Below are 115,343 nucleotides of genomic sequence, written 5' to 3'. Positions count from 1 at the left end.
CCGGTGGTCGCGACCGACCTGGCCGCCATCCTCGCCCACATTCCGCCGCCGATCCCCCTCGACCCGCGACCGGCACCCCTGCCCGGGACCCCGGGTGTGCCGGCGGACAACCACACCGCGGTCAACATGGCATTCCGCTGCGGCGACGACGCGTGGCCGCGCGGCCTGGCGACCTACCGCCACGACCTGGCCCGCCTCGGCACCCGCTACCCCGTCTTCGGCCCGTCGATCGCCAACCTCAACCCCTGCGCCTTCTGGCCGGTCAGCCGGGACAACACCCCGTCGCTTGCCCGCAACCGGGCACCGGCGGCGCTCGTCGTCGCCGCACTGCGCGACGCCTCGGTGCCGCCGGCCAACTCGATCGCGACCGCCCGGGCCATCACCGGCTCCCGGCTGGTCACCGTGGACGAGCAGACACACGTGCCGCTGCTCAGCGGCCAGGCCAACGCCTGCCTGACCGGCACGGTCACCGCCTATCTGGTGCACGGACGCCTACCGAGGCACGACACGGCCTGCTGACAGCGCCCTGCCAGGTCGTCGTGGCGGTGTTCGGCTGCGGCGGTGGGATCAGCGTGCCACCGGGCGGCGAGGGCTGATGCGGGATGAGCGGGTGCTTCGCCACGCCGGCCACCGTTGGCCGTGGCTACGAGGGGAACCGCCCTTGGAGACGACCTCGACGATGCCGTCGGTCACCGTGATGGCCGTCTGGTCGTCGATCGCGTACGCCGGAACCGCGATCTCGGCCGCCCATCTGTCGGCATCAGCCATGATGTTGTCCGGCTCGAGACCAAGGTGCGGGAAGATCGAGAAGTCGACGACCCCCAGTGTGCGGTCGTCGGACGCGGACTGCCACGCGACGAAGTCCGCGCCGATCCGGGGGATCGGCACCATGCTTCCCGCACTCAGCCCCGCCCAGACGTGCCCACCGGTCCGCCGACGCAACAGCCCCCTACCGCCCGCTCGGCTGGCCGGTGGTGCCCGCAGCCTCCGGCTCGGCGGTGTCCCGCTCCGGGCCGGCCGGTCCGACCTCGGCCGGAGCGCCGGGGCTCGCGGCGGTCTGCAACTGGTACGACCGGTAGGTCAGCCAGAGCGCGGCCAGCCCGGCGACGGCCGCCGCCACGCTGGCGATCTGGTCGGCCAGGTCGGGGCCGAGCGCCAACACCCCGACGACGATGATCAGGACGGCCAGCCCGCCGAGCGCCACGGTGCGGACCTGCTGCTTGGCCAGGTGCGCCGTCCAGCGGCGCGGGATCACCCTGATCACCAACTCCGCCAGGATGATGCCGGCCATCACCAGGATCGGCACCTGCCACGGATCGACCTTCATGGACTCCCCTTCACCCCGTCTCCGGTCATCCGAGCGCCGCCTTCATGGCGGCGATGAACTCCGAGGTCAGGTCGGACTCACCGGTCAGCATCTGGTTGGTGTGGTCGACGAAGACCTCGGCGAACGTGCGGTATCCCGGGTGCATCGGCCGGGGCCGGGCACCCTCCACCGCGCCCCGTAGTGCTTCCAGGTGTGGGATGACCGCTTGGAGGTTCCTGTCGTTGTACGCCTCGGCCAGGGTCGGGGCGAAGCCGTGCCCGGCGAGGATCTTCTGGGCTGCCGCGCCGGTCATGAAGTTGATGAACCGGAGGGCTTGGTCGGGGTGGGGGCAGGTGCGCACCAGGGCGAGGCTCTGGCCGCCGAGCACCCCGGGCTTCAGTGGGTGCACCTGGATCTTTCCGGCCAACAGGTCAGAGTCTTTGCGCTGCTGAAGTTCGCGGTACTTCACCGGCCAGTTGCGCATGAACGTCGGTTTCGTTTCGACGAACGTGTCCAGGCTCGCGTTCTCGTCGCTGGAGAGGGTGACCTTCCCGGCCCCGATGGCCGCCCGCAACGGTCGCAGCGCTTCCTGCCAGGGTTTCAGCTCGAACAGGATCTCGCCCGTCGGACTCAACAGTTCAGGGTCCACGGACAGGGCGTGCTCCAGGATGTTGACCAGGAAACCCTCGTTGTAGTTCGACGAGTTGGGACGTAGCTGGCCGACGAACGAGCGCTTGTCGGCGGCGGCGAAGGTGCCGAGCACGAGCGACAACGTCACCTTGTCGGGCTGGTCGGTCTCGGGGTTGCGCCAGAACAACATGCCGACATCGGCGTTCAGTGGCGCGGCCCAGTAGCTGTTCGGGGCGTCGGCGACCTGGTGGAGATCCTTCACCGACGTCAGGAAGTTCGGGTCGGTCAGCCGGATCGGGGTGATCAGCTTCTGCGCGGCGAACTCGGGAATGTCGACGATGTCCAGGTTGAGGATGTCGGCGCTGCCGTTCTGGGCCGCCGTCAACAGCCTCTTGCGTTCATCGCCGGATCCGCCCTCGACCTCGTCGGTGAACCGGACCGGGGTATCGGGGTTGGCCTGGTTCCACATGTCCATCAGCAGCTTCCGTGCGCCGGTGGGGTCGGCGCCGGTGGCGAGTCGGAGCTCGGCCGGTGGTGGGCGATGTCCCCCGGGCACCAGGTAGACCGCTGAGGCGCTCAGCGCGCCGCAGGTCAGCACCCCGCTGAGAAAGGAGCGCCGCGAATACTGCTCGGACATGGTGCGGACTCCTTCGATCCAGGCCGGTCGCATGTGCGCAACGAGTCATTCATCACATTACGCTTTGGTGTTGATGAATGACGGGTCCGGTAGGGACGGTTGGCGGAGTCGTACTGTCGGAAACCGGATTCCATGCCGGGGCCGGCTGCGGTGTCACCCGACAACTGGCGGCCAGGTGCCGCCCGATGCCGGTGTGCGGTCGTCCGACGCGTCCGGGCAGCGGTTTTCACCGTGTGGGGAAACGGCAGCCGGCCGGTCCAGAGTCATTTACCGACGCTATGGTCAGCCCTGGGATATGCAGCAACGGGTCGGCGCGTCAAGGTAGGCGGCGCAGTTCCCGCACGACAAAGACCGCGGGGCGCTTCGCGCAGTCTTCCGACCACACCGGCAAGAGGAAGCTCCGGAGACGCCCGGGTGGCCCGCGGCGGTCACACCAGCCTGCTGCGGACCACCCGACCAGGCCGGCGGCCCGCGGATCCGTGACGGTGTCCCCACCGGCAGCCCGCGTCGGCGAGCAGCGGAGATTCGGACTCCCTGCCAGTTCGCCGTGGTGGCGTAGAAGTGGACGCTGAGCCCGAAGGTCGAGACGAGCGGGACGGTGAGCCGGCCGAGGGCGGACACGCCCGTCGTGGTCAGGAAGCCGCGGTGGAGTTCCTGTACGGCGGCATCCCGGAACACCACGTCGTCGTCGTGGACGTCGAAGAATCCGACGGTGAAGTCCCGGCCGGAGCCGACCAGCCCACCGACGAAGGGCAGCCTGGCTGCGGTCGCCGCCCGGGCGACCGGGCCGGCGTGCGAGTCGCCGAGCAGCAGGAACCTAGCCGGCGCGGTAGTGGTCGAGGACGGCGTCGTCACAGTCAGGTCAGGACGAGGAGGTCCATCCAACTGGTGGCAGGTTCGGTGGGGTCAGCCTCGGCGGCGGCGCGGAGTCGGGCGAGGCCCCGGGCGTAGGCGGCGTCGGGGAGGGCGCGGAGCTTGGAGTCCGCAGCGCGGCGGAGCCCGTCGGCGTAGGCGGTCAGGGTGGGTGCGCTGCGTTGCGGCAGTGGGCGGAGTGAGACCTGGGCGAAGCCTGCCGTGGCGAAGGCCGCGCAGACCCGGTCGACGGTGGGGTAGGTGTCGACCAGACCCGCTGTCTCGGGGAAGAACCGCACCCGCAGGTCCCGGTCACAGCGGCCCGGGAAGGAGTTGCGGATGAGCACCGGAGCGCCCGGTCTGAGTGCCCTGCGTAGTTCGCGGGCCGATGCCTCCAGATCGTCCAGATGGTGGATCACGGAGCCGAGCCATGCCGCGTCCGCGCAGCCGTCCGGGACCGGCAGCGACTCGGCCTTCCCGTCGAGCGCCCGGATCTCCTCGGACGCAGGGATCAGCGCCCGCATCGCTGCGGCCGGCTCGACGGCCAGCACCCGGACTCCGAACCAGGCGTGGAACGCGCTCGCGAACGCCCCGGTCCCCGCACCCACGTCGAGCACCGTCATGCCGGGTGCGAGACCGGCCGCTGCGGACACCGCGGTACGCCAGGCGTCCAGGCCGTCCCGGGGGACCTCCCGAGCCGCCTGGTAGTCGGCGGCTGCCCGGCTGTCGTAGCGTGTTTCAGCCATGCTCGTCTGCTCTCCGTGTTCCACGTCCGACGTGCTCTGCCCACAGGTGTCGTTCAATGCCCGGACAGTCTCTCGGTGATGTCCCCGAGCTCCGCGTCCGCCTCGCCGAAGACGGCGTAGAAGAGCCAGCCGCGAGGAGGAACCAGGGTGCTGGCCGCCAGCGGAAGGATGCCGTCGCGGCCACCGCTCGCGAGCCGCCCCGCATCATCCAGCAGGTGGATCAGTCGCTCGAAGTAGTCGTCGCCGCCGATCCGGACGAACGCCAGGCGCAACCGCACGCCCAACTGCTGGGCGATCATTCCGGGCGAGAGGCGGGCGTTGACCTCCAGCACCGGGATCAGCTCCCCCGACGCGGTGGTCATCGAGTCGACGGACAGCGGCCCGCGATAGCCCTCCGCCGCCGCGGCCCGGGCCACCGCCTCCACGCATGCGCGGTATTCCGCACGGTCGAGCCGCTGCATCAACTGCGGCGTCGGGGACGACGAACCCCGGTAGGAGTGACCGACGTTGAGGATCTGGCGAACGCCGTGCCACACCAGTTCCCCTTCCGGGTCGATCGTCAGATGCGCGGCGAAGTCGTCGGACCGTTCGAACAGCGGCTGGACCACCAATTCGATCATGTCCTCGGGTCGCCGACTCAGGCTGCGTTCGACCAACGCGAGTCTGGCCGGTGAGTCGAGGATGACATTGCCCTGCCCGGACACTCCGTAGGGGTCCTTGACCACGCACGGCAAGACCGCCGCCTCGCGTAGTTCCCGCAGTGAGGTGACGACCCGTCCGGAGCCGGGTAGTCCCAGCCGCGTCGACCAGGTCTTGGAGTTGACCAGCCGGACGGCGTTCAGGTCGGGCAGCGCCGCGTCCAGTCCGAGGCTCCTGACCGCAGCGGCCGTCCCCGGCAGCACCGCGTACGGTTCGGGCCGCGCGCCGGTGAATCCTGGCAGACCGACCGCAGCCAGGCGCTCCTCGACGGGGAGCGCGGGATCGCCGGGAACCGGCAGGTGCCGCGCGCCGAAACCTGCGGCACGCATCACCTCACCGAAGGCCGCAGGCGGCCGGTGGTGGGTGAGCAGCACGTCGTCGGGGCGACAGAGGACCGCCTGTAGCTCGTCCATCCCGCGCAGCAGTCGCTCGGCGTGCGGATCACGCAGGGTCGGCAGTCGCGCCAACCCGGTCGGTCGCCAGCGGTGCTCCGCGTCACAACTGCCGAATCTGACGACCGGGGCCACCGTCACGACGTGGTTCCGGCTTCGGGGCGCAGGAAGCGGTGCGCGATGCGTTCCAGGGTACGGAAGTCGTCGACGCTCACCTCCTGCAGGTCGATGGGCCTCCCGGAGAGGTCTTCGAGCAGGTAGATGAACTCCAGGAAGTCCAGGGAGTCGATGAGCCGGGCCTCGATAAGGTCCTCCGTCGGGCTGGGCTCGCGGTCGAGTTCGGGGTTCTTGGTCTGGATCCATTCGGCGATCCGCTTCACGACTGCTCCAGGTTGTGTGTCGAACGGTGGGATGACGGATCCGGGGAGCCGGACCTCGGTCGACAGCGGTGGCGGCGGCCCGCTCCCCGTCGGGGTGATGGTCAGCGGCCACTGGTCGACGTCGCTGGGTTCTTTCCGCAGGGCTGGCCGCCGCGTAGGGCGGCGAGAGCCGCGGCGAACTCCGCGCGGAAACCGGCGACGTATGCTGCGGCCGGCCGTACCGTCCGGAGTGCGGCGCACCCGAGGCCCGCGTACCGGGCCATCTGGTCGACCTGACCCTCGGCCTCCGCGGTGGGTGCGGCGGCGGAGCCTCGCGGGACCGGTCGGCGTCCACCCATCACGCTGGTCCAGGCGATCAGCGTCGCCGGCAGCGGCTGCGGCGCGTCGGTGACCGGACCGCGCAGCACCCGGTGCGGACGTCCCGGCCAGCCGATCGAGAAGCGGTCGGTGACGACGGTGTCCCCGGTGCCGGCCCGCAGGAGTGCCGCCTTGTAGGAGGGGTGTGCGGCCGACTCGGCCGTGACCACGAACGCGGTGCCGCACAGCGCGCCGGACGCACCGGCCCGCAGGGCATCGAGCAGGTCGGTGCCGGTGGCCACCGCGCCGGCGACGAACGCCGCAGGCTCCTGGTCGTACTGGGCGAGCAGTTCGCGTATGCCCAACCTCCCGAGGTGGTGGCCGCCGGCCTCGATGCCCTGGAGCACCACGCCGTGTGCGCCCAGTCCGGCCGCGACCGACGCGTCGGCGGCGGTGCCCACCTGGATCAGCAGGCGGTGTCCGGCGGCCAGCACCCGTGCCGCCTCCGGCTCGGGAAGCAGGCCGTAGCTGTTCAGAAGCAGTGGCCGGTCCGCACTGGCGAGCAGCGCGCCCACCTGATCGGTGAGCAGCCGCCCGGCGACCTCGGGGATCACGTTCACCGCGAAGGTGCGCCGGGTGCGCGCGGCGGTGTCGACCACGAGCGCGGCGCTCTGGTCCGGGTTGCTCTTGTAGAGGGCGACGGTGCCGAGCGCGCCGCTGTCGCTGACCGCTGCTGCGAGCGCCGGTCCGGCGACGCCACCCATGCCTGCCTGAATGAGGGGAAATTCGACTCCGAGGGCTCGCGCTCCCCGTTCCGCCGCCGCCACCATCCTGGCGGCCGGATCATCCGGAAGGTCAGCCACGAACATGACGGACCTGCCGCAGCGCCTCCTGTGGTGTGCCGTGCGCCAGCAGCATCGCGTGCACCCAGCGTTCGACACCGAAAGCCGTGCAACTGCTGTGGGCGACTGCGCCCGCACTGGTGATACCGAGCCGCTCGCCGAAGAAGTTACGGTGCCGGTTGACCGACGCGATGGCGGTGCCGTCGGTGGCGACGAATTCATGTTTGACCGGGTCGAGGGCCATCAGTTTGGCCCGCGAGCCGCTCTTGTCGTAGAAGGGGTCGCTGGCGGGCTGGTACGACAGCACGATGCCGAGTCGTTCGGCCAGAGTCCCGATGAGTTCCTGAGAGCGGGCGAGGTGCTCGCGGGCGCCCTCCGCGGTGCCGAAGTAGACGATCTCGCGCATGTGGAAGCCCCAGAGGCGGCGCAGACCGTCGTAGTGGTCCTCGTTGCGGAAGCAGCGGCCGGTCGCGGTCAGTCTCAGTCCCGGGCCGACATCCTGGCCCTGCAACGAGAGCAGCAGGCCGTAGCAGGTGGCCGATGGCAGCAGGTAGCCGGTGGGTCGAACCGGCTGCTCCGCTACCGGGCCCCCGGATGCCAGTGCCTCGACCGCATCCTCCGGAAAGCGGGCGGCGGTCACCCCGAGGTGCGGGAAATTGCGGAAGTAGTCGAGCCGGGCCAGGCCCTCCGCAGGCAGAAGTGGCGGCCCGACCACTGCGGAGGCACCGAGTTCGTCGGCCATGCCGGTGAACAGGGCGTCGAGTGCGAGCAGGAGGGCGGCTCGCTGTGGTTCGAGGACGACCAGGCCGGGGCCGGGGTTCCGTAGGGTGAGAGTTCCGGCCGGGGCGGGTGGTGTGCGCAGTGCCATGGGTGACCTGCTCCTGTGAGGGTGGGCGGGACAGGGAGCGGCGGAGTCGCTCAGGCTGCGGCCTGGTCGAACAGGCCGATCCGACGGTAGAACGCGTCGGTACGGGCCGTGACCGCGTCGTGGGCGGCGCTCCGGGAAGGGTCGGCGAGGACACGGCTGCGGAAGGCGAACGGATCGGGAATTCCCGCGTTGCGGTAGGCGTCCACGCTGTAGAGCTGTTGTAGCGAACTCGCGATGTACTTCTCCACGTACTGGCGGGCCACGGCGATCTCCTTGTCGTCGCCGTCCGTACGCAGCCGCAACCACAGGGCACGTACCAGTTGGGCGCCGAAGGCGATGTGCCGGGACTCGTCCTGGTGGTGTACCCGGTTGATGGCGCGAATGGTCTCCGGGAGGGCGGCGTCGGCAGCCATCCTGCTGTTGAAGTGATCGACGATCTGTTCGAAGATCAGGATCCGGCTGAACACGATGAAGTTGTCCAGCAGGGCGGAGTGCTGCTCCTTGGGGAACGTCATGGCCCGGTTGGCGAACAGCTTTCCACCGTAGCGTAGGCAGAATTCGGCGAAGAACCACATGTGCTCGTTCTCTTCGCCGAGGAAGTGGTGAAAGAACGGGGTGGGGATCTCGAAACCGGGGGTGTGGATCCGCTGTACCACCTCCTGCATCAGCTCGCGGATCCCATGCACGTTGAGGCTGTAGAAGTTGATGCTCTCCCACTTCGACAGGGCGAGATACTGCTCGCGGTCCAACTCCGCGGCGGCAGCGGTGCCATGCACCGTCACCAGATCCTCGCTCATCCACAGCGCACCCTCGGGGATGCTCTCGGGCCACTCGAAAGTCTGGTAGGGGTTGTAGTACTCGCTCTCGGCAGCTGCGGTGAGCCGAGTGACGGCGATGGCGACCTCGTCGTCCCAGATCGTGGCGTTAGTGGTCATCGGGCGATCTCTCCAAGCTTCTTCTCGGTACTGGTTGCCGCACGGGTCGAGCGGAAGCCGGCCAGGTCGAGAGTGCCTGTGGCGCTGTCGACCAGGAGAGTCTCGAAGGCGCGCAGCAGGAGGTCGATGTCGTGGCGCGGGATCAGTTCGGTGTCGGCCAGCAGATAGAGCAGGCAGGTGTCGGGCGCGTAACCGGTGTGCAGGAAGAAGGTGGCGTCCTGGCGCTCCCACGAACCCACGAAGGTGAGCCTGGTCCGGCCAAGGAGCGCACGCAGTCCGTCCGGGCCCGCATCGGTGGGCGGTAGCTTCTCCCAACGGTCGTGCATACGTTTGTCGTTGAAGAAGCAACCGAGGTTGAGTGCGCCGTGGCTGCGTTCGCGTGCCTCGTCGAGAATCTCGTCCACGGCCGACGGGTCGTACTGGGCGTGACGGTAGGCGTTCATTCCGGTCAGAAAGGTCCGGCGTACCGTCTGTTCGAAGGTGTCGTCGCCGACGTTCAATGCGAACAGCGCGTTCTCCACCATGGGGGCCACGAGCCGACGGCTGCGCTCGTCATGCCGGTTGACCGCGATGAGCTGCAGCGCCACGGTGTCGTGCCCGGTGTAGGCACCGAGTACGGCCGCCGTGGCGGCCAGCAGCACCGTGCCGGTGCTGACCTGGCAGCGTTCGGCAAGCACGGTCGTGGCGACCGCGACGGCGGGGGAGTCCATCCCCAGCCGGACGAAGCGCTCGGGTCTGCCCTCGCCGGTGACCGTACGAAACAGCGTCGGCGGCACGGTGTGCAGCGTGCGACGCCAGTACTCCGCCGCCGCCGCACCGCGGGCGGCACCAGGACCCTCCGTCTCGAAGCGTGCCTGGTCGAGCGGCTGCCACTGCGGTTCCGGCGGCCCGCTGCCGTCGAGCAGTTGCTGCAGATCGCGCTCCAGTTCGCGTGCGCCCCAGAAATCGACAGCCAGGTGCGAGAACACCAGCACGGCGACGGCTGGACGTCCGTCCTGCCGGACGAGCGCGCATCGGAAGGGCCATTCCTCGGCGTGGCGAAAGGTCAGGCCCACCAACTCTCGTGCCAGCTCGGCAGCAACGTCGTCGGCGGCGCCGGATGCTGCGTCCGCCACCGTGAGGGACAGCGCGCCCTCGGCCCAGACCTCCTGGACGGGCCCGTCGCCCCCTTCGTGAAAGCGGGTACGCAGCACTTCGTGCCGCGAGACGAATGCGCTGAGGACCGCCTCGACCTGTGCGGTGGAGAGACCGGACGGGATCTTCGCGATACGGCGGATGTTGAAGTAGTAAGCATCGTCACCGAGCCAGCGAATGGCCTTCCAGATGGCGCGTTGACCCCACGTCATGGGGGCGGTTTCGGATCGTTTTCCTTGGAACGTCAACGAATGGGCACCGAGGTGCTGCATTGCCAGATTCCTCAGGTCAGGCATCGCCCGGGGCGACGCGCGGGAGAAGGTGCCACAAGAGAACGGAAGGGCGGTGCCGCGACGACGGCCGGGTGACCGGCGCCGCACGGAAATCGCGGAGAATCTGGCATACCGGTCAGGACGCTGATGAGAAAGGCGTCGGTAAGGGGAAGGGTGCCTCGACACTGAGGCCCGGCTCGGGACGGCCCCGGGCTCGCACACGAACTGTCTCCGGGTAGGGCGGAAACGTCAGCGAACAAGCCCGGAATCGCTGCGCATCACCTCCGATAGCGCGAAGGGTGCGAAGCGGCCCGGACTGGACATGCGGATCCGGCCGAACACGGAGTGCAACGGTAACCACATCGATCCAGGTCTGTCTAGACCGATCCGTGCGACGGATCAGAGATCCGATCCGGTGTACAGAACCAGTAGATGACCATCAATGAAATTCTTGACGTCACACGAGGTCTGGGCCAGACTCTGGACCGCGAGCTTCCCCGGCGACAGTGGCGTTCCCGGGTTCGCGGGAGTCCCGCTGTTTCCCTCCTCCGATCGCAATCGGATCCCGGCGAGTTGCCCTTTCATCCGTGCCGCTTGCTCGTCCTGCACGCCCTGACGGACTCGGAGGAGTTCCTGATGCCTTCCACGACGCCCGACCCGGGCGCCGGACCGCTCCGACGACGCGCCGTCCGATGGCTGGCCACTGTGCGGCTGCTGCGCTACGCACACCCGGGACTGATCGTCGGCACGGGTGTGCTCCACCTTGCAGTCGGCCTGCTCCCGATTGCCTTCATCCTTGCGACAAGTACCCTGATATCGAGAATCCCTGATGCTATGTCAGGTTTCGGTGGCCATGGTGGCATAGGTCGGATCGGGCTCGCGCTGATACTGGCCGTCGCCGCTTTCGTGCTGCAACAGCTTCTTGTCCCGTTCCAGTCGGTGCTGGCCGAACTGGTGGTCCGTCAGGTCGACGGCGCGTGCATCGTCCGGCTGATGGCCTGTGCGCTGCGCGATCTCCCGGTCGCGGAACTGGAGCGGCAGGAAGTGCTCGATGTGCTCTCGGACGCCCGCAACGGCTTCGAACGGGTGGTCCCCACCCCGGGCGATGCCGCCGCCGGAACTCTGGCCCTGATCGCCCGCTACACCCAACTTGTCGGGGCGGCGGTCATGGTGTCCGTGGTCCTGGGACCTGGCACCGGTGTGCTGGTGGCCGTGACGGCGCTCGTGATCCGGTTCGGCCAGCGCGGATCGCTGAGCCGCTTCGGCGCGGTACGGGCGACCCTGGCCGGTCCGCGGCGGCGACTGTCCTATCTGCGACGCACGGCGACCGGAACCGGGCTGGCCAAAGAGGCACGGGTGCTCGGCCTGGTCCCCTGGCTCCGGCAACGCCATGGCCGGGAGGCACGCGGCTACCTGGAGCCGTTGTGGGCGACCCGGCGCAGACTGCTGTTCTGGCCCTTCGTCGCGCTGGCCGTGTTCGGCCTGCTCGGCGGCGGCGCGGCGCTGTCGGTCCTGGCCGAGGGCGGCACGGACGGCTCGCTGACGCTGCTGCAACTGTCCGTCGCTCTTCAGGCCGTGCTGATTCCCCTGCGCTTCGGTGTCTACTTCCCGGAGAGTGACATGCAGACGCTCTACGGGTTGGCCGCCCACGACGCACTGACCCGCCTGGAGCAGGTCGCTGCGGACGGCGGCGGCCACGATCGGCAGCACGACCCCGGTCACGGATCTGATCCGGCCGAGGCCATCCGCTTCGAGAGCGTCGGGTTCCGCTACCACGACGGTGCCCCCGCCGTGCTCGACGGGCTCGACCTCGAACTCGCACCGGGAACGTCGACGGCGATCGTCGGCCTCAACGGTGCAGGCAAGACCACACTGGTGAAGCTCCTGACCAAACTGCACGAACCCACCAGCGGCCGGATCACCGCAGGCGGGGCCGACATCGCCGGTATCTCGCCGTCGGCCTGGCACCGGCGCATCGCCGTGATCTTCCAGGACTTCACCCGCCTTCACCTCACCGCCGCCGAGAACATCTGGCTGGGCCGACCGGCCCTCCTCGGCGACCGCAACGCGCTCCACACCGCAGTCCGGCGCGCGGGTGCTCTGGAGATCGTCGACGGCCTTCCGCACGGCGTGGACACGGTCCTCAGCGCCGAGTACGAAGGTGGCACCGACCTGTCAGGCGGTCAGTGGCAGCGGATCGCCCTGGCCAGAGCCTTGCTGGCACTGGAGTGCGGGGCCTCCCTCCTGGTGCTCGATGAGCCCACCGCCCAACTCGACGTCCGCGCGGAAGCTGCGTTCTTCGAGCGGTTTCTGGACATGACCAAGGGTGTGACCAGCGTCATCGTCTCGCACCGCTTCTCCAGCGTGCGTCGTGCCGACCGCATCGTCGTGCTCGCCGACGGCCGGGTGGCCGAATCCGGCACGCACGAGCAGTTGATGGAACTCCGCGGAAGCTATGCCGAGCTCTTCAGGATTCAGGCGGAACGCTTCACGACGGACGAAGCCGCCGGACCGTCGACGACCGAACGGCTCCTGCCGAGGATCGATGGAGCGACCCGATGACCACCATCCTTGCGGTCCGGCACCTTCTGCGGCTCGCCTTCTGCTGTGATCCAGGGCGCCTCGCGCGTGCCGCAGCGATGCTGGCCGCCGGATTCCTGTCCACCCCGTTGATCGCGCTGTGCCTCAAGTCGCTCACCACCGCAGCGGTCAATCACGACTCCGGCACCGCCGCACGGCTGGCCCTGACAACGGCAGCGCTGCTGGTCTTCGAGCTGATGATGAACCACTTCGCCCACCTCTCCTACTTCGAACTGGGCGACCTCAGCGAGGTGGAACTCCAGAACGAGCTGATCACGCTCGCCCACGGCGTCGGCAACCTCGAACAACTGGACACCCCGGCCTACGCCGACACCCTCGCGTTGGTCCGCGAAGAACTCCCCCGCACCCGCGCCTCCTTGGAGGCCGTTCTGCAACTCGGTGGCCTGGTCCTGCAGATGGGCCTGACCGCGGTCCTGCTCGGCTCGCTCAACACGTGGCTGCTGCTGCTTCCCCTCGCCGGAGCGATCCCCGTCCTGGCGGGCAATCGGGCTCAGCGTCTGGTGGATCGGGCCAAGGAGGACACCGCCGCGCTGACGCGCCTCGGCCGGCACCTGCTGGAGACCACCACCACGCTCGCGTCGGTCAAGGAGATCCGCCTCTCGGGCGCCGAGGCCATGCTGATCGAACGCCACCAGCGCGACTGGGCCACCACCACGACCGCGCTACACCGGGCCCAGACCGGGGCTGCCCTGCTGCGCGCAGCAGGGCAGCTCACCTTTGCCGCTGCCTACGGCGGTGCGATCTATCTCGTGGTCCGGCAGGCGCTACAGGGCGGCTCGGGGCTGGGTGACGTGATTCTGGTGATCGCTCTGGCCGCCCAGATCTCCTTCCAGGTGTCCAATGGACTCGGCCTGCTGACAATTGTCCAGACGGCGGGTGGCACGATGGAGCGGATCCGGACACTCCGCACTGCCGCCGCATCGCCCGCACCTGCCGGACCCGGGTCGGCGCACCTGCCCGCCGTACTCACTCGCGGCATCCGTCTCGACCACGTCAGCTTCCACTATCCGAACAGCGACCGGAAGATCCTCGACGACGTCACCCTCGACATCCCGGCAGGCACCGCGCTCGCCGTGGTCGGCGAGAACGGGGCGGGCAAGAGCACCCTGGTCAAACTCCTGTGCGGGCTGTACCGGCCGACCTCGGGAAGAATCCTGGTGGATGACGTCGACCTCGCCTCCGCCGCCCCTGCCGAGTGGCAGTGCCGGGTGTCGACCCTCTTCCAGGACTTCGCCCGGCTGGAACTGCGACTGCGGGACAACACCGGCATCGGCGACCTCGACCGAATCGACGACGACCAGGCCCTGCACCAGGCGATCGACCGGGCCGAGGCGGGCGCCGTCCGGGCGCTGGTCCCCGGCGGGCTGGACGGGCTGCTCGGCCGGGGGTACGGCGACGGCACCGAACTCTCCGGCGGCCAGTGGCAGAAACTCGGGCTGGCCCGCACGCTGCTGCGCCGAGGCCCGCTTCTCGTCGCCCTGGACGAACCCGCCTCCGCCCTGGACGCGACCGCCGAGCAAGCGCTCTTCGAGCGCTTCGCCGACCTCGTCACGGAAACCCGCGCGGACACCGGCGCGGTCACCGTACTGGTGTCGCACCGCTTCTCCACCGTGCGGATGGCCGACCTGATCGTGGTCCTGGAGCAGGGCAGCGTCTCGGAGGTCGGCACCCATGCGGACCTCGCCGCGAGTGGTGGCCTCTACGCGGAGCTGTACCACCTTCAGGCCCGCGCCTACGCCTAACCTCGGTCCTTCCGGATGGTCGTTCGCGCGGGGACCGGAGGCGACGGTCTTTCGTCGCGGTCGGTCCTCCGCAATGCACGCCGACGTACGGGCGATCCATGCGACCGCGAGAACGTCGACGACCTGCGGCTGCTGGCCGACAGGGGCCGTGGTCGACGCGGCAGGCGGTCGTCGATGCCGCCGGTCGGCCGGGTCCGCTAAGGGACAAAGACAGACGAAGCTGGTGTGACCCTTGCCTCATCATCGACCCATCTCTATCGTTGATGGAAAGCGCTTTCCCTTGCCAGGTGCTCATGCTCGAAAGGGTGACATCAGATGAGACGCAAAGTCGCCTCGCGGTGGCTGGCCGGCGGTGCCACTGCGGTCGCGGGCGCCGTCGTCGCGCTGGCGCTGCAGATTCCCAGCGCCTCGGCCGCCACGAACCTGAGCCTCGGCGCCGGCGCCGACGGCTCCAGCAAGGCCAGCGGCACCAGCTACGGCAACGTCATCGACGGCAACGCCAGCACCTACTGGTCGCCGAGCGGCTCGACCGGCACGGTCTCGGTCAAGTGGGGCGGCGCCACCACGGTGTCCTCGGCGGTGATCGTGCAGGCCTCGGGCGGCGGCTCGATCAGCGGCTGGCAGCTCAAGAACAACGACACGGGCGCTGTCCTGGCCAGCGGCAGCAGCGCCCCGGGCACCATCAACTTCTCCTCGACGTCGCTGAAGAAGGTCTCCTTCGTCATCACCAGCGCGTCCGGCGCCCCGCGGATCGCCGAGTTCGAGACGTACGCCAGCGGCGGGTCGACCCCGACCACCAGTCCGACCTCTGGCCCCACCAGCGGTCCGACGTCCAGCCCGACCAGCAACCCGGGCACGCCGACCGGCGCGTGGCCGTCGTCGGCCGGCCCGGCCAACGTCTCCGGCACGGTCAACGTCTCCGGCACCTTCGACGGCGGGATGAAGACCTACTGCTGCATCGGTGACGGCGGGCAGAACGAGTCGCAGGACCCGATGTTCAAGATTGCCAACGGTGGCACGCTGCAGAACGTCATCCTCGGTTCGCCCGCCGGCGACGGGGTGCACTGCGAAGGCACCTGCACCCTGCGCAACGTGTGGTGGAACGACATCGGTGAGGACGCCGCCACCTTCAAGCAGACCAACGGCGGCACCTCGTACGTCATCGGCGGCGGCGCGCGCAGCGGCAGCGACAAGACCTTCCAGCACAACGGCAACGGCACGGTCAACATCTCCGGCTTCTACCTGAAGGGGTCCGGCAAGCTGTACCGCGGCTGCGGCAACTGCACCACCTCGTACACCCGCCACGTGCGTATCGACAACGTCCTGGTCGACGACATCGACATGCTCGCCGGCATCAACAGCAACTGGAACGACACCGCGACGATCACGCGCGTGGTCGTGATCGGCTCGGCCACCATCTGCGGCAAGTACAAGGGTGTGCCCAAGGGCAGCGAACCCAGCTACCTCGGTGAGGGCTGGAACGACGCCAACTGCAAGGTCAACAGGAGTGACGTCACCTTCCGGTAGTCACCCTGGACGACTTCCTTTACCGAGGGGCACCCGCCGCCGGGCGGGTGCCCCTCCGGGCCCCAGCCGGGCGGACGGGTGCTGGACACCGGCTCCGAGGTGGCGTCGCCCGTGTCGCGGGCGTACCGGAGGACGGCTCGTCCTTGACTGCGTCCCGGTCTGCCGTTGCGTGCTGCCGGTGTCACGTCAGCAGCGGTAGCGCCTGCTGGCGGACGGTGACGTAGCGTTCGTACACCTCGGGGGTGTCGGCGGCGGCGGTGACGTCCTCGGCCGCGACCGGCCACGGCGGTGGCGCGGCCTCGCCGGACAGCGCCCAGGCCGCCTGTCGTGCCGCGCCGAGCGCCACGTACTCGGCGGGGCGCGGCACGCTCACCGGCGCGCCGAACAACGCCGGCGCGACCGCCCGCACCGCGCGGGACTGGGCCGCGCCGCCGATCAGCAACACCCGGTCGACCGGGACATCCTGGGCCCGGAGCGCGTGGAGGGCGTCGGCGATGCCGCCGAGCATGCCCTCCACCGCGGCCCGCGCCAGGTTCGCCGCCGAGGCGTTCGCCCGCGTCAGGCCGGCGAGCAGACCGCGCGCGTCGGGCAGATTGGGGGTGCGTTCCCCATCCAGGTACGGCAGCAGGGTCAACCCGCCCGCGCCGGGTTGCGCCGAGAGCGCCAGCTCGTCCAACTCCGCCAGGGACCGGCCGAGCAGGTCGGCGACCGTGACCAGCACCCGGGCCGCGTTGAGCGTGCACACCAGCGGCAGGAAGCGGCCGGTCGCGTCGGCGTACCCGGCCACCAGGCCGCTCGCGTCGGCGGTCGGTACGTCACTGAGGCCGTACACGCACCCCGAGGTGCCCAGCGAGACCACCACGTCACCCGGCCGCAGGCCGACGCCGAGTGCCCCGCCCATCGTGTCACCGGTGCCGGCCGAGAGCAGCGCGCCGGAGGCGGTCTCTCCGACCACCTCGGCCGGCCCGGCCACCCGGGGGAGTGCCACGTCCCGACCGAAGGCGAGCCGCACCAGATCCTGCCGGTACGCACCGGCGGCCGGTGACCAGTAGCCGGTGCCGGACGCCTCGCCCCGGTCGGTCGTCGGCTCCCCGCCGTCCGCGCGCAGCCGGTGGGTGAGCCAGTCGTGCGGCAGCAGCACCATGCTGGTGCGGTCCGCGAGCGCGGGCTCGGCGTGGGAGAACCAGCGCAGCTTGGTGACCGTGAAGCTGGCCACCGGCACCAGCCCGACGGCGTCGGCCCACGCCTTCGGGCCGCCGAACTCGGCGGTCAGGTCGACGGCGGCGTTCGCCGAGCGGGTGTCGTTCCAGAGGATGGCGGGGCGCAGCACCTCGCCGGCTTCGTCGAGGCAGACCATGCCCTGCTGTTGTCCGGCGACGCCGATCGCTGCCACACCGTCCAGCAGGCCGGCGCTGGCCTGCTCGTACGCGGCCCACCACGACCATGGATCGATCTCGGTGCCATCGGGGTGTGGGGCGCGGCCCGTGCGGAGCACCTCGCCGGTCTCCGCGTCGCAGACCACGACCTTGGTCGACTGGGTCGACGAATCGACCCCGGCAACGAGGGTCCTCGCGCCACCCATGGCGATGCCTCCGTAGCTCGGTGAGACCCGACCCTACGTCCGCAACCACATTAGTTCAATGGCTATACAAAATTCGGCGTCGCGGCAGCGGCATCCTGGCCGTGGCGCGCCATCCGACCGGAGACGTGGTGCTTCTGCGGCTGTCGTGGTGCCGTGCGAGCAGTCGGAGTCCATCGGCGCTGTCGAACCCGATGACCCCGGTCATCGTTCTGCCGTCCGAGGTCGCTGCCGCTCCGAGCCGTATCGCGCGGCGAGCACGGTGCCGATCGCGGCCAGGCGGTCTCGCACCCCCGCAGGGCCGGTCACCTCAAGGTAGTCGACCAGTCCGGCAAGCTCGCCGGCGAGTTTGTTCTCGTCGTTGCCGCGGATGACGACCTCGATGCGGCCGTCGGTCGTGGCGCCTCCCACTTCGAGTCGAGCGCCGAACCCCATCCGGAGCACGCCTATCCCGTGGGGCGCGCACCTCGCGTAGGCCTCGAGGGGTGTCCGCCTGCGTTCGACCTCGTCGGCGATCTCGCGCCAGCTCCCGGCGAGGTCGAAGTCCTCGGGCCGGTGCACGGGATCGGTGGTCGGGTCGACGGACGACACGCGGTCGATCCGGAAGGTCCGCCGGCCGGCCTCGGTGTGGGCGACGAGGTACCACGACGGGCCTTTGGCGACGATGCCCAGCGGATGGACGGTTCGCTCGGTTCCGGTGTGTGCACGGTCGACATAGCCGAGCCGGACCTGGACGCCGCGGATCACCGCGTCCTGGAGTTCGTCGAGGAAGCGCGGCGGTCGGGGCGCGACCGGGCTCGACCCCCATCGTTGCGGGTCCATGACGAGCGACGACGACGACGCTTCGGCCTGCGCCCGGAACGGCTCCGGCAGGGCGTGGACGAGCTTGCGCAGCGCCGCTCTCACCGTCGGTGTGACAGCCGAGGCCGGGCCGGCGACCAGGAACAGGGCTCGGGCCTCACCGGCGGTCAACCCGGACAGGTCGGTGCGGGCGCCGCCCACGAGGCGCCAGCCGCCGCCCCGGCCCTGCACGGAGTAGACCGGTACGCCGGCCATGCCCAGGGCGTCGAGGTCGCGGCGGGCGGTGCGCTCGGAGATCTCCAGCTCCCGGGCGACCTCCGCTGCGGTCACCTGCTCACGCTGTTGCAGCAGAAGGAGGATGGCCACCAACCGGTCGGCTCGCACCCGGACAACCCTGCCACGGAAACCGGTCAGGAGGTGACCGGTATCGGTCGGCAGGATGCCGGCATGACACTCGATTTTCCCGAGCCCACCCGCGTTTCGGTCAACGGTGTGGAACTCGAAGTCTTCGAAGCCGGCCGGCAGAACGCGGGGAACCCCGTCGTGCTGTGTCACGGTTGGCCGGAGCACGCCTTCTCCTGGCGCCATCAGGTGCCGGCCCTGGCGGCGGCGGGCTACCACGTCATCGTCCCGAACCAGCGGGGCTACGGCAACTCGTCCCGTCCCGTCGACGTGACGGACTACGACATCGCACACCTGTCGGGTGACCTCGTCGCCCTCCTCGATCACTACGGCTACGAGAATGCCCCCTTCGTCGGCCACGACTGGGGCGCATTCGTCGTCTGGGGCCTGACCCTGCTGCACCCGCAACGGGTCAACGGCGTGGTGGCGCTGAGCGTGCCCTACCAGGAGCGCGGCGAAGTGCCGTGGATCGAGTTCATGGAGGCCGTGCTCGGCGTCGACTTCTACTTCGTGCACTTCAACCGGCAGCCGGGCGTCGCGGACGCCGTGTTCGAGGAGAACACGTTCCGATTTCTCCGGAACCTGTACCGGAAGAACGTGCCCCCCGCAGCGCCTCAGCCGGGCAATGCGTTGATCAACCTGGCCAGAGCGGAATCCCCACTCGGCGAGCCCCTCATGAGCGACAGCGAACTGGCCGTCTTCGTCTCCGCCTTCGAGTCGACCGGGTTCACGGGCGGAATCAACTGGTACCGGAACCTGGACCGCAACTGGCGGCTGTTGGCGGACGTGGACCCGATCATCCGACAGCCCACCCTCATGATCTACGGCGACCGCGACCCGGTCGCGAGGGCGGAAAGACTGCCGGCCTTCGTGCCGAACGTGGACGTGGTCAGCCTGGACTGCGGTCACTGGATCCAGCAGGAGAAGCCGCAGGAGACGACCGAGGCGATCCTGACGTGGCTGGCGCAGCGGGCTGCCGCCTAGCACTCCAGCAGGACATCCATCGCCCAGGGGCAACCCGCAGGCCGCCGGCGGAGGTGCTGTAGAGGCCCAGAGCCAGACCGCGTTGATCCGGGGGAGCCTGCCACTGCACGACGGCCTGCGACATCGACATGGCGGTGAGGTGTGCCAGCCCGCTGACCGCCCGGGCGGCGACGGCCACCACCAGGCTGTTCGTCAGGGCGAACAGCAGCACGCCGTACGCGGCGCCGCTGTGACCGGCGCCGAGATCCTCGGCGAACTCCGGCATCGTCGACGGTAGGGATGCGCCGACGAAGAACGACCCGAGGCCGGCTATGACGATCGTCGCGGTGACGGGGCGGCCGAAACGTATGCCGCGGACGGCCAGGATGGCGGAGAGGGGACTGGTCCGGGTGGTGGAGGGCTGGGATCGCGGAACTGCCGCGCTTTTCCGAGCGGGGAGAGGTGCAGTTCCGCCGAGGAAAGCTGCCCTACGTACGCGAGACCCGGTGCCGTGCCCGCGCGCGGGCCGGGCGTCCGTGACGTCCGGCCCGCGCGGTCACCGCCTGCTCAGCGCGCCGCGCAGGACAACGACGGTACGCCGTTGGTGCTGCCCGACGACCCCAGGAAGCCGAAGGTCGTGCTACCGCCGGCACTGAGCGAACCGTTGTAGTCGACGCTGCGGGCGGTGACCGTGGAGCCGCTGGCGGTCACCGTCGCGCCCCACGACTGCGTCACCTGCTGTCCGTTCGCGAAGGTCCAGGTCGCCGTCCAGTCGCTGATCGCCGAGCCACCGGCGGTCACCCGTACCTCGGCCTGGAAGCCGCCCTGCCACTGACCGGTCACCGCGTACGACGCCGCACAGGACCGCCCGCTCGACGGCGGCGGGGTCGTCGACGGCGGGGTGGTCGGCGGCGGCGTGCTGGTCGGCGGGGCGGTGGTCGGCGGCGTCGTCGGGGTGGTGCTGCCGACGCCGCTCATGATGGCGTCGATGATGCCCTGCTGGGTGACCGTGGCGTTGCTGCGGTTGAACAGCCCGAACCCGTACACCCCGTGGTAGCCGTTGTCCCAGTAGGCGGTGGCCGCCCCGTACTTCTTGGCGGTGGCCACCAGGGTGCGCGCGTAGTCCGCGCGGTACCTGTTGTTCGTCGAGTCGGCCGACGTCTTGTCGACCGCACCGTATTCACCGACGAACACGGGGTATCCGCGTGAGACGAAGGTGTCGCGCACCTTCTTGAGTTGTCCGTCCATGAAGTCCTGCTGACCCCAGGTCGACTTCCGGGCCGGATTGGTGGCGGCCGGCCCCCACTGCGTGATGGTGCCGTTCTCCTCGCCGGCGAAGTCCCAGGGGTCGTAGTAGTGCACGGAGATCATGAGTCGCTGCTCGTTGGCGGGAATGGACGTCGACCGGTACTGGTCGGTCGGCAGGGTGAAGCCGTAGTTGCCCACGGTGTAGTCGATGTTGGTGTTCCAGCCGGGGACGAGCAACCAGCGCGAGGTGTTGTTCCCGCCGGTCCGGCGGACCGTGTCCACGAAGATCTGGTTGTACGCGTTGATGTTCGAGTAGCACGGCTGGGTCGGATTGCCGTACTGTCCGTCGAATTCCTCGTTCATGGACTCGAGAATGAGGCGCTCGCTGTAGCTCTGGAACCTGGTCGCGATCTGCTGCCAGACCTTCTGGTACTTGTCCCTGATCGTCGTCTGATTCGACGAGTCGCAGATCAGCCATGAGCCGGTGACGGTCTTGAAGCCGTCGCCGTGCATGTTGATCAGCACGTACAGGCCGCGGCCGTAGGCGTAGTCGACGATTTCCTTGATGCGATTCAGCCAGGCGGTGTTGACCGTGTAGCTCGGGGCGGACCCGATGTTTCCCAGGTAGGAGACCGGGATGCGGATCGTCTTGAATCCTGCCGCCTTCACCCGGTCGATGAATGCCTGCGTCACGACCGGGTTGCCCCAGGCCGTCTCGCTGGGGATCCCGTTGGCGTTGGCCTCCAGGGCGTTCCCCAGATTCCAGCCCGCCCCCAGGTTGGCGACGAGTTGGGTGGCGTTCAGCTGGGCCATGCTGTCGGCCGATGCCGCACTCGTCATCACGGCGGTGGATCCGGCCAGCGCCAGTACGCCGGAAAGCAGGGCGAGCTGCACCTTCCTCAGTGTGGATTTCACCACATCTCCCGTCTTCGCGCCAACCGTCACGCGGGGTTGTCGAAGCGATTCGTCGATACGTCGACTGCCGGGAACGGGCAGTCGATGGGCCGCCAAATAATAGATGTACGTAGATGAATGGGGCAAGGCTGCCGGCGGCGCTCCTCCCTGCCGCCGGGACTGCCGACGCGGTCTTCCCCGCCCTGCGCGCGACCCCGGTCCACCCGGGCCGCGCCGAGGCCCGGCCGATCTTCCTGGGCCATGATTGACAGCCGGCGGACGCGCTGCTAGTTGTTAACAGAGTTTCCTAATTCTGGCGGTGCCCGCCTGGGCGAACGTCGCGTCCGGGCACCGACCGGCCGGCGGCCTGCCGCCCCTTCCCCGAGGAACGCCATGGTGCGCAGAAGAACAGTCGCCTACGCGGTGGGCACCCTGCTGGTCGGCATCGCGGCGGTCGGCTACGGCCTGCCGTCGGCCAGCGCCGCGACCGCCGGGCCGATCACCGGTCCGGCCGGCAAGTGCGTCGATGTGGCCGGCGCCAACCCGGCCAACGGCACGGCGGTGCAGCTCTACGACTGCAACGGCACGGCGGCCCAGACGTGGACGGTGGGCAACAGCGACAGCTCGATCCGCGCGCTCGGCAAGTGCCTCGACGTCACCGCCGCGGCGGCCACCGACGGCACCAGGATCCAGCTGTACGACTGCAACGGCACCGGCGCCCAGAAGTGGACCTCCGCCAGCGGTGGCGCCCTGGTCAACACGGCCTCCGGCAAGTGCCTCGACGTGGCCGACCGGAGCACCGCGAACGGTGCCCGACTGCAGATCTGGACCTGCGGTGGCACCACCAACCAGCAGTGGACCCTCCCCGGCGGCGGCACCCCCACCCCCACGCCGACCGCCACCGCCCCGGCCGGCACCAACCTCGACGACCCGGCGAAGAAGGACGTCGCCATGCAGCTCGTCTCGGCGGCGGAGAACTCCTCGCTCGACTGGCGCGCCCAGTTCTCCTACATCGAGGACATCGGCGACGGCCGTGGCTACACCGCCGGCATCATCGGCTTCTGCTCCGGCACCGGCGACATGCGCGAACTGGTCCAGGCGTACACGAACACCAAGCCCGGCAACGTGCTGGCCGGCTACCTGCCGGCGCTGCGCGCCGTCGACGGCACCGCGTCGCACGCGGGCCTCGACCCGAATTACCCCCGCGACTGGCGCACCGCCGCCAACGACCCGGTGTTCCGCGCCGCGCAGGAATCCGAACGGGACCGGGTCTACTTCACCCCGTCGGTCCGTGACGGGAAGAACGACGGGGTCCGGGCACTCGGCCAGTTCGCCTACTACGACGCGGCGGTCATGCACGGGTACGAGGGCATGCGTCAGATCCGCAGCCGCGCCCTCACCCGGGCCAAGCCCCCGGCGCAGGGCGGCAACGAGCGGACCTGGCTCCACGCGTTCCTCGACGAGCGGGTCGTCGAGATGAAGAAGGAGGAGGCCCACTCGGACACCTCCCGTGTCGACACGGCACAGCGGGTGTTCCTCGACAACGGCAACTTCGACCTGAACACGCCGCTGGTCTTCGCCGTCTACGGCGATCAGTTCCGCATCGGCTGATCCGCGCCGTGCCACGGGGCGGTCCAGGGCGTCGGCGCGGTGCCGGCGCCCTGGACCGTTCCCCTCAGGGCGCCCAGGGTGTCGTGACGTTCCAGGTGCTGTCCGCGGCCCACAGCACGGGTGTGTTCCACGCCTCGCCGCCGGTGCCGTTGCTCAGCCAGACCTCCGAGTCGAAGTGCCGCAGGTATCTGCCCCGGAAGTTGTAGGACTCCAGCGAGACCCCGCCTCCGCTGACCCCGACCCGGGCGCACCAGGTGGCATCCGCGCGGAGCAGCGCCGAGCCGTCGTCCGGCGAGTTGCGTACGCGTGACTCCTGGTGCCGGAGGAACTGCCCGGGGAAGTTGACCGACTCGAACGAATAGCACGCCGCGTCGGCCAGACCCGCCCGGACCGTGTACGTCGCGTCGTTCCTGAGCACCGCCGAGCTGTTGCCGTCCACGATCTCCGTGTAGGCGAGGCTGTCCCGATGCCGCAGGAACCGGTTGGTGTACCCGGGAGTCGTCACCTGCAGGGAACGGCGGGCGTTCAGCGGCAGCGCCACCGGTGCCGAGCTGCCGATCGTCCTCGACGCGTTGATGAGGGCCAGGTTCGCGGCCCGCACCCGGGCCTGGTCCATCTTGACCACCTGCCGGTCGTAGGTGAGGAATCCGTTCAGCTCACCCTCCTGGTCGGCGATCTCGGTGTAGACCGAGGCGCTCAGCCCCTTACCGAGCATGAGGTTCTGCGTGCCCTGCACCAGGCCGACGTAGCGGTCGGTCAGCGCGGTAGGGTTCGGCTGCCACTCGTAGGCGAAGAAGCTGCCGTTCGGGCTCCACTCGTGTCCGGGCGCGCGCAGGCCGAGGCCGCCGAACTCGCCGAGCACGGCGATCCGGCTGCGCGACGGCACCGGCGAGTCCGGCCCCAGATAGATGTGCCAGTCGTCGATGTCACCGTTGCCGGGATCTCCCAGCGACTGGCAGCAGTTGTGGCCGCTGTGCGCGTTGACCAGCCGGGTCGGGTCCTGGGTCTTGACGGCCTGGGCGACCCGGCGGGTGTCGGCCAGCGCCCGCTCACCCCACCCCTCGTTGTAGACGGTGTAGGTGACGACGGCCGGCGAGCTGCGATGCTCGTTCACGATCTCGCGGGCCTCGGCTTCGAGCTGCGCCTGCTGCGCGTCGGTCGCGTTGATGTCCTGCGCGGTCAGGGACGGGACGTCCTGCCACACCAGCAGACCGAGCCGGTCGGCGTGGTAGAACCAGCGCTGCGGTTCGACCTTGATGTGCTTGCGCACCATGTTGAAGCCCAGGTCCTTGTGCTTCTGCAGGTCGAAGGCGAGCGCGGCGTCGGTGGGCGCGGTGTAGAGCCCGTCCGGCCAGAAGCCCTGGTCCAGGGTGCCGGTCTGGAAGACGAACTGGCCGTTGAGCTTGGGCCGCAGGACACCGTTGACCAGGCCGGTGCTGATCTCGCGCATCCCGAAGTAGTGGGCGGTCCGGTCGACCTGACCGCCTGCGGCATTACGCAGGGTGATGCGCAGGTGGTAGAGGAACGGGTCGTCGGGCGACCAGCGGCGGGCGCTCGGCACGGGCACCGTGAACTCGGTGAAACCGCCGGTGGCGGAGCCGATCACGGTGGTGCCGTCGAGCGCTTCGGCCAGGACACGGTGACCGCTGACGTCCCCCCGGGTGAAGACCCGGACGCGGAGGGTGTTGTCCGCCAGGCGCGGAGAGAGGTCGACGCTGCTGATCGAGGCCGTCGGCACCGGTTCCAGCCACACGGTCTGCCAGATGCCGGAGCTGGGCGTGTAGAAGATCCCGCCGGGCTGTTTGGTCTGCTTGCCGATCGGCGGCAGACTGCCGTTCTGCCGGCTGTCGGTCGGGTCCCACACCTTCACCACGATCTCGTTCGCACCGCCCCGCAACGGCGCGGTGACGTCGAAGGTGAAGGCGTCGTAGCCGCCGGTGTGGCCACCGACCGCCACGCCGTTGACCCAGACGGTGGTCTGCCAGTCCACCGCGCCGAAGTGGAGCAGCACCCGGCGTCCGTTCCAGCTCTCGGGCACTGTCACCACCCGCCGGTAGAACAGGTAGTTGCGGTTGTCGCCGGCGGCCCGCTGCACCCCGGACAGGGCGCTCTCCACCGGGAACGGCACGTTGACCCGCTCGGGCAGTTCGGTGCCGAACGCCGGGGCGTCGTCGGTGGCGGACTGGCGTAGCTGCCATTCGCCGTTCAGGTTGAGCCAGTCCGACCGGGTCATCTGTGGTCGCGGGTACTCCGGCAGCGGCGTGCCGTCGAGTGCCTGGGCGGTCCAGGGGGTGGTCAGCGGCGGGTTCTTGGTCGGCACGGCGTGCGCCGGGGCGGCCGGCGCGGCGAGCAGGCCGGCGACCAGGGTGAGAACGATGAGCAGGGGGGTGGCGAGGCGGACGGGATCGGGACGTGTCATGCCGTCTCCATCGGACGGGCCGTCAGGGCCGAGCTGCGCCGCTGGCGGCTGGCAGTGGGTGTCGGGCGGCCGGTCGGGTCACGTCCGGTCCCCAGGCCGGGCGCGGACGTCGGGAACTCCGGGAGGGATCGGTGGCGGTCGTCATGACTCTGCCTGCTGTCCGTCCACGGTATCGGACTTTGGGGGGCAAAGGGACGACGGACGGGTGTCAGTCTGAGGGGCATCCCCGAGCGGATTGTTCGGGGCAGGGTGCGGTGCCGGCCAGCGCCAGCAACCGGTCGAGGTCGCGCCATGGCGGGTCGGTGACCGGAAGGTGCGGCGGCTGGTGGAGGCCGAGGTGATCGACGATCAGGGTCGTGGCCGGGGGCCCTCACGAGCTGGTCAGATGGCGTCGGGCCGCCCTGCTGAACTCGGCCAGCAGACGCGAGCGATCACCGGATCGGGTGGCGAGCACCACGTGGCCGGGGGCGATGCCCTCCAGCGCCACGGTGGTCAGGTCCGGGCGCAGACCGCGGAGGCCGCCGGGCACGATGGCCACCGCCTGACCGGCGGCGACGAGTTCCAGCTTGTCCTCGGCGGCCGTCACGAGCGGGCCACCGGGCGCTGGCCGCCCGTCCGGCCGGGGGTCGATCCGCCAGTACGCGTTCCAGGCCGCATCGGGCACCCGGGGCAGCGGCTCGTCGGCGATGTCGTCGAGCGTGACGGATTCCTTGCCGGCCAGGCGGTGATCCAGGGCCACGGCCAGGACCCGTGGTTCGTCGTAGAGGATCGTCACGTGCAGGCCGTCGGTGGCCAGCGGGAGGCGGGCGACCAGCGCGTCCACCCGGTGTTCCAGGAGCGCCTCCCGGGCCTGTCCCCAGTGCAGATGGACGGCCTGCACGTCGGCGTCCGGGTTCCGGTCGCGCACACTGCGTACGGCGGGAGTGACGATCAGGTCGGCCGTGTAGCCGACGGTGAGCCGGTGCGGTTGCGCGGCGGCCCGGGTACGGGCCGCCGCCTGGGCGGCCGATCGCAACAGTGCCCGGGCCTGCGGCAGGAACACCTCGCCCGCCTCGGTGAGGTGGCTGCCCTTGGCGGTGCGTTCCAGCAGGCGGACGCCGAGCTGGTGTTCGAGGGTGCGGATCTGCCGGCTCAGGGACGGCTGGGTGGTGTGCAGCAGGGCGGCGGCGCGGGCGAAGTGCCGCTGCTCGGCCAGGACGGTGAAGTAGCGGACCAGCCGCAGGTCCAGATCGATGGCGGGCCGTCCGTCAGACATGCCTCCACCGTATCCACCGTACGGTCGTCGGCCGCCACCCGATGCGGCGCTCACCAGCGGACATACCTGATCCGTATCGCCGGATACGCATCGGGCCTTGGACCCCCGCCGCCGGACCGGTCCATCCTGGGCAGCATCGGCCCGGCATTCCGCCGCGTCGGCGAGTTCCTCCCCGAAGGGGGCACCATGCTTGTCTTCGTCACCGGCGCGACCGGTTTCATCGGTACCGCGGTCGTTCGTGAGCTGCTCGACACCGGGCACCAGGTGTTGGGGCTGGCGCGATCCGAGGCGTCGGCCGCGGTGCTCACCGCCGCCGGAGCCCGGGTGCACCGTGGCTCGCTGGACGACGTGGCGAGCCTGCGTGCCGGTGCCGCGGCGGCCGACGGCGTCATCCACACCGCGTTCATCCACGACTTCACCGACTTCGGTGCCGCCGTCGCGGCCGACCTGCGCGCCGTCGAAGCGCTGGGGGACGCGCTCGTGGGCTCGGACCGGCCGCTGGTCGTCACCTCGGGCACCACACTGCTCACTCCCGGCCGGGTCAGCACCGAGGACGACGACGCCGGTCCGGCGTTCCCCCGTGGCCGCGCCGAGAAAGCCACCCTGGCCCTGGCCGAGCGGGGCGTACGCGCCTCGGTGCTCCGGCTGCCTCCCAGCGTGCACGGCGTCGGGGACCGCCACGGGTTCCTCCCCCGGCTGATCGACATCGCGCGGGTCAAGGGCTTCTCGGCGTACGCGGACGACGGCACCACCCGGTGGGCGGCCGTGCACCGCCTCGACGCGGCGGGCCTGTTCCGCCGCGCCGTGGAGTCGGCGCCGGCCGGGAGTCGCCTGCACGGCGTCGGCGACGAGGGGGTGCCGTTCCGGGACATCGCCGAGGCCATCGGGCGGCGGCTCGGGGTGCCGGTCACCTCGATCCCCGCCGGGGACACCGGTGGGCACTTCGGCTTCCTCGGGCCGGTCGTCGCCCATGACACCGCCGCCTCCGGCCTCGTCACCCGCAAGCTGCTGGGCTGGGAGCCGGTGAACGCGGGACTCCTCGACGACCTGGACGAGGGCCACTACTTCAGCCGCTGATCTCCGCGACCTGAAGGGCGTTGTCGTCCGCGTCGACGTCACGTGCGGCCCCGATCAAGCGCCTGCGCGCGGGGGAAGAGGTCGGTGGCCCGACCCGCGGAGGCACCCCGGCGTACGACTCTGGGCCACGGCGCCCGCCCGGAGACCGGCGGCGAGCTGCGTCGCCAGCCCACCTGCGGCGGGACCGCACCATCGCGGTCCCGCCGCAGGCCGCGTCAGCGCCGCACGACGGTGAAGCCGCCCGGCAGGCCCCGTGCCGGCACGGTCTCGCCGGCCACCACCGTCCGCGACCGGCGCACCCCTGCCGGGTCGTCCGTCTCGACGACGGCCGGTCCCGTGCCGGGCAGGGTGACAGTGGTGGTACGCGGGGCGGTCAGCTACGCAGGCTCCACCGCTGGTTGGCGCCGCCGTTGCAGGACCAGAGGACGAGCTTGGTGCCGTTGGCCGTGCTGGCGGCGTTGGCGTCCAGGCACAGGCTGGACTGTTGACCGATGATGGTGCCGTTGGCGTTGACGTTCCACTGCTGGTTGGCGCCGCCGTTGCAGTCCCAGATGATCACCGCGGTGCCGTTGCTGGTGCCCTGGCCGTTGGCGTCGAGGCACTTGTTGCCGTACACCTGCAGTTGCCTGCCTCCGGTGTAGGTGAAGCGCTGGCCGGTGGCGCTGCCGCAGTCCCACAGCTGCACCTGGGTGCCGTTGTTCTGGGTCGAGTTCGGCACGTCCACGCACCGGCCGGACTGGGAGCCCACGATCTGCTGCCCGTTACCCGGTGGTGGCGTCGTGGGCGGGGCGGTCGTGGGCGGGGTGGTGGGTCCGTCGCCGTCGAGTGAGGTGATGAATCTCCAGACTTCGGCCTGGGTCCAGGATCTGGCACCGGGTGCGTAGGGGTCGGCAGAGCCGTCGACGGCGTTGGGGGCGTGGGGTCCGTCGAAGGCACCCCAGACGACGGGGTAGCCGGTGCGGCAGCCGGTGTACCAGGTGACGATGTGGGTGAGGCTGCCTTGGGCTGGTTCTGGGGGGTTCCGGGAGGTACAGCCGTTGTTCTGGACGAACCGGTCGCGCATGGAGCGTCCGCCGGAGATGGGGAGTGTGCCGTCGCGGAGACCGTGGATGCCGAAGTAGGCGATGGGTTGGGTGCCGCCCTGGCAGCCGCTGAGGACGCCGCCGGAGTAGACGATGACGCCGCGGAAGACGGTGGCGCGGGCACAGGCGATGGCATAAGCCATGGCGCCGCCGTAGCTGAACCCGGAGGCGAAGAGTTGGGTGGTGTCGACGCAGAGGCTGCTTTCGATCTGCCGGGTCATGTCGTCGACGAAGGTGAGGTCCTGGCCGTTGCTGTTGCCCCAGCCGTTGTTGATGCCCTGGGGGGCGACGAAGATGGTGTTGGACTTGCCGTACTTGTCGACACGAAGCCCGTAGTAGGACCATTCGATGCCACTGGTGCTGCCGTTGTCCACTTGTTCGGCGGTACCGCCGACCCAGTGGAAGGAGAAGACCAGCCGGTAGGGGTGATTGTTGTCGTAGGTGTCGGGGATGCGCAGGATGTAGCTGCGGCTACGGCCGCCGCTGGAGATGGTGTGGGTGCCGCTGGTGAGGGTGGGCGCCTTTCCGCAGCCGGCGGTGGTGGCCAGGGCGGCGGTGTGGGTGGCTGCGGAGGCGAGTCCGCCGCTGATGGCCAGACCGGCGGCCATGGTGAGGGCGACCGCGGCAGCTGCCACGGTCGCCGCGGTTGACCGGTGTTTCACGACCTTCAACTCCTTCTGTCCTGGAGACCTCATCGGGCTGCGGACCAACTCGGCGACCGGGTGGCGGAGCACCGTTTCCCCACGTCTGCGCCTTGGCGGTGGGCCTCCCGGGGTCACCCCCGGTCGCCTCGTCGATTCCGCCGGCCCGCGCCGCACCGTGTGTCGAGCGTCGGATGTGGAGGTGACGCTCTACGGTGTCGGCCAGCCCGGTCGCCGGGGGGTTGGCCCACGGCCGAACTGCTGACCAGGCAAACAGGCCAACTCAGACAGGGTTTGCACGGGCTCGCGAATCGATTCGCCACACCATAGATCCATGTCAATCGATGTGTCAAATGACGATCGTCAATGAATTAATGGGTGCGGCCTCTGTCGCGGACAGCTGGCACCTGCGGCACGACCTGCGCGAAGCCGCGGGAAAGGCCGGTCACTGTCGCTGTCAGGTCCGATCGCCGGTCCAGGCTGCTTCGAGGATCGCGGTCAGGCTGGCCGTGTCGGTCGGGCCGGGATGGTTCTGGATCAGGCGGGTGACGCCACCGGCCATCTCCGCGAAGCGTGGGAGGTCGGCGCGGGCCACGCCGATGTCCGCCAGGGTGGGCGGGATGCCGATGTCGGCGAGGAGCCCGTCGAGCCAGCTGAGGAACGCCTCGGCGGCCTCGTCGTCCGAGGCGTCGGCCACGTCGAGCCCGCACACCCCGGCGAGGACGGCCAACCGGTCGCCGATGGCAGCCCTGGCCGCGTCCAGCGCATAGGGCAGCAGCAGCCCGACGCCCAGGCCGTGCGGCGTGTGCGTGGCCGCGCCGATGGGGTACTGGAGAGCGTGCGGGGCCGCGTTGCCCGCGTGGGAGAAGGCGAGTCCTGCGAGCACGGCCCCGTAGGACATGTCCGCCCGCGCCTGCGTGTCCCCGCCGTCCCTGACGGCACGACGCAGGCTCCGGGCGATCCGCTCCGCGGCCCGGAGCGCGTAGTGGTCGGTGACCGGGTTGCGGCCGAGGAACACCTGCTCCACCGGGTCGCGCGGTCCGTGGGGTCGGGGTCGCGCGGTGTAGCTCTCCACCGCGTGACAGAACGCGTCGATGCCGGAGTGGGCGGTGACGGTCGCCGGGCAGGTGTAGGTGAGTTCGGGGTCGACGATGGCGAAGTCGGGCACGATGTGGACGCTGGAGACCCCCACCTTCAGCGCGCGGTCCGGGTCGGTCAGCACCGACACGGGGGTCAGCTCGGAGCCGGTGCCCGACGTCGTGGGGACCGCGATGAGAGGAATCGTCGGTCCCGGCACCCGCGACTCGCCGTAGAAGTCGCGCGGCGTCCCACCGTGCCGCCGGATGACGCCGACGATCTTGGCGAGGTCGATCACCGTGCCGCCCCCGATGGCGAGGATCACGTCGGCGTCCACCGCGGCGGCCGCCGAGACGGCCAGCTCGACATCGGTGAGTGGCACGTCCGGGGTCGCGTCGGAGAACACCTCGACGACCTCGACCCGCTCCCGCACGGCGGCCACGATCCCGGCCACGCCCGGCTGCCCGAGCAGGACCCGGTCGGTCACGATGAGGACCCGCGAGCCACTCTCGGCCACCACCCGGGGGATGTTCTGTGCGACCCCTTCGCCCACTATCAGCTGGCGCGGTCCGCGGACGGTCTCAAGCATGTCGGTGCCTCTCCGGAACGTCGGCGGCGATGTGCGGGGCGGACGGCCAGGTCACCTGCGGGACCCCGAGGGCGTCGGCAAGGTCGGCCACCCGGGCCGCGTGGACGCCTGCCGGGCGGAGACCGGGCAGGTCAGGTGGGCACAGGGCGCGGTGATCCCCGGCGGACGCCCGCAGCGGCAGGCCGGTCACGGTAGGTCGATCGCCGCGTAGGTGAGGTCGAGGTACTCCAGGATGCCCTCGTGCGACCCCTCCTTGCCGATCCCGGACTGCTTCACGCCGCCGAACGGGGCCGACGGGTCCGATATCAGGCCACGGTTGATGCCGATCATCCCGGTGTCCAGCCCCTCGGCGAACCGGAGCGCCCGCTGCAGGTCACGGGTGAAGACGTACCCGACCAGGCCGTACTCGGTGTCGTTGGCCTTCGCCAGCACCTCGTCGTCGGACGTGAACGAGATGACCGGCGCCACCGGGCCGAAGATCTCCGCCCCCAGCATCCGCGCATCGTCGGGCACGTCGACGAGGACCGTGGGTGGGTAGAAGTGGCCCGGCCCGGCCGGACGCTCGCCGCCCACCAGGACCCGGGCGCCGCGCGCGACCGCATCGGCGACCAACTCGTCGATCCTGGTGACCGAGGCGTCGTCGATCAACGCCCCGACGTCCACACCGTCGTCGAGACCGGGGCCCACCGAGAGCGCACCCATCCGCGCGGTGAAACGCGCGACGAACTCCTCGCGTACCGGCTCCTCGACGTAGATCCGGTTGGCCGCGATGCAGGACTCCCCGATGTTGCGCATCTTGGCCACCATGGCGCCGTCGAGCGCGACGTCCAGGTCGGCGTCGGCACACACGATCAGGGCCGCGTTGCCGCCCAGTTCCATCGAGGTACGCAGCACGTTGTCCGCAGCCTGTCGCAGCAGTACCCGCCCGACCTCGGTCGACCCGGTGAACGACAGCTTGCGGGTCCGGGTGTCGGCCAGCAGCGCCGAGACCACCTCGCCGGAGCGCCTGGTGGTCACCACGTTGACCACGCCCGGGGGTACGCCGACCTCCTCCATGATGCGGGCCAGCAGCAGCATGGTGAGGGGGGTCTGGCCGGCCGGCTTGGTGACCGTCGTGCAGCCCGCGGCCAGCGCGGGAGCGATCTTGCGGGCGCCCATGGCCAACGGAAAGTTCCAGGGCGTCACGAAGACGCACGGTCCGACCGGCTTCGGCACGGTGAGGATGCGGTATCCACCTGCGGGAGCGGTGCCGTAGCGCCCCTCGACGCGTACCGCCTCCTCGGCGAACCAACGGAAGAACTCGGCGCCGTAGGCCACCTCTGCCCGCGCCTCGGCGAGCGGCTTGCCCATCTCCAGCGTTATCAGCCGGGCGATCTCCTCGGACCGCCCGGTCAGGGCCCGGTACGTCGCGGTCAACAGCTCTGACCGTTTCCGCGGCGGGGTCGCCGCCCAGTCCGCCATCGCCCTGCTCGCCGCGTCCAGAGCGGCGAGCCCGTCGACGACGCCGGCGTCCGCCACCTCGGCGATGGTCTTACCGGTGGCGGGGTCCTCGACGGCGAAGGTGGCGCCGCTCGCGGCGTCACGCCAGGTGTCGCCGATCCGCAGCCGCCGGTGCTCCGGGGCCAGGACGTCCATCGGGTCACTCATTGCGTCGCCTCCTGTGATCGTCGTGGTGATGTCCGGCGTGCCTCGGCGATCGCGCGGCGCGCGGGCAAGGAAGGGTCATCCGTCCTCACCGGTGGCGGCCCGCCGAGGCGCGACGGCCGCGCGCTGGCGCATGGTGCCGTCGCCGCCCGGCGCGGCTACCGCCCGGCTCCGGACAGCGACAGCCCGGTGTCCGCATCGAACAGGTGCGCACGGTCCAGGTCGACCGTGACCCGCAGCCGCTCGCCCGGCGTGCCGACGACGGTGGGTCGTGCCTTGACCTTGAGGATCTCCGTCCCCACCCGGACGTCGACCACCGTCCGGTCACCGAGCGGCTCCAGCCCGTAGAGCTCTCCCGCCAACGACGCGTCCCCACGCTGCTCGACGGACAGGTCCTCCGCACGCAGGCCCAGCAGCAGCGCACGACCGTCCTGCGCCGTCGCCCAGCGGGGCCGGGGCAGCGTCCAGCCTGCCGCACCGACCAGGCGATCCCCCTCGGCGCGGCAGACGAGCAGGCTGATCGGCGGGCTCCCGACGAATCCCGCGACCCACCGGTTGGCGGGACGCTCGTACACCTCGGTCGGCGTGCCCACCTGTTGCACCTTCCCCTCCCGGAGGACCGCGACCTGGTCGGCCATCGACAGCGCCTCGACCTGGTCGTTGGTCACGTAGACGAAGGTCGCTCCGAGGCTGCGGTGGATGCGGGTGAGCTCGGTGCGCATCTCGACGCGGAGCTTGAGGTCGAGGTTCGTCAGCGGCTCGTCCATGAGGAACGCGCGCGGACTGCGGACCAGCGCCCGGGCCAGGGCGACCCGCTGCATCTCCCCGCCGGACAACTGCGCGGGACGACGCTGCAGCAGACGTTCGATGTGCAGCAGGCGCGACATCCGCTCGACCGCAGCGGCGATCTCGCGCGATGAACAGCGGCGTGCCCGCAGCGGCGACGCGATGTTCTCGAACGCGGTGTGTCGCGGATAGAGGGCGTAGTTCTGGAAGACCATGGCCAGGTCGCGGGCGGCCGGGGCGTCCCCGGTGGCGTCCTTGCCGTCCAGGTGCACCGACCCGGCGTCCAGCTTGTCGAGGCCGGCGATCGCGCGCAGGGTCGTCGTCTTGCCCGCCCCGGAGGGTCCGAGCACCACGAAGAACGCGCCGTCCGGTACGTCCAGCGTCACCCCGTCCAGGGCCTGGACCTTGCCGAAGGACTTGCGCAGCCCCTGCACCGCAACGGTTCCCATCAGGCCACCAGCTCTTCCGTGCTCACGTCGTAGACCGCCGGGGTCCCGCCGGTGTGCCGTAGCCCGACCGGTGCGTCAGCGGCGAACCGGACGGTCGGTGGCATCCGCACCCGTACGTCCTGCTGGCCGCCGTGGTCGACCACGTAGATGATCTCGTCGCCCAGCCACTCCGCCGAGACCACGCGGGCCGGAACCGACCGTTCCGCCTCCGGTGCGGTGACCTCCAGCGCCTCCGGCCGCACGCCGGCGACCAGGCGACGGTCGCGCGGCAGTCCCGGCGGTGGCGTGAGGGTCAGTCCGCCCTTACCGCGCAGCGTCCCGTCGGCCACCTCCACCTCGATGAGGTTCATCGGCGGGGAGCCGATGAACGCGGCGCAGAAGAGACTCGCCGGCCGGTCGTACACCTGAAGCGGCGTGCCGATCTGCTCCACGCGGCCCTTGTGGAGGATGGCGATCCGGTGACCGAGCGACATCGCCTCGACCTGGTCGTGGGTGACGTAGACCATCGTCGCCCCCAGTTCCCCCTGTAGGTGCTTGATCTCCGTGCGCATGTCCGCCCTCAGCTCCGCGTCCAGGTTGGTGAGAGGTTCGTCCATGAGGAATGCGCGCGGTCGTCGCACCAGGGCGCGCGCGAGCGCGACCCGCTGCTGCTCCCCGCCGGACAGCTGACGCGGTCGCCGGTCCAGCAGCGGACCGAGTCGCATCAACCGGGCCGCCTCCTCGACCCGCGCGTGCACCTCCGGCTTGGGCAGTCCCTCGGCCCGCAGCGGGAACGCCAGGTTGTCGCGGGTCCGCAGATGCGGGTAGAGCGCATAGAACTGGAACACCATGGCGATGTCCCGCTCGGCGGGCGGCAGGTCGTTGACCAGCGTGTCGCCGATGCGGATGTCGCCCGACGTCTGCCTCTCCAGGCCGGCGATGGCGCGCAGCGTGGTCGTCTTGCCGCAACCCGAAGGGCCGAGCATCACGAACAGTTCGCCGTCGCCGATGGACAGGTCCACGTGGTCGACCGCGACCGTCCCGTCCGGGTAGCGCTTGTGCAGCGCGGTCACCTCGATGCCCGCCATCAGCGTCGCACCGCCCCGAGCGTCACACCGGCGACGAGGTGCCGACGCACCAGGTAGGCGAAGACGAGCACCGGCAGGGCGAACACCACCGAGGCGGCGGCCACCAGACCCCAGTCCACGGTGGTGCCACCGATCAGGCCGGCGATGGCCGGTGGGGCCGTCCGCACGCTGTCGCTGGAGGTGAGGAAGATGGCGAACACGAACTCGTTCCACGAGAAGATGAGCGCGAAGACCGCCGTCGCGGCGATGCCGGGCACGAGCAGGGGCAGGGTGAACTTCCAGAACGCCTGCAGACGGGTGTAGCCGTCGAGCATGGCGGCATCCTCGTACTCCGCGGGCACCTCGTCGACGAACCCCTTCATCATCCAGATCGTGAACGGGACGTTGAACGCGGCGTAGATGAGGATCAGGCCGAGCTTGGTGTCGATGAGTCCGACCTGGCGGTACATGAGGAAGATCGGCACCACGACCACCACGGGCGGCATGAAGCGGGTGGACAGGATGAAGAACAACTGGTCCTTCTTGGCCCTCAGCGTGAAGCGCGAGTAGGCCCAGGCCGCCGGGACCCCCAGCACGGTGGCCAGCACCGTGGAGACCCCGGCGACCACCACCGAGTTGAGGAACGCGACGGACAGCGCCGAACGACCGCCGTCGCCGGCGACGAAGACATCCTTGAAATGGTCCAGGGTGACCGTGAAGCCGATGAACTCCGCAGGGATGGCGTAGACGTCGCGGTTCTCCTTGATGGACGTCTCGATCATCCAGAGCACCGGAAAGAGCATCACGACGGCCAGCACGGTCAGCAGCACGACCTCCAGCAGCGACCGGCCCCGGCCCCGGCCGCCGCGGCGACGCACGCGGGGCGGGCGGTCCCGGGCGGGACCCGCGGCCACGGCCTTGTCGACGGAGACGGCCATCAGCCCTCCTTGAGCTTGTTGAGGTAGCGCAGGTAGAGCTGCGTGAGGACGATGACGACGAGGACCATGAGGATTCCGTACGCCGAGGCGGTGCCGGTGTTGAAGCCCAGGAACGCGACCTTGTAGACGTGGAACGACAACGTCTCGGTGGAGACACCCGGACCACCGCTGGTGAGGATGTAGACGAGGTCGAACAGCCGGAAGGCCTCGATGGCCCGGAACAACACGGCGATGAGCAGCAGCGGCCACACCAGCGGAAGGGTGATGGTGCGGAACCGGAACCACTCGGACGCCCGGTCGATCGAGGCGGCCTCGTACAGGTACCTGGGCACCGCGGTGAGGCCGGCGAGGGCGATGAGCATGATGAACGGCGTCCATTGCCAGGTGTCGACCACGATCAGGGAAACCAGTGCCGTCCGCTGCCGGGTGAGCCACTCCACCTGCCCCAGGCCGAGCGAGCCGAGCATGCTGTTGATCACGCCGAACTGCGCGTCGAGCATGAACCGCCAGAACAGCCCGACCACGACCGGCGACAGCATCATCGGCACCAGGAACAGCGTGGTCAGCAGTCCCCGCCCGTGCGTGCGCCGGGAGATCAGGTAGGCGATGGTGAACCCGAGCACGGTCTGCAGGGTGACCGCGCCGACCACGTAGATCAGCGTGGTTAGGGCCCGCTGGTGGACCTGCGCCGACGTCAGGATGGCGGTGTAGTTCCCGAAGCCGACGAAACGGGCGGGCCCGCCGCGGGTGGCCGAGTAGTCGGTGAACGACAGGTACAACGCCCACAGCAACGGGAACACCGACATGCCGAGCAACAGCAGCAGCGCGGGGGAGATGAAGACCACGGCGAGCCCGCGGTCGCTCAGCCGGCGGCGGGACCGGCCCGGTGCAGGTGGCGTCGCGGACGCCACCTGCCCGGGGCGGTCGGTCGTCGCAGGGGCGGGGTCACTCACAGTCCTCCGCCGCCCTTGCGGTTGCTGGAGTCGAGCACGCCCTGCTGCTCCTTGGCGATGTCGTCGAGCGCTTCCTTCGGCTTCTTCGCGCCGTTGAGCGCCGCGTTGACGTTGGTGTTCTCGATGTCGACGAGGCGCGCGTACTCAGGCACGTTCCACATGTCCCGCATCCGGGGCACCGAGTCGGTGTACACCTGGTTGAACGGCCCGGCATTGAGGAACTCGGGCGACTCCAGGGCGTCCGTACGCGAGGGCACGCCACCGGCTGCGGCCCACTTCTTCTGGACATCGGCCCGCTCGAACCACTGCATGAAGTTCAGGGCCTCCGCCTGCTTCGCCGTGGGGGAGTAGGCCGACACGTGCATCCCCATGCCGCCGAGCGGAACCAGGTTCGTCTTCTGGCTCGGCAGGGTGGCGAAACCCAGCTTGTCGAGGATCTGCTCCCGGGTGGTGCCGAGCGTCGACTGCAACGGATCGAGCAGGCCGCCGCTCGCGGCGATCCAGTTGAACGCGATGCAGGCCTTGCCCTGGGCGACCGACGCGTTCACCTCGTCGATGAACCAGTTGCCGGAGCCCTTGGCGGTCAGCGGCTTCATCTTGTTGACCAGGACGTCCATCGCCTCATGGCCCGCGGTGTCGTTGAGGACGCCGTCGATCTTGCGGCTCTTGGGGTCCCAGAGGTTGCCGCCGTAGACGCCGTTGACCGTGTTGTAGGTGACGGCCGCGGCGTCGGAGCCGTTGGCCTGGTGGAAGGCCAGCCCGCTGACGCCGGGGTTGTTCGCCTGGCACTTCGCGGCGACCGAGATCATCTCGTCCCAGGTCTGCGGGGGCTTGTCGCCGATCAGGTCCTTGCGGTAGATCATCGTCCAGGTGTCGCCGAGCAGCGGCAGCCCGTACAGGCTGGCGTTCTCGTCGCGCTTGCCGGTCTCCGCCTGGGGGAACTGGCCGTAGGCCGCCAGGAGGTACGGGTCGTAGGCCTTGACGTCGATGTTCTTCTTGACGAAGTCGGTGAGGTCGAGGATGTTGCCGTTCGTCACGGCCTCGCCGATGTGTTGCGAGTCCAGGATCGCGATGTCGAAGTCGGTCTTGCGCGCGGCGAACTGGGTGAACATCGCGTCGTGCCAGTTCGCGTTCGGCACGGTGTTGACCTTGATGGTCGCGTTCGGCCGTTCCTTCTTGTATTCCGCGTTCGCGAAGTCCTCCAGGGCGTGGGCGGGGGGCCAGTCGAACCAGATGAAGCTGAGGGTCAGCGGGTCCTTGGTGAGCTCCGGGATGGTCGCCGGAGCCTTCGGGGCGCTCACCTTCGCGTCGTCGTCCTGGCCGTCGCCGCACGCCACCAGGGTCGTGGCCACCAGCAGCATGGCCGCCGTCGCCAACTGCACCTTTCGGCCAGAAACGGATGTTCGTCCAATTCGCTTCGGATGCCGCATCGTGGTACCTGCTTTCTGGTGGTGGTGGGGACTTCTAGCGCCTCGCTATGTGCCTCGCCGAGCAGGTGCTGGGTGGTTCAGGCGTGGTGTCGGGCCGACCCGTGGACCGGCGTCACGGGCGCGCCGCGACCTGCCGGGCCGTCATGCCGTCGAGAGGTACGTCGGCCCATCGGTGGCCCGGTGACGAGCCGGGCAGGACGTCGAGCATGCTCATGGAGCTCCAGTTGATCGAGTGGAGCGATGGCAGGCGTTACGGCGACGGTGCAAAGTGACGGGCGTCCGTCACGTTTCCTATACGATCTGGTGGGGGGCGTCAGCATGTCGCAGCGTCGTGACTGATGTCAACAGGTTCCCGAAGGTGCAAGAGAGGACCCCACGTCACGATGGACGACGAAGCGATGGTCGCGCGGGGCCGCAGGGGCGTGCCGGGCGGAACGTCGCCGGGACGAGCTGGCGGCCGGCTTGCCGACGAGGTGTACGACACGCTGCTCGGACAGCTCATGTCGCTACGGATCGAGCCTGGCTCCCGCGTCACGATCGACGTCCTGGCGCGCGAGCTGGGGGTCTCGCAGACGCCGATCCGCGACGCGCTGAACCGCATGGAGGCCGAGGGCCTGGTCGTGCGGGTGCCTCATGCCGGCTACCGCATTCCCCCGCAGATCACCCGGCACCGATTCGAGGACATGCTCGAGGTCCGCCTGCTCCTCGAGCCGGCCGCCGCGCGGAGATCCGCGGAACGCGCATCCTCGGCGCAGGTGGCCGGCCTGCGACGAATGCTGGAGGAGATGGCGGAACTGGAGGGGGGCAACGGGCCCACGGCCTACGGCGCCTTCGGGCTACGCGACGCCGCCTTCCACGATCTCGTCGCCCAGAGCGCCGAGAACCAGGTCATCCGGGAGGCGCTCGCCCGGCTGCACAGTCACGTACACCTCTTCCGGCTGCACCACGACGCCCAGGTCACCCACCTGGCCATGGCCGAGCACGAGGAGGTGGTGGCCGGGATCGCCGCGCGTGACCCGGACGCCGCCGCCTACGCGATGCGTCGGCACATCCTGCTCTCCGGCGAACGTTTCCGGCGGTTCTTCGACGAACTCAGGGGCGCGGACGCGATGGCGGTAGAGGCTTGACGGGCGGGCGGGGCACGGGAATGCTAGCCCAATCGGATTGGATCGGATTGGATCGCTTCCACCTCACCCACCACCAGACGCGAGGAGAAGCAGGTGCCCAGAGCGCTGCTCCTGACCGGCGACGCCGCCGAGGAACTCGACACCATGTACCCCTACTACCGCGTGCAGGAAGGCGGCTGGGACGTCGACGTCTCGTCACGGACGATGCGTGACGTGCAACTGGTCATCCACGAGTTCGACCCCGACTCCGACGCCTACGTGGAGAAGATCGGCCGGAAGCTGCCGGTCGACGTGCCCTGGGCCGAGGTCGACGTCGAGCGCTACGACGCCCTCATCATCCCCGGGGGACGTGCCCCCGAGTGGATCCGGGCCGACGCCGACGTCAGGCGCATCACCGAGCACTTCTTCGCGCGCAACCTTCCTATCGCGCTGGTCTGCCACGGCGCGCAGGTGCCGGCGGTGTACGGGCTGTTGAAGGGCCGGAAGACGGCGTGCTTTGCCCCCATCACCGGTGACATGGAGAACGCGGGCGCGACGGTCATCGACGCGCCCGACGTCGTGGACGGCAACCTCGTCTCCTGTCGGGGATGGCACGACATGCCGCAGTTCGGCAGGGCGATGATGGAGCTCTTCTCGAAGTCCGTCGATTCATCGTCGAGGTGAGCACACCCGGCCCCGCGCCGGTGACGGCACATCGGACCGTCACCGTCGACGGCTCCCCCGTTCACCTCATGGAGAGCGGCGCGGGGCCCGCGGTGTTGATGCTGCACGGCTCCGGACCCGGCACGACCGGGTCCGGAGCCTGGGCGACCACCGCGCAGGCGTTGGAGACGTCCTGGCACCTGGTGGCGCCCGACCAGGCGGGGTTCGGCCGTACACCTGTCCCGGCGGGCTCCAGGGGCGGACTCCGGCTGTGGACGGAGCAGGCCGCGGGCCTGATGGAGGCCCTCGGTATCGCGCACTACGCCGTGGTGGGTCACTCCATGGGCGGTGCCGTGGCGCTGGCGTTGGCGGCCGCCCGCCCCCAGCAGGTCACCCGGGTCGTGGCGGTCGCGACGATGGGCGCCCCCGGGGCACCGTTGTCCGCCGACCTCGACGCGCTCTGGGCCGCCCCCGCCGGCCCGATCGGGGCACGGGACATGCTGAGTCGCCTCGTCCTCGACCAGGCGCTCGTGACCGATGCGGCCGTCGACGCCCGCGCGGACGCGATGCGGGCGGGGGAGGCCGCATACGCGTCGTTGTTCCCGCCACCCCGGGCGCGCTGGGTCGACGACCTCACCCTCCCGGCGCAGACGTTGGCCGCGATCCGCGCGCCCGTGCTGCTCGTGCACGGCGTCGACGACCGGGTCACCCCGCTCGCGACGGCGGCCCGGCCCCTGCTCGCACACCTGGCCGATGCCCGTCTGCACGTGCTCGGCCGGTGCGGGCACGTGCCGGCGATCGAGCACCCGCACGAGTTCCGGCAACTGCTGTCGTGCTTCCTGCGCGGGGACCGCGGTCTCTGATCGCAGCGGTGCCCGGGGACGTCGGGTGCGGTGCGCGACTGCCGCAGGTCGATCAACGTCGGCGTCGACCTGGTCGCCGTCCGGCCGGACGGCGACACCGAGGTCACCGTGTGGCTGTCACCCACCGCGCCCCGCATGTGGTGGGAGACGCGACGACCCGCGCACCCGGCGGTGGCCGCCGGTCCGGATGCTGCGGTATCCGCGGCCGGCGTCCTTCGACGTCGTCGACCCGGACCTGCCCGCTCTGCGGATCGTGACCCGTCCCGGCCGGTCGGCACCGTCCCGGTCGGGGCTGCCTGACCTCATGACGCCCTCACCAGCCCGACGATGGCCATCCGACGCGGCACCCTAATGTCCTAGGATGCTCTTAGGGGTGGAGACGTCTCGCACCAGCGAGCAGTGCGTTCGGCGGGCCGGTGGCCTGGTGACTCAGCTCGGCGGCAGGTCGCTCAGCCGGTGCAGCAGGCGGCTGATCTGGGCGCGTTCGGCCGGGGTGAACCCGCTGAGCAGTTCCTCCTGGGCGTCGTCGACCAGGACGTCCAGCTCCCGCATCCGGGCGGTCCCGGCGGCGGTGATGTGGACGACGTTGCGACGTCGGTCCGCGGGGTCCGGTTCGCGGCGGAGCAGCCCGTCGGCCTCCATCCCGTTGAGCGTGGAGACGGCGTCGCCCCGGTCGATGCCGAGCCGGCGGCACAGTTCCGCCTGACTGGTGCCGCCGAACTCGTCGAGCGCGGCGAGGATGGCGTACCGCATCCGGTCGGCCGGGCGGTCCAGGTGGCGGCCGACGGTCCGGCTGGCGCGGGCCGCAGCGTGGTGGAGCAGCCAACTGGTCAGCCGCCGGAGCCGGGCCGGCGGTGCCCCCGGTGTGAGTTCGGTCCGCTCTGTCACCGGCCCAGTGTACCTAAACGTTGGACCTCCAACGATTTTCCGGTATCGTTGGAGGTCCAACAATTCCTCTGATCGGGATGGTGATGACGGCAGCCAGCGGGAACGCGGGTACGGCCACCGCAACGGGTCGTGCCCCCACCACGGCGGTGCCCGCCTCGGTGTGGTGGATCGCGGTCGTCCTCGCCTCGGGCTCGGTGTTGACCGGCCTCGACACCTCATTGGTCAACGTCGGCATCGAGGCCATCGGGCGCGACCTGGGCGCCTCGTTGACCGAGGCGCAGTGGATCAACAGCGGCTACCTGCTGGCGCTCGCCGCGACGCTGCCGGTCTGCGGCTGGCTCAGCCGGCGGATGGGGGCCGGCCGGCTCTGGCTCTGGTCGCTGGTCGGGTTCACCCTCACTTCCGCGTCATGCGCGCTCGCCCGCGGCGCCGAGCTGCTCATCGTCACCCGGGTGCTCCAGGGGCTCACCGGTGGACTGCTCATCCCCGCCGGAATGGCCATCCTCGGTCAGATCGCCGGCCGGGAGCGGATGGGTCGGGTGATCGCTCTCTCCAGCGTTCCGTCGATCCTGGCCCCGGCCTTCGGACCGATCATCGGCGCCCTGCTCATCGACAACTTCTCCTGGCACTGGATGTTCCTGATCAACGTGCCGATCGGGATCGTCGGACTGCTGCTGGCCCTGCGGGTGGTCCCGCGCGGCGAGGCAGGCCATGCCGGCCGGCTCGACCTGCCGGCCCTGCTGCTGGTCGCCCTCGGACTGCCGCTACTCACCTACGCCGTCACCGCGGCGATGGACCGCGCCGGGCTGCTCGCGCCGGCGGTGCTGGTGCCACTGGTGGCCGCGCTGGTCGCGTTGGCGCTCTTCGTCCACCGGTCGTTGCGCGCCGACGAGCCGCTGATGGACCTACGCCTGGCCGGGGACCCGGTCTACGCCGCCGCCGCGGGCACCATCGTCTTCTCCGGCGCTGCCCTGTTCAGCGGGCTGATCGTGATGCCGCTCTACTTCCAGGTCGGGATGGGGCGGGGCATCATCGACACCGGGCTGCTGCTGATGGCGTTCAGCCTCGCCGCTGCGGTGACGTTTCCCGTCGCCGGCCGGCTGACCGACGTCCACGGTGGCGGCGTCGTGGCCCTGATCGGCCTGGTGGTCGTCGTGGTCGGCACGATTCCGATGGCGCTGCTGCCGGCCGACCCCGACCTCGTCCTCGTCGAGGCCCTCCAGGTCGTCCGGGGCGTCGGTCTGGCGCTGGCCGGCTCACCCGCCGTCTCGGCCGCGCTGGCCCGGGTGCGGTCCCACCAGATGCCGGACGCCAGTTCGCAGGTGAACACCCTGTCCCGGGTCGGCGGTGCAATCGGCAGTGCCCTGTGCGTGGTGGTGCTCTCCGGCGCGCTGGCGGACGCCGGTTCCGACGCCGAGGTCGCCGCGGCCTTCCGGGTCACCTTCCGGTGGTTGACCGGGATGGCGGCGGTCGCCCTCGTCGTCGCCACCTGGCTGACCCGCGCGCAGCGACGCGCCCGACGTGTGGAGGCCCGGTGACCGGGACGCCACCGAACACGTTCCATCGATCAGGAGGTCATGTCATGCGTATCGCCGTCATCATCGGCAGCACCCGACCGGGACGACGGGGCGAGGCGGTGGCCCGGTGGGTCCAGACGCTGGCCGCCCAGCGGGGCGACGCGGTCTACGAGATCGTCGACCTGGCCGACCACGACCTGCCGCACCTCGACGAGCCGGTCCCGGCTGCGATGGGCGCCGAGCACTACACCGGCGAACACACCCGCCGCTGGGCCGAGACCATCGCGTCGTACGACGGGTTCGTCTTCGTCACCCCGGAATACAACCACTCCTACACCGCCGTGCTGAAGAACGCGATCGACTACCTCTACACCGAGTGGCACAACAAGTCGGCGGGTTTTGTCGGCTACGGCCTCAACGGTGGCACCCGCGCCGTGGAGCACCTGCGGGCGGTGCTGGCCGAACTGCACGTCGCCGACGTCCGCGACCAGGTCTGTCTGAACTACTTCACCGAGTTCGGCGCGGGCGGCGAGGTGCTGCCGGCCGAGCACCAGGAGGACATCCTGCGCCGGATGCTCGACCAGGTGGTGGCCTGGGGCGGTGCCCTGGCCACCCTGCGCCAGCCGTGACCGGCCGCCGGCGGCACACCCGAAACCCCTGTCGACGCGTACGGCGGCCGCTAGCCGAGAACCAACTGTCCGAGTTCCTGGGTGCACCGGGTGAGCGCGACGTAGAGGCCGTTCCAGCCGCGCGGCGCGGCGGCGATGCCCTGGGGGTCGACGAGGAGCGCCGCATCCCATTCCAGTCCCTTGGACTGGGTCGCGGTGAGCACCGGCACGTCGGCCAGTACGGAGCGGAGTTCGGCGATGCGGTCGGCGGGGGCGATGACGCCCACCGTGCCACCGTGCCACCGTTGCCGTAGCTGTCGCACCAGCCGGGCGGTGGTGTCGGCAAGCTCCGCAGGTGCGACGGTGAGCACCCAGGGGGCGATGCCGCAGGAGCGCACCGCCCGTGGCGGGGTGTTGTGGCTTCCGGCCTGCCTCAGGACGGGTCCGGTGAGGTCCATGACCTCCCGCGGGGTCCGGTAGCAGATGGTCAGTTCCGCAGCGGTCCAGCGGTCTCCGAAGGCTGCCTGCACCGCTTGTGCCCAGGTGGTGTGCCGGTGCGCCGCCTCCGCCTGGTCGATGTCGCCGACCGCGGTGATGGAGCGACCGGGGCACCGACGCAGGACCATCTGCCACTGCATCTCGGACAGTTCCTGCGCCTCGTCGATGACGACGTGGCCGTACACCCAGCCGCGCTGCCGGCGGGCGTGGTCGGCGACGAACTCGCCCTGCGGCGGCGGGGCCTCGATCTCGCCCAGCAGGTCGGCGAGGGCGTCGAGCAGGGGGATGTCGCTCGGTGCCCAGGGTGCCGGCTCGGCCGAGACGGCGGCGATCTCCGCCGTGGACAACTGGGGTGCGAAACGGGCCAACCGGGCGTGGTCGGTCAGGAGATCACCCAGGAGGCTCCCGGTGTCGAGGGTGGGCCACCATGACTCGACGAACCGGGCGATGGTCGCGTTCTCCGCGATCCGACGGCGAAGGTCCTCCACCTCCTCCTCGGAGAGCAGTCCGTCGATGTCACTGCCGGTGGGTCCGCCGGGCTGATGGTCGCGCTGCACGCTCCTGTCGACGCGGGCGAGGATGTCCTCGAAGCCCTCCTCCATCTCGTGCAGCAGCGCCTCGCGCTGCGCGACGACGGCTTCGGCCAGGAGGTGGTGCAGCTGCTCGGCGAACGCCTCGCGGGCCCGGTGGTACGGGCGTCCCTGCACCGAGGCGAGCGCCTGTGCCACTGCCGTGGCGGGGATGACGTGGAACTCGCCTTCCCAGCGCAGTCGCAGCGCGCGGGGCCGGGGGAGCAGCGCGGTGACGTAGCTCTCGAGCGCGGCCTGCCAGAGGGCGCGGCCCTTGATCTCGGCGAGAATCCGGCTCTCGCCGCGGCCCACGTGGATGTCGGGCAGCAGGGTGTCGCAGGTCGCCGAGACGACGGCGGTCTCACCGAGCGCGGGCAGCACCTGGGCGATGTACCGGAGGAACCGTGGGGAGGGGCCGAGGACCAGGACCGCCTGGTCGGCGATCGCCGAGTGGGTGAACAGCAGGTAGGCGACGCGGTGCAGGGCCACCACGGTCTTGCCGGTGCCGGGACCGCCCTGCACGATCAGTGGTCCGGTCGCGTCCGCCCGGATGACGTCGTCCTGCTCGCGTTGCAGCGTCGAGACCGCAGTCGACATGTGACCGGTACGCCGCTGGTCCAGGGCGGCCAGCAGAGCCCCCGCACCGACGAGTTCCGTGGCGGCGCCCGCCTCCAGCGGCTCGTCGTCCACGCCGTCGACCACCGGTCCCGTCGTGTGGATGTGCCGCCGTCGGGCCTGTCCCTGCGGGTCGACGGCCGTCGCGGTGTAGAACGGCCGGGCCGCGGGAGCGCGCCAGTCCAGCAGCAGCGGCCCACCGTCCTCGTCGTCGGTGCGCAGGCCGACCCGGCCCACGTGCCGCACGGTGCCGTCGAGACCGTCGAGGCGGCCGAAGACCAGCTTGTCCTGCGCCCGCCGCAGCTCCTCGTACTGCTGGCGGAGCATGCGCAGCCGCGCCCGTTCCACCACGTCGAGGGCATCCGCCGACAGTTCGGCCCGCAGGTGGTCGATGAGACTGTCACGCCGGGCCAGGGCCGAGTCGAGGAACTCCTGCTCCTCGGCGACCGCGGATCGGAGTGCGGCGTCCGCAGGGTGGGGGGTTGGCGCTCCGTCGTGGGGATTTTCCGTGCCGATGCCGGCGATGCCATTGTCCAGAGCAGATTTCCGGCGCATTCGCAGATCCTCGTACTGGTGTTTTCCTGCCACCCGGCCGGCCGCAGGCATTCCGGTGGCCAGCATAGGGTCGGCGACTTGTCGTCGTACCGAGATACTGCGGGTGGAGATGAGCATCTCAGTTCATTGTGGTTACTTGCCGTTCGTGGCCTCGTCCCATCTCTTGATTCTTCGTCCCGTCTTTCTGATCCTGGCCGGGGCCCGGTGACGGAGGGCCATGCGTGGGTGGGTGCCGGCGGCGTGCCGGCCCCTGGCCGGGCAAGCTGGCCAGGGGCTGTTGACGCCGACTTCCCGACGGGCTCGGCTGCGGGCACCGATAGCGGGCGGCGGGACAGCATGTTGACATCCCTCAATGTAAGCGTTAACTTTCCGGAGAAACGCCGATGTAAAGATCTCGACATGTTTGTCGACGTTCCGCGTCGGTCGGCATCGGGCCGCCCGGCACCCGACCCAAGGAACTGTCGTGACCACTTCACTCATCCCCGTACCCAATTCCTCCACCGTCCGCCGGTTGGCGCTGCTGTCGCTGTCCGTCGTGGTGGTGGTCGCCGGGGCGGCCGTGGGGTCACGGTCCCCGTCGGCCGCCTCGTCGGCCGCCGCGCCCCGGGCGGCGGTGACACCCACCACGCCACCCGGGTCCTACCCCGGTCCGGGCCGGGTCACCGGCGACGTCGGGGTGCACGACCCGACGATCGTGGTGCGTCCCGGTGGTGGTTACCTGTTGGCGCACACCGGTGACAACATCGCTCTCAAGACATCGAGTGACCGGACCGCGTTCCGTAACGCGGGTGCGGTGTTCCCCAACGGCGCACCGTGGACCACGACCTACACCGGTGGCAGTCGCAACCTGTGGGCACCCGACCTGACTTACCGAGATGGCCGGTACTGGCTGTACTACTCCGCCTCGACGTTCGGCTCGAACCGGTCGGCGATCTTCCTGGCCACCAGCACCACCGGCGCCTCCGGTAGCTGGACCAACCAGGGCCTGGTGATCGAATCCCGCACCTCCGACAACTTCAACGCGATCGATCCGAACCTGGTGGTCGACGCCTCCGGCCGGTGGTGGCTCAGTTTCGGGTCGTTCTGGTCGGGCATCAAGATGGTGGCGCTCAACCCGGCCACCGGGAAGCGCTCCGACACGACCGTGCGCAGCATCGCGGGACGCAACGGAGGCGCGATCGAGGCCCCGGTGATCGTGCGGCACGGCAACTACTACTACCTGTGGGTGTCGTTCGACCGGTGCTGCCAGGGTGCGGCGAGCACGTACCGGGTCATGGTGGGCAGGTCCACCTCGGTCACCGGCCCGTACGTCGACCGCAACGGGGTGGCGATGACCGCCGGCGGCGGCACCCAGGTGCTCGCCGGACACGGCAACATCCACGGACCCGGGCACCAGGCGGTGTTCACCGACACCGACGCCGAGGTCCTCGTCTACCACTACTACGCCGACAACGGCACCTCGTTGCTGGGCATCAACCTGCTCGGCTACGACACCGCCGGCTGGCCGTTCGTCTACTGACGGCGGACGCGGTCCGACGGTGCGGACCTGCTGTTCAGCGGGGTGCCGGCGGTTCGCTGTCCAACGCGGCGGTGAAGCGGGCGGCGACGGCGGCGACGGCGGCCCGCAGTTCGGGACCCTCCTCGACGGTGAAGCCGAACGGGACGGCGGCCAGCCACTCCTGGGCGTACATCCGGGTGTTGGTCGTGCTGCCGGTGAGGACGCAGCGGTCGCCCGCGGGCTCCAGGCGACCCATCGTCGGTCGGACCCAGGGCGCCACCCGCTCGTAGGGCTCGTGGAACACCACCCGGGTCGGGTACTTCCACCCCGAGCCCAGGTGCGCCTCCAGGGTGGCGACGGGGTCGAGGTCGTCGGGTGGGGTGAACCGTTGCGGCAGGTGCCGCACGGCACCGATCCGGTCGATGCGGTACGTGCGGATCGCGTCCGCCCGGTGCGAGTGGCACAGCAGGTACCAGCGGCCGTAGCGCACCACCACCGCCCACGGGTCGACCACCGCCTCCCAGGACTCCCCGCTCTCGGTCGTGTAGGTGACGGCCACCTGGTGCCGGTCGGCCACGGCCGCCACCAGCGTGCTCGTCGTGGTGGGGTCGGCGGGCGCCGACCGACGGTCGGAAGCGGCCGCCGCGTACGACCGCAGCGCCGCTGCCTGCCGTCCGACGCTGTCGGGCAGCGCCCGGATGAGTTTGCTGAGCGCGGAACCGACCAGGCCGTCGGCGTCGATCGCGGCCGGCTGCCCGTCGAGTACGGCCATGACCAGGCCGATGACCTGTTCCTGGGTGAAGACGACGGCCGGCAGTCGGGCACCCCGGCCGAGGCGGTAGCCGCCGTACGGTCCGCGGACGGAGTCGACCGGGATGCCGGCCTCGCGCAGGATGTCGACGTAGCGGCGCGCGGCGCGTTCGGTCACGCCGAGATCGGAGGCGAGCTGCCCGGCGGTCGTGCCGGGGCGGTCCCGCAGGATGTCGAGCGTACGCAGGGCGCGGGCGGTGGGGCTGACGGCATTCTCCACCCGCCGGACGGTACCGGAAGCAGAACGTCCGGAATCGACGCTACGTTGTCGCCATGACTGATGAACAGATCGTGCTCGTCGGCGGCCTGTGGCTCGATGCCTCGGCGTGGGACGGCGTCGTCGCCGAGCTGACGCGGGTGGGGCGACGCGCGGTGGCGGTGAACCTGCCGGGTCAGGGGGACGGGAACACGTCGGCGACGCTCGACGACCAGGTTGCCGCGGTGCTGGCCGTCGTGGACGCGGCACCGGCCGGGTCGGTGGTGGTGGGGCACTCGGCCTCCTGCGCCCTGGCCTGGTTGATCGCCGACGCGCGGCCCTCGGCGGTGGGCCGGATCGTGCTGATCGGCGGGTTCCCGCAGGCCGACGGGGACCTGTACGCCGACTTCTTCCCGATCGAGGACGGGGCGATGCCCTTCCCCGGCTGGGCGCCCTTCGAGGGCGCGGACGCGGCCGACCTCGACGACCGGACGCGGGCGGAATTCCTGGCCGCCGCCATCCCGGTACCCGAGGGCGTCGCCCGGGGGACCGTCCGGCTGACCGACGCGCGGCGGTTCGACGTGCCGGTCGTGCTGGTGTGCCCCGAGTTCACCCCGGCGCAGGCCCAGGCGATGCTCGACGCGGGTGACCTGCCCGAACTCGCCAAGGCCCGGAAGGTCGACCTGGTCGACATCGACTCCGGGCACTGGCCGATGCTGAGCCGGCCGGCCGAACTGGCCCGCATCCTGGCCGACCTCTGACGGACCCGGCGGGAGCCCGACAACTCCGGGCCCCGCGACGACGACACGGCGGTGCCGGGCGACGGTGAACGGGGGCGCACCGGCGAAGTCGGGGAATGTGCCTCGGGGAGCAGCGGCTGCTGCCTCGCTGTGGTGGGCGAGCGCAGCCATGCCGCGCCGACCGGGGCCGTTCCCGGGCTCGACGTGATCGTGCCAGTGCGGTGTCCGGGGGAAGCCGTGGTCTCCGATGCCCCTGGTGTGGCGTTCCCGCTGGGCGGATGACGCCGGCCAGGGGCGGTCCGCGGCGGGGTGTCGCTTCGTGTCGATCATCGGATCTGAGGCGGCACCCCACGGCGCGGCGACAGGTCGCGCGGTGCAGCGGCGCGGCACGGAACCGGTGATCACCCCGGAGCTTCCACCCCGGCGGTGATCAACGGCTTCGTGGCCGGGCCCGCTCCCGTGGTCGCGTCGGCGGCGTCCCCGCCCACGCCCGGCCTGGGAAGCGGTCACTGTCACGCCAGCCGCGTCTCGATCATGTCCAGGTGCCAGTCGACCACGTCGGGGGGAGTGGACCGGATCGCCCAGGTGAGTTGGCGCAGCATCCAGTGGGCCCAGTACAGCCGGAGCGTGGCGGGGGCGATCCGGTGGGCGAGGATCTCGTCCAGGTGGACTGCTGCGGCGGTCTCCACCGGGTCGGCGTCCGCGGCCCGGACGAACCACTCCCGGTCGATCCTGGTCTGGATGAGGGCGAAGAGCCGATCGCCGCGGCTGGCGCCGAGATTCCAGTCGACGACTCCGGTGGCGCGGTCGTGGTCGTCGAAGAGGACGTTGGCCGCGGTGAGATCGACATGCACCAGGTCGTCGCCCGTCATCTCGCGGGGCTCCCGCCGACCGATGGCGAGGATCTCCTCCAGCACATGGCGGCTGCGGGCACCGTGCGTGGCGAGCACCTCGTGCCGCAGGCACGGACCGGTGCCGCAGTCGGGGCACAGCAGCCGCACCGCGGCATCGGGCCACCCGGCGAGAGCGCCGGCGAACCGGTCGTTGATCTCGACTATCGCGTCCATCCTGGCCGGCGTCAGTCGCCGGGGCGGCGCACTGGGTAGCCGCTCCTGCACGAACACCACACCGTCGTCGAGGTCCACCACGAGGTCGTGCCGGGCCACCGGCAGGCCGCGGGCGCGGACCTGGGCGAGTACCTCGACCGTCCGTTCGGCCTCGGCGAGCGGGCCCAGGAATCTGGTCACCACGGCTGGTCGGCCACCCGGCCACTCGGCGTAGATGGCACCGCCGAGCCTCCCGTGCGGAGCCCGGCCGACGACCCGCAATCCCGCACCGGTACGTCGATTGATCGCCGCGACGACCTCGTGGTCCCGTGGGGCGATGATCCTGCTGTCCACATCCACCGCCTCAGGTCGGACCACGATCAGCGATCGGTCTCGGCGGCTTACCGCGATGGCGTGGTAGCAAAGCGTAGGCGAAGCGGAGCAGCCGCGGTACCGGCCGTCGGCGTGACGTCGGGGAAACCGAAGAGCGGCCACGGCCCGACGCCCCGGCAGGATCGTGGCCACCCCCTTGTCCCGCTCCGCGCCGACTGCGGTGTTCCCGGCCGACGCCGGTCCCGGTGGGGACGTCAGGAGGCGTCGGCGGCCTCCCGGATGAGGTCGGCGAGCATGGCGGCCTCCGGGATGGCCACCGTGTGCGAACCCCCGGGGACCTCCACCGTCCGCCGGGAGCCCGCCCGCTCGGCCATGAACCGGTGGGCCGCGACCGGGATGTTGAGGTCCTCGCTACCGAACAGGAACCAGGACGGCAGCGACTGCCAGGCGGGCTCGCCGGAGGGCTCGCCCAGGGCCGCCTCGGTGATCGGCCGCTGGGTCACCGCCATCACGGCGGCCTGCGCCGCCGTCGAGTCGGCCGCGAACTGCTGGTGATAGCGGTCCTGCCGGATGTAGAGGTCGGTCTTCCCGCCGGGAAGCCTGACGGGGGCCAGCGTCTCGCCCAGGGAACTGCCGGGGAACCGTCCGGCCAGGTCGGCGGCGCTCTCGCCGGCCACCGGGGCGAACGCGCCGACGTAGACCAGCGCGGCGACGCCCGCGACCGGCACGTTGGAGATCACCATCCCGCCGTACGAGTGGCCGACCAGGACGACCGGCCCGTCGATCCCGGTGAGCACCGCGCGCAGGTAGTCGGCGTCGTGCCGGACACTGCGCAGCGGGGTGGCCACGGCCACCGCGGGATAGCCGTCGTCGGCCAGGATGGCGATCACCCCGGCCCAGCTCGCCGATTCGGCGAACGCGCCGTGGACGAGGACGACCGTCGGCCTGCCGGGCTGTGCGGTGGTGAGGGCCATTGCCGGGTACCTCCGGATGGTGAGCGAATGTCGGGTCCAGTCTCGGACCACGGGCGCGCCCCGGGCGTGGGTCGGGCGACCGGCTCACCCGGCCGGGGGAACCGGGGCGGGGCACCGACGGGCGAGTCCGGGTACCGTAGCGGCGAGTCGAGAGGAACACGCCGTGGCAGATCAGCCCAAGCTCCTCACCGCGACTGCGGTGGGTGTCGCCCCGGAGGTGCCGCCGAGCGGTCCGGGTTGCGTCGAGTGTGAGTCCTCCGGTGGGTGGTGGTTCCACCTGCGCCGGTGTGCGGCCTGTGGCCAGGTCGGCTGCTGCGACTCGTCGCCGGGCCAGCACGCGACGGCACACGCGGCCGCGACGGGGCATCCGGTGGTACGCAGCTTCGAACCCGGCGAGTCGTGGTTCTGGGACTACTCCGACGATCAGTTCTATGCCGGCGGGCCGGAGCTGGCCGGGCCGGAGTCGCGCCCGCTCGACCAGCCCGCGCCCGGCCCCGAGGGTCGGGTGCCGGGGGACTGGAAGCGCCGGCTGCACTGACGGCGCGCATGACGGGTCGGCGGGTTTGGCGCTCCGGACCGCCGGGCAGCACACCGCAGTGACCACCGCCGATGAGCCTCCCGTCATCGAGTTCCGCCGTTCCCTGGGTCGTCAGGTCGGCTTCCTGGCCACAGCGGTCCCTGTGGCGGCGCTGGCGCTGGCGGTCGTCAACCTGGCCTCCGGCGACCCGTGGTGGGACGGGCTGTGGCTGCCGCTGACGTGGTTCCTGTTCTTCTACCTGTCCCTGCCGATGTCCCGTCCGCCGTCCGCCGGTAACCAGGCGCGGCTGCCCCTGCGGCTCACCGCGGACCACCTCCAGGTGGCGGGTCCGGGCGAGCGCACCCTGGTCATCGAGTGGTCGAACGTCGCGCGTGCCGAGATCAGCGGACGGTGGCAGACGTTCCTGGTGATCGAGCCGGCCGACCCGGACCGGATCCGCCCTCCGCTCGCCCGGTGGGAGTGGGCGGGGTACGGGCAGAGCCGGCCGTACGAGATCCGGGTCCCGCTGGCCTATCTGAGCCCCGGCCGTGACCTGCTCCGGCGCGAACTGGCCCGTCGCCTTCCCGCATGAGGTTCCGGGGTCGCCGGACGGTCGACACGCCGCTCGCCTGCGTCAATGGCGCAGACCGGGGATCCGGAGCCCGATCCCGGTTAGCGGTATTGGTGGTAATGAATTGGGGGAGCCATCTCCCGAGTTTCGTTCAAGCCTAGGCGCGACTTTCCGAAATGTGTAGAGTGAGCGCAGCGCCGCCCCGGTAGACGTTCCGCCGCTCGGGGCATGAGCATCTCGGGGCAGGCCGGGGAGGGCCCGCCGGCGGCGGGGCGACCTTCTCGATGACTGCGCGGCGGAAGCGGGCTGAGGCCATCCGACCAGGCAACCGTTCCCGGACGCGGCCTGCACGGAAGTCCACAGGGGACGGTGACGCTCCCTGGCCTCTCCCGGCGGGTTCCGGTGAGGCGAGACGGAGGAGGCAGATGTCGATGGGTGACAATGCGTTGCAGTCCCGGCGCGGCTTTCTGGGAATGGGGGTGGGGCTGCTCGGCGCGGCCGGCCTGGCCGCCTGCGGAGACACCTCACCATCGACGCCCAAGGTGCAGGCCGAGGTCCCGAAGGCACTCGTCGACGCCGCGGCGGCGTTGAAGGGCTCCTCGTTGGGGATGCTGTCGCAGAAGCTGTACTCGGAGGCGGCGAACGCGGCCCTCGACGCCTCGATCAGGAAGTTCGCCGACACCACCGGCACGAAGATCGGCAACAGCCTGGTCCAGGCCGACGCCGGTGACGTGGTCGCCAAGATCCATGCCGAGGTCCAGGGTGGCGTGGCGCGTGACCTCGCGTTCATGACCGACTCGCGGTTCGTCGCCCAGTTCCAGGCGCTCGGCGACCTGGAGGACGTGACGGACGTCGTCCAGGCGCTGACGGCGACGTACGGCGAACCCACCGCGGAGTCCAAGAACTTCTGCGTCTTCGACGGTAAGTGGTTCGCCATCCCCTACCACTTCATCGGGATCGGATCGTTCCTGCGCAAGGACTGGATGCGCGACGAGGGCATCACCCCCCGGGACGTCTACACCTGGGAGGAGCTGCGGGACCTGTGCCTGGCGATCTCCGACCCCGGCAAGCGGCGGTTCGGCTGGGGCATGACCGTGAACCGCTCCGGTGACGCCAACGGCATGATCGAGGCGCTGATCAACTCCTACGGCGGGGCGATCGCCTCCAACGACGGCCGGAAGGTCACGTTCGACTCTCCCGAGACGGTGCAGGCGGTGACCTTCCTCGCCGACATCTACACCAACCCCCGGTACAAGCCGATGCTGCCGCCGGGGGTGGCCGCCTGGACCGACTCCAGCAACAACGAGAACTGGCTCGCCGGCATCCTCGGCTACACCCGCAACCAGTTCAGCGTCTACGCGGACTCCAAGACCAAGAAGAACCCGGTCTACGACAACACCCACGTCTTCGCCGACTGCACCGGGCCGGCCACCGACAAGTCCCTGCTGCTCGGCCAGTCCCAGGGCTTCGTCATCTTCAAGGGCGCCAAGAACCCCGCCCTGGCCAAGCTCCTGACGCAGTACCTGGTCACCGCGCCCGCGTTGGTCGGGGTGGCGAAGGAAGCGCCCGGTCTGGCGCTGCCGGCCTGGGAGAAGGTCTGGGACGCCGACCCGTTCTTCACCAGCGGCGACCCGGCGTTCCCCATCATGCGCAAGATCACTCAGCAGCAGCTGCCACTGTCCACCAAGAACGGTCTGGACTTTCCGCAGAAGGCCAGCGCGGGACAACAGGCCGCCGTCGGCGCCTACGTCCTCACCGACATGATGCAGCAGGCCATCCAGGGCACGCCGCCCGCGCGGGCCGTGCAGGCCGCGCACGCCAAGATGGTGCAGATCTTCACCCAGCAGGGGCTGCCGCAGTGACGTCGGTCCGCCCGACGTCCGCCCCGGCGTCAGGAGGGTCCTCGCCGCCGGAGTCCCGTTTCCGCATCGCGACCCGACGCCGGCTGGGCCGCGACTGGCGGCTCGCGGCGCTGTTCCTGGCACCCACCGCCGTGCTGGTCGGCGGCCTCGTGCTCGTGCCGATCGCCTGGTCGGTCGTCACCAGCACGACGGAACGGCACGGGCAGCAGAGTGTGTTCGTCGGCCTGGCCAACTACCTCGCCCTGGCCGACGACGAGCAGTTCCACGCGGGCGTGCTGAACTCGTTCGTCTTCACCGCGTACGCCGAGGTGTTCAAGGCGGTGCTGGGGCTGTCCGCGGCACTGCTGCTGCACCACCGACGCCGGGGCCGGGCCGTGCTGGCCGGGCTGCTCCTGCTGCCGTGGGTGGTGCCGACGGTGGTCACCGCGTTCAGTTGGCGCTCGCTGCTCGACCCGATCTTCGGCAGCGTCAACATGCTGCTCACCGAGTCGGGGATCGGGCCCCTGCTGGTGCAGTTGCACCTGGTCGACAGTTGGCCGGCGGGCTGGCTGTCCGAGCCGTCGCTGGCCATGCCGTCGGTGATCCTGGTGAACGTGTGGAAGGGGGTGCCGTTCTTCACCGTCGCCTTCCTCGCGGGGTTGAAGGCCATCCCCGTCGACCTGTACGAGGCGGCGACCGTCGACGGCGCCTCGCCGTGGCGGCGGTTCCTCCACGTGACGCTGCCCGGACTGCGCCACGTGATCACCGTGACGGTGACCCTGTCGTCAATCTGGACGTTCAACAACTTCGACCTCATCTGGCTGCTGACCCAGGGCGGACCGGGCAACGCGACGGCACCGTACGTGCTGGTCGCGTACTCGAAGGCGATCCTGCAACTGCAGTACGGCGCGGGAGCGGCGGTCACGCTCGTCATGCTGCCGGTCATCGGCGGGTTGGTGTTCGTGCTGGTCCGGCTGTTGCGCCGGGACTCGGGCGTGGCACCGCCCCGACGGGCCCGCAAGCTCCGGCCGGCCCGCTCGGCCCGTACCACCCGCACGGTCCGCACCGCCCTGCCGTGGGTCGTCGCCGCGGCGACCACCGCGCTGCTGGCCTGGGCGTCGCCGCACATCTTCTGGAAGGCGGCGGCGGTCCTCGGGGTGTTCCTGCTGGTCGCGGCGGCGGTCGGCCGGGTGGTCTCGGCGCTCGGGGCCTGGGGGCGTCGCCGGGCGTCGTCGCTGGCGTCGGGGCTGGCCTCCGGTGTGGCCCTGGCCGGGTTGCTCGTCTTCGTCCTGGCCCCGCTGTACTGGATCGTCGTCACGGCCTTCAAGTCCGACGGTCAGATCGTCATGCACGACCACGACCTGTGGCCGACGCCGTGGAGCCTGCAGCAGTTCACCGACCTCTTCGCCACCAAGCCGTTCGGCCGCTGGTACCTCAACACGGTGCTGGTGTCCGTGGCGTCCACCGTGGTGGCACTGGTCTGTGCCGCCCTGGCGGGCTACGCCCTGGCCCGGCTGAGGTTCCGCGGGGCGCAGGGCTTCACCGTCACGGTGCTGATCACCTACGTGATGCCGGGTGCGCTGCTGTTCATCCCGCTGTACCAACTGCTCATCGGGGTGCGGCTCACCGACTCGCTGTGGTCGCTGGTCGTGACGTACCCGACCTTCACACTGCCGTTCGCCACCTGGCTGCTGGCGGGGTACTTCGCGTCGATCCCCGTCGAGTTGGAGGAGGCTGCGCTGGTCGACGGCTGCACCCGCTTCCAGGCGTTCCTCCGGGTGATGCTGCCCCTGGCCAAGCCGGGACTGCTGGCGGTCGCGCTGTTCACCCTGACCAACGCCTGGAACGAGTTCCTCTTCGCCTTCGTGTTCATCACCAAGGACGAGTACAAGACCCTCCCGGTGGGGATGCAGTCGATGATCACCGGGGACGTCGTGCCGCAGGGACAGCTCGCCGCCGCGTCACTGCTGGTCAGCATCCCCGTGGTGATCATGTACGCCTTCGGGCAGCGCTTCCTGACCGAGGGGCTCACCGCCGGGGCGGTGAAGGGCTGACCGGGGAGGTCGCCCGCCCGGTGCGGCCGGGGCGGGTCGCCGGGACCGTCGCCGGTCGGCCGCCCAGCAGGTCAGCAGCGTCGCGCCGGCGATCAGCAGCAGGACGATCGCGAGGTGGCGGCCGTAGGGCAGCGGCAGCACCGAGGGGTCGTCCGGCGGCCGGCCGAAACCGAGGACGAGCGGCACCGCCACGACGGTGACCGTGGCGGCGCTGATCACGCCGGCGCGCACCACCGGCCGGTGACGTTCCGGAACCCACCGGGCGAGCAGGGCGCCGACGGCCAGCAGCACGGCCATCCAGACGAGGTCGTGACCGGCCACCACCCCGGCCAGGAAGAGCAACACCCCGGTCGGCCTCAGATCGGGGTCGGCGAGCGCGCCCACGACGGCGTACCCGATCAGCAGGGTGCCGACCGCGACGAGCGCCGCCCGGGTCCTCACGACGACTCCCGTACGGTGAGCCGGCCGACCCACTTGGTCTGCAGCACCCCGGGCCGGTTCGGGGCGATCAACCGGGCGGGGTAGCCGTGGTCGGGGTGCAGGGGTTCCCCACCCAGCCGCAGCGCGATCAGCGTCAGCGGGTCGGCGACGTGCGCCGGCCCGACGGTCGACGTGCGGTAGCGGCCGGCCGTCTCCAGCGACTCGACGAGCACGGTCGCCCGGTCCGGGTCGACGCCCACCAGCGCGACCAGGTCCCGCAGCCGTACGCCGGTCCACCGCCCGGTGGCGCTCCACCCCTCCACGCAGGCGATCGGCAGCTCGGCGGTGTGCTGCGGCAGGGCGCGCAGGGCGGCGAGATCCAGGTCGGTGCGCCCGCCGGGGCCGGTGACCACCAGCCGGTACGCCGGGTCCTGCGCCAGGGCGCGTACCCCGGCGCGGTGTGCGGTCTTGTTGACCGGCAGCCCCTGTGGCCCCACGTCCGGCCGGCGCGGGGCGAGCACCGCCAGGCCGGACAGCGGCCGGACGGTCTGCCCGACCGTGGTCAGGGTGATCAGTCCGGCCGCGGCGGCGACCCCACCGAGCAGCCCGCGCCGGCTGAGCCGCTCCTGCGACGACTCGACGACGGAGCGGCCGAGAGCACCGCGCACCGCCGGCAGCTGTACGCCGATGTGCACCAGCAGCGCGCCGACCGCCAGCCATCCCACCCAGTAGTGCCCGGCGGTGAAGAAGAACGGCATCGGCCCGTACCAGCGGGCGATGTTCAGGATGCCGCCGACCACCTGGAACAGCGCCGCGGCGACCAGCACGGCGACGCTGGCGCGTTCGACCGCATGGGCGATCGACCGGATCGGCGGCCAGCGGAACAGGTGGTGGTAGACCGACCACAGCTTGGCCCCGAGCAGCGGCACCGTGGCCAGGCCGGTCGCCACGTGCAGGCCCTGGGTGAAGCGGTAGAGGCCCACCGGGCGGGCCGGCCACCGGAACCAGCCCGGCGGGTGCTGGATCAGGTGACTGAGCAGCCCGGTGACGAAGCAGACGGCGAACGCCACGCCGAGCGCGACGCCGAGCTGGCTGGTCAGCCGGGTGGACCGTAACCGGGACGGGAACCCGTCGGGCCGCAGTGGCCCGCGCCGCAGCGCCCCGGGCGGGGCCGGCAGCGGTGCCGACCACCGCCGGGCGAGCCGCCGTAGGGCAGTCGGCCGACCGGTCACCGGGGGGTGAGGGTGGCGAACCACCGGCCCGCCTCGCTCCAGGTGTCGCGCACCCGCATCGCGGTTCCCTCGGCCAGCGCGGCAAGATCGTCGAGGGGTACGCAGGCCCACCGCAGCGGGCTGCCGACGCCGCCCGGGGTCTGCACCATGGCCGTGCCGGACCAGGCCGGCGTGCCGGGCGGCGCGAACTCGGCGTGCAGGTGGCCGTTGGCCGCCAGCAGCCGACGACAACGGCGCAGCAGCCGGTACGGGTCACCGCCGATGCCGACATTGCCGTCGGCCAGCAGCAGGTGCGGCCAACGTCCGGCACCCGGCACCGGGCCGAAGACGTCGCGTTGCAGCGCGACGGCACCGCGTTCCCGGGCCAGCCGGACGGCGGTGGCGCTGACGTCGATGCCGAGCGCCGGCCGGCCGGCGTCGATCAGCGCACCGGTGAGCCGCCCGGGGCCGCAGCCGACATCGAGGGTGGGGCCGGTGCAGCGCTGGAGCAGCGTCGCGTCCCCGGCGACGGCGTCCCGGCACCAGACCGCCGGGTCGAACCGGAGCACCCCGCCGCTCGGGTGCCGGGCGGTGAACGCGGCGGGGACGCCCGACGCGGCCCGGTCGAACACGGCGTCGAAGAGGGCCACCGCGTTCACCGGGCGACCGCCGTGGGGGAGGGGACGTCGGTGGCGACGGCGACGGCGAACCGGCTGTCCGGCGGGCACGACGCGGCCACCGCGTGGGCGTCGGCGGCGGTGTCCACGTCCCGCAGCCGGGGCAGCAGGTGGACCCGCAGACCACGGTGGCGCAACGCGGCCAGGGTGAGCTGTCCGGTGCTCGCCAGAGAGGTGGGGACCGCGCGCAGGACCGAGGCGTGACCAGGCTCGCGTAGCCCCAGCGTCCACCACCCGCCGTCGTCCGCCAGTCCGAGCACCGCGTCCGGCCCGTCCGGCCGGCACAGCAGCCCCAGCGCGCTGTCGAGGTGACCGGCGGTGAGCTGCGGGGTGTCCATGCCGATCAGCAGGGTGGCCGTGCCCGCCGTGCGGGTGTCGGCGAACGCGTGGGCGAGCCGGTCGCCCAGCGGGCCGCCCCGCTGGGCGAGTCTCGTCCAGCCCTCGGGGGCCGGGTGGTCGCCGTCGACGACCAGGACCCGGGTGCCGGCCGTGGCCGTGGCGACGGTGTCGAGGGTGTCGGCCAGGGCCGCCGCGGCGACCCGGGCGGCCTGGGTGGGAGTGCAGGGCGGGCAGAGCCGGGTCTTGACCCGGCCGGGTTCCGGCGTCTTGGCCAGCACCAGCACCTGCGGGGCGCGGTGCGCGGGGGCGGTCGGCTGGCGGGAGGCGTTCACCGGGCCAGCACCGCGCTCATGTCGCGTACGGCGCGGGCGGTGCCGAGCACCGTGCCGGTCACCTTCGACCGGGTCCCGGCCGCCCGGGGGTGGTAGTCGACGTCGACCTCGACCACCCGCCAGCCGGCCCGACCGGCCGAGATGAGCAGCTCCAGCGGGTAGCCGAAGCGGCGGTCGCGCAGCCCCAGCGCCAGCAGGTCGGCCCGGCGGACGGCCCGGATCGGCCCGATGTCGTGGACGTCGAGGCCGGTGGTGCGGCGCAGCCGGTGGGCCAGCAGGGCGTTCGCCGCCCGGGCGTGCAACGGCCACACCCCCCGCGCGGTGGGGCGGCGTCGACCGGTGCCCAGTTCCGCCTCGCCGTCCCGGACCGGATCGGCCAGCCGGGGCAGCTGCGCCGGGTCGAACGACCCGTCGGCGTCCAGCACGCACACCACGCCGTCGACCGGGTCGGCCGCCAGGACCCCGGCGTGTACGGCGGCGCCGTACCCGGGTTCGGCCACGCTGATCACCTCGGCGCCGCAGGCGCGGGCCACCGCCGCCGAGCCGTCGGTGGAGCCGTTGTCCACCACGATCGGCCGGTACCCGGCCGGCATCCGGGCCAGCAGGTCGGGCAGGGCCGGGGCCTCGTTGCGGCAGGGAAGAACCACATCGGTCATGCTGCGGACGGTAGGACACGATCCGGCCGGAAGTTCTTACCTGGTGATGACGGAATCCGGGGCAGCGGCGAACCGCTGACGGAGTTCTTACGAACCGCTGACGGGCGGCCGTGGCCGGGGCACGACGACACGTCCCGGCCCTACCGTCGGCGGGTGACTCACGTACTCGTGACCGGCGGCGCCGGTTTCATCGGCACCCACGTGGTGACCGCCCTGCACGACGCCGGCCACCGGGTGACCGTGCTGGACTCCGGTCATCCCGGTGCGCACCGCATGCCGTTGCCGGACACCGTGGCGGGCGCCCCCGTCGTCCGGCTCGACCTGCGCGACGGGCCGGGCGTCGCCGGGGTGCTGGCCGGTGTCGACGCGGTGGTGCACCAGGCGGCCATGGTGGGTCTCGGCGTCGACCTGGACGACCTGCCCGAGTACGTCGGCTGCAACGACCTCGGCACCGCCGTCCTGCTCGCCGCGATGGCCCGGGCGGGCGTGCACCGGCTGGTCCTCGCCAGCTCCATGGTGGTCTACGGCGAGGGCGCCTACGACTGTGCCGCGCACGGTCCGGTCCGCCCCGCCCCGCGTACGGTCGCCGACCTGGCCGCCGGTCGCTTCGAGGCGACCTGCCCGAGCTGCGGCGTCGCCGTCACGCCGGGCCTGGTCGCCGAGGACGCTCCGCTGGATCCGCGCAGCGGGTACGCCGCCACCAAGGTCGCCCAGGAGCACCTCACCTCCGCGTGGGCCCGGCAGACCGGTGGTGCGGTGGTGGCGCTGCGTTACCACAACGTCTACGGGCCCGGCATGCCCCGGGACACCCCGTACAGCGGGGTCGCGGCGATGTTCCGCTCGTCGCTGGAGGCGGGCCGGGCACCGCGGGTGTTCGAGGACGGCGGCCAGCGCCGCGACTTCGTGCACGTGCGCGACGTGGCGGCGGCCAACCTCGCCGCCCTGGACGCAACCGATACGGGCACCGGCTGGCGGGCGTACAACGTGGCTTCCGGCCGCCCGGCCACCATCGGCCAGTTGGCCACGGAGCTGGCCCGAGCTGCCGGCGGGCCGCCGCCGGTGGTCACCGGCGAGTTCCGGCTCGCCGACGTGCGGCACGTGGTCGCCTCGCCCACCCGGGCCGAGACCGAACTCGGGTTCCGGGCCGCGGTGGGACTCGTCGACGGGATCGCGGAGTTCGCCCACGCACCGCTGCGCGGATGAACGGCACACCGCGCCGTCGCCCGCCGGGCGCGGACGGTCCGCGGGGCGCGGGCGGCACCCTGCACAGCGGCCCGGCGCGCGCCGGCAGCCACCCGGGCGGCCGTCCGCGCGCGCCGGGTGACACCCCGCGTCACCGCCCGGCGCGGGCCGACCTGATCGCTGCCGCTGCCGCGATCGGCCTGTTCGCGGTGGCCGCCGTCACCGGCGGCCTGCTCCACCTGTGGGGACGCCCGGTGTACGCCAGCGCGGCGCCGCTGTTCGCGCAGTGGCTGCCGCACGTCGGCCCCGGCACCCCGCTGGCCCTGCTGGTGGCGGCGCTGGTCTGGTGGCGCGGGCCCGCGCTGGCCGCCCGGCTGACCTGGCGACCGCTGCTCGCGGTCTCCTACGCCGCCGCCGTGGCCTGGACGCTGTCGCTGGCCCTGGTCGACGGCTGGCAGCGCGGCATCGCCGGTCGGCTGACCACCCCCTTCGAGTACCTGGACGAGGTCCCCGGGGTCACCGACATCCCCGCCATGCTGGCCGGCTTCAGCGGTCGGATCCTGGACCTCCAACCGGACTCCTGGACCACCCACGTGTCCGGTCATCCGCCGGGGGCCCTGCTCGTCTTCGTCTGGCTCGACCGGATCGGGCTGTCCGGCGGCGGTTGGGCCGGGGTGCTGTGCATCCTGGCGGCGGCACTCGTCGCCGTCGCCGTGCCGCACACCGTACGGCTGTTCGGCACCGACGAGGCGGCCCGCGCGGTGGTGCCGTTCGTGGTGCTGTTCCCCGGGGCGGTCTGGTCCGGAGTGTCCGCCGACGGGCTGTTCGCCGGGGTGACCGCCACCGGTGTGGCCCTGCTGGCGTACGGCGTCGTCCGGGGGCGTGCGGTGGGCGCGGTCGCCGGTGGCGCCCTGTTGGCCTTCGGCTGCTACCTCTCCTACGGGCTGGTCCTGATGGCGCCGATCGCGCTGGCGGTCGTCGTGCTGGCCGGCCGGCGCTGGCGCACCGCGGGCTGGGCGTTCGTCGGGGCGGTGCCGGTCGCCGCCGCGTTCACCGCCGCCGGCTTCTGGTGGCCCACCGGCTACCACCTCGTCATCGAGCGCTACTACCAGGGCATCGCCTCCGAACGCGCGTACGGCTACTGGGTCTGGGCCGACCTGGCGTTGGTGGTCGTGGCCGCCGGCCCGGTGGCGGCGGTGATCCTCCGGCGCGCGGTGCTGGCCGGCCGGCAGGCTCTCCCCCTCCGGCAGCCGGGTGCGGCGCACGCCACCTGGCTGCTGCCACTGGCCGCCACGGTGGCGATCCTCGCGGCGGACCTGTCCGGCTACAGCAAGGCCGAGGTCGAGCGGATCTGGCTGCCCTTCACCGGCTGGCTCCTGGCCGGGGCGGCCCTGATCCCGCCCGCCGACCGCCGTGGCTGGTTGGCCGCGCAGGCGGCGGTGGCGCTCACGATCAACCACCTGCTCCTGACGGTCTGGTAGAGAACCGGCGCGACCGCCGCCACACCACTCACGCGGCGGCCGGTGACCTTGTCACCGGCCGCCGCATCCGGCTGGCTGCAGGTGGGGCCGGGAGCCGGGGGAGGGCTACTTCTTACCGAATCATGACGGCCCCGGCAAACATTGATCGTTCACCGGATGCCGGCCCGTACCGGTGGGGGACAGCACATCACCGGAGCCGCTCGCGGCTTTGAGGAGATTCCGATGAACCGCAGAAAGAACGGGACCCCACTGGTCCAGACCCGACCGGTCAGGCTCGCCCTGGCCGCGGTCGTGCTGGCGGCCACCGGTGCGCTCACCGTCACCTTCGTCTCCAGCGGTGGCAAGGGCACCGCGGACGCCGCCACCAGCCTGGACCAGTTCGTGCCGATCGAGAACGTGTCGCCGAACGTGCAGAACCTGAAGCCGGCCGCGGGCGGGTCGACCGGCCGGTTCACCGTGGACTGCGGCACGAACGGCAACGGCAAGTTCAGCCCGGACAACCCGGTGGCCCAGCCCGGCATCCGCAACGGCGCCGAGCACGTCCACGACTTCGTCGGCAACCTGGCCATCACCGCGAACTCCTCCAACGCGGATCTGGACGCCTCCGGCACCACCTGCCGCAACGGTGACAAGTCGTCCTACTTCTGGCCGGTGGTGCGCATCGACAAGAGCGTGCGCAGCAACAACCAGGTCCAGCAGGCCCTCGCCCAGACCCAGCCGGTGGTCGTCTGCCCCTCGGTCGGCAAGCGGCTGCGCGCCGTCCCCACCGGGGCCCGCAGCACGGTGGACCGGATGCTGGCCGAGCTGGACCGCCAGCAGGCCGCCGCGAACCAGCGGATGACGGCCAGCCGGGGACGCATCGACGCCGCGTTCAACCGGGAGGTCATCGACTCGCTGCGGGAACGCCGCGCCGCGATGATCAAGCAGATCAGCACCACGGTCACCGCCGCCGGCGGCAACCAGCCCGGCCTGGTCTCGCTGGTCGAGTGCGACATCAGCTACGACGACATGCACGCCCGGATGCCCGGCAGCGCCCACCGCGCCAGCGTCAAGGCGGCCGAGGCCGCGAACCCGCGCATTCAGTGCCCCACCGTGCGGGACAAGCTGCCCGGTGTGCCCGCGGGGGCCCTCGCCGAGGTGAACCGCAACCTCGACGAACTCGACCGGCAGATCTCCGAGGCCAACGAGCGCCTCGTCACCAGCCGGGGCCAGGGCGGCCCGGCCTTCGTCGACAACGCCATCCTCGGCCCGCTGCGCGCCAAGCGGACCGCCGTGCTCGACCGGATCGCCATCGCGATCGGCCGGCAGGCCGCCCGCCCGCAGGGCCTCGAAGCGTTCGCCACCTGCACCCTGGACCAGGCCCCGGGTGCCTCGGCGGCACCGAGTAACGCGCCGACCGCCGCCGCGACCACCGCCGCCGCACCCACCACCCCCGCCGCGCTGCCCGACCCGCAGGGTCCCAACTTCGAGCTGCCCGGCAACACCGGCGGTATCGTCCGCCCGGCGCAGGTGCTGATCGAATACCGCGGCAACCCCGTCAGCAAGGTGGTGCCGATGCCGAAGTTCCTCCGGGCCCTCACCGGCGACGCCAAGCCCACCAGCCGGGGTCCGGCCAACGCCCGCGCCACCTGGAGCTGCTCGGGCTTCGCCGACCGGCTCTCCGACAAGTACCCGATCTGCCCCGCCGGCAGCCAGGTGCAGCGGGTGCAGGACTTCCCCGGCTGCTGGGACGGCAAGAACATCGACAGCGACAACCACCGCAACCACGTCGCGTTCGCCGACAAGGCCACCGGCGCCTGCCCGCAGGGCTTCCAGGCGATCCCGCAGCTGCGGATCACCATCGGCTACGACATCGCCCGCGACGTGCAGGTCAAGGGCCAGTACGCGCTCGACTCCTTCCCCGAGGAGAACCACAACCCGTTCTCCGACCACAACGACTTCGTCAACGTCAACTCGGCCCAGACCATGCAACGCATCGCCACCTGCATCAACAAGGGCAAGAACTGCTCCTGACGCGCCGGGGCGGGAGCCTGCACACGAGGCTCCCGCCCGGGGTGGCAGGGCGGACGGGGGTGGGTGCGGCGAAGTCGCCGCACCCACCCCCACCGCTACTCCGTCGATCGCGTCACGGACCGCCGACGCCGGGTTGCTGCCGGCGGGGGAGGGCCGGGGGTCGGTTACGGCGTGACGGAGAGCAGATGGGCCCGGTAGCCCTCGCCGTAGCTCTTGGTCGGGGTGCCGTTGTAGTCCTCGATGAGCACGTTGCCACCGCTGCAACCCCACGGGTTCCAGGTCCACGCCGTGTAGCCGAGCCGGTTGCGGTCCAGCCAGGTCGTCAACCGGTCGATGTAGTCGTGGGCGCAGGTGTCCTGGCCGATCTCGCCGGCGTGTACCGGCACCTGCGCGGCCACCGGCGCGATCTGGGTGTCCCAGCAGGTCTCGGTGACACAGGCGTTGAAGTTGTACGAGTGCCACGAGGCCACGATGTTGTTGCGCGGGTCGGTCGGCTTGTAGGCCAACCACTGGGTCAGGTCGTTGGTCCAGGTCAGGCCGGGGACCAGCAGGACGTTGGTGGCGCCGGTGGCGCGTACCGCGTCGACCAGGTCCTGCATGCCGGCCACCGGGTAGTCGATGCCGGTGCAGGTGCCGCCGTCGCGCAGGCAGCGCCAGGCGGCCGTCATGTCCGACCAGTTGTTGGCGGCGTCCGGGTAGGGCTCGTTGAACAGGTCGAACAGCACCGCGTCGTTGCCCTTGAACGCGGTGGCCACCCCGGTCCAGAACTGCGGCGTGTACTGCCTGCTCGGCATGGGCTTCTGGCAGGTGGCGTTCACGTCCGGGCAGGCCGAGATGTTGCCGGTGTACGCGCCGTGGGTCCAGTGCAGGTCGAGGATCGGGTTGATGCCGTTGGCGACCAGCAGGTTCGCGTACGCCTTCACCGCCTGCTGGTAGGTGGCGCCGCTGGGCGAACCGGACAGGCCCAGCCAGCAGTCCTCGTTGAGCGGGATCCGGACGGCCCGGATGTTCCAGGCCTTCATCGCGTCTACCGAGGCCTGGTCGACCGGGCCGCTGTCCCACATGCCCTTGCCCTGTACGCAGGCGAACTCACCGCTGGCCCGGTTGACGCCGAGCAGGCGGTAGGTCTCCCCGGCGGCCGTCACCAGCCGGTTGCCGGAGACCCGCAGGCTCGGTGCGGCACCGGTCGGCGGCGCGGTCGTCGGCGGGGGCGTGGTCGGCGGGGGAGTCGTCGGCGGTGGGGTGGTGGGCGGTGGGGTGGTGGGCGGTGGGGTGGTTGTGGGCGGGGGGGTCGTCGGGGAGGGGCTGACCGTCCCGGTGCAGGTCGTGCCGTTGAGCGCGAACGACGTGGGTACGGGGTTGACGCCGCTCCACGCCCCGTTGAAGCCGATCGTGGTCGATGCGTCGGTGCTCAGCGAGCCGTTCCAGTTCAGGCTGGCCGCCGACACCCGGGTGCCGGACTGCGACCAGGTGGCGCTCCAGCCCTGGGTGACCTGTTGGCCGGCATTCGGGAAGTCGAACGTCAGGGTCCAGTTGGTGAGCGCGGAGCCGAGGTTGGTGATGGCGATGTTGCCGCTGAACCCGCCGGTCCACTGGCTCTGCACGGTGTAGGTGACCGCGCAGCCAGAGGCCGCGGCCGACGCGGGAAGGGTGGCTGCGGTCAGGCTGGCGGCCACCAGGGTGCCGGCTGCTGCCGACGCCAGCAGGGCATGTCGACGTGTCATGAAGCTCTCCTAGATATAGCGGGGAGCGTCGATGGGAGCGCGTCTGCGAGCTTTCTTTATGAGCCTCACTAAGTCAAGCGTATCGATACGCGTTTCGATGAACTGCCAGGTGGACCGCACATGTCGACCTATTGTGGCGCGGTGGTCGTCTCCCGGGCGACCACGGTCTCGGTCGCGCACCAGCGTTCCGGCGCCGACCCGCCGTCGATCAGCCGCAGCACGGAATCGCCGACCGACTCACCGAACGAGTGCACGTCCAGGCTCATCGTGGTGAGGGCGGGCGAGGCCAGGCGGCACAGGCTGGAGTCGTCCCAGGCGATCAGGCTGACGTCGCGGGGGACCCGGTGGCCCAGCTCCTTGACCGCGTGCAGGCCCGCCACCGCCATCAGGTCGTTGTCGTAGATGATCGCGGTGGGTGGCTCGGGCTCGGTCATCAACCGGGCGGTCAACCTGGCCCCGGACTCCGCCGAGTAGTCCCCCTCCACGACGACGGCGTCGACGGCGGCGGCCAGCATGGCGGTGGTGCGGGTCCGGGTGTGCAGGAGGGTGCCGGGCCCGGTGATCCGGGCAATCCGGTGATGCCCGAGACCGACCAGATGCGCCAGGGCCGCCCGCATCGAACCGACGTCGTCCCGTCGTACCGCCGGGGTGCCGTGGGTCGGCTCACCCGCGACCACGACGGGCAGCCGCAACTCCCGCAGCACCGCCGGCCGGGGGTCGTCGATCGACGGGTTCACCAGCACGATCGCGTCGACCAGCCGCTGCTGTGCCCACCTGCGGTACGCGGCGATCTCGGCGGCGTGGTGGGCGACCACGTGCAGCAGCACCGACCGGCCGTGCGCGGCGAGGCGTTCCTCGATGCCCGCGATGAACTCCATGAAGAACGGCTCGGTGCCGAGCAGCCGGGGTGGCCGGGCAAGGACCAGGCCCACCGCGCTCGTCCGCCACGCGTCGTCCATTGCGCACCCCCGGGTCAGTCAGCTTGCCGATTCGGTGAGCCGGGCCCGCTCCTCGGCCCGTGGTCGGGCGGGCGCGACCCGTGGCTCAGTGGGACGAGTTCGGATTCGAGGATCAGGGCGGCGGCGCCGATGGCCGAGGCCGTGGCGGCGGAACGGGAGAGCCGTACGTCGACGGTGTGCGTGCCCCGGGAGAAGGAGGCGCGCAGTTCGTGCCGGACGATGGGGAGGTAGACCGACCCGGCGGCGGCCAGACTCGGACCGGTCAGCACGAGCACTTCGAGGTCCATCAGGTTCGCCAGGGTCCGGGCGGCCGTCCCGACGTGCCGGGCCGACCGCTCCAGCAGCGCCAGCGCGTGCGGCTCGCCCCGGCGGGCGGCGCGGCTGATCGCGGCGAAGTCGGCGACCACCGAGGGTCGCCGGACGCCGACCGTGAAACCCACCGCCCGGGCCGCCGCCGGGTCCGACCGGGCGGCGGCGACCACTGCAGCCGGCCCGGCCAGCGCCTCCACGCACCCCCGGGCGCCGCACCAGCACCGCGGACCGTCGGCCGACACGCAGACATGGCCCAGTTCACCGACGTTGCCGCTCGGCCCCCGGTAGGTGATGCCGTTGATGACCAGGCCGGCACCGATGCCGGTGCCCATGTAGAGGGCGGCGGCCGAGGTCGCGGTGCCGAAGCCGCCCGTCCAGTGCTCGCCCAGCGCCGCCGCGGTCGAGTCGTTGTCCAGCACCACCGGCAGCGTCGTCGCGTGCTCCAGCGCCGGGCCGAGTGGAAACCCGGTCCACTGCCGCATGGCGGGGGCGAGCCCCACGTCCGGTGGGCCGCCGATGCCTCGGGTGGCGTCGACCGGGCCGGGGAACACCACGCCGACGCCGAGGATCCGGGTGTGTTCCACACCCACACCGTCGATCAGCGCGGCGATCTCGGTGGCGATCCGGGCGACCACCACCCCCGGCTCCTCGGCGCCCGCGCCGGGGCGGGAGATCCGGGCCACCACCGTCCCACCCAGGTTGGTCAGGGCGTAGGTGATGACCCCGTGGTCCAGGTGGACGCCGACGGCGTACCGGGACGCGTGGTGGAGCTGGAGCAGCACCTGCCGCTTGCCCCCGGTCGACTTCGCGTGCCCGGTCTCGACGACCAGATCCTCGTTGATCAGCTTGCGGACGAGGGTGGAGATGGTCGGCGCGGTGAAGCCGGTGGCCCGGATCAGGCCGACCCGGCTGATCGTGCCGGCCGCCCGGATCGCGTCGAGAACAACCGATTTGCTACTCGCCTGGGGTTTGCTCGCTGCTGGTCCGCTCGCTGCTGGTCCGCTCACTGCTTCTCTGCCAGGGGCTGTTAGGTCGGCCGCCCAGAGTATACAAGGATCCCGATGTCGCCGGGCTCAGCTGCGGCAGATGGCCGTCGCGTCGTCGGTGGCGACGCCGTGCCGTGCCTCGGCCTCCCGGACCCGCCGGATGATCTCGGCAGGTCCGTGGTCCAGCAGGCGCAGCAGCCCCGCCCAGTCGGTGAGCCCGAAGGTGTCCACGAGCCGGCTCGCGCCGTTGCTCAGCAGCGCGGCCCGGTTCACCCCATTTGCCGGGCAACTGCCGGTGACCGCCTCGTCCACGACCTGCGGGTCGTCTTTGGCCACCCAGAAACCGCCTGGGTTGTTGCGGTGCCCCCGCAGCTCGCGTAGCAACCGCCGGTGCTCCTCGCTCCCCGCGTCGATGCCCACCAGCCGGCGCTCGAAGGACCGAGCGATCACCACCTCGCGCGGGTCGTGGGCGACGACCGGCGCACCCGATGCCCGCCCGACGACCGCCACCGCGTCCCCGAGGACCAGGTGCTCGACCAGGTCGCCGGAGAACCGGAGCATCGCCACGGCCGCGTGCGGGCTGCTCGGGTGGGTGACGTCGCAGGTGCCCCGGTGGATGTCGGTGACCTGCGCGATGCCTTCGGCCAGCACCGCCCGCAGGCTCCGGTCCGCCGACAAGCCGCCCAGCAGGGTGCCACCGAGCCGGCTGGCATACCAGGCCACGCCGTGGCGGCAGACCTTCTCGGCCCCGGCGATGCCACCGGCGCCGTCGACCAGCACCAGACCGGCCGGCACGGCACCGGCGAAGTCCTCATTGGTACGACCGGGATGTCCCGCGTCGGTCGCCAGCACCACCCGCACGCTCTGATCATCACACGGTCGGCCCCGCGCGGCCCAGGGAGTCGGCCGACCCCTCGAGTTTCCGCGGCCACCGAACTGGTCGCCGGCCGGGGCCGGGCGGTTTCACGTCGTACCCCCGCAGTCCACCAGCACCTTCACCTCGCCGCCGGTGGCCAGTGCCCGGAACGCCTCGGACACCTCGGCCAACGGCACGATCCGGGTGATGAGCCGCGCGGCGGGCACCAGCCCGGCGTGCACCAGCCGGACGGCCTCGGTGTAGTCCGCCCGCTCGTAGACCCGGACGCCGATCACCTCCAGTTCGCGCCAGAAGACGCGGTGCAGGTCCACCTCCCGTGGGGTGGGATGGATCGCCACGACGACCAGCCGACCGCGCGCGGCGAGCAGGTCGGTCGCGGTGCGGACCCCGGCGGCGGACCCGGACACCTCGAAGACCACGGCGGCACCGGCCCCGCCGCTCGTCTCGTGGACGTGTCGCGCGACGTCGACCGTTGCCGGATCGACGGTGTGCAGCCCGAGTTCGGTGGCGAGTTCCCGGCGACGCGGGTCGAGTTCGAGCACGGTCACCTCGGCGCCGGTGGCCCGGGCGACCGTGCCGATGAGCAGGCCGACGGGGCCGGCGCCGATGACCACCGCGTGTTCACCGGCGGTGAGCCGGGAACGCCGTACGTCGTGCACGGCGACCGCGGTCGGCTCGATCAGCGCGGCGTGGGTCAGGGGCAGCTCCTCGGGCAGTGGCACCAGGATCCGCGCGGGCACCGTCCAGGAGCGCTGCATCGCGCCGGGCGAGTCGATGCCGACGAAGGTGAGCCGGTGACAGATGTGGGTGTGACCGGCCAGGCAGGCGGCGCACCCACCGCACCAGTCCAGTGGCATCACGGTCACCGGATCGCCCACCCGGTGGCCCTCGACCCCCGGGCCCAGCTCGGCGATGCGGCCGGACATCTCGTGGCCGATCACCGCCGGCACCCGGACCCGCTGGTCCATCGCCCCGTGCGCGATGTGCAGGTCGGTGCCGCAGATGCCGGTGTACGCGACGTCGATGCGGACCTGGTCGGGGCCGGGCGGCACGGTGGCGGTCCCCTCGACGACGAAGGTGTTGTTGCCGACGTAGTGCGCGCTGCGGTTCACGACGGCTCCCCGGTCAGGTGCCAGACCTCGTGCATCGGGGCCCACCAGTGCCCGGAGCCGGGTTCGGCGAGTGATTCCTGGCACGGATCGGTCAACGTCCACCAGGCCTGCGTCTGCGGGTCGTCGGCGATGCGGCGCTGGTCCGCGTCGTGGTCCTCGCCGACGTACTCGTAGTAGCCGAACAGCAGGTCCTGATGCAGGAAGATGCTGTAGTTGCGGATGTTCGCCGCGCGGAGCGTCTGCTCGACGTCGGGCCAGACGGCGGAGTGCAGTCGGAGATAGGTTTCCCGTTGATCCGGTCGGAGCCGGATCACCCAGCCGTAGCGTTGCACGTCATGCCTTTCCGGTGGGGGTGTCGGTCGGCCGGTCGGCCGGGTGCGGTGCGGCACCCGCGCCGGGTGACCGCAGCAGGAAAAACATCCGATGTCTCTATATTGGGGTGGGCTGTCGTCGCCGGCCACGGGGGGACCGGCGTGGCGACGCCTGCCGCACCGGCCAGAGGGGGACGTGGATGGCACTGACCGACGACGCGATCGCGAAGATCCGGAGCATGGTCCAGAGTGGTGAGCTGCCGCCGGGGGCCCGGCTGCCCCCCGAGCCGCAACTGGCCGAGCAGATGGGGTTGTCGCGCAGCGGGGTCCGGGAGGCGGTCAAGGTCCTCGAATCGGCCCGGGTGCTCGACGTACGACGCGGCGACGGGACGTACGTCACCAGCCTCGCCCCCCGGCTGCTGCTGGAGGGCCTGGGCGTCGCGGTGGAGTTGCTGCGCGACGACACCCTGCTGGAGGTCATGGAGGTGCGGCGGCTGCTGGAACCGATGGCGACCGGACTGGCGGCGCTGCGGATGACCGACGCCCAACTCGACGACCTCAGCGGCATCCTGGAGGAGATGCGGGCGGCGGCCGACGACGCGGAGAAGCTGATCCGGTTCGACACGGCCTTCCACCACACCGTCGTCGCGACCACCGGCAACGAGACCCTCACCTCGCTGCTGGACGGGTTGTCCAGCCGTACGTTGCGGGCCCGGGTATGGCGGGGGTTGATCGAGAGCAACTCGGCGCACACGACGATCGAGGAGCACCACGCGATCTACCTCGCGCTGCGCTCGCGCGATCAACTGCTCGCCCAGGCGAGTGCGTTGATGCACGTCAACACCTCCGAGGCGTGGCTGCGTACGGTGCTCGCCGCCAAGGCGACGGGTGCGTGACCCCGTACCGGTCGGGATCACGCGGGCTGCGCCGGGACAAGGTGCGCGACCCGGGGTGCCAACCGGTAGGTGCGCACGGCGGTGCCGGCGAGGATCTCGTGCCGTTCCCGGGCCGACAGCGGGGGCAGCGCCGCCGTCAACGCCCGGAGCACTCCGGGATAGTCCGACCTGAGCAGGCAGACCGGCCAGTCCGAACCAAACATCAGACGCTCGGCACCGAACTCCGCGATGGCCACCTCGACGAAGGGACGCAGATCGTCCGGTGACCAGTCCGGTCCGGCCTCGGTGACCAGGCCGGACAGCTTGGCGGTGACGTTGGGGTTGGCGGCCAACGCGGCCAGCGGGCCGCGCCAGCTCCGCAGACCCGCCGTACCCTCGTCGATGCGGGGTTTGCCGAGGTGGTCGAGGACGAACCGGAGCTGCGGCACCGCCCGGGCCGCCCGGGCCGCCGCCGGCAGTTGGTCGGCCCGGATGACCAGGTCGAACGCGAGCCCGGCGCTGGCGAGCGCGGCGAGCCCCCGCCGCACGTCGGGTCGGTCGAGATAGTCCGGGTCCGCCTCCCCCTGCACCTGCGAGCGCACCCCGGCCAGGAACTCACCGCCCCGCAGCCGGCGGTACCACTCGACGGTGGCGGGCACGTCGTCGTCGGCGACGTCCAGCCAGGCCACCACCGCGAGGATCGACGCGGTGTCGGCGGCGTGGCCGAGGAACTCGGCCGCCTCGTCGGGATGGCAGCGACCGCCCTCCACCAGCACGGTGCCGGTCACCCCGGCGGCGGTGAGTTCGATGGTCAGGTCCGCCGGGGTGAACGGCCGCCGGATGGCCGCGAGTTCGGGTGCGGCGAGCCAGGCGTAGCCGCGCTCCGGCCGCCACAGGTGGTGGTGCGCGTCGATGATCATTGCATCGGCGCTTCCGCCGCAGCCCCGGTGCCGGCCCACTGTGGACCGTCCGGGAACCGGAACGCGGCCAGGGAGGTCGGCAGGATCTCCGCGCTCATCCCCGGGGCGGTGGGTGCCAGGTACCGCCCGCCGGTGACGCGGACCGGGTCGACGAAGTGCTCGTGCAGGTGGTCGACGTACTCGATGGCCCGGTCGTCGGTGCTGCCGCTGACCGCCACGAAGTCGAACATCGCCAGGTGTTGCACCAGTTCACACAACCCGACCCCACCGGCGTGCGGGCAGACCGGCACCCCGAAGTGCGCGGCGAGCAGCAGGATCGCCAGGTTCTCGTTGACCCCGGCGACCCGGCAGGCGTCGATCTGCACCACGTCGACGGCATCGGCCTGGAGCAGTTGTTTGAACACCACCGCGTTGTGCACGTGCTCACCGGTGGCCACCCGGATCGGGCTGAGCGCCTTGCGGACCGCGGCGTGCCCGAGCACGTCGTCCGGCGACGTCGGCTCCTCGATCCAGTACGGGTCGAACGCGGCCAGCTCGCGCATCCACCCGATCGCCTCGGGCACCCCCCAGATCTGGTTGGCGTCGACCGCGAGGCGGATCTGGGGTCCGACGGCCTGCCGGGCGATGCCCATCCGGCGTACGTCGTCGGCCAGGTCCCCGCCGACCTTGAGTTTGATCAGCTGGTAGCCGTCGCGCACCGCCTCGGCGCAGAGCCGGGCCAGTTTCTCGTCGTCGTAGCCCAACCAGCCCGGCGTCGTGGTGTACGCCGGATACCCCTCGGCCCGCAGCCGCTGTTCCCGGGCGGCCCGGCCGTCGTTCGCCCGCCGCAGCAGCGCGAGCGCCTCGTCCTCGGTGAGGGCGTCGCGCAGGTAGCGGAAGTCGACCTGCGCGACGAGTTGTTCCGGGGTGAGGTCGGCCAGCAGTTTCCACAGTGGCTTGCCCGCCCGGCGGGCGGCGAGGTCCCACACCGCGTTGACCAGGCCGCCGGCGGCCATGTGCACGACCCCCTTCGCCGGGCCCAGCCAGCGGATCTGACTGTCGCCGACGAGCCGGCGGGCCAGTGCCCCCGGATCGGCGACCAGCGCGTCGACCGGCTGGTCGATCACCATCGCGGCGAGCGACCGCACGGCGGCGACCTGGATCTCGGTGCCGCGTCCCACGGTGAAGATCAGCCCGTGCCCCTCGGCGCCCGCCGAGGTCCGCAGGACGACGTAGGCGGCGGAGTAGTCGGGGAACGGGTTCATCGCGTCCGACCCGTCGCGGTGCACGGAGGTGGGGAAGCGGACGTCGATCGTGTCCACCGAGGTGATGCGTTCAGTCACGGTGACTCCTGGGATGGGAACGGTCGGCGGTCTGCTGCCCGCCTCGTGGGCCTACCTCGTGGGGTCCCGGCGGACCGGGCCGGTTCAGGTCTGTGCCTTGCCGCCGGTGATGCGGGAGACCACCAGGGCGACCAGGATGACGGCGCCGTTGAGGAAGTTCGTCCACTGGGCGGGCACGCCGGCCAGGGTCAGCACATTAATGATCATGAAGAGCAGCAGGACGCCGGTGAACGCGCCGAAGACGCTGCCCTTGCCGCCGTTGAGGCTGACCCCGCCGATCACCGCCGCCGCGAACACCTGGAAGATCGCGCCGTCGCCCTGGGCCGCCGGCACCGCCGCCAGCCGGCCGCTGATCAGCAACCCGGCGAGGGCGGCGAGCACGCTGGCCACGATGAGCGCGATCCACAGCACCCGGTCGGTACGGATGCCCGCCGCCCGGGCCGCGTCGGCGTTACCGCCGATGGCGTACAACGCCCGGCCGGCGCGGGTGTGACCGAGCACCACGATCCCGACGGCGAACAGCAGCAGCGACACCCAGATCGAGGCCGGTATCCCGAACCAGCTGGTGGAGCCGAGGTACGTCATCGACCCGGGCAGCGCGAAGAAGGTCTGTCCGCCGGAGATGCCGGTGAGCAGTCCCCGCAGGATGATGAGCATGCCCAGCGTCACGATGAAGCCGTTGAGACCGAACCGGACGATGAGCAGCCCGTTGAAGGCCCCGACGAGGGCGCCGACGAGCAGCACCACCGGGACCGCCCAGGCGTCCGGCAGCAGGCCGAGCCCCAGACCCCGGGTGAGCGCGGGATCGATGACCAACCAGGCGGCGATGCCCGGGGCGAGCCCGAAGGTGGACTCCAGCGACAGGTCCATCTTGCCGGTGATCAGCACGATGGTCTGCGCCAGCACCAGGATGGCGATCTCCGACATGCTCTGCAGCACGTTGACGATGTTGTCGGTGCTCAGGAAGACCGGGCTGATGATCCACCCGACGATCGCCACCGCGATGATCGCCGGCACCAGTGCCAGGTCCCGCAGCCGGGCGAGGGCCAGGTGCCGCGACGGCGGGCGGGTCGGTGGTGGCACCGGAGGCGACGCCTTCCCGGTGGACAGCGTTTCAGACATGGTGGAGGTCCACCCCTTCCATGGCGGCTACCAGATCGTTGTCGCTCCAGCCGTGGGCCATCTCGCCGACGACCCGACCCTGGAACATCACCAGCACCCGATCGCAGTTGCGCAGATCGTCGAGTTCGTCGGAGACCACCAGCACGGCGGCGCCCCGCCGACGCACGTCCTCGACGACCCCGAGCAGGGTCTGCTTGGACCGCACGTCGACCCCGGCGGTCGGCGTGATGAGCACCAGCAACTGCGGGTCGTTGGCCAGCGCCCGGCCCATGACGACCTTCTGCTGGTTGCCGCCGGACAGCTCGGAGACCGGCACCTGCGGCCCGGCCGCCTTGATCGTCAGGTCGGCGATCGTGTCCCTGGCCAGGGCGTCGCGACGGGCCGGCGAGATGAGGCCGTACCGCCCGACCCGGTCCGGCACGGTCATCGTGACGTTCTCCGCGATGGACAGCGACGGCACCAGACCCTCCCGGTGCCGGTCCTGCGGCACCAGCCCCACACCGGCGGCGAGGGCGTCGGGCACACTGCCCGGCCGCAACACCCGACCGGCGAGGGTGACCGTCCCGCCCGCCGGGCGGGCGAGGCCCACCATCGCCTCCGCGACCTCGACCTTGCCGCTGCCGCCGCCACCGGCGATGCCGACGACCTCGCCCGCCCGGGCCTCCATCGACAACTCGGCGCCGGACGAGGTGACCAGGTCACGCACCGACAGCAGCACGGGCGCGTCGGACGTCAGCGGTCGGCGGCCGGCCTCCGGCATCGTCACGTCCTCTCCGGTCATCGCGGCGACCAGTGCCTGCCGGCTCAGCTCGGCGACCGGGGCGGTGACGATGTGCCGGGCGTCGCGGAAGACCGTGACCCGGTCGCACAGCTCGTAGATCTCCTGGAGGTGGTGACTGATGAACAGGAACGTCACGCCGTGCGCCCGCAGGTCGCGGATCCGGGTGAACAGGCGGTGGATGCCGGCGGCGTCGAGCTGGGCGGTCGGTTCGTCGAGGATGATGAACCGGGCGCCGAAGGACAACGCGCGGGCGATCTCCACGAACTGCCGCTGCTCGACCGAGAGCGTCGAGGCCGGCTGGCGGACGTCGACCTCGACCGACCAGGCGGCCAACAGCTGTTCCGCCTCCCGACGCAGGCTCGACCAGCGGATCAGTCCGCTGCGGGAGCGCGCGTGCCGGTTGAGGAACAGGTTTTCCGCCACGGTGAGGGTGGGGATGATCGTCGACTTCTGGTAGACGCACGCCACCCGCTGCCGCCAGGCGTCGCGATCCGCCAGCGGCGGGGCGGGACGCCCGTCGAAGGCGACCGCGCCGCCGTCGGCGGCCTGCAACCCGGTGAGGATGCTGACCAGCGTCGACTTGCCGGCGCCGTTGCGCCCCACCAGGGCGTGGGTCTCACCGGGGCGGACCATGATTCCCGCCCCGGACAGGGCGAGCGTGGACCCGAACCGTTTGGTGATGTCGACCGCCTCGACGACGGGCCGGTCCTCGCCGACCGGCCCGCCGCCGGGGCGGTGCGGGGTGGCACTCATGCGTTGCGGCCCCACAGCGACGGGTCGTCGAACTTCACGGTGGGCTGCCCCCCGATCGGTGCGCCGTCCAGGGTCACCAGGGGGGCCGGAAGCTGGTCCTCCAGCAGACCCTCCCGCACCTGGATGATGGTGCTGCCGTGCGCGGTGGGTCCGGGCTGGAAGGTCTTCCCCTCGATCGCCGCCTTGGCGTACTCCAGCCCGTATCTGGCGTAGAGGTCGGCGGGCTGGCTGACGGTGGCGTCGATCAACCCGCCGCCGATGTTCTTCAGCTCCTCGGGGATGCCGTCGTTGGAGACGACGAAGACGTGCTTCGGATCGGTCGGGGGCACCTGGAGCCCGCGCTGCTTGAGGATCTGCAGGGTGCCCGACAGCGCGAACGAGGACTGCATGTAGACGCCCTTGATGTCCGGGTCGGACGCAAAGCGGGTCTGCAGCTTCGACGCCGCCACGTCGGCCTTCCAGTCGGTCGCCTCACCGAAGACCTTGATGCCGGGGAACTCCTTGCCCATGCACTCGTTGAACGCCTCGGTGCGGTCCCGACCGTTGATCGAGTCCAGGCCGCCCTGGAGCATGACGACCTTGCCCCGGCCGCCGAGCTTGGTGCCCAGGAACTGGCACGCCTTGGTGCCGTAGGCGCGGTTGTCGGCGCGTACCACCATGAACACCGTGCCGCTGTCGGGCCGGGTGTCGATGGTGACCACCGGGATCTTGCGGCTTTCCAGTTGGCTCAGGGTCGGCGCGATGGCGGCGGTGTCCTGCGGGGCCATCACCACCCCCTTGACGCCCTGGCTCATGAAGGTCTGGGCGTTGGAGATGAGGTTCGCGATGTCGTTCTGCGAGTTGGTGGTCTTGAGTTCGACCCCCAACTCGTCGGCGGACTGCGGCACATACTTGATGTAGGAGTTCCAGAAGTCGGTGTCCGAGCGGGGGTAGTCGACCCCGACGAGCGGCTTGCCGCCACCCGATCCGGTCGCGTCGCCCGACCGGTCACCGCAGCCGGCGGTGAGGGCGGCCGTCGCGCCGAGCAGCACCGTCAGTCCCGCGCTCAACAGATGTCTGTGGTTCATCGTGTTCGCTCCGTTCCTCAGGGAGTGTCCGGAGCGGGTCGCCGCAACCCGTGGGGATCGTGGCGGCTCCCGCGTCGGAGGGGCTGCGCGGATCAGACGGTGACCGTCCACAGCGGGGTGGTGGCGCTGTGCCTGCGTTGTGGCAAGACATCAGACGTTAGAGTTTTCAATGTCCAGCGTCAATGCCTGGCATGTCGATCCCGAGTGCGGGATATCCCGGCGGTGTGCCCGACTCCCCGGATTGGGTGGCGGACAGACGTCCTATCAATGGGCTCGCGGCAGCCGTCAGCGGGCCGAGGGGTCGGCCGGGCGGCCCTCGCCGGCAGGCGCGATCGCGAGGACGCGGCGCGGGGGCGTCGTCCGTGCGGTGCCGGAAAGAACGTAACATCGATGGCCGTATTTTTTCTGGTACGCGCCGGTGCGCGCGCCGCCCCACGCCCCCTCCGCCGCCGGGCCGCCCCGGCCGCAGTGGTCGTGCCGCGCCCCGGATCTAAGAGATTTCCCATCTGCATTGGCGAACATCGATCCTGATCGCCGCGCAGGGCGGCTGGTCAGAACAGGAGCAGCCCATGTCCGTACGACAGCCCCGCACGATCGACGACCCGGCGACGCGCACCCTCCCCACCGCGCCGGACGGCTGGCGGGGACCCCTGCTGGACCAGCTCCCACCACGCGAACGCCGGCTCTTCCACCGGTTCGGCCAGGGCCCGCTGACACCCGCGCCGGACCTGCGCATCCACCAGGCGTTCGCGCACTGGGCCGCCACCACCCCGGACGCCGTCGCGGCCGAGCACCTCGGGGTACGGATCGGCTACCGCGAGCTGGACCGCCAGGCCAACCGGCTCGCCGCCCGGCTCGCCGCCCTCGGCGTACGGACCGGGGACACCGTGGGCGTCTTCGCCAGCCGGTCCATCCCGATGCTGGTGGGGATCCTGGCGGCGCTGAAGGCGGGGGCGGCCTACGTCCCGCAGGACGTCCGGGTCGCGCCCACCGCGCAGTTGCGGCAGGTCGCCTCGGCCGCCCGGTGCCGGGTGGTGCTGACCACCTCGGCCACCCTGGACGCGGTGCCGGCGCTGCCCGGGGTGGCCCGGCTCGCGGTCGACGAGGTGATGGCCGAGCCGCTGCCACCGGGCCGGCACCTGACCGCCCCCGTCCCGGACCGGCCGGTACGCGCCGACGACGGCTGCTACGTGCTGTTCACCTCCGGCACCACGGGCACCCCGAACGGCGTCACCGTCACCCACGGCAACGTGGCCAACATCCTGCTCACCGCCCCGGGCAACCTGGGGATACGGCCGGGCCGGCGGGTCGCCCAGCTGCTCAACGTCGCCTTCGACATGGCGGCCTGGGAGATCCTGGGCTGCCTCGCCAACGGTGGCACCCTGCTCGTGCGCGACCGGGACCTCACCGCCACCGCCGCCCGCGCCGACGTGGTGATCGCCACCCCGTCGGTGCTCGGCCGGATCGACCTGGACCGGTGCGACCGGGTACGGGTGGTCGCCGTGGCGGGGGAGCCCTGCCCGCGCCCGCTGGCCGACCGGTGGGCCGCCGGCCGGGTCTTCTACAACTGCTGCGGGCCGACCGAGACCACCATCGTCAACACCATGCACCGGCACCGGCCCGGCGGGGCGCTCACCATCGGCCGGCCGACGCCGAACAACACCGTCTACGTCCTCGACGCCGACGGTCGGCCCTGCCGCATCGGCGAGGTCGGCGAGATGTGGGCCGGCGGCGGCTGCGTCTCCGCCGGCTACCTGGACAACGCCGCGCTCAACGCCGAGCGGTACGCCCCGGACCCGTTCCTGGGTGGCGGCCGGCTGATGTTCCGCACCCGAGACCGGGGCCGCTGGCGTGCCGACGGGGAACTGGAACACCTGGGCCGCACCGATGACCAGGTGAAGGTCCGGGGCTTCCGGGTCGAGCTGGACGCGGTCTCCACCGTGCTGGAGACGGTGCCCGGTTGCCGGCTGGCGGTCACGCTCCGGCTGACCGACCGGGACCTGGTCTCCTTCGTCGCCCCGGCGGAGTTGGACCCGCAGCGGTGCCGGGACACGGTGGCCGCCGCGCTGCCCTACTACTGCGTGCCGGCGGCCGTGCACCCGCTGGCGGAGCTGCCGATGACCGGACGGGGCAAGGTCGACCGGGACGCGCTGCGCCGGACCGCCCTCGACCTGCGGTGGCAGTGGGCGCACATCGAGGAGGCGGCGGCGTGACCACCACCCCCCTCCGATCGCAGCCGGCCCCGCCCGCAGGCCCGCGTACCGTGGCGGCGACCGCGATCGGCGACGTGCCGCCACCGCCGGTCTCGGCGCTGCGCCGGATCCTGGCCCATCCCCGGTTCATGCACCACCACCGCCTGGTCGCGGCGGTCGGCGCGACCAACCTCGCGTTGCTGGCGTACGGGCTGACCGCCGGCTGGTGGAGTGGCCCCGACGCGCCCGACGCGCTGGGCTCCGCCGCACTGGCGAACGTGGCGCTGGCGGTGCTGGTGCGCCAGCAGTACGTGGTCAACCTGCTCTTCTGGCTGGCCACCCGGGCGCCCACCCACTGGCCGCTACGGGTCCGCGCGACGCTGGGCAAGGTCTACCACTTCGGTGGGTTGCACGTCGGCGCGGCACTGGCCGGGACCGCCTGGTTCCTGGCGCAACTCGGCGCACTGACCGTCGGCGACGGATCCGCCGGGGCGCTGGTCACCGGGTACGCCGTCGCCGTCCTGCTGCTGGCGGTCGTCGGCACCGCGCTGCCACCGGTGCGGGCCCGCCGGCACGACCTGTTCGAACGCACCCACCGGCTCGGCGGTTGGGCGGTCCTGCTGCTGCTCTGGGTGCAGGCCGGCTTCCTGGCCGGCGGGCCGGCCGCGCTGGCCGCCTCCCCGCAGGGCGGGGTGCTCGCGGTGCTGACCACCAGCATCGTCCTGCCCTGGTTGCGGCTGCGCCGGGTGCCGGTCGTGGTCGAACGCCCCTCCGCGCACGTGGCGCTGGTCCACTTCGACCACGGGGTGACCCCGTTCCCCGGCTCATCCACCGCGGTGAGCCGCAGCCCACTGTGGGAATGGCACTCCTTCGCCAACGTGCCGACGCCGGGCCGCAGCGGATTCCGGCTGACCGTCTCCCGGGCGGGCGACTGGACCGGGCGGTTCATCGACGACGCGCCGGAGCGGGTCTGGGTGAAGGGGATCAGCACCGCCGGGGTGGCCAACATCGAGACGCTGTTCCGGCGGGTGGTGTACGTGGCGACCGGCAGCGGGATCGGCCCGGTGCTGCCGCACCTGCTGGCCGAACAGGTGCCGGCCCGCCTGGTCTGGGTGGCCCGCCGGCACCGGGAGACCTTCGGTGCCGACCTGGTCGACGAGATCCTCGCCCACCAGCCCGACGCGTTGCTGTGGGACACCGCCCGCGACGGCAAGCCCGACATGCTGCGGCTGGCCTGGCAGGCGTACCGCGAGTTCGACGCGGAGGCGGTCATCTGCATCTCGAACCGCCCGCTCACCTGGCAGGTGGTGCGGGGCATGGAGGAACGCGGGGTGCCCGCGTACGGCGCCATCTGGGATTCCTGACGACATGGAGGCGACGATGAGGATCACCGTGGAGAAGGACGACCGGGTGGTCACGGTGCGGCTGTGCCGCCCCGAGGTGCGCAACGCGCTGGACACGGCGCTGCTGACGGAACTGGTGGAGGCGCTGCAACCGCTGGACCGCGATCCGGGCGTCGGCTGCTTCGTGATCACCGGATCGGAGCAGGTCTTCGCGGCCGGCGCCGACATCCGGGAGATGGCGGGCAAGTCCTTCCTGGACGTGGCGCTGGAGGACCACTTCGCGGGCTGGGACGCGTTCGCCGCGCTGCGTACCCCGAAGATCGCGGCGGTGGCCGGCTACGCCCTCGGCGGCGGGTGTGAGCTGGCGATGATGTGTGACCTGATCTTCGCGGCGGAGAACGCCCGGTTCGGGCAGCCGGAGCTGCGCCTGGGGGTGATGCCCGGCATCGGCGGCACCCAGCGGCTGACCCGGCTGGTCGGCGTGGCCCGGGCGATGGACCTGGTCCTCACCGGGCGGCAGCTCGACGCGGCGGAGGCGGAGCGGTACGGCCTGGTGTCGCGGGTGGTGCCGACGCAGCGGCTGCTGGCGGAGGCCCAGGCCGCGGCGGCGGTGGTCGCCGGGCACCCGAAGCTGGCGACGCTGCTGGCCCGGGAGGCGGTCCGGCAGGCCGAGGAGGTCGGCGTGCACGCCGGGGTGCTGTTCGAGCGGCGGGCCTTCCACGCCCTGTTCGCCACCGAGGACCAGCGGGAGGGCATGGCCGCCTTCCTGGACAAGCGCCCGGCCCGGTTCGCGGGCCGCTGAGCCGCCCCGGCGGCCCGGGACCCGCCGGTCCCGGGCCGCCGCCTCACAGCGCGCCGATCTGGTAGCCGAGTCCGTGCACCGTGCGGACCACCCGGTCGCCGAGCTTGCGCCGCAGGTAGTGCACGTACGTGTCGACCACCGCCTCGGTCCGGTCGGCACCGAAGACCCGCCCGCGTAGCTGGCTGCGGCTGTGCACCATCCGGGGCTGGGTGGCGAGCAGCCGGATCAGCTCGAACTCCCGCCCGCTGAGCGTCACCTCCCGGCCGTCGGGCAGCCGTACCCCCCGCTGGGCCAGGTCGAGCTGCCCGGCCCCGATCGGGATCAGCTCGGCCCCGTCGTAGCGGCGACGGGTCAGCGCCCGGACCCGGGCCATCAGTTCCGGCACCTCGAACGGCTTCGGCAGGTAGTCGTCGGCGCCCGCGTCCAGGCCCCGGATGCGCTCGTCGGGATCGGCCAGGGCGCTGAGCATGAGCACCCGGGCGGCGACCGCGCAGCGCCGCAGCCGGATGAGCAGGTCGACGCCGTCGATCGCCGGCAGCCGACGGTCCAACATGATCACCTGGTACGGGCCGCGCAGGGCCAGGTGCAGGCCCCGTTGGCCGTCCCGGGCCAGATCGATCCGGTACCCCGCCTGACGGAACAGCTCGACCAGCATGTCGGCGAGTTCCGCGTCGTCCTCGACGAGCAGCAGCGGGCCGTGCGCCGGGGCCGGCGGGTCGGTCATCCGTTCATGGTCGCACCGAATCGGGCGAAGGTTGACCGGTGGAATATTTCGCCGGTCAGAATCTGCTCCACTCGTGTTCCTGCGCCGACCGGTCGCGGTGGGCCCCCCACCAGCAGAAGGGCCACCGGGCCGCGCCGGGGTCGACGTCCGGTGGCGGTGACCCGGCCCGCCCCCCGCCGCGCACCGGCAGCCGTACGGTGAAGGTGGCTCCCGTCCCCGGCCGGCCGGCGGCGCTGATCGTGCCGCCGTGCGCGGTGACCACCTCGCGGATCAGGGCCAGCCCGAGCCCGACCCGGCGGTCCCCGGCCCCGGGACCCCGGTGGAACCGGTCGAAGATCCGTTCGGTGTGCCGGGGGTCGAGCCCCCGGCCCGAGTCGCTGACCACCAGCTCGACGTGGCCCGCGGACGCCGGACGCAACCGCACCTCGACCCGACCATCGGCCGGGGTGTGGTGCAGGGCGTTCGTCAGCAGCTCCGTCACCACCCGGCGCAGCGCGGGCCCGACGCCGTGGACCGGGACCGGGGCGTCCGCGCCGGCAACGGTGAGCGTCACGCCGTGTGCGGCGGCGCGCGGCGCGTCGGCCTCGACCGCGTCGACGACGAGCGCGGCCAGGTCGACCGGAGCCGACGGCCGGGTCACCGCCGACGGGTCGGCCAGCCGGGCCGACAGGAGCAGCTCGTCGACGATCTCCCCGAGCAGCCGGGTGGTGCGCAGCAGCCGGTCCAGGTCCTGCCGGTCGGCTGCGGTGTCGGTGCAGGTCGACCGCTGCGCCAGCAACTGCGCCGCCGTGTGCACCCGGGTGATCGGGGCGCGCAGTTCGTGGCTGGCGTCGGCGACGAAGCGACGTTGCCGGTCGAGCGCCTCGGTCAGCGGCTGCACCGACCGCCGACGCAGCCGAAGGTCGGTCGCGGTGGCCGCGACCAGGACCGCCACCGCGGCAGCCGACACCCCCCAGAGCAGGTATTGCCGCTCGGCGAGCTGGAAACGGGCGTCGAAGACCACCTGGACCACCTCGTCGCCGCGCAGCTGCGTGCGGACGTGGTAGACGGTGCCGTTGCGGGCCACCTGGTCGACCTGCGGGCGGCCGGTGCGGGCCACGGCATGGATGGCCGCGTGCTGCGGGAAACCGGCCGGCGGCGCACCGGCGTGCCCGGTGTCGCTCGCGCCCCCGAAGATCCAGGTGCAGCCGGACGGGTCGGCCGGGCGGCCGTGCACCATCGCCCAGTCCAGCTCATGGCGGATCTTCGCCCCCTGGACGTGCAGCAGGGCGGCGTACGCGAGGCCCCCGACCAGCGCCAGCAGGGCGACGGCCAGCAGACCGACGGCAAGCCCCGTGCGGGGTCGGGCGCCGGTGGACCGCTGCACCCCGCCGGTCAACGACACAGTGCTTCCGCCCCGTGCCTGCGTGCCCGGGCGCGCCCTCGTCCGCCCGCGCGGCCACCGACCCACATCCATCGAAGATGACACACCACCCATCGGATCGGAAGGGATCCGGGTCTCCTCCCGGATGGCGGGGCCCGTGGTCGGGGGCCGGAGTCGGTGTCCGTCCGCAGCACATGCGTGAGCGTTAACATTCCGCTCGAGATCACCCTGGTTGCGCCGGCCAGCGGGGTGGTGGCCGGCGCGGGCAGGCCTGCTGAGCGGCCCTTGAGCCGCCCGAAATGCTCTGGTAACATCGCCGGATCTGAATGGGTCCCGGCCGGCTCATTCGCCCCCACCTGCCCGCCCACGCAGTAATCGTCGAATACCTGTCGATGTGAGCGTTCACATTGCCCGGTCGGTTCCTGTCTCGACGAAGGAGCGCCCGACGAACGCGGGTCGACCACACCACCCCGGCCTCGGCGACCGTGTCACCGCAGGCCACCGCGCAGGGACCCCGAAGCTCCACCCGTCCTCATGAAGGAGCACCCTCCATGCATCTCCAGGCTGACCAATCCGGTCCGGCGTTGCGCCGTGCCGGCCTGCGGCGTCGGCGATGGTTGCTACCGGCGGCCACCGCGATCCTGACCGCCCTGAGCGGCGGGATCGTCGTCGCGACCAGCACGACCGAGGCCGCCGCCGCCACGATCGACACCGGCGCCTCGTACGTGCTGGTCAACCGCAACAGCGGCAAGGCCCTCGACGTGTACAACCTGGCCACCACCGACGGGGCCCGGATCACCCAGTGGACCCGCAACGACGGCAGCCAGCAGCAGTGGCAGTTCGTCGACTCCGGCGGCGGCTACTACCGGCTGAAGTCGAGGCTGTCCGGCAAGGTCCTCGACGTCTCCGGCAAGTCGACCGCCGACGGCGGGGCGATCGTGCAGTGGACTGACAACAACGGCACCAACCAGCAGTTCAGCATCCAGGACATCGACGGCTACATTCAGCTGATCAACCGCAACAGCGGCAAGACCATCGAGGTGCAGGGCGCGGCCACCACCGACGGGGCCAACATCGTCCAGTACGCCGACTGGAACGGCACCAACCAGCAGTGGCAGCTCGTCCGGGTCGGTGGCACCACCACCCCGCCGCCCACGACGACCCCGCCGCCGGGTGGCAACTGCACGTTGCCGTCGTCGTACCGGTGGTCGTCGACGGGTCCGTTGGCCAACCCGAAGTCGGGGTGGGTGTCGCTGAAGGACTTCACCGTCGCGCCGTACAACGGCAAGCAGCTCGTCTACGCCACGACGCACGACTTCGGCAATACCTGGGGCTCGATGAACTTCGGCCTCTTCACGAACTGGTCGGAGATGGCGTCGGCGTCGCAGAACGGGATGAACTCCGGCACTGTCGCGCCGTCGTTGTTCTACTTCGCGCCGAAGAACATCTGGGTGTTGACGTACCAGTGGGGTGCGGGCGCCGCCTTCTTCTACCGGACGTCGAACGACCCGACGAACCCGAACGGGTGGTCGGCGGCGCAGGCCATGTTCACCGGGAGCATCACCGGCTCGGGCACCGGCCCGATCGACCAGACGGTGATCGGTGACGGCCAGAACATGTACCTGTTCTTCGCCGGCGACAACGGCAAGATCTACCGGGCCAGCATGCCGATCGGGAACTTCCCCGGCAACTTCGGCTCCAGCTACACGACCATCATGAGCGACACCTCGGAAAACCTGTTCGAGGCGCCGCAGGTCTACAAGGTGCAGGGCCAGAACCAGTACCTGATGATCGTCGAGGCCAGGACCAGCTCCTGGGAGCGCTACTTCCGCTCGTTCACGGCGACCAGCCTGAGCGGCACCTGGACGCCGAACGCGACGACCTACAACAACCCGTTCGCGGGCAAGGCCAACAGCGGCGCGACCTGGACCAACGACATCAGCCACGGTGAGCTGCTGCGCACCAGCGCCGACCAGACCATGACCATCGACCCGTGCAACCTGCAACTGCTCTACCAGGGCCGTTCCCCCAGCTCCAGCGGCGTCGACTACGGCCTGTTGCCGTACCGGCCGGGGCTGTTGACGCGGCAGCGCTGACGGCCCGCCGGCGGGCCACGGAGGTTCCCGACCTCCGGGGTGACCCGACGTAGGTCGCCCAGAGCGATCAACTGAACAGCACCTGCACCACCGGTCGGCAGGGCCCGCACAGCGGGCCCTGCCGATCCCTGTGCCAATCAGGCCGAGTTGCATCTGAGGCGACTATTCGACCTTCCGTTCTCAGCGCGGCGGCGTGGACGTTCTGGCAGGGTTGCATGCTCGTTCGGGTCTGGCGCGGGCGAGTGCTTGCTGCGTCCCGGTCCGCCGCTCAGGGATGTGGGGTAGCAGGCGGCTGGCCGGCGCTGCGGACGATGTCGCGGTAGACGGCGAGAGCGGGCTTGGGCCGGTAGGTGTCGGTGACGATGCCCAGTGTCCCGGTGGGTTCCGTGGAACTGCTGTCGGCGTCCCTGAGGCTGAACAGTTCGTAGTGGGTGATGTTCAGAGACTCCTGTTCGGTGAGGATGACGCCGAGCATGTCCGACAGTGAGTCGCGCTGTGCCTGCTCGGTGCGGGGTGACCCGCTCGGGGTGCCGTTCTCGACGATGTGGAGGGGAGTGGTGGGCGGGATGTGCGCGCGGGGCAGCGACCGACCCCGCACGTGGTGCAGGGCGTGGGTGGTGAGGGATGCGGTATCTCCCGGGTTGCCCCGCGGCGCGACGGGCGAGAAGGCGTCGGGGTACAGGCCCAGGCCGACGTAGTCGACGTGGGCCGCGAAGTCCTGGTATGGCACCGAGGACAGGGACGACCAGAACTGGTCGTCGCCGCCCAACCATTCCGGTGGTTCGGCGACGGAGAAACCGATCCGCACGTGCTGGAGACCCCGCCGGTCCAGTGCGGTGCGGGCGTGCGGGACGCCGAAGGTCAGGGCTTCGAGCACGCCGGGTGCGCTTCCGTCGATGAGTGGGATGGGGAAGTTAGGCTCAAGCGTCACCTGGAGGTACCGCGTCAGGTGACCGTAGCGGTCGATGACAGTGTCGAGGAAGGCCAGCCATCCGGAGAGGTCGGCGGTCCGGGGGAGGTAGCTGAGCACGAGGTCCAGTTCGCGGTTTCCCTCGACGTACCATCCGTCGGGCATCGTGAGGTGCGCAAGTTCGTGTTCGGCTCCGAGTGAGGTGACCACGTCCGGCGGTGTCGCGTCGCCGAAGAAGTGCACGTACTCGCGGACGACGAAGGGGCGACCGCCCGCGATGTCGTCGACGAGGTGGCGGATCGCGGCGACATCGGGTGGGTGGGAGCAGACCGTGCCGGCCCGCCCGCCCGGATAGATACCGAACTTCACGCTTGCGCACTCCGATGCTGGTCGGTTTGCTGGGCTGGCCAGCTGATCTCGTGTGACCGGATCCGCCGTACCAGGTTCCTGATCCAGGCGACTTCGGCGGCGACGATGGTGCGCCAGTAGGCGACTTCGAGCATGTGCACTTCGAGTACGTCACCGTCGGGCAGCCCCGAAAGGGCAGCCAGTTCCTGGTCGAGCCGGTCGGCGCGACCATCCAGGATGGACGCCGCCTGGTCGATCGGGAGAACTCCGACGTAGGCGACCGCCATGACGAAGTCCACGGACGCCGCTACGGAGTCGCGCACCCCGGCCTCGACCCTGTGGCGGAAGTCGGCGAGGCCCGCCGAGGTCAACTCGTAGGCCGTACGCGGTGGCCGGTTGCCCACTCGTTCGGGGAGCCGGGAGGAGATCAGGCCTGCCTTCTCGAGCGTCTTCAGCAGGGACGTGACCGTGCTGCGGGTGACCGAGAGGTGCCCGTACCGCTGGCGTAGGCGTGTCGTGATGTCGTAGCCATGCGCCGGCTCCTCGACGAGGAGCCCGAGCATCGGCAACACCAGGCTGTTCTGTGTCGCGTTCGAAGGCACCCGAACAGCCTATAGGCGTATACGCCTAACCGCACAGTTGAGTCGGACACCCGAGACGAACGGCGGGGGTCGCGCATCGCTACGTCGATCACGTCAGCTCGACGCCCGCACATCGGCCAGATCCGGACGCCGCGGGGTCGACCAGCAGGTGGAGCCACCCGGGTGGCGTCCGCCACCCGCCGCCCCGGCCGGGGCCGTCAGCACAGCCAGCGGGGGCCGGCCCCGGGTGTCGGAGCCGGCCCCCTCAGCCCACCGTCAGGGCGGCGGGTGGTGCGTCACGCCAGGGTGAACCGCCACTGCTGGTTGGTGGCGCTGTGGCAGGTCCACTGCAGCAGCCGGGCGCCGTCGGTGGTGGCGCCACCGTTGACGTCCAGGCAGAGCCCGCTCTGTACGTTGCGCACCGTGTAGACCCCGGTGGTCGTGGTCGCCGTCGCGGTGAACTTCTGCTGGTTGCTGTTGTTGCAGGTGGCCTGCTGGAGGAACGCGCCCGCCGTGGTGGAGCCGCCGATCACCTCGGCGCACTTGTTGCTGTGCACCGCCTTCAGGTAGACCGCGCCGCTACCGGCATCCACGGCCTGCCACTTCTGGTTGTTGCCACCGGTGGCCGCCCACTGGGTGAGCTGGGCGCCGTCGGCGGTGGAGACGCCACTGACGTCCATCAGCTTCCCGCTGTGCAGGGCGGTGAGCGTCCAGGTCTTCCCGGCCACACCGGTGCCGGTGCCGGTGCCGGGAGTGCCGACACCATTCCCGCCGAAGGTGTGCGAGTCGAGGTCGAACGCGTTGTTCGCGCTGCTCTTGAACACCAGGTAGAGCGGGTGTGTCCCGGACAGCGCGGACACGCTCACCGGCGCGGTGGACTGGTAGTTGTTCCAGCCACCGGTGTTGGGCACCGTGGTGGTGGCCAGCAGGGTGCCGGTCGGGGAGTCGGCCCGCAGTTCGATCGAAGCGCCACCGGACGGCGACGACAACCGGTAGCTGACCGTCGAGATGCCCGACAGGCTCATCGGGTTGAACGCGATCCAGTCGTTGTTGGAGATGTCACCGACCCGCTTGGTGCTCTCCGCGCTGGCCTCGTCGACCACCCGGATGCCGGACTGGCTGCTGAAGTACTCGGCCTGCTTGTGCTTGGGCTGGAGGATCGCCTGCGCGGTGCCGGTGAGCGGGGACGAGCCGCCCGGGCCACCGCTGTCGGTGTACCGCGCGTTCAACACGTAGAACAGGTTGGCGCCGTCCGGGTGCCCACCGAGCAGGTCGGTGGAGATGGTGCCCGAGCAGCCCGGGTACTCGGTGGTCTCGTGCGCGTGGTCGTCGTGACCCAACGCCGGGTTCAGGAGCACCTTGGAGCAGTCGACAGTGCCGCCGTCCGGATCGGTGACGCTGATCTGGTACGACACCTTGTCACCGAAGGTGAGCATGCCGCCGTTGGCCGGTGTGGTGATGGTGACCACCGGCGCGGAGTTGCCGACGGTGATCTGGACGTTGGCGAAGCCCGTCTTGCCGGTGTTGTCGGTGACCTTCAACTGCGCCGTGTAATTGCCGTTGGTGGTGTAGACGTGCGACGGGTTGGCCGCCGTGGAGGTGGTGCCGTCCCCGAACGTCCACTGGTAGCTGAGCGTGTTGCCCGCGTCCGGGTCGGCGGTGCCGGCGCTGCTGAACTGGACGTTCAGCGGGGCGAGGCCGCTGGTGGGCGTGCCGACGGCCTTGGCGATCGGCGACCGGCCGCCCTGGATGTAGTCGATCCGGTAGAGCCCGGAGTCGCTGTTGCCACCACCGAAGTTGGTGCCCCACTCCAGCACGTAGAGCGAGCCGTCCTTGCCGAACTCCAGGTCCATCGGCTTGTTGAACCGGCCCCCGGGCAGGAACGAGTTGGTGCGGGTCACCGCCGTGGCGGAGTCGAAGTGCACCTCCTTGATGTAGCTGCGCGACCACTCGTAGAAGAAGTGCACGCCGTCGTAGTAGGCCGGGAACTTGGTGGCGGACGGGTTCGCCGGATCGTACCGGTAGACCGGCCCGCCCATCGGCCCGGAGCCGCCGGAACCGAGCTCCGGGAAGTTCGACGAGGTGCCGTAGCCGTACCACATGTTGGGCGCGACGACCGGTCGCAGGCTGGTCAGGCCGGTGTTGTTGGGCGAGTTGTTGACCGGGGCGTTGCAGTTGAACTTGGCGCCGACGACGCCGGTGTCCGGGTTGAACGGCGCGTAGGGCTGGTTGTCACCGTGGCAGAACGGCCACCCGTAGTTGCCGGGCTGCTTGATCACGTTCAGCTCGACCAGGCCCTCGGGGCCGCGGTTGGTGGTGGGCGGGTTGCGGTCCGGTCCGTAGTCGGCCAGGTAGACCCAGCCGTTGGCCGGGTCGATCGAGAACCGGAACGGGTTGCGGAAGCCCATCGCGTAGATCTCGGGCCGGGTCTGCGCCGTGCCCTGGGGGTAGAGGTTGCCCGTCGGGACGGTGTAGCCGCCGGTCGCCGAGGGGCGGATGCGCAGCAGCTTGCCGCGCAGGTCGTTGGTGTTGCCGGCGCTGCGGGCGGCGTCCAGGTTGGACTTGCCGGACCGCCAGTCCAGCGGGGCGTAGCCCTGCCAGTTGGGGTCGAGGTTCGGCGGCGTGTCGTCGCCGGTGCCGATGTAGAGGTTCCCGTCCGGGCCGAAGTCGATGTAGCCACCGGTGTGACCGGGTTCGGGGAAGGTACGGTCCCGGTACGCCGGGATGTCGATGATCCGGGCCTCGGTGGACAGGTTGAGGGTGTCGCCGGAGAGCGTGTAGCGGGAGACGCGGTTGACGTCGGTGCTGCTGCTCGCCGGTGAGTGGTACAGGTACACGTACCCGTTGGTGGCGAAGCTCGGGTCCAGCGCCAGGCCGGTGAGACCGTCCTCGCCGCCGGTGTAGACGCTCAGGGTGCCGGCGGTCACGGTGCTGTTGGTGGCGGGCTTGAAGATCTTGACCTGGCCACCGCGCTGGATGTACATGACCCGACCGTCCGGCAGCACGGCCAGGGCCATCGGGTCGACCGTGTTGTCGTCCAGGGTGCGCTTTTCGAAGTTGCTCCAGACGGTGCCGCCGCAGTCGCCGGGTTGGTTGCCGGCGGCCCACTTCACGCCGCCGAGGACGTGGTTGCGGAAGTTCGTCTCGCTGTAGGAGGCGATCGCGTGGCCCATCGCGGTGGCCCACACCCGTCCGCCAGCGGCGTTACGGCACCAGGAGATCGGGTGGTCCGGGCCCATCGCCCGGGACCCCGGGTTGTAGGTGCGCTCGTCGGCGGTCACCAGGACGTGCACGTTGCCGCGCGGGTTGGCGTCGAAGTTGTACCACTCCTCGCTGCGGCTCCAGCGGTCCGGCAGGCCGGTCGTCGACGGGTGCTGCTTGTCGGCGACGATGGCGGTGCCGGGCAGCACACCAGGGGAGTGCTCGGGCATGTGGGCGCCACCGTTGAGGGTCTGGTCCCACCAGGGGTACTCGCCCTCGATGCCCATGTCCAGGGCGTTGTGGATGCCGACGATGCCCTTGCCGCTGGCCAGGTAGCCCTCCACGGCCTGGCGTTGGGCGGCCGAGGTCCAGACCATGCCGGAGGTCTGGAACATGATGATCACGTCGAAGGTGGCGAGGTTGGCCGGGGTGAAGACGCTGGAGTCCTCGGTCTGCACCAACTCGAAGTTGTTGGCCGCCGCCTGCTGCTGGAACATGCTGATCCCGGCGGGGATCGAGTCGTGCCGGTAGCCCACCGTCTTGGTGAACAGCAGGGCGCGGAAGGCCGGGGCCGCCGAGGCGGGTGGTGCGAGGCCGAGTGACAGTAACAGGCCGGCGATCATGGCGATGAGCAGTGTGGTGCGACGCATGCCGTCTCCTAGTTTTCGGCGGGCAACTCCGGTGGTGGCCGTGGGTCCGTCGGCGCGTCAGGGGGGTGCCTGTGCACGCGAAGGGCACGGGTGTGCTGCTCGGGTCGTCGTGCCGTCCGCCGTAACGGCCGTCAGACCCGTAAAGCGTCACGGAGAGTGACTTCGGTGGTGCTATCGGCCGTGGCCGCGAGGTCAGGATCGTTCAGTCATCGATGAGTGTCAACGGATGCGGGTGGGTTCGATGTTTCGACGGGCTGGCGGCAGCCGCCCGCGAGGCCCGGTGCGGCTTCCGTGCCGGGTGGAGGGGTGGGCCTGGGAATTGCGTCGAGAGGAGGATTGTGGACACGCATCGAAACATCTATCTTCATACGTGTGATGTTTCGTCGATGTCAAGGAAAGTTTGCTTCGCCGAGACGTAAGCACTTGTGGTAGGCGGCGAAAGTCGTCCCGCCGCGCCCCTCGCACAAGCCGGACGTGGGGTACGTACCGCATCGATGACTACTTTCTGTGAGGGTTTTCGGAATGCCAGATCCGCCACCGGCACCGCTGCTCACCCTGCGGGGCATCGGCAAGTCGTTCTTCGGGGTGCGCGTCCTCGACGGCGTCGACCTCGACGTCGCGCCGGGTGAGGTGCACGCCGTCGTCGGTGAGAACGGCGCCGGGAAGTCCACCCTCATGAAGATCGTCTCGGGTGGCTACGCCCCGGACGGCGGCACCGTCGAGGTCGCCGGCGCACCACGGGTCTTCCGGAGCCCGCGCGACGCCCAGCGGGCCGGGATCGGCATCATCCACCAGGAGTTCAACCTGCTGCCGGAGCGCACCGTCGCGGAGAACGTCCACCTGGGACACGAACCGGTGCGGCGGGGGTTGGTGGACCGTCGGGCGATGCGCGAGCGCACCGGTCGGTTGCTCGCCTCGATCGGGGAGACCACCCTCGCGCCCGACGCCCGGGTGGGACAGCTCGGCGTCGCCCAGCAGCAGGTCGTCGAGATCGCCAAAGCGCTCGCCCTGGACGCCCGGGTGCTCATCATGGACGAGCCCACCGCAGCACTGGCCGACCACGAGGTCGAACTGCTCTACGGGTTGGTGCGCCGACTCCAGCACCGGGGCATCGGCCTGCTGTACGTCTCGCACCGGCTCACCGAGGTCTTCGACCTGTCCGGTCGGATCACCGTCCTCAAGGACGGCCGCCGGGTCACCACCGTGAACACCACCGACACCAGCACCGACGACCTGGTCCGGCACATGGTCGGCCGGGAGTTGTCCAGCTACTACCCCGACCGGGCCGGCCCCGCCGACCGCGGCCCGGTCCGGATCACCGTCCGCGACGCGGGAAACCGCAAGCTTCGGGGCGTCGATCTCCAGCTCCGGGCCGGGGAGGTGCTCGGCGTCGGTGGCCTGCAGGGCTCCGGGCGGTCCGCGCTGGCCCGTGCGCTCTTCGGTGTCGCCCCGTTCACCACCGGCGACGTGACCCTGGACGGCAGACCGGTCCGGCTGCGTTCACCGCGTACCGCGATGCGGGCCGGCATCGCCTACGTCACCGAGGACCGCAAGGGCGAGGGGATCGTGCCCCGGCAGTCGGTGCTCGACAACGCGCTGCTGGCCAGTCGTGCCGTCTTCGCGGCCCGCTCCGGTCGCGCCGCCCGGACCCGACGGGTGCGGGAACTGCTCGCCAGCGTCGAGGTCCGCGCCGCCGGCGACGACCAGGAGATCCGCTTCCTGTCGGGGGGCAACCAGCAGAAGGTCGTGCTGGCCCGCTGGCTCGCGCTCGACCCGCAGGTCCTGCTCTTCGACGAGCCGACCCGGGGCATCGACGTGGGGGCGAAGTCGGCCATCCACGATCTCGTCCGCCGCCTCGCCCGCGACGGCGCTGCCGTGTTGATGATCTCGTCGGACCTGCCCGAACTGCTGGGGATGAGCGACCGGATCGTCGTCATGCGCGACGGCCGGATCGCCGGCGAACTGCCCGCCGCCGCCACCGAGGAGGACGTCGTAGCCCTGGCCGTCGGCCACGTCACGGAGACCGACCGGTGAGCGCGAGGAGTGAGCCGGGTTTGCGAGCCCCGCAGTCGCGAACGAAGAGTGGGCCGGTGAGCGCGAGGAGTGAGCCGGGTTTGCGAGCCCCGCAGTCGCGAACGGAGACCGACCGGTGAGCGTTCTGTCGCTGTTGCCGGCCCGACGTCCCGTACCGGGCGTGTTCGTGGCCCTGACCATCACCCTTGCGATCGGCTGGCTGGTCGTCCTGGTCGACGGCGGTCAGCTGTTCAACCAGTCCACGACGGTGAGCCTGCTGCACGTGGCTGCCGGCCTCGGGTTCGTCGCGGTCGGTCAGACCCTGGTCATTCTCGGTGGTTCGCTCGACCTCTCCGTGGCGTACGTGATCAGTCTCAGCACCCTCGTCGCGGCCGAGACGATGAACGGCAGCGACGGCGCGCTGCTGCCGGCGATCGGCCTGGCGCTCGCGGTCAGCGCCGGTGTGGGGTTGCTCAACGGGCTGCTCGTGACCAAGTTCCGGATCAACGCGTTCATCGCCACCCTCGGCGTCGGGTTACTGCTCAAGGGGTATCTCGACAGCAACTACGACGGCCCGGCCGGCGTCACCTCGCCCAGCCTCGTGCAGTCCCTCGGCTATCAGCGCGTCGGCCCGGTGCCGCTGTCGTTCCTGCTGCTGCTCGCCGTGACCGGGGCCGCCTGGTTCGTGCTGTCCCGGACCCGGTTCGGCCACCACCTGGTCGCCGTCGGCGGTGATCCGGAGGTCGCCCGGCTCTCCGGCGTCCGCAACGACCGGGTCCTGGTCGCCGCCCACGTGCTGTGCTCGCTGTGTGCCGGACTCGCCGGGGTCTACCTCGCCAGCCGGCTCGGCTCGGGCGCGCCCCGGGTCGGCACCGAGGGCCTCTACGACCTGGAGTCGATCGCCGCGGTGGTGATCGGCGGGACCCTGCTCGCCGGTGGGCGTGGCGGCGTGGTCGGCACGGTCGGGGGAGTGCTGCTGCTCGCCAGCATCGACGCGATCTTCAACCAGCTCGAGGTGGACGCCTTCTTCAAGCAGGTGATCCGGGGCGTCATCATCATCGCCGCGGTCGCCGTCTACGCCCGTCGGACCCTGCGAAAGGCGGCGTCCTGACCATGCAGATCGTCCAGCGTCGTCCGCTGCCACCGCGCCGCGTCCGGCTCCGTCCCGGCGGGGTGCTGCCGATCCTGGCCATCCTCGCGGTGCTCCTGGTGCTCGTCGGCATCCGGCAGCCCAGTTTCCTCGATCCGCCGTCGTTGATGTCCTTCCTCGGCCGGTCGGCGCCGATCATCCTGCTCGCCGCCGGGCAGTACTTCGTGATCGTCTCCGGCGAGTTCGACCTGTCCGTCGGTTCGCTGGTCACCGCGCAGGTGGTGGTCGCGGCCCGGCTGATCGACAGCGATCCGGCCCGGACCTGGCCGGTGGTGCTGCTCCTGCTCGCCTTCGGCGCGTTGGTCGGGCTGGTCAACGGCCTGATCACGACCCGTCTGCGGGTGCCGTCGTTCATCACCACCCTGGGCATGTTCCTGATCCTGGTCGGCGCGGTCTACCTGTGGTCCGACGGCGCGCCCAAGGGTGGGCTCTCCGAGGAGTTCCGGCGGTTCGGGCGGCGGGCCGTCGAGGACGTGCCGCTGCTCGGTCGGGTGCCGTACGCGCTGCTGGTCCTGCTGGCCGTCGCGGTGCTCGCGGTGGTGTTGATGCGGTCGGACTTCGGCCGGACCCTGGTCGCCGTCGGCGACAACCCGCGCACCGCGCAGCTGAGCGGGGTGCGGGTCTGGCGTACCCGGACCGTCGCCTTCATCCTCAGCGGGCTCGCGGCGGCGGTGGCGGCGATCCTGCTGGGCGGCTACAGCGGGGTGTCGTTCCAGGCCGGCGCGGGCCTGGAGTTCGGGGCGATCACCGCGGTCGTCCTCGGCGGCGTCGCGCTGGGCGGGGGTCGCGGCTCGGTCGTCGGCGCGATGCTCGGCGCGCTGACCCTCGAACTGCTGTTCGCCCTCATGAACTTCTACGGCGTCTCCGGCGCCCTCCGGTCCACCGTCCAGGGCGCGATCATCCTGCTCGCCGTGGCGGTCTCGGCAACCCGTTCTTCGTCACGATAAGGGGAAACCATAGTGCGACGTTCCATGGCGGCGCTGGCCGCTGTCACCCTGCTGTCCCTCACCGCCTGCGCCACCGACGAACCGGGCGCGGGCCCCTCGGGCGGTTCCTCCTCCTCCGCCGCCGGGTCGGGGACCGGGGAACAGTCGAAGTTCTTCGTGCAGGCCGACTACGACGCCGAGTTGGCGTTGCTCGGCGCGACCCCGACCGGGCCGGCGGACAAGCCGTGGGAGCAGATGCTCAACCCCACCATGGTGGACACGGCGAAGTTCAAGAAGGCCGGTCCGCACAAGATCTGCTTCTCGAACGCGGCGCTGAACAACCCGTGGCGGCAGGTCGGGTTCAAGACGATGCAGGCCGAGGTCGAGGCACAGAAGAGCCGCATCAAGGAGTTCGTGCACGTCGACGCCGAGGGCAAGGACCAGAAGCAGATCGCGGACATCAACGACCTGCTCGGTAAGGGCTGTGACGCGCTGATCGTCTCGCCGAACACCACCGCCACGCTCACCCCGGCCGTCGAGGCGGCGTGCCAGGCCGGGCTGCCGGTGGTCGTCTTCGACCGTGGGGTCAACACCAAGTGCCCGGTGACCTTCATCAACCCCATCGGTGGGTACGGCTTCGGTCACGCCGGTGCCGAGTTCGTCAGCCAGAAGATGAAGCCCGGCGGCAAGGTCCTCGCCCTGCGCATCCTGCCCGGGGTCGACGTGCTGGAGACCCGCTGGTCGGCCGCGAAGGTGGCGTTCGACAAGGCCAAGGTCGACGTGGTGGGGGTGGAGTTCACCGATGGTGACCCGGCCAAGACCAAGAAGATCGTCGACGACTACATCCAGCGGTACGGCACCATCGACGGCGTCTGGATGGACGCCGGCGCGGTCGCCGTCGCGGCGGTCGAAGCGTTCCAGGACGCAGGCAAGCCGGTGCCGCCGATCAACGGCGAGGACCAGCTCGACTTCCTGAAGGTCTGGAAGGACAAGAACCTCACCGCGATCGCGCCGACCTACCCGACCTACCAGTGGCGTACGCCGATCATCGCGGCGCTGCGGATCCTCGACGGCCAGCAGGTGTCCAGCCCGTGGAAGCTGCCCCAGCCGACCATCACCCAGGACAACCTGGACCGGTATCTCGACCCGGCCATGCCGCCGCTGCACTACGCGATGTGCGGCTGCACCGACCTGCCCGGTTACCCGCAGCGCTGGAAGTAGTCCCGGTGTATGCCATCGGCGTGAACCCCTGGGTGTGGGCGTCGCCGGTCGATGACGACGCCCTCGCCGAGCTGATCCCCCGGATCGCCTCGTTCGGCTTCGACGCGGTCGAGTTGCCGATCGAGCAGCCGGGCGACTGGGACCCGGTGCGCACCCGGGACCTGCTGGCCGCGCACGGCCTCGTCGCGGCCGGCGTCTGCGCGGTCACCCCGCCGGGCCGGGACCTGGTGAACGCCGCCCCGGCCGTCGTGGAGTCGACCGTCGCGTACCTCAGGGGGTGCGTGGCGGCCGCGGCGGCCGTCGGCGCTCCCTGTGTCGGCGGCCCGGTGTACGCCTCGGTCGGCCGCACCTGGCGGATGTCGCCGGCGGCGCGGGCGGCCTGCTACGCGGAGTTCCGGCGAGCGCTGACGCCGGTGGCCGAGCAGGCCGGTGAGTGTGGCGTGAGCATCGGTGTCGAGGCGTTGAACCGCTACGAGACGAGTGTGGTCAACACCGTGGCGCAGACGGTCGAGCTGATCGACGGACTGCCGTCGAGCGTCGGCATCATGATCGACACGTACCACATGAACATCGAGGAGTCCGATCCGTACGCGGCCCTCGCCGCCGCTGGCCGGCACATCAAGCACGTCCAGGTCAGTGGGACGCACCGGGGCTCTCCCGGGGCGGACCACTTCGACTGGCCGCGTTTCTTCGCCGTGCTGGGGCAGACCGGCTACCGGGGTGCGGTCTGCATCGAGTCGTTCACGGCGGAGAACGAGACCATCGCCACCGCCGCGGCGATCTGGCGTCCGTTGGCACCCTCGCAGGACCGTCTCGCCACGGACGGTCTGCGCTACCTCCGGGGGGTCGTCGCCGGCCCTTCCGCCGCAGCCGGTTGATGCGTGAATGCGCTGATGTCCTGCCGGCGGCAGGACTGCCGGGTGTGCCTTGACACTAAGGCCGAACGGCAGGACAGTCGTCATGCGTATCGATGATTAACGATTTATAGGCGAGGGGTGCCATGCGGAAGTCGCTGACGGCGGTGTTCGCCGTCGTTGTTGCCATGGTCGCGATGATGGCCGCGGTCTCGCACGCCAGTGCGGCGAACGCGGCCGCCGGGTGCCGGGTGGACTACGTCGTCACCAGCCAGTGGACCGGCGGCTTCCACGCCGACGTCGCGGTCACCAACGTGGGCGAGCCGGTCAACGGCTGGACGCTGCGGTTCGCGTTCCCCGCCGTCGACCAGCAGATCGCCCAGACCTGGAGCGCCACCTGGGCCCAGTCCGGCCAGCAGGTCAGCGCGACCAACCTGGGCTGGAACGCGACCCTGGGCACCAACGGCTCCGTGAACATCGGTTTCGTCGGTGCCTGGTTCGGCAGCAACCCCGTCCCGGCGTCGTTCACGCTCAACGGCGTCGCCTGCACCGGCGGGGTCCTGCCCAGCAGGACACCGACCGGGCCGACCACCTCGCCGCCGGTCGCCGACTACCCGGCGATCGTCCACTGGGTCAGTCCGGCCGTCGGCGCGGTGTACACCGCGCCGGGCCCCGTCCCGCTCGCGGTGACCGCGACCGTGGGTGGCGGCCACTACATCACCTCGGTGTCGTTCCGGGTGGACGGCGTCACGCTGGCCCAGGGAGTGCGGACGACCGGCGACCGGTTCGAAGCACAGTGGACACCCCCGACCGGCGCTCCCGGGACCAGCACCACCTACCTGCTGTACGCCTCGGCCGGCACCGACCAGTCGCTGTCCGGCGGTGCCCCGCCGCTGCTGGTCACTGTGGTCACCCCACCGTCCACCGGCACCAACCACCCGCCGGCGGCGGCGCTGAGCACCCCCGGTGGGCAGACGTACTTCCTCGAACCCACGACGGTCACGCTGGTTGCCGACGTCACCGACACCGACCCCGGGGACCCCGTCAGCCGGGTGGAGCTGTATCTCGGCGCGACCAAGCTGGCCGTGACACCGACCAACAGCGGACAGCGCTACCAGTTCCAGCTGCCGCTGTCCGCCGGCACGTCGTCCACCTTCACCGTGCGGGTCCACGACTCCCACGGCGGCGTCGGCATCTCCAACCCGCTGACCTTCACCATCCGCTAGCCCTTCGCCGCCGCCCCGACGCGCGGTCGCCCCGGCGACCGCGCGTCCCCGGCTACCGGAGGCGTCCCCGGCGCGCACCGGCCGGGGCGACGGGAAGGTACCCGCGAGCGACGAAGAACTCGACGTGCCGGCGGAACAGCGCCCGGGTCACCGCTGGGCGGATCGCGGTCGGTCACCCGGCAGCCGGCCGGCCGCAACTCGTCCACCATGTCCCCGAACGTGACGGCACTCTGGTTGGCCAGGTGGAACGTCCCCGCGGCCCGGGGCGCAGCGCATCGGTGGCGATCGTGCAGCGGCCCGGATCAGAGCTTCTTGATGACCTCGATCATGCTGGCCAGCGCCTCGTCGCCGTGCCCGCTGGTGGCCCGCTCCCGGAGGATGTCCCGGATCGGGATCATGACGTCCGGCCGGATTCCCTGGCCCTTGCTGGCCTCCACCATCTTGGCCAGACCGACCGCGTTCAGCCCCACGGTGGAGATGTTGGTCGCGTACTGGCCCGCGTCGACCTGCCGGGCGGCACCCTTGATGCTGGGCAGCACCACATGGGTGATCCAGGACTCGGCGAACGGGGTCAGCGCCGCCGCCGGGATGCCCTCGCTGGCGAGCATGGCGAAGCCGTGCAGCGCGCCGGCCAGCGACGACCACAGGATGCCGAGCAGCGCGAGGTCGTACAGGCCGGCGACGCCCGGGTCCTCGCTCAGGAAGATGCTGTTGCCGCCGAGGACCTTCAGGGTCGACTCGTACGTGTCGAAGACCTCCTTCGAGCCGCCGTAGAACAGCAGGGTCTGGGGGAGCCCGACGGCTGGCGGCACCGTCATGATGTAGCCGTCGAGGTACTTCGCACCCAGGGACTGCGCCCACTGCGCGGCGCCCCGGGCGTCCTGCGGCACGCCGGAGGTGAGGTTGACGATGACCTTGCCGTTCAGCGACTCCTTCACCGGATCGAGGATCTCGTGCAGTGTCTGGTAGTCGACCACGCAGGCCACCAGGACGTCGCTCGCGGCGACCGCGTCGGCGATCGTGTCCGCGCGGCTCGCGCCCTGCTCGACAAGGGCGTCCGCCTTGCCGGCGGAGCGGTTCCACACCGTCGTGCGGTGGCCGGCCCTGAGATATGCGCCCGCCAGTGCCGCCCCCATCATTCCGAGGCCGATCACCGATACGGGCACGCGATTTTCTTCGGACACCAGTGCCACTCTCCTCTGTGCTCCTGAAAAGGCAAAAATGCCATCGGTGCTGGCCACGCAGAAAGCACGTGCCATCGCCGACATCGCTTTCGGAGCCTAGACGCCGGCGTGTGGACCCCTCAAGTACTTACTGCAAAGTATGTGGCCGGTTGGCGGTCGACACCGCCGCTGAACCGGTGCCGATGCGGTGGAAGGCGCCACCGAAGAACAGCAGACCAGCGCCGTCGTGGCCGATTTCCGCGCCGATCACCGAACCGACGAAGATGGTGTGGTCGCCGGAATCGTGCGCCTCGAACAATCGGCATTCCAGCCAGGCCAGGGCACCCGAAATGAGGGGCGCCGGAGGCCGGCCCCGGCCGGTGCGGCAGCGTCTCGAACTGGGCCGCCCCCAGGCCCGGTGCGGATCGGACAACGCACCTGTCGGCTCACGTTAACCAGCCGGGCGCACGGGGGGCATCGAATGGTAATCCCGGAGACCGGCCGCCGGGTGGTCGCAGGTTACCGGCACGTTACCGCCTATTGGTGGCCGGCCCGTCGGGTGGCGTTAACCTGTTTGCGGTTGCGAAAACGGCAGCCGTCCAGGTGCCCGACTGACGACAGGACCGGAACCGGCATGCATTCCGTGACACCAGAGCAGATCCTCGCCGAGCCCGCGATGCAGGAATTTCTGAACATGCTCGACATCAATGTCGAATACACCCGGGCCGAGGGCGGCACCCTGCACCACGCCGGCCCCGACAGCACGCCGGAGACGATGGTGGACTATGCCGGCGGCTACGGTGCCCTGGTGCTCGGCCACCACCATCCGGCGCTCCTCGACACCGCCGTGGCCTTCCTGAACGAGCGCCGTCCGGTGCTCGGCCAGGCATCCCGGCAGCCGGCGGTCGACGGGATCGCAGCCCGTCTCAACGACATCGTCAGCCGCGAGTTCGGCACCGACGAGCGGTACTTCGCCATCTTCTCCCACAGCGGTACCGAGTCGATCGAGGTGGCGCTCACGCACGCGTAGTTCGACCGGGTGTTGCGGGTGCGCTCCCTGCTGGAGGAGGTGGAGGCCGGCATCGCGGAGGTGTCCGCCCAGGCGGCGGGAACGGTAGCGGCGCCCCCGGGGCCGACGGTGACCTGCTCACCGTCCTGTCCGGACTGCGTCGCGACAACGCCGAGGCCGCCGTGCGACCGCCGGTGTTCATCGCGTGGGAGGGCTCCTTCCACGGCAAGGAGAAGGGCGAGAAACTGGCCGAGATCTTCCACGACCTGCGTCGTCGCTTCCCCGGGGTGGTCGGCGAGGTCCGGGGCCGGGGGCTTGATGCTGGGGTTGGAGTTCACCGACCAGTCCCACGCCGCCGCACCGGGGATCGCCGCTGTCTCCGCCAACGGCATGCGGGGCCACGTCATCTCGGGCTACCTGCTGCACGCGCACCGGGTCCGCACGTTCCCCACCGCGAGCGCGGCGGACACGCTGCGCTTCGAGCCGTCCCTCGACCTCGCCGACGCCGACATCGAACGGCTCCGGCTCGCGCGGAAGGTGCGCTGCGTCGTCCTGCGTGGCCAGGACGAGCAGGCGCTGCTGGGCGGTGCGGCAGGGTGAACCGTACGGAGGAGCTGTCACGTGTTGTCAGTTCCTCCGCAACACAGTGCGACCGCGTGACCCTCGCGCGCTAGACTCTGCGGTATACCGGAACTCACGGGAAGAGTGCCGCCGGCCGGTCGGGAGTGAATGAACTGAGTGTCAGGGTGCGGCCGACACATTGCGGTCTGGACGCCGCGATCGAGGTGATCAGCGGTAAGTGGAAGGTCGTCATCCTGTGGGCCCTCAGCGACAGTCACAGACGGTTCGGTGAGCTGAGAAGGCTCATCGGAGTGAGCGAGAAGGTGTTGTTCCAACACCTGCGCGAACTTGAGGCCGACGGCATCGTCCGCCGGGAGGCCTCCGAGGATCTGCCGATGCGGGTGGAATACTCGCTGACCGACCGGGGCCAGGCACTCAATCACGCGCTCAAGCCCCTCGGGGCGTGGGGTCGGGAATACCTGCCGGATCGGGCCGTGCCCGTGCCCGCGCCGGGCGACAGCTGACCGCGGGACGGCATCTGCGAGGTCACCGACTGACCGGTGGCGTTATCGGGCGGCTGCGCGCCCCGTGGGGCTCCGGTCCGCCCGTCGCTTACCATGGGTGTCGCGCCGATGGCGGTGCCCCTTGCGGCGGTGTCCGTTCCGGTCGTTCTCCTGTTCTGGTGGTTCCTGTTCTGTGGGGTGGTGGTCGCGGTGGCGGTCGGTACGATTCTCAGCTTCGACGACGTGAAGGGGTACGGCTTCATCAGCCCGGAGGGCGGTGGTGAGGACGTCTTCGTGCACGCGAACGACTTCGGCGACCAGCGGCCGTCGGTGGCACCCGGCATGCGGGTGGAGTTCGAGTCGGTGGAGGGCAACCGTGGGGTCAAGGCGCTCTACGCGCGCCTGCTCAACCCCGGTGCGCCGGTCGCGTCCCGGCCGGCGGTGTCCGGCGCGACGACCGTGACCCGGCTGCCGGTGACCGACCGGGGCGACGACGAGGAGTGCGACGTCCTGACCTCCTTCACCTTCCGGTCCAACATCACGGACCTTCTCGTCGAGCAGGTGCCGACGCTCACCGGCGCCCAGATCAGCCAGATCCGGCAGCACCTCACGCAGTTCGCCCGCTCGCACGGGTGGATCGAGGACTGACAGTCGCCCGGTCCGGCCCACCGCCGGTGGGCCGGACCGGCGTCAGCCGGCCGCGTAGCCGAAGCGCGAGGCCCGCTCGGCGAGCCACAACCACCGGCGCTGCACCTCGCCGCCGGTGGCCGCGACCATGGCGAGCGCGTCGGCGGACACGGCGGTCAGCGCCGCGCCGGTTGCCGCCGGGTCGTCGAGCAGCGCCGCGCCGTCGCGGAACGCCGCCGCCTCGGCCGGGCCGCCGAACCGGGGGGCGACCTCGTCGCGCCAGAAGTCGGCCCAGGCCAGCTCCGGGTCCCAGGAGAACCGGGCGTACGCCAGGTAGCTGATCTCGTTGGTCGGGTGGTAAGCGGACGGCTCGGCGAAGATGGTCAGGCCCCGCATCCCGGCCGCCCCGGACCGGGTGGCCAGATCGGCGTACAGCTCGGGGACCCAGGAGTGGCGCTGCCGGTTCCACTGCGATCCGGCGTGGGTGCGCAGCACGTTCGTGGTGTGCGGGAGCCGCTCGACGTGCGCCGCGGTCAACCGGTCCCGCTGGTCGTACCAGAAGCCGCGGTTCACGCAGTACTGGTAGGCCACGTCGTCGGGCAGGTCGGCCAGGGGCTGCTGGGCGTCGAGGTCGAAGATGTTGTCCCAGTACACCTCGACGAGGTGGCGCAGCGGCACCCCGGCCGGGCCGGGCCGCCGGGCGGTCTCCAGCAGCGTCGGATAGACCGACCGCATCGCCTCGTACGACCAGGAGGTGCGCTCGCCGCCGGTCCGGTTGGCGCACCGGGCGCAGGCGCAACTGCCGTAGTCGCCGGTCTCGAAGTTGATCCCGCCGACGGGCAGGGTGTCGAGCAGCCAGTCGATGGCGTCGCGGTGCCAGGCCAGGTTGTCCGGCTGGGACGGGCAGGCGGCCATCATGTATTCGCTGGCCGGGAAGTGCAGGTCACCGAACTCGTCGATGTCGAAGCCGACCTTCCTCGGCAGTTCGGCGGCGAGGTCGGGGCGTTGCCGCAGCCAGGTGGCCAGGTTGTACCGGTGCCGCCCGTCGAAGTAGATGCCGCCGTAGGCGTTGATCCCCACCCCGGCGATGATCCGCACCCCGCGCGCGTTGGCGTAGTCGCACAGGTCGCGGGCCGCTTCGATGCCGCCGTGGGCGTCGCGCAGCAGCCCGTAGACGACGATGCCGCCGATCCGTTCCCGGCTGCAGAAGTCGACCAGCCGGCGGTAGTCGGCGCCGAACGCGTCGGCGGACTTCGCGTACGGGTTGAGCGCCCCGATCTCCTGCTGTCCGAGCTGCCGGGTGTCCCAGTTGGTGGAGTGGTCCCAGGTCCACAGGGTGCGCAGCGGCAGCCCGGGGGCGCTCACCGTGGTGCCCACCGGCAGCCCGTCGGGGGTGGCGGCGGCGACCAGGGCACGGGCGGCGTAGACCAGGCCGGCGAACGGGTCGCCGGTGAGCCGGATCTCGCCCTGCTCCGGCACCTCGACGCGGTGGCCGCCCTCGGGCAGCGCCGGGTCGACGGTGAACCGCACCGGCACCGCGTCGGGGCCACCCTCGCCCCACGCCTCGCGGAGCAGGCCGGCGGCGAACGGGGCGTGCGCGTCCCCGAGCACCCGTACACCGGAAATCTGGCGGAGTGACGACATCATGACCTCCCGGGGGTCGGTGCGGTGGCGGCGAGGAAGTCGACCACGTCGATCGCGGTCCACACCCCGTGCCGCCAGTAGGGATCCTGTTCGAGGTGGGCGCGGGCGGCGGGCGCGTCGGCGGCCCGCAGCACCAGCACCGAGGCGCGCAGGTCGGCGCGCGCCCCGACGACGAGGGCGACGCCATCGACGAGCAGGGCGCGCATGTGCGCCAGGTGTGCGGCCCGGTGCGGTTTCCGCCGGACGGCGGCGTCGGCGGCGAGGGTGGCGGTGACCAGGTAGGTCGGGGCGAAGCGCAGCTCCCCGCCCGGGTCGCCGTCGGGCCGGTGGGGCCGGGCTGCTCCGGCGGGTGTCACGCGTCGACCCCGATCGCACCGAGCAGTCGCTGCATGGCGACCCGGTAGACGGTCTGCGGGCGGCCCGCGCCGGTGCTGACGTGCACCCCGACCTCCTCCGCGAAGCCGGCCGCGCGCAACGCGTTGAGCAACCGGCGGGCCGAGCGGGCCTCCACCCCGTACGCGTCGGCGAGACCCCGGGCGGTGATCTGGTCCGGGTCCATCTGGTGCAGCGCCTCCAGCAGCCGCCGGGTGGACAGCGGCCCGATCCGTAGCTGCTCGGAGACGCGCAGCATCCCCGGGTCGGTCTCGCGCAGCCGGGGACGCACGGCGGTCTCCCGGCTGGAGTGGACCTCCCCGTCGGGGAACACCACGTGGGTGTCGCCGCTGTGCCGGCCCAGCGCCAGGGCCTTGCGGGCGTTGTCCTCGGCGGCGGCGATGGTGGTGCCGGCACCGAAGCCGACGGCGTGCGCGACGTCGACGCCGCGCAGGGTGAGCAGGGAGGCGTGCCCGTCGCGGTGCCGGGCCAGCGCACTCTCCACGGTGCCCCGGGTGGTGGTGATCAGCATGGTCCGGTCGTCGACGGTGGCCAGCCGGCCGCGCATCCGCTCGGCGTGTTCCAGCAGCGCCTCGCGGACCCGGAGCCGTTGCCGTTCGGCCTGGTAAGGGTCCTGCGCCCGGTTCGTCGGCGTACCCAGGTCGACCATCATGACCGCGATCTGGGTCGCCCGGGACTGGCGTACCTCGGCGGCGAGCCAAGCCCGACGCAGCGCGTCGCGGACGGAGGCGCGGGTGTGCTCGACACGCCACACCGGCACCCCGCTGTCGGCGAGGTCCCGGTGCACCGCGCCGAGACAGGTCAGGCACGCCTCGACCGCGCCGGAGGCGTACCGCTCCCGGTGGTAGGCGGTGATCTCGTCGAGTCCGGCGAAGAGCAGCCCGGACGAGTCGGCGATGGGCAGGATCTCGGTGGGCGGGTCGACCTCGATGTCGTGGTAGGTCTCCCGGACGATCTCCGCCTCGATGGTGTCGACGCTGACCCGGGGCAGCCGTCCGCCGGTGGCCAGCAGCATCCGCGACAGCGTCCGGTAGAGGTCGATGCCGGCGTGCGGGACGAAGTCGATCTCCGCCCGCAACTCCCCGGTGGCGTTGGCGAAGGCGTACGGGATGCGCCCGGTGAACAGCAGCACCTGGCACATCTCGTCCAGCTCGCGGGCCAGGTCGGGAGCCTGCTCCGGGCGGGTGTACGCGCGGGTGGTGACCGCCTCCGCGCGGCCCTCCCCGGCCGCCACCTCCCGGACGAGCCGGACCGAGTCCTCCGGGCCGATAATGCCGATCACAATGCCTCCACGTGGTGTGCCGCTGCCCTGGTGGGTGGGGTGCTCAGCCGGTCCAGACCGTGCCGGCGAGGCCGGCGCTGGCCGGCGACGCCAGCAGGACCAGCACCGAGGCGACGTCCTCGGGGCGACCCAGCGTGGCCTCGACGGCGGCGATCCGGTCACCGCCCGTGCCGTTGGCCCGCGCCTCGTCCAGCGACCGTCGCATCAGCGGTGTGTCGATGTCGCCGGGGCAGAGCGCGTGCACCCGGATCCCCTGTGGACCGAGCTGGCGGGCCAGGGTGAGCGCCAGACCGTGCAACCCTCCCTTGCTCGCGCCGTAGGGTACCGAGCCGGAGCCGGTCTGCACGCCCGCCTTCGACCCGACCAGCACGAGCACCCCACCGTCGGGGCGCAGGTGCCGGGCGGAGTGCTTGGCGACCAGGAAGGGCCCGGTGAGGTTGACGGCGATCACCTGGGCCCAGAGCGCGACCGGCACGTCCCGCACGTCCAGGCCCTGACCGCGCATCACCCCCGCGACGTGCAGCACCGCGTCGATCCCGCCCAGGTCGGCGGCGGCGGCGTCGAGCGCCCCGGCGACCTCGGCCTCGACGGTGACGTCCACGCCCCGGGCCCAGGCCCGCGCCCCGGCGGCGCGGGCCTGGGCGGCGGCGGAGTCCGCGCCGGCGGTGTCGGCGTCGAGCACGGCGACCGCCGCGCCGGCGGCCGCGGCGGCGGCGACGGTGGCCCGGCCGATGCCGGACGCGCCCCCGACGACGACCACCCGCCGGCTGGCGAGCAGACCGGCGGGCGCGCCGCCGTCGGTGCCGGCCGGCCGGGTCCCGCCGTGCTGGCCCGCACCGGCCGGTGTGCTTGCGTCGCCTCCGCCGGCACCGGTGGGCGGGACCGCGTCGCCGGCAGCGGCGGGCGGGACTGCGTCGCCTCCGCCGGCAGCGGCGGGCGGGACCGTGTCGTTCACGCCCGGACCGTCCGGCGGACGGCCTCGGCGACGGTGGCCGCTTCGGGCACCACCACCGCCTGGAGGGCGGGTGCGGCGGGCATCGGCACGTCCGGGGTGGCCACCCGGGCGATCGGGGCGCGCAGGTCGGCGAAGCACTCGGCGGCGGCCCGGGCGGCGATCTCCGCGCCGAACCCGCCGGTCAGGTTCGCCTCGTGCGCGACGACCAGCCGGCCGGTGCGGGCGACCGACGCGGCGACGGTGTCGAAGTCGAGCGGGTTGAGCCAGCGCAGATCGATCACCTCGACGTTGACGCCCTCCTCGGCCAGGGTGCCGGCGGCGTCGAGGGCCGCCGACACCATCCGGGACCAGGCCACCACGGTGACGTCGGCGCCGGGTCGGACCACCCGGGCCCCGCCGACGGGCTCGACCGGCGCGTCGGTGCGCACCGGGCCCCGGGTCGGATAGAGCATCCGGGCCTCGGCGACCACCACCGGATCGTCGCTGACCACGGCGGTCCGCAGCATCTGGTACGCGTCGTCGGGGGTGGCCGGCAGCGCGACCCGCAGCCCGGGGGTGTGCGCGAAGTACGCCTCCGGCGAGTGCGAGTGCTGGGCGCACGCCCCGGGGGAGTAGCCCTGCTGCATCCGGATCACCAGCGGGGCCTTCCACCGCCCGGCGCTGGAGTAGTGGACGGTGGCGATCTGGTTGACGATCTGGTCCATCGCGACGAACGAGAAGTCGGCGTACATGATCTCGGCGATCGGCCGCAGCCCGGTCATCGCCGCGCCGAGGGCCATGCCGAGGAAGCCGGTCTCGGAGATCGGGGTGTCGAAGATCCGCTCGGAGCCGAACCGCTTGTGCAGCCCCTTGGTCGCGCCGAACGGCCCACCGGGCAGCGCGACGTCCTCGCCGAAGTAGATGGTGTCGGTCCGGCTGTCCAGGGCCCAGGTGAGGGCGGCGTTGACGGCCTGGATGTAGCGCAGCGACTCAGACATAGACGTGCTCCTCGGCGGTCGCCGGGTCCGGGTACGGCACGGCGCGGGCGGCGGTGACGGCGGTCTCGATCTCGGTGGACACCTCGGCGTCGATGGCATCGAGCCGGGCGGTCAGGTCGGCGTCGGCGGCCCGGCGGATGCGGGCCAGCGGTTCGCGTTCCCGGGCGGCGGCGATCTCGCCGGTCGGGCGGTAGTGCTGCGCGTCGCCGCTGTAATGGCCGACGAGCCGTTCGGTCATCGCCTCCACGATGGACGGCCCGGAGCCCTCCCGGGCCCGGTCCACGGCCTCGGTGACCGCCTCGGCGACGGCGTCGGGGTCGTTGCCGTCGACCACCCGGCCGGGCAGGCCGTAGCCGGCGGCCCGCTCGGCGAGCTGCCGCACGCGCACCATGTCGGAGATCCGGGACATCTCGGAGTAGACGTTGTTCTCCACCACCAGCACCAGGGGGAGGTCGAGCACGGCGGCCAGGTTGAGCGCCTCGTGCACGTTGCCCTGGTTCATCGCGCCGTCGCCGATGGTCACCACCGACACCGCCCCGCTGCTGGTGCGCTGTGCGGTGAGCGCCGCACCGGTGGCGATCGGCACCCCGGCGCCCACGATGGAGTTCTCGCCGACGAACCAGCGCCCCGGGTCGGACAGGTACGGCGAGGCCGCGCGTCCGCCGCAGAGCGCCGAGTCGCGTCCCATCATCTCGGCGAACAGGCCGGTCAGGTCGACCCCCCGGGCGATCGCCCAGCCGTGACCCCGGTAGGTGGCGGTGACGTGGTCGCCGTCGCGCAGTGCCCGGCACGCGCCGACCGGGACGGCCTCCTGGCCGTTGCACAGGTGGATCGAGCCCGGGATCTCGCCGGCGTCCTTGAGGGCGGTCAGCCGCTCCTCGAACCGGCGGATCCGGGCCATCAGCCGATAGTCGTCGAGCTGCCCCATCACACCCCCAGAGATAATTGAGCCCTATTCCGGCTCGTTGGTTGAGGAGCCTAGACCAGCAGTCCAAGGCTATGGAAGAGTGCACAAGCAAGTTTGTGGCCGTTATTGGTCTCTTATTTGGGGGAGTCGGCATGGAGATCGCCGAGGTGGAGTCGGTGGTGCGCGGGGACGCGCATTTCGTCCAGCTACGCACGTCCGACGGGTCGACCGGGGTGGGCCAGTCCGCCTGCTGGGGCTACCCCGGCGCGGTGCACGCCGTGGTGCAGACCTTCCGGCCGTACCTGCTCGGGGCCGACCCGAACCGGATCGAACACCACTGGCACCACCTCTACCGGATGGGTCCTTTCCGGGGCTCGGTGCTCTCCGCCGCCGTCTCGGCCGTCGACCTGGCGCTGTGGGACCTGCTGGGCAAGCGGCTCGGGGTGCCGGTGTGGCAGCTGCTCGGCGGCCGGGTGCGCGACCGGATCCGGCTGCACCTGCTGCTGCCGGGCACCGGCGCGCAGGCCCTCGCCGCGCAGGCCGCCGCCGCGGCGGCGGACGGCTTCACCGCGGTGAAGTTCGACCCGCTGCCGGCGGATCACGGCGACCTGTCCCAGGCCCGGCTGGTGACCGAGACGGAGGCCACCACGGCCGCTGTCCGCGACGCCGTCGGCCCGGACGTCGACCTGCTGATCGAGCTGCACCGCAAGCTCACCCCGTTGCAGGCGCAGGCGGTGGTGCCGGCGCTGGCCCGGCACCTGCCGCTGCTGGTCGAGGACCCGATCCAGATCGACAGCGTGAGCAGCCAGGCCGAGGTGGGGCGGCGGGCGCCGCAGGTGCCGATGGCCAACGGGGAGCGGCTGCACACCATCTGGGAGTTCAAGGAGCTGCTGGCGCAGGCCGGCGCCCAGTACGTCCGGCCCGACGTCGGGCTGGCCGGCGGGCTCAGCCACGCCCGGAAGATCGCCGCGCTGGCCGAGGCGTACCACGCGGCCGTGGTCACCCACAACTGCCTGGGCCCGCTGCTCACCATGGCCTCGGTGCACCTCGACACGGTCATCCCGAACTTCGTCACCCAGGAGTACTCGCCGTTGGACGACCAGCTCGCCGACGGCCCGGCGCGGGCCTGCGTCCGGCGCGAGGGCGGGTTCCTGCCGGTGCCGCAGGAGCCGGGCCTGGGCGTGACCCTCGACCTGGCCGACACCCGGCCGCTGGACCTGACCGGCCGGCCGGTGACCCGCATCCCGCTGCGTGCCGACGGATCGGTGGCGTACGCGGTCTGACGGCGGGCACCGCGACGGCCCGGCGGGGACCTCCCCACCGGGCCGTCGCGGCATGGTCGCCCCCGTCACGGCGGCGGCTGCCCCGGATGGTGGAACACCGGGTACGCCCACAGCGGCTCGCCGTCGGCGTCGGCGATCTCGGCGAACAGGCCCGCCAGCGACGCCGTCCAGCGGGCCTGCACCAGCGAGGCGGCGGTGACCGCGTGGGCGTCGGCGACACCCCGGCGGGTCCGCAGCACACAGATCAGCAGCAGGTCGTGCCGGTAGATGTGGTAGTCGTAGATGCCCGCCTCGTCGAGCAGCACGGACAGCTCCGGCCATACCCGGGCGTGCCGCCGCTCGTACTCGGCCTCCGCGCCGGGGCGCAGCCGGTAGAGGTGGCACACCTGCACGCCCGGCCCGGCCGCCCCGCTCACCGGGGCCCCCACCGGACCGGGCCGACCGCCGTCACCCGGGCCCGGCCGGTCGTCACTTGCCGGAGCCGGCGAGCGCGCCGGAGACGAGTTGCCGCTGGAAGACCAGGTAGACGATCAGCACCGGCAGCAGCGCCACGATCAGACCGGCGCTGACCAGCGGCACCGACACGTCGTACTGGCCGCTGAGCAGGGAGACGCCGACCATCAGCGTCTTGCTGTCCGAGCCGCCCATGATGACCAGTGGCAGCAGCAGGTCGTTCCACATCCAGACGAAGTTGAAGATGGCCAGCGCCGCGATGGCCGGGGTGGCGATCGGCGCGAGCAGCCGGAACAGGATGGTCAGGTGCCCCGCGCCGTCGACCCGGGCCGCCTCGATCAACTCGTCGGGCACCTGCTGGAAGTAGCCGGCGAGCTGGTAGGTGCCCAACGGCAGCCCGAACGCCGCGTACGCCAGGATCAGGCCCTGGTACTGGCCGGACATGCCGAGGTCGAGCACCGTCTGGTAGAGCGGATAGATGATCGCCTGGCTGGGGATGGTCAGCGTCACGATGATCAGCAGGAAGACGACCTTCCCGCCCCGGAACCGCAGCTTGGTCACCGCGTACGCGACCAGCAGGGCGGCGAGCACCGACAGCACCAGCCCGCCGAGCGTGGTGATCAGCGAGTTGAGCAGCAGCCGGGGCATGTCCATCCGGCGGAATGCCTCCAGGTAGTTCTCCAGGGTGATCCCGGCCGGCAGGCCCAGCGGGTCGTCGGCGAAACCGGACTGGGTCTTCACCGAGCTGACCACGGTGAACAGCAGCGGGTAGATCGCCGCGACGGCGACGACGACCAACGCGAACGTCAACAGGTAGCGCCCGGTCCGGGCGAAGTGGCGCGGGTTCATCGCGGCTTCCGGGTCCCCTCGGTGAACATGTGCCGGACGCTGAAGATCGACAGCACGGCGACGAAGACGAACAGGGCGATGCCGATGGCCGAGCCGTAGCCGCGGTCCAGGAACTGGAAGGTGGTGAGGAAGACCAGGTACTCGGGGAGCATGGTGGCGTCCCCCGGGCCGCCCTGGGTCAGCGCGTAGATCAGCGGGAACAGCCAGATCAGCACGCCGGAGGCGCAGAGCACGCTCCAGTACGCCACCGTCGGGCGCAGCATCGGCACGACCACCGACCACAGCCGCCGGAAGAACCCGGCCCCGTCCAGGTAGGCCGCCTCCAGGTTCTCCTCCGGGATGGTGGCCAGGCCGGCGAGGTAGGTCATCACCCCGAGCCCGAAGAAGCTCCACAGGGCGACCGCCACCAGCGAGAACAACGCGCTGTAGCGGCCGTTGAGCCATTCCAGCGCCAACGGGTCCAGCCCGACGAAGCGCAGCAGGGCGTTCAACGGCCCGTCGGGGGCGAGGATCTGCCGGAACATGATGCCGACCACGATCGGCGCGATGGTGTATGGCACGAAGTAGACCGCCCGGAAGAACTTCCACCCCGGCGACCGCTGGTGGATCAGCAGCGCCAGGATCAGCGGGAGCACGATCCACACCGGCAGGGTGGCCACCACCAGCAGCGCGTTGCGGAAGCTGGTGAGCACCATCGGGTCGTCGAACATCCGGGTGTAGTTGTCCGCCCCGGCGAACTCGCTGCCACCGAACCCGCTGGACGACTCGAAGCTGGTGAGCACCCCCCGTACCAGCGGCACCAGCTTGAACAGCACGGCCAGGACCAGGGCGGGGAGCACCAGCGCGGCACCGAGCCACCACTCCCGGGCCCGCCCGGGGCGGGGCGGCCGGCGGGTCGGCGCGGGCGGGGCGTCGGTGCCCACCGGGTCCGACACCGGCGCGGTGGAGATGGTCATCAGGGTTCCTCCCCGGGTCGGCCGGGCGGGGCGACGTCACGTCGCCCCGCCCGGGGCGGCTACTTGCCCTGCTTCTTGGTGGGACTGCGCTCCAGCGCCTGTTGCATCTGGTCCGCCCACTTGTCCACGCTGAGCTGGCCGAGGGTGACCTGCTGCCAACCCCGGGCCAGGGCGTCGGCCTCCGGGCCGGAGAGCATCACCCCGGCGTGCAGGGTCGGCTGGGCGACCAGTTCCTGGATCTTGAGGAAGGCCGGCGACGACGGCAGCAGCGCCTTGTCGACGGTCTTGTTCAGCGGCTGGCCCTTGCCGTACTTCACCCAGAGTTCGCCGTTCTCCTTGCCGGCGAGCCAGCTGATGAACTCCAGACCGGCCTGCTTCTTCTCACTCCACTGGGTGACCCCGTAGACCGCGCCCTCGATGCCGGAGAACTTGCCTGCGAGCGGCGCGGCCGGGTTGATCGTCGGCCACCGGGTGACGCCGAGCTTGTCGTCGCCGAGGGCCTTGCCGAACGCCTCCCAGTTCACCGCGTCGGAGATGATGGTGCCGGCGAACGCGGCGTCGCCGCGCTGGAAGATGTCCGCGCCGTCGGGGAGCATGGTGATCGACGGGGCGTTCTTGTTGGCCCAGCCCTTGGTGGTGATCTCGGCCAGCTTGCCCAGCACCGCCACCAGCTTCGGGTCCTTCCAGGACAGCGTGCCGGCGAGCAGCGCCCGGATGTCGTCCTCGCTGAGGTAGTTGCGGGCGATCTCCGGGAAGTCCCAGTAGGCGGGGAAGGTGCCGGACAGGCCCAGCGCCAGGCAGGTCTTGCCGGCCTTCTTCACCGCCTCGCAGGCGGCCCCGAACTCGTCCCAGGTGGCCGGGGGCTGCTCCGGGTTCAACCCGGCGGCGGTCAGGACGGCCTTGTTGTAGTACAGGACGTTGCCCTGGTAGGAGAAGGGCACCCCGTAGCACGGCTTGCCGGTGTCGAAGCCCTCACAGGCCCCGCTGTAGGTGACCAGGTCCTTGGTGATCTCGGCGGCCTTGTCGCCCAGCGGGACGTACGCCCCACGCCGGTCGAACAGCTCCAGCCCGGCGTTGTTGGCCATCACGTCCGGCCCCGACTGCGAGGTGATGTACGGGCCCTGCACCTCGGGGTACTTGTCGAACGGGACGGACTGCATCTCCAGCTTGATGCCCTGGTGGCCGGCCTCGAAGCTGGTCTTGACCTGCTTCCAGTACTCGACGCCGCCCGGCTCCCAGGTCAGCACCTTGAGGGTGACCGGGCCGTCGGCGGCGTCGTCGCCACCGCATGCGGTCAGTAGGGCGGCGGCGGCCATGCCGGCGGCGAGGACGCCGGCCAATCTCCGTCGAAACATCGGTTAGCTCCTGTCACAAGTGGGGGGCTCAGGGGAGTCGGCGGACCGCGCCGCCGGTGGCGGCGCTGTCGACCACGGCCTCGGCGACCTGCACCACGTGCAGTCCGTCGGCGAGCGGGACGACCGCCGTCGGCGCGGTGCCGTCGATCCGGCCGAGGAAGTGCCGCAGTTCGGCGGCGAGCGCGCCG

Annotated in this window: 100 protein-coding genes (2 of these 100 running past the window's edge); 37 read left to right on the top strand and 63 right to left on the bottom strand. The window is 71.2% G+C overall.

What is annotated here, in order from left to right; all coding sequences use genetic code 11:
- A protein-coding gene (locus ACQP1S_RS20230; protein ID WP_432897780.1) for an alpha/beta fold hydrolase crosses the window boundary here: on the top strand, positions 1-519 show its end. 930 nt of this gene lie to the left of the window's left edge; the window shows 519 of its 1,449 coding nt (coding positions 931-1,449); its start codon lies beyond the left edge, outside the window; the stop codon is at positions 517-519.
- 48 nt (positions 520-567) lie between these two features.
- Here the strand turns inward: ACQP1S_RS20230 and ACQP1S_RS20225 are convergent, their stop codons facing one another.
- The 11 genes from ACQP1S_RS20225 to ACQP1S_RS20175 all read right to left on the bottom strand — a co-directional run bounded on the left by ACQP1S_RS20225 (position 568) and on the right by ACQP1S_RS20175 (position 9,990).
- Positions 568-945: a Type 1 glutamine amidotransferase-like domain-containing protein gene (locus ACQP1S_RS20225; RefSeq protein WP_432908149.1), complete on the bottom strand. Its 378-nt coding sequence runs from the start codon at positions 943-945 to the stop codon at positions 568-570.
- A gap of 4 nt (positions 946-949) precedes the next feature.
- Positions 950-1,327, bottom strand: a complete 378-nt coding sequence (locus ACQP1S_RS20220) for a hypothetical protein (RefSeq protein ID WP_432897777.1) — start codon at positions 1,325-1,327, stop codon at positions 950-952.
- A 25-nt stretch (positions 1,328-1,352) separates the two neighbouring features.
- The gene (locus ACQP1S_RS20215) at positions 1,353-2,573 is read right to left on the bottom strand and encodes an extracellular solute-binding protein (protein WP_432897774.1); all 1,221 of its coding nucleotides are present in this window, start codon (positions 2,571-2,573) and stop codon (positions 1,353-1,355) included.
- Positions 2,574-2,855: 282 nt separating this feature from the next.
- Positions 2,856-3,428, bottom strand: coding sequence for a hypothetical protein (locus tag ACQP1S_RS20210; RefSeq protein ID WP_432897772.1), 573 nt, complete (start codon positions 3,426-3,428; stop codon positions 2,856-2,858).
- A 2-nt stretch (positions 3,429-3,430) separates the two neighbouring features.
- The gene (locus tag ACQP1S_RS20205; RefSeq protein ID WP_432897769.1) at positions 3,431-4,171 is read right to left on the bottom strand and encodes a class I SAM-dependent methyltransferase; all 741 of its coding nucleotides are present in this window, start codon (positions 4,169-4,171) and stop codon (positions 3,431-3,433) included.
- Between the two features lie 53 nt (positions 4,172-4,224).
- Complete coding sequence (locus ACQP1S_RS20200) at positions 4,225-5,403, bottom strand: hypothetical protein (RefSeq protein WP_432897767.1); 1,179 nt, start codon at positions 5,401-5,403, stop codon at positions 4,225-4,227.
- Positions 5,400-5,642, bottom strand: coding sequence for an acyl carrier protein (locus ACQP1S_RS20195; RefSeq protein ID WP_091250072.1), 243 nt, complete (start codon positions 5,640-5,642; stop codon positions 5,400-5,402). Before ACQP1S_RS20195 ends, ACQP1S_RS20200 begins: the two co-directional genes overlap by 4 nt.
- 101 nt (positions 5,643-5,743) lie before the next feature.
- A complete protein-coding gene (locus ACQP1S_RS20190) occupies positions 5,744-6,703 on the bottom strand; it encodes an NAD(P)H-dependent flavin oxidoreductase (protein ID WP_432897764.1) in 960 nt (319 codons plus the stop codon).
- Positions 6,704-6,794: 91 nt separating this feature from the next.
- The gene (locus ACQP1S_RS20185) at positions 6,795-7,649 is read right to left on the bottom strand and encodes an aminoacyl--tRNA ligase-related protein (RefSeq protein ID WP_432897761.1); all 855 of its coding nucleotides are present in this window, start codon (positions 7,647-7,649) and stop codon (positions 6,795-6,797) included.
- A 50-nt stretch (positions 7,650-7,699) separates the two neighbouring features.
- Positions 7,700-8,584 (bottom strand): diiron oxygenase, encoded by an 885-nt coding sequence (locus tag ACQP1S_RS20180; RefSeq protein ID WP_091250063.1) that lies wholly within the window; start codon positions 8,582-8,584, stop codon positions 7,700-7,702.
- Positions 8,581-9,990: a condensation domain-containing protein gene (locus ACQP1S_RS20175; RefSeq protein ID WP_432897756.1), complete on the bottom strand. Its 1,410-nt coding sequence runs from the start codon at positions 9,988-9,990 to the stop codon at positions 8,581-8,583. The genes ACQP1S_RS20180 and ACQP1S_RS20175 overlap by 4 nt, the downstream gene beginning before the upstream one ends.
- A 636-nt stretch (positions 9,991-10,626) precedes the next feature.
- Between ACQP1S_RS20175 and ACQP1S_RS20170 the strand changes: the two genes are divergently transcribed.
- The 3 genes from ACQP1S_RS20170 (at position 10,627) to ACQP1S_RS20160 (ending at position 15,860) form a co-directional block, all read left to right on the top strand.
- Positions 10,627-12,552 (top strand): ABC transporter ATP-binding protein, encoded by a 1,926-nt coding sequence (locus tag ACQP1S_RS20170; protein ID WP_432897754.1) that lies wholly within the window; start codon positions 10,627-10,629, stop codon positions 12,550-12,552.
- A complete protein-coding gene (locus tag ACQP1S_RS20165; RefSeq protein WP_432897751.1) occupies positions 12,549-14,333 on the top strand; it encodes an ATP-binding cassette domain-containing protein in 1,785 nt (594 codons plus the stop codon). The genes ACQP1S_RS20170 and ACQP1S_RS20165 overlap by 4 nt, the downstream gene beginning before the upstream one ends.
- A gap of 315 nt (positions 14,334-14,648) precedes the next feature.
- The gene (locus ACQP1S_RS20160; RefSeq protein WP_432897748.1) at positions 14,649-15,860 is read left to right on the top strand and encodes a pectate lyase; all 1,212 of its coding nucleotides are present in this window, start codon (positions 14,649-14,651) and stop codon (positions 15,858-15,860) included.
- Positions 15,861-16,041: 181 nt separating this feature from the next.
- Here ACQP1S_RS20160 and xylB read toward each other — a convergent pair whose 3' ends face one another.
- Positions 16,042-17,442: a xylulokinase gene (xylB, locus tag ACQP1S_RS20155; protein WP_432897745.1), complete on the bottom strand. Its 1,401-nt coding sequence runs from the start codon at positions 17,440-17,442 to the stop codon at positions 16,042-16,044.
- Positions 17,443-17,643: 201 nt separating this feature from the next.
- Positions 17,644-18,795 (bottom strand): helix-turn-helix transcriptional regulator, encoded by a 1,152-nt coding sequence (locus ACQP1S_RS20150; protein WP_432897742.1) that lies wholly within the window; start codon positions 18,793-18,795, stop codon positions 17,644-17,646.
- Between ACQP1S_RS20150 and ACQP1S_RS20145 the strand changes: the two genes are divergently transcribed.
- Entirely contained in the window at positions 18,784-19,626 is an 843-nt protein-coding gene (locus ACQP1S_RS20145; RefSeq protein ID WP_432897739.1) for an alpha/beta fold hydrolase, read from the top strand. The genes ACQP1S_RS20150 and ACQP1S_RS20145 overlap by 12 nt on opposite strands.
- Before the next feature lie 546 nt (positions 19,627-20,172).
- Here the strand turns inward: ACQP1S_RS20145 and ACQP1S_RS20140 are convergent.
- Entirely contained in the window at positions 20,173-21,768 is a 1,596-nt protein-coding gene (locus tag ACQP1S_RS20140) for a cellulase family glycosylhydrolase (protein WP_432897736.1), read from the bottom strand.
- A gap of 372 nt (positions 21,769-22,140) precedes the next feature.
- On the opposite strand from ACQP1S_RS20140, the gene ACQP1S_RS20135 reads away from it, so the two are divergent.
- On the top strand, positions 22,141-23,358 hold the full coding sequence (locus ACQP1S_RS20135) for a chitosanase (protein ID WP_432897733.1): 1,218 nt from the start codon (positions 22,141-22,143) through the stop codon (positions 23,356-23,358).
- A 64-nt stretch (positions 23,359-23,422) separates the two neighbouring features.
- Here ACQP1S_RS20135 and ACQP1S_RS20130 read toward each other — a convergent pair whose 3' ends face one another.
- Together ACQP1S_RS20130 and ACQP1S_RS20125 are read right to left on the bottom strand one after the other, a co-directional pair.
- Positions 23,423-25,777 (bottom strand): AbfB domain-containing protein, encoded by a 2,355-nt coding sequence (locus ACQP1S_RS20130; protein WP_432897730.1) that lies wholly within the window; start codon positions 25,775-25,777, stop codon positions 23,423-23,425.
- Positions 25,778-26,147: 370 nt separating this feature from the next.
- Positions 26,148-27,032 carry a LysR family transcriptional regulator gene (locus tag ACQP1S_RS20125; protein WP_432897727.1) on the bottom strand — a complete coding sequence of 295 codons (885 nt, stop codon included), beginning with the start codon at positions 27,030-27,032 and terminating at the stop codon, positions 26,148-26,150.
- A 186-nt stretch (positions 27,033-27,218) separates the two neighbouring features.
- Between ACQP1S_RS20125 and ACQP1S_RS20120 the strand changes: the two genes are divergently transcribed.
- Positions 27,219-28,109: an SDR family oxidoreductase gene (locus ACQP1S_RS20120; RefSeq protein ID WP_432897724.1), complete on the top strand. Its 891-nt coding sequence runs from the start codon at positions 27,219-27,221 to the stop codon at positions 28,107-28,109.
- 373 nt (positions 28,110-28,482) lie between these two features.
- Here ACQP1S_RS20120 and ACQP1S_RS20115 read toward each other — a convergent pair whose 3' ends face one another.
- The 8 genes from ACQP1S_RS20115 to ACQP1S_RS20080 all read right to left on the bottom strand — a co-directional run bounded on the left by ACQP1S_RS20115 (position 28,483) and on the right by ACQP1S_RS20080 (position 38,696).
- Positions 28,483-29,799 carry a ricin-type beta-trefoil lectin domain protein gene (locus ACQP1S_RS20115; protein WP_432908146.1) on the bottom strand — a complete coding sequence of 439 codons (1,317 nt, stop codon included), beginning with the start codon at positions 29,797-29,799 and terminating at the stop codon, positions 28,483-28,485.
- Between the two features lie 490 nt (positions 29,800-30,289).
- On the bottom strand, positions 30,290-31,429 hold the full coding sequence (locus ACQP1S_RS20110; RefSeq protein WP_432897721.1) for an iron-containing alcohol dehydrogenase: 1,140 nt from the start codon (positions 31,427-31,429) through the stop codon (positions 30,290-30,292).
- A gap of 255 nt (positions 31,430-31,684) precedes the next feature.
- Positions 31,685-33,145, bottom strand: a complete 1,461-nt coding sequence (locus tag ACQP1S_RS20105; protein WP_432897718.1) for an NAD-dependent succinate-semialdehyde dehydrogenase — start codon at positions 33,143-33,145, stop codon at positions 31,685-31,687.
- A gap of 155 nt (positions 33,146-33,300) precedes the next feature.
- Complete coding sequence (locus ACQP1S_RS20100) at positions 33,301-34,377, bottom strand: ABC transporter ATP-binding protein (RefSeq protein WP_432897715.1); 1,077 nt, start codon at positions 34,375-34,377, stop codon at positions 33,301-33,303.
- Positions 34,377-35,444, bottom strand: a complete 1,068-nt coding sequence (locus ACQP1S_RS20095; protein WP_091250015.1) for an ABC transporter ATP-binding protein — start codon at positions 35,442-35,444, stop codon at positions 34,377-34,379. Before ACQP1S_RS20095 ends, ACQP1S_RS20100 begins: the two co-directional genes overlap by 1 nt.
- Positions 35,444-36,361, bottom strand: coding sequence for a carbohydrate ABC transporter permease (locus tag ACQP1S_RS20090; protein WP_091250012.1), 918 nt, complete (start codon positions 36,359-36,361; stop codon positions 35,444-35,446). Before ACQP1S_RS20090 ends, ACQP1S_RS20095 begins: the two co-directional genes overlap by 1 nt.
- On the bottom strand, positions 36,361-37,314 hold the full coding sequence (locus ACQP1S_RS20085; protein WP_363673611.1) for a carbohydrate ABC transporter permease: 954 nt from the start codon (positions 37,312-37,314) through the stop codon (positions 36,361-36,363). Before ACQP1S_RS20085 ends, ACQP1S_RS20090 begins: the two co-directional genes overlap by 1 nt.
- Positions 37,311-38,696, bottom strand: a complete 1,386-nt coding sequence (locus tag ACQP1S_RS20080) for an extracellular solute-binding protein (protein WP_432897710.1) — start codon at positions 38,694-38,696, stop codon at positions 37,311-37,313. Before ACQP1S_RS20080 ends, ACQP1S_RS20085 begins: the two co-directional genes overlap by 4 nt.
- Before the next feature lie 431 nt (positions 38,697-39,127).
- On the opposite strand from ACQP1S_RS20080, the gene ACQP1S_RS20075 reads away from it, so the two are divergent.
- The 3 genes from ACQP1S_RS20075 to ACQP1S_RS20065 all read left to right on the top strand — a co-directional run bounded on the left by ACQP1S_RS20075 (position 39,128) and on the right by ACQP1S_RS20065 (position 41,376).
- Positions 39,128-39,871, top strand: coding sequence for a GntR family transcriptional regulator (locus ACQP1S_RS20075; protein WP_091250004.1), 744 nt, complete (start codon positions 39,128-39,130; stop codon positions 39,869-39,871).
- A gap of 93 nt (positions 39,872-39,964) precedes the next feature.
- Complete coding sequence (locus tag ACQP1S_RS20070) at positions 39,965-40,534, top strand: DJ-1/PfpI family protein (RefSeq protein WP_091250001.1); 570 nt, start codon at positions 39,965-39,967, stop codon at positions 40,532-40,534.
- Positions 40,531-41,376: an alpha/beta fold hydrolase gene (locus ACQP1S_RS20065; protein ID WP_432897705.1), complete on the top strand. Its 846-nt coding sequence runs from the start codon at positions 40,531-40,533 to the stop codon at positions 41,374-41,376. Before ACQP1S_RS20070 ends, ACQP1S_RS20065 begins: the two co-directional genes overlap by 4 nt.
- 429 nt (positions 41,377-41,805) lie before the next feature.
- On the opposite strand, the gene ACQP1S_RS20060 is transcribed toward ACQP1S_RS20065, so the two are convergent.
- Complete coding sequence (locus ACQP1S_RS20060; RefSeq protein WP_091249997.1) at positions 41,806-42,264, bottom strand: MarR family winged helix-turn-helix transcriptional regulator; 459 nt, start codon at positions 42,262-42,264, stop codon at positions 41,806-41,808.
- A 77-nt stretch (positions 42,265-42,341) separates the two neighbouring features.
- Here ACQP1S_RS20060 and ACQP1S_RS20055 point away from each other — a divergent pair, with 77 nt between their 5' ends.
- Together ACQP1S_RS20055 and ACQP1S_RS20050 are read left to right on the top strand one after the other, a co-directional pair.
- Complete coding sequence (locus tag ACQP1S_RS20055) at positions 42,342-43,802, top strand: DHA2 family efflux MFS transporter permease subunit (protein ID WP_432897701.1); 1,461 nt, start codon at positions 42,342-42,344, stop codon at positions 43,800-43,802.
- Positions 43,803-43,846: 44 nt separating this feature from the next.
- Positions 43,847-44,410, top strand: a complete 564-nt coding sequence (locus tag ACQP1S_RS20050; RefSeq protein ID WP_432897698.1) for an NADPH-dependent FMN reductase — start codon at positions 43,847-43,849, stop codon at positions 44,408-44,410.
- A gap of 50 nt (positions 44,411-44,460) precedes the next feature.
- Here ACQP1S_RS20050 and ACQP1S_RS20045 read toward each other — a convergent pair whose 3' ends face one another.
- Positions 44,461-46,626 (bottom strand): HelD family protein, encoded by a 2,166-nt coding sequence (locus ACQP1S_RS20045; RefSeq protein ID WP_432897695.1) that lies wholly within the window; start codon positions 46,624-46,626, stop codon positions 44,461-44,463.
- A gap of 463 nt (positions 46,627-47,089) precedes the next feature.
- Between ACQP1S_RS20045 and ACQP1S_RS20040 the strand changes: the two genes are divergently transcribed.
- Entirely contained in the window at positions 47,090-48,145 is a 1,056-nt protein-coding gene (locus ACQP1S_RS20040; RefSeq protein ID WP_432897692.1) for an arabinan endo-1,5-alpha-L-arabinosidase, read from the top strand.
- Positions 48,146-48,179: 34 nt separating this feature from the next.
- Here the strand turns inward: ACQP1S_RS20040 and ACQP1S_RS20035 are convergent, their stop codons facing one another.
- Positions 48,180-49,103: a helix-turn-helix transcriptional regulator gene (locus ACQP1S_RS20035; protein WP_432908144.1), complete on the bottom strand. Its 924-nt coding sequence runs from the start codon at positions 49,101-49,103 to the stop codon at positions 48,180-48,182.
- Positions 49,104-49,207: 104 nt separating this feature from the next.
- On the opposite strand from ACQP1S_RS20035, the gene ACQP1S_RS20030 reads away from it, so the two are divergent.
- Positions 49,208-49,891: an alpha/beta fold hydrolase gene (locus ACQP1S_RS20030; RefSeq protein ID WP_432897689.1), complete on the top strand. Its 684-nt coding sequence runs from the start codon at positions 49,208-49,210 to the stop codon at positions 49,889-49,891.
- A gap of 491 nt (positions 49,892-50,382) precedes the next feature.
- On the opposite strand, the gene ACQP1S_RS20025 is transcribed toward ACQP1S_RS20030, so the two are convergent.
- Positions 50,383-51,270 (bottom strand): phosphotransferase, encoded by an 888-nt coding sequence (locus ACQP1S_RS20025; protein ID WP_432897686.1) that lies wholly within the window; start codon positions 51,268-51,270, stop codon positions 50,383-50,385.
- Positions 51,271-51,503: 233 nt separating this feature from the next.
- Positions 51,504-52,223 (bottom strand): alpha/beta fold hydrolase, encoded by a 720-nt coding sequence (locus ACQP1S_RS20020; RefSeq protein ID WP_432897683.1) that lies wholly within the window; start codon positions 52,221-52,223, stop codon positions 51,504-51,506.
- A gap of 163 nt (positions 52,224-52,386) precedes the next feature.
- On the opposite strand from ACQP1S_RS20020, the gene ACQP1S_RS20015 reads away from it, so the two are divergent.
- From ACQP1S_RS20015 to ACQP1S_RS20000, 4 genes are all read left to right on the top strand, one after another.
- Positions 52,387-52,761 (top strand): UBP-type zinc finger domain-containing protein, encoded by a 375-nt coding sequence (locus ACQP1S_RS20015; RefSeq protein WP_432897680.1) that lies wholly within the window; start codon positions 52,387-52,389, stop codon positions 52,759-52,761.
- A 58-nt stretch (positions 52,762-52,819) separates the two neighbouring features.
- Positions 52,820-53,332: a hypothetical protein gene (locus ACQP1S_RS20010; protein WP_432897677.1), complete on the top strand. Its 513-nt coding sequence runs from the start codon at positions 52,820-52,822 to the stop codon at positions 53,330-53,332.
- Between the two features lie 410 nt (positions 53,333-53,742).
- Complete coding sequence (locus ACQP1S_RS20005) at positions 53,743-55,173, top strand: ABC transporter substrate-binding protein (RefSeq protein ID WP_432897674.1); 1,431 nt, start codon at positions 53,743-53,745, stop codon at positions 55,171-55,173.
- Entirely contained in the window at positions 55,170-57,206 is a 2,037-nt protein-coding gene (locus ACQP1S_RS20000) for an ABC transporter permease subunit (protein ID WP_432897671.1), read from the top strand. Before ACQP1S_RS20005 ends, ACQP1S_RS20000 begins: the two co-directional genes overlap by 4 nt.
- Here ACQP1S_RS20000 and ACQP1S_RS19995 read toward each other — a convergent pair.
- The 5 genes from ACQP1S_RS19995 to ACQP1S_RS19975 are packed head-to-tail and all read right to left on the bottom strand — an operon-like array spanning position 57,114 to position 60,841.
- Complete coding sequence (locus ACQP1S_RS19995; RefSeq protein WP_432897668.1) at positions 57,114-57,647, bottom strand: hypothetical protein; 534 nt, start codon at positions 57,645-57,647, stop codon at positions 57,114-57,116. The genes ACQP1S_RS20000 and ACQP1S_RS19995 overlap by 93 nt on opposite strands.
- Entirely contained in the window at positions 57,644-58,858 is a 1,215-nt protein-coding gene (locus ACQP1S_RS19990; protein WP_432897665.1) for a molybdopterin-dependent oxidoreductase, read from the bottom strand. The genes ACQP1S_RS19995 and ACQP1S_RS19990 overlap by 4 nt, the downstream gene beginning before the upstream one ends.
- On the bottom strand, positions 58,855-59,496 hold the full coding sequence (locus tag ACQP1S_RS19985; RefSeq protein WP_432897662.1) for a methyltransferase domain-containing protein: 642 nt from the start codon (positions 59,494-59,496) through the stop codon (positions 58,855-58,857). The genes ACQP1S_RS19990 and ACQP1S_RS19985 overlap by 4 nt, the downstream gene beginning before the upstream one ends.
- Positions 59,493-60,185, bottom strand: a complete 693-nt coding sequence (locus tag ACQP1S_RS19980; protein WP_432897659.1) for a TIGR04282 family arsenosugar biosynthesis glycosyltransferase — start codon at positions 60,183-60,185, stop codon at positions 59,493-59,495. Before ACQP1S_RS19980 ends, ACQP1S_RS19985 begins: the two co-directional genes overlap by 4 nt.
- On the bottom strand, positions 60,182-60,841 hold the full coding sequence (locus ACQP1S_RS19975) for a glycosyltransferase family 2 protein (protein ID WP_091252626.1): 660 nt from the start codon (positions 60,839-60,841) through the stop codon (positions 60,182-60,184). Before ACQP1S_RS19975 ends, ACQP1S_RS19980 begins: the two co-directional genes overlap by 4 nt.
- Positions 60,842-60,994: 153 nt before the next feature.
- Here ACQP1S_RS19975 and ACQP1S_RS19970 point away from each other — a divergent pair, with 153 nt between their 5' ends.
- From ACQP1S_RS19970 to ACQP1S_RS19960, 3 genes are all read left to right on the top strand, one after another.
- Positions 60,995-62,044, top strand: coding sequence for an NAD-dependent epimerase/dehydratase family protein (locus tag ACQP1S_RS19970; RefSeq protein ID WP_432897656.1), 1,050 nt, complete (start codon positions 60,995-60,997; stop codon positions 62,042-62,044).
- 59 nt (positions 62,045-62,103) lie between these two features.
- Positions 62,104-63,504 (top strand): hypothetical protein, encoded by a 1,401-nt coding sequence (locus tag ACQP1S_RS19965; RefSeq protein WP_432908142.1) that lies wholly within the window; start codon positions 62,104-62,106, stop codon positions 63,502-63,504.
- Positions 63,505-63,726: 222 nt separating this feature from the next.
- Complete coding sequence (locus ACQP1S_RS19960; RefSeq protein WP_432897653.1) at positions 63,727-65,517, top strand: DUF1996 domain-containing protein; 1,791 nt, start codon at positions 63,727-63,729, stop codon at positions 65,515-65,517.
- 164 nt (positions 65,518-65,681) lie between these two features.
- Here the strand turns inward: ACQP1S_RS19960 and ACQP1S_RS19955 are convergent, their stop codons facing one another.
- From ACQP1S_RS19955 to ACQP1S_RS19930, 6 genes are all read right to left on the bottom strand, one after another.
- On the bottom strand, positions 65,682-67,241 hold the full coding sequence (locus tag ACQP1S_RS19955) for a cellulase family glycosylhydrolase (protein ID WP_432897650.1): 1,560 nt from the start codon (positions 67,239-67,241) through the stop codon (positions 65,682-65,684).
- Positions 67,242-67,369: 128 nt separating this feature from the next.
- Positions 67,370-68,200: a LacI family DNA-binding transcriptional regulator gene (locus ACQP1S_RS19950; RefSeq protein ID WP_432897647.1), complete on the bottom strand. Its 831-nt coding sequence runs from the start codon at positions 68,198-68,200 to the stop codon at positions 67,370-67,372.
- 14 nt (positions 68,201-68,214) lie between these two features.
- The gene (locus ACQP1S_RS19945) at positions 68,215-69,519 is read right to left on the bottom strand and encodes an ROK family transcriptional regulator (RefSeq protein ID WP_432897644.1); all 1,305 of its coding nucleotides are present in this window, start codon (positions 69,517-69,519) and stop codon (positions 68,215-68,217) included.
- Between the two features lie 66 nt (positions 69,520-69,585).
- A complete protein-coding gene (locus tag ACQP1S_RS19940; protein ID WP_432897641.1) occupies positions 69,586-70,359 on the bottom strand; it encodes a hypothetical protein in 774 nt (257 codons plus the stop codon).
- A gap of 102 nt (positions 70,360-70,461) precedes the next feature.
- Positions 70,462-71,487, bottom strand: a complete 1,026-nt coding sequence (locus tag ACQP1S_RS19935) for a zinc-dependent alcohol dehydrogenase (protein WP_432897638.1) — start codon at positions 71,485-71,487, stop codon at positions 70,462-70,464.
- A complete protein-coding gene (locus ACQP1S_RS19930) occupies positions 71,484-71,801 on the bottom strand; it encodes an L-rhamnose mutarotase (protein WP_245722790.1) in 318 nt (105 codons plus the stop codon). Before ACQP1S_RS19930 ends, ACQP1S_RS19935 begins: the two co-directional genes overlap by 4 nt.
- A gap of 197 nt (positions 71,802-71,998) precedes the next feature.
- Here ACQP1S_RS19930 and ACQP1S_RS19925 point away from each other — a divergent pair, with 197 nt between their 5' ends.
- Positions 71,999-72,694 carry a FadR/GntR family transcriptional regulator gene (locus tag ACQP1S_RS19925; protein WP_091252602.1) on the top strand — a complete coding sequence of 232 codons (696 nt, stop codon included), beginning with the start codon at positions 71,999-72,001 and terminating at the stop codon, positions 72,692-72,694.
- 17 nt (positions 72,695-72,711) lie between these two features.
- Here the strand turns inward: ACQP1S_RS19925 and ACQP1S_RS19920 are convergent, their stop codons facing one another.
- The 5 genes from ACQP1S_RS19920 to ACQP1S_RS19900 all read right to left on the bottom strand — a co-directional run bounded on the left by ACQP1S_RS19920 (position 72,712) and on the right by ACQP1S_RS19900 (position 78,638).
- A complete protein-coding gene (locus ACQP1S_RS19920) occupies positions 72,712-73,593 on the bottom strand; it encodes an amidohydrolase family protein (RefSeq protein ID WP_432897633.1) in 882 nt (293 codons plus the stop codon).
- On the bottom strand, positions 73,590-74,915 hold the full coding sequence (locus ACQP1S_RS19915; RefSeq protein WP_432897630.1) for an enolase C-terminal domain-like protein: 1,326 nt from the start codon (positions 74,913-74,915) through the stop codon (positions 73,590-73,592). Before ACQP1S_RS19915 ends, ACQP1S_RS19920 begins: the two co-directional genes overlap by 4 nt.
- Positions 74,916-74,999: 84 nt before the next feature.
- Positions 75,000-76,037, bottom strand: coding sequence for an ABC transporter permease (locus tag ACQP1S_RS19910; protein ID WP_432897627.1), 1,038 nt, complete (start codon positions 76,035-76,037; stop codon positions 75,000-75,002).
- Positions 76,030-77,571 (bottom strand): sugar ABC transporter ATP-binding protein, encoded by a 1,542-nt coding sequence (locus ACQP1S_RS19905; protein ID WP_432897625.1) that lies wholly within the window; start codon positions 77,569-77,571, stop codon positions 76,030-76,032. Before ACQP1S_RS19905 ends, ACQP1S_RS19910 begins: the two co-directional genes overlap by 8 nt.
- Entirely contained in the window at positions 77,568-78,638 is a 1,071-nt protein-coding gene (locus ACQP1S_RS19900) for a sugar ABC transporter substrate-binding protein (protein WP_432897622.1), read from the bottom strand. The genes ACQP1S_RS19905 and ACQP1S_RS19900 overlap by 4 nt, the downstream gene beginning before the upstream one ends.
- Before the next feature lie 569 nt (positions 78,639-79,207).
- Between ACQP1S_RS19900 and ACQP1S_RS19895 the strand changes: the two genes are divergently transcribed.
- From ACQP1S_RS19895 to ACQP1S_RS19885, 3 genes are read left to right on the top strand one after another with little or no spacing between them, the layout of a single operon-like run.
- Positions 79,208-80,851, top strand: a complete 1,644-nt coding sequence (locus tag ACQP1S_RS19895) for an amino acid adenylation domain-containing protein (protein WP_432897619.1) — start codon at positions 79,208-79,210, stop codon at positions 80,849-80,851.
- Positions 80,848-82,194 (top strand): hypothetical protein, encoded by a 1,347-nt coding sequence (locus ACQP1S_RS19890; protein ID WP_432897616.1) that lies wholly within the window; start codon positions 80,848-80,850, stop codon positions 82,192-82,194. The genes ACQP1S_RS19895 and ACQP1S_RS19890 overlap by 4 nt, the downstream gene beginning before the upstream one ends.
- Before the next feature lie 16 nt (positions 82,195-82,210).
- The gene (locus ACQP1S_RS19885; protein ID WP_432897613.1) at positions 82,211-82,975 is read left to right on the top strand and encodes an enoyl-CoA hydratase-related protein; all 765 of its coding nucleotides are present in this window, start codon (positions 82,211-82,213) and stop codon (positions 82,973-82,975) included.
- 43 nt (positions 82,976-83,018) lie between these two features.
- Here the strand turns inward: ACQP1S_RS19885 and ACQP1S_RS19880 are convergent, their stop codons facing one another.
- On the bottom strand, positions 83,019-83,699 hold the full coding sequence (locus ACQP1S_RS19880; protein ID WP_091252582.1) for a response regulator transcription factor: 681 nt from the start codon (positions 83,697-83,699) through the stop codon (positions 83,019-83,021).
- A 55-nt stretch (positions 83,700-83,754) separates the two neighbouring features.
- Positions 83,755-85,083: a sensor histidine kinase gene (locus ACQP1S_RS19875; RefSeq protein WP_432897609.1), complete on the bottom strand. Its 1,329-nt coding sequence runs from the start codon at positions 85,081-85,083 to the stop codon at positions 83,755-83,757.
- A 530-nt stretch (positions 85,084-85,613) separates the two neighbouring features.
- Here ACQP1S_RS19875 and ACQP1S_RS19870 point away from each other — a divergent pair.
- Positions 85,614-87,158 (top strand): non-reducing end alpha-L-arabinofuranosidase family hydrolase, encoded by a 1,545-nt coding sequence (locus tag ACQP1S_RS19870; RefSeq protein WP_432897606.1) that lies wholly within the window; start codon positions 85,614-85,616, stop codon positions 87,156-87,158.
- 268 nt (positions 87,159-87,426) lie between these two features.
- On the opposite strand, the gene ACQP1S_RS19865 is transcribed toward ACQP1S_RS19870, so the two are convergent.
- The 3 genes from ACQP1S_RS19865 to ACQP1S_RS19855 form a co-directional block, all read right to left on the bottom strand.
- On the bottom strand, positions 87,427-88,437 hold the full coding sequence (locus tag ACQP1S_RS19865) for a hypothetical protein (protein WP_432897603.1): 1,011 nt from the start codon (positions 88,435-88,437) through the stop codon (positions 87,427-87,429).
- Complete coding sequence (locus ACQP1S_RS19860) at positions 88,434-89,018, bottom strand: PadR family transcriptional regulator (protein WP_432897600.1); 585 nt, start codon at positions 89,016-89,018, stop codon at positions 88,434-88,436. Before ACQP1S_RS19860 ends, ACQP1S_RS19865 begins: the two co-directional genes overlap by 4 nt.
- A 275-nt stretch (positions 89,019-89,293) precedes the next feature.
- Entirely contained in the window at positions 89,294-92,848 is a 3,555-nt protein-coding gene (locus ACQP1S_RS19855) for a ThuA domain-containing protein (protein ID WP_432897597.1), read from the bottom strand.
- Between the two features lie 522 nt (positions 92,849-93,370).
- On the opposite strand from ACQP1S_RS19855, the gene ACQP1S_RS19850 reads away from it, so the two are divergent.
- From ACQP1S_RS19850 to ACQP1S_RS19825, 6 genes are all read left to right on the top strand, one after another.
- Positions 93,371-94,882 (top strand): sugar ABC transporter ATP-binding protein, encoded by a 1,512-nt coding sequence (locus tag ACQP1S_RS19850; protein WP_432897594.1) that lies wholly within the window; start codon positions 93,371-93,373, stop codon positions 94,880-94,882.
- Positions 94,883-94,997: 115 nt separating this feature from the next.
- Positions 94,998-95,972 carry an ABC transporter permease gene (locus ACQP1S_RS19845; RefSeq protein ID WP_432897591.1) on the top strand — a complete coding sequence of 325 codons (975 nt, stop codon included), beginning with the start codon at positions 94,998-95,000 and terminating at the stop codon, positions 95,970-95,972.
- Positions 95,973-95,974: 2 nt separating this feature from the next.
- Positions 95,975-96,958 (top strand): ABC transporter permease, encoded by a 984-nt coding sequence (locus ACQP1S_RS19840; RefSeq protein ID WP_432897588.1) that lies wholly within the window; start codon positions 95,975-95,977, stop codon positions 96,956-96,958.
- A gap of 12 nt (positions 96,959-96,970) precedes the next feature.
- Positions 96,971-98,158, top strand: coding sequence for a substrate-binding domain-containing protein (locus ACQP1S_RS19835; RefSeq protein WP_245722788.1), 1,188 nt, complete (start codon positions 96,971-96,973; stop codon positions 98,156-98,158).
- Positions 98,159-98,178: 20 nt separating this feature from the next.
- Entirely contained in the window at positions 98,179-99,036 is an 858-nt protein-coding gene (locus ACQP1S_RS19830; RefSeq protein ID WP_432897583.1) for a sugar phosphate isomerase/epimerase family protein, read from the top strand.
- 122 nt (positions 99,037-99,158) lie between these two features.
- The gene (locus tag ACQP1S_RS19825) at positions 99,159-100,238 is read left to right on the top strand and encodes a cellulose binding domain-containing protein (RefSeq protein WP_091252556.1); all 1,080 of its coding nucleotides are present in this window, start codon (positions 99,159-99,161) and stop codon (positions 100,236-100,238) included.
- A gap of 302 nt (positions 100,239-100,540) precedes the next feature.
- On the opposite strand, the gene ACQP1S_RS19820 is transcribed toward ACQP1S_RS19825, so the two are convergent.
- Positions 100,541-101,404, bottom strand: coding sequence for an NAD(P)-dependent oxidoreductase (locus ACQP1S_RS19820; protein WP_432897580.1), 864 nt, complete (start codon positions 101,402-101,404; stop codon positions 100,541-100,543).
- A 145-nt stretch (positions 101,405-101,549) separates the two neighbouring features.
- Complete coding sequence (locus tag ACQP1S_RS19815; RefSeq protein ID WP_432897577.1) at positions 101,550-101,834, bottom strand: flavin reductase family protein; 285 nt, start codon at positions 101,832-101,834, stop codon at positions 101,550-101,552.
- A gap of 210 nt (positions 101,835-102,044) precedes the next feature.
- On the opposite strand from ACQP1S_RS19815, the gene ACQP1S_RS19810 reads away from it, so the two are divergent.
- From ACQP1S_RS19810 to ACQP1S_RS19795, 4 genes are all read left to right on the top strand, one after another.
- Positions 102,045-102,431, top strand: a complete 387-nt coding sequence (locus ACQP1S_RS19810) for a hypothetical protein (RefSeq protein ID WP_432897574.1) — start codon at positions 102,045-102,047, stop codon at positions 102,429-102,431.
- A gap of 297 nt (positions 102,432-102,728) precedes the next feature.
- Complete coding sequence (locus ACQP1S_RS19805) at positions 102,729-103,010, top strand: hypothetical protein (RefSeq protein WP_432897571.1); 282 nt, start codon at positions 102,729-102,731, stop codon at positions 103,008-103,010.
- A gap of 146 nt (positions 103,011-103,156) precedes the next feature.
- The gene (locus ACQP1S_RS19800; RefSeq protein ID WP_432897568.1) at positions 103,157-103,495 is read left to right on the top strand and encodes a winged helix-turn-helix transcriptional regulator; all 339 of its coding nucleotides are present in this window, start codon (positions 103,157-103,159) and stop codon (positions 103,493-103,495) included.
- Positions 103,496-103,684: 189 nt separating this feature from the next.
- Positions 103,685-104,122, top strand: a complete 438-nt coding sequence (locus tag ACQP1S_RS19795) for a cold shock domain-containing protein (protein WP_091252665.1) — start codon at positions 103,685-103,687, stop codon at positions 104,120-104,122.
- 42 nt (positions 104,123-104,164) lie between these two features.
- Here the strand turns inward: ACQP1S_RS19795 and ACQP1S_RS19790 are convergent, their stop codons facing one another.
- Genes ACQP1S_RS19790 through ACQP1S_RS19765 form a run of 6 tightly spaced genes read right to left on the bottom strand, consistent with a single transcriptional unit; the run spans position 104,165 to position 110,280 of the window.
- Positions 104,165-105,748: a hypothetical protein gene (locus ACQP1S_RS19790; RefSeq protein WP_432897566.1), complete on the bottom strand. Its 1,584-nt coding sequence runs from the start codon at positions 105,746-105,748 to the stop codon at positions 104,165-104,167.
- A complete protein-coding gene (locus tag ACQP1S_RS19785) occupies positions 105,745-106,101 on the bottom strand; it encodes a YciI family protein (RefSeq protein ID WP_432897563.1) in 357 nt (118 codons plus the stop codon). The genes ACQP1S_RS19790 and ACQP1S_RS19785 overlap by 4 nt, the downstream gene beginning before the upstream one ends.
- The gene (locus ACQP1S_RS19780; protein WP_432897561.1) at positions 106,098-107,420 is read right to left on the bottom strand and encodes a hypothetical protein; all 1,323 of its coding nucleotides are present in this window, start codon (positions 107,418-107,420) and stop codon (positions 106,098-106,100) included. The genes ACQP1S_RS19785 and ACQP1S_RS19780 overlap by 4 nt, the downstream gene beginning before the upstream one ends.
- Before the next feature lie 43 nt (positions 107,421-107,463).
- Positions 107,464-108,375 carry an SDR family NAD(P)-dependent oxidoreductase gene (locus ACQP1S_RS19775; RefSeq protein WP_432897558.1) on the bottom strand — a complete coding sequence of 304 codons (912 nt, stop codon included), beginning with the start codon at positions 108,373-108,375 and terminating at the stop codon, positions 107,464-107,466.
- Positions 108,372-109,352, bottom strand: a complete 981-nt coding sequence (locus ACQP1S_RS19770; RefSeq protein WP_432897555.1) for an alpha-ketoacid dehydrogenase subunit beta — start codon at positions 109,350-109,352, stop codon at positions 108,372-108,374. Before ACQP1S_RS19770 ends, ACQP1S_RS19775 begins: the two co-directional genes overlap by 4 nt.
- The gene (locus ACQP1S_RS19765) at positions 109,345-110,280 is read right to left on the bottom strand and encodes a thiamine pyrophosphate-dependent dehydrogenase E1 component subunit alpha (protein ID WP_432897552.1); all 936 of its coding nucleotides are present in this window, start codon (positions 110,278-110,280) and stop codon (positions 109,345-109,347) included. Before ACQP1S_RS19765 ends, ACQP1S_RS19770 begins: the two co-directional genes overlap by 8 nt.
- A 131-nt stretch (positions 110,281-110,411) precedes the next feature.
- Here ACQP1S_RS19765 and ACQP1S_RS19760 point away from each other — a divergent pair, with 131 nt between their 5' ends.
- The gene (locus ACQP1S_RS19760) at positions 110,412-111,542 is read left to right on the top strand and encodes a mandelate racemase/muconate lactonizing enzyme family protein (protein WP_432897549.1); all 1,131 of its coding nucleotides are present in this window, start codon (positions 110,412-110,414) and stop codon (positions 111,540-111,542) included.
- A 65-nt stretch (positions 111,543-111,607) separates the two neighbouring features.
- On the opposite strand, the gene ACQP1S_RS19755 is transcribed toward ACQP1S_RS19760, so the two are convergent.
- The 5 genes in view from ACQP1S_RS19755 to ACQP1S_RS19735 are tightly spaced (at most 59 nt apart) and all read right to left on the bottom strand, a layout consistent with a single transcriptional unit that may run on beyond the window.
- A complete protein-coding gene (locus ACQP1S_RS19755; RefSeq protein WP_432897546.1) occupies positions 111,608-111,958 on the bottom strand; it encodes an L-rhamnose mutarotase in 351 nt (116 codons plus the stop codon).
- Between the two features lie 52 nt (positions 111,959-112,010).
- Complete coding sequence (locus ACQP1S_RS19750; RefSeq protein ID WP_432897543.1) at positions 112,011-112,844, bottom strand: carbohydrate ABC transporter permease; 834 nt, start codon at positions 112,842-112,844, stop codon at positions 112,011-112,013.
- On the bottom strand, positions 112,841-113,800 hold the full coding sequence (locus ACQP1S_RS19745) for a carbohydrate ABC transporter permease (RefSeq protein WP_432897541.1): 960 nt from the start codon (positions 113,798-113,800) through the stop codon (positions 112,841-112,843). The genes ACQP1S_RS19750 and ACQP1S_RS19745 overlap by 4 nt, the downstream gene beginning before the upstream one ends.
- A gap of 59 nt (positions 113,801-113,859) precedes the next feature.
- On the bottom strand, positions 113,860-115,155 hold the full coding sequence (locus ACQP1S_RS19740) for an ABC transporter substrate-binding protein (RefSeq protein WP_432897538.1): 1,296 nt from the start codon (positions 115,153-115,155) through the stop codon (positions 113,860-113,862).
- Between the two features lie 28 nt (positions 115,156-115,183).
- Positions 115,184-115,343, bottom strand: the 3' end of a protein-coding gene (locus tag ACQP1S_RS19735; RefSeq protein WP_432897535.1) for a Gfo/Idh/MocA family protein. Its footprint extends 827 nt past the window's final position; the window shows 160 of its 987 coding nt (coding positions 828-987); the start codon falls outside the window, past its right edge; the stop codon is at positions 115,184-115,186.

The sequence above is a fragment of the Micromonospora matsumotoense genome, assembly GCF_050951065.1.
GTDB lineage: Bacteria > Actinomycetota > Actinomycetes > Mycobacteriales > Micromonosporaceae > Micromonospora > Micromonospora matsumotoensis.
This window is presented reverse-complemented; position numbering and strand designations above follow the sequence as displayed.

Bases quoted from the DNA above. Each gene is read 5' to 3' on its own strand.
- ACQP1S_RS20205 (WP_432897769.1), bottom strand. From the start codon at position 4,171: ATGGCTGAAACACGCTACGACAGCCGGGCAGCCGCCGACTACCAGGCG.
- ACQP1S_RS19765 (WP_432897552.1), bottom strand. From the start codon at position 110,280: ATGGGGCAGCTCGACGACTATCGGCTGATGGCCCGGATCCGCCGGTTC.
- ACQP1S_RS19805 (WP_432897571.1), top strand. From the start codon at position 102,729: ATGCTGGGGTTGGAGTTCACCGACCAGTCCCACGCCGCCGCACCGGGG.
- ACQP1S_RS19895 (WP_432897619.1), top strand. From the start codon at position 79,208: ATGTCCGTACGACAGCCCCGCACGATCGACGACCCGGCGACGCGCACC.
- ACQP1S_RS19960 (WP_432897653.1), top strand. From the start codon at position 63,727: ATGAACCGCAGAAAGAACGGGACCCCACTGGTCCAGACCCGACCGGTC.
- ACQP1S_RS19790 (WP_432897566.1), bottom strand. From the start codon at position 105,748: ATGATGTCGTCACTCCGCCAGATTTCCGGTGTACGGGTGCTCGGGGAC.
- ACQP1S_RS20115 (WP_432908146.1), bottom strand. From the start codon at position 29,799: ATGGCCGCCGGTCTGGCCATCAGCGGCGGACTCGCCTCCGCAGCCACC.
- ACQP1S_RS20175 (WP_432897756.1), bottom strand. From the start codon at position 9,990: ATGCAGCACCTCGGTGCCCATTCGTTGACGTTCCAAGGAAAACGATCC.
- ACQP1S_RS20130 (WP_432897730.1), bottom strand. From the start codon at position 25,777: ATGACACGTCCCGATCCCGTCCGCCTCGCCACCCCCCTGCTCATCGTT.
- ACQP1S_RS19870 (WP_432897606.1), top strand. From the start codon at position 85,614: ATGCATCTCCAGGCTGACCAATCCGGTCCGGCGTTGCGCCGTGCCGGC.
- ACQP1S_RS20105 (WP_432897718.1), bottom strand. From the start codon at position 33,145: ATGAGTGACCCGATGGACGTCCTGGCCCCGGAGCACCGGCGGCTGCGG.
- ACQP1S_RS20120 (WP_432897724.1), top strand. From the start codon at position 27,219: ATGCTTGTCTTCGTCACCGGCGCGACCGGTTTCATCGGTACCGCGGTC.
- ACQP1S_RS19975 (WP_091252626.1), bottom strand. From the start codon at position 60,841: ATGACCGATGTGGTTCTTCCCTGCCGCAACGAGGCCCCGGCCCTGCCC.
- ACQP1S_RS20165 (WP_432897751.1), top strand. From the start codon at position 12,549: ATGACCACCATCCTTGCGGTCCGGCACCTTCTGCGGCTCGCCTTCTGC.
- ACQP1S_RS20075 (WP_091250004.1), top strand. From the start codon at position 39,128: ATGGACGACGAAGCGATGGTCGCGCGGGGCCGCAGGGGCGTGCCGGGC.
- ACQP1S_RS19840 (WP_432897588.1), top strand. From the start codon at position 95,975: ATGCAGATCGTCCAGCGTCGTCCGCTGCCACCGCGCCGCGTCCGGCTC.
- ACQP1S_RS20095 (WP_091250015.1), bottom strand. From the start codon at position 35,444: ATGGCGGGCATCGAGGTGACCGCGCTGCACAAGCGCTACCCGGACGGG.
- ACQP1S_RS19885 (WP_432897613.1), top strand. From the start codon at position 82,211: ATGAGGATCACCGTGGAGAAGGACGACCGGGTGGTCACGGTGCGGCTG.
- ACQP1S_RS20030 (WP_432897689.1), top strand. From the start codon at position 49,208: ATGACTGATGAACAGATCGTGCTCGTCGGCGGCCTGTGGCTCGATGCC.
- ACQP1S_RS19880 (WP_091252582.1), bottom strand. From the start codon at position 83,699: ATGACCGACCCGCCGGCCCCGGCGCACGGCCCGCTGCTGCTCGTCGAG.
- ACQP1S_RS20185 (WP_432897761.1), bottom strand. From the start codon at position 7,649: ATGGCACTGCGCACACCACCCGCCCCGGCCGGAACTCTCACCCTACGG.
- ACQP1S_RS20090 (WP_091250012.1), bottom strand. From the start codon at position 36,361: ATGGCCGTCTCCGTCGACAAGGCCGTGGCCGCGGGTCCCGCCCGGGAC.
- ACQP1S_RS20005 (WP_432897674.1), top strand. From the start codon at position 53,743: ATGGGTGACAATGCGTTGCAGTCCCGGCGCGGCTTTCTGGGAATGGGG.
- ACQP1S_RS20020 (WP_432897683.1), bottom strand. From the start codon at position 52,223: ATGGCCCTCACCACCGCACAGCCCGGCAGGCCGACGGTCGTCCTCGTC.
- ACQP1S_RS19910 (WP_432897627.1), bottom strand. From the start codon at position 76,037: ATGTCTGAAACGCTGTCCACCGGGAAGGCGTCGCCTCCGGTGCCACCA.
- ACQP1S_RS19745 (WP_432897541.1), bottom strand. From the start codon at position 113,800: ATGACCATCTCCACCGCGCCGGTGTCGGACCCGGTGGGCACCGACGCC.
- ACQP1S_RS20135 (WP_432897733.1), top strand. From the start codon at position 22,141: ATGGTGCGCAGAAGAACAGTCGCCTACGCGGTGGGCACCCTGCTGGTC.
- ACQP1S_RS19850 (WP_432897594.1), top strand. From the start codon at position 93,371: ATGCCAGATCCGCCACCGGCACCGCTGCTCACCCTGCGGGGCATCGGC.
- ACQP1S_RS20170 (WP_432897754.1), top strand. From the start codon at position 10,627: ATGCCTTCCACGACGCCCGACCCGGGCGCCGGACCGCTCCGACGACGC.
- ACQP1S_RS20055 (WP_432897701.1), top strand. From the start codon at position 42,342: ATGGTGATGACGGCAGCCAGCGGGAACGCGGGTACGGCCACCGCAACG.
- ACQP1S_RS19750 (WP_432897543.1), bottom strand. From the start codon at position 112,844: ATGAACCCGCGCCACTTCGCCCGGACCGGGCGCTACCTGTTGACGTTC.
- ACQP1S_RS20190 (WP_432897764.1), bottom strand. From the start codon at position 6,703: ATGGGTGGCGTCGCCGGACCGGCGCTCGCAGCAGCGGTCAGCGACAGC.
- ACQP1S_RS19925 (WP_091252602.1), top strand. From the start codon at position 71,999: ATGGCACTGACCGACGACGCGATCGCGAAGATCCGGAGCATGGTCCAG.
- ACQP1S_RS19760 (WP_432897549.1), top strand. From the start codon at position 110,412: ATGGAGATCGCCGAGGTGGAGTCGGTGGTGCGCGGGGACGCGCATTTC.
- ACQP1S_RS19905 (WP_432897625.1), bottom strand. From the start codon at position 77,571: ATGAGTGCCACCCCGCACCGCCCCGGCGGCGGGCCGGTCGGCGAGGAC.
- ACQP1S_RS20180 (WP_091250063.1), bottom strand. From the start codon at position 8,584: ATGACCACTAACGCCACGATCTGGGACGACGAGGTCGCCATCGCCGTC.
- ACQP1S_RS19855 (WP_432897597.1), bottom strand. From the start codon at position 92,848: ATGCGTCGCACCACACTGCTCATCGCCATGATCGCCGGCCTGTTACTG.
- ACQP1S_RS20050 (WP_432897698.1), top strand. From the start codon at position 43,847: ATGCGTATCGCCGTCATCATCGGCAGCACCCGACCGGGACGACGGGGC.
- ACQP1S_RS19900 (WP_432897622.1), bottom strand. From the start codon at position 78,638: ATGAACCACAGACATCTGTTGAGCGCGGGACTGACGGTGCTGCTCGGC.
- ACQP1S_RS19740 (WP_432897538.1), bottom strand. From the start codon at position 115,155: ATGTTTCGACGGAGATTGGCCGGCGTCCTCGCCGCCGGCATGGCCGCC.
- ACQP1S_RS19770 (WP_432897555.1), bottom strand. From the start codon at position 109,352: ATGTCTGAGTCGCTGCGCTACATCCAGGCCGTCAACGCCGCCCTCACC.
- xylB (WP_432897745.1), bottom strand. From the start codon at position 17,442: ATGGGTGGCGCGAGGACCCTCGTTGCCGGGGTCGATTCGTCGACCCAG.
- ACQP1S_RS20220 (WP_432897777.1), bottom strand. From the start codon at position 1,327: ATGAAGGTCGATCCGTGGCAGGTGCCGATCCTGGTGATGGCCGGCATC.
- ACQP1S_RS19920 (WP_432897633.1), bottom strand. From the start codon at position 73,593: ATGATCATCGACGCGCACCACCACCTGTGGCGGCCGGAGCGCGGCTAC.
- ACQP1S_RS20215 (WP_432897774.1), bottom strand. From the start codon at position 2,573: ATGTCCGAGCAGTATTCGCGGCGCTCCTTTCTCAGCGGGGTGCTGACC.
- ACQP1S_RS19950 (WP_432897647.1), bottom strand. From the start codon at position 68,200: ATGGACGACGCGTGGCGGACGAGCGCGGTGGGCCTGGTCCTTGCCCGG.
- ACQP1S_RS20100 (WP_432897715.1), bottom strand. From the start codon at position 34,377: ATGGGAACCGTTGCGGTGCAGGGGCTGCGCAAGTCCTTCGGCAAGGTC.
- ACQP1S_RS20045 (WP_432897695.1), bottom strand. From the start codon at position 46,626: ATGCGCCGGAAATCTGCTCTGGACAATGGCATCGCCGGCATCGGCACG.
- ACQP1S_RS20160 (WP_432897748.1), top strand. From the start codon at position 14,649: ATGAGACGCAAAGTCGCCTCGCGGTGGCTGGCCGGCGGTGCCACTGCG.
- ACQP1S_RS19825 (WP_091252556.1), top strand. From the start codon at position 99,159: ATGCGGAAGTCGCTGACGGCGGTGTTCGCCGTCGTTGTTGCCATGGTC.
- ACQP1S_RS20125 (WP_432897727.1), bottom strand. From the start codon at position 27,032: ATGTCTGACGGACGGCCCGCCATCGATCTGGACCTGCGGCTGGTCCGC.
- ACQP1S_RS19955 (WP_432897650.1), bottom strand. From the start codon at position 67,241: ATGACACGTCGACATGCCCTGCTGGCGTCGGCAGCAGCCGGCACCCTG.